The organism is Niallia endozanthoxylica (assembly GCF_008710145.1).
Taxonomy (GTDB): domain Bacteria; phylum Bacillota; class Bacilli; order Bacillales; family Cytobacillaceae; genus Bacillus_BD; species Bacillus_BD endozanthoxylica.
In genome coordinates, this window is record NZ_VYKL01000025.1 from 1 (window position 1) to 115343 (window position 115343).

At 39.0% G+C, this 115343-nt stretch carries 95 protein-coding genes, 2 pseudogenes and 1 riboswitch; of the genes and pseudogenes, 20 read left to right on the top strand and 77 right to left on the bottom strand.

Going from position 1 to position 115343, the window contains the following annotated elements:
- Positions 1 to 296: 296 nt before the first annotated feature.
- Positions 297 to 1418: a M20 metallopeptidase family protein gene (locus F4V44_RS15795; protein ID WP_150440987.1), complete on the bottom strand. Its 1122-nt coding sequence runs from the start codon at positions 1416 to 1418 to the stop codon at positions 297 to 299.
- Positions 1419 to 1644: 226 nt separating this feature from the next.
- A complete protein-coding gene (locus tag F4V44_RS15800; protein WP_150440988.1) occupies positions 1645 to 2820 on the bottom strand; it encodes an S-layer homology domain-containing protein in 1176 nt (391 codons plus the stop codon).
- 311 nt (positions 2821 to 3131) lie between these two features.
- On the opposite strand from F4V44_RS15800, the gene F4V44_RS15805 reads away from it, so the two are divergent.
- Positions 3132 to 3674 carry a DUF7010 family protein gene (locus tag F4V44_RS15805; protein ID WP_150440989.1) on the top strand — a complete coding sequence of 181 codons (543 nt, stop codon included), beginning with the start codon at positions 3132 to 3134 and terminating at the stop codon, positions 3672 to 3674.
- Positions 3675 to 3744: 70 nt separating this feature from the next.
- On the opposite strand, the gene F4V44_RS15810 is transcribed toward F4V44_RS15805, so the two are convergent.
- Both F4V44_RS15810 and F4V44_RS15815 read right to left on the bottom strand, forming a co-directional pair.
- Positions 3745 to 3990, bottom strand: a complete 246-nt coding sequence (locus F4V44_RS15810) for a YkuS family protein (RefSeq protein WP_150440990.1) — start codon at positions 3988 to 3990, stop codon at positions 3745 to 3747.
- A gap of 107 nt (positions 3991 to 4097) precedes the next feature.
- The gene (locus F4V44_RS15815) at positions 4098 to 4946 is read right to left on the bottom strand and encodes a pyridoxamine kinase (RefSeq protein WP_150441077.1); all 849 of its coding nucleotides are present in this window, start codon (positions 4944 to 4946) and stop codon (positions 4098 to 4100) included.
- Between the two features lie 575 nt (positions 4947 to 5521).
- Between F4V44_RS15815 and F4V44_RS15820 the strand changes: the two genes are divergently transcribed.
- Positions 5522 to 6064 carry an ECF transporter S component gene (locus F4V44_RS15820; RefSeq protein ID WP_150440991.1) on the top strand — a complete coding sequence of 181 codons (543 nt, stop codon included), beginning with the start codon at positions 5522 to 5524 and terminating at the stop codon, positions 6062 to 6064.
- Positions 6065 to 6149: 85 nt separating this feature from the next.
- Here F4V44_RS15820 and F4V44_RS28290 read toward each other — a convergent pair whose 3' ends face one another.
- The 12 genes from F4V44_RS28290 to F4V44_RS15880 all read right to left on the bottom strand — a co-directional run bounded on the left by F4V44_RS28290 (position 6150) and on the right by F4V44_RS15880 (position 18847).
- A complete protein-coding gene (locus tag F4V44_RS28290) occupies positions 6150 to 7454 on the bottom strand; it encodes a protoglobin domain-containing protein (protein WP_191090713.1) in 1305 nt (434 codons plus the stop codon).
- 679 nt (positions 7455 to 8133) lie between these two features.
- Positions 8134 to 8388: a YciI family protein gene (locus tag F4V44_RS15830; protein ID WP_150440993.1), complete on the bottom strand. Its 255-nt coding sequence runs from the start codon at positions 8386 to 8388 to the stop codon at positions 8134 to 8136.
- Positions 8389 to 8401: 13 nt separating this feature from the next.
- Positions 8402 to 9844 carry an aldehyde dehydrogenase family protein gene (locus tag F4V44_RS15835; RefSeq protein ID WP_223881917.1) on the bottom strand — a complete coding sequence of 481 codons (1443 nt, stop codon included), beginning with the start codon at positions 9842 to 9844 and terminating at the stop codon, positions 8402 to 8404.
- 21 nt (positions 9845 to 9865) lie between these two features.
- Positions 9866 to 10159, bottom strand: a complete 294-nt coding sequence (locus F4V44_RS15840; RefSeq protein WP_223881918.1) for a hypothetical protein — start codon at positions 10157 to 10159, stop codon at positions 9866 to 9868.
- Between the two features lie 48 nt (positions 10160 to 10207).
- Positions 10208 to 10771, bottom strand: coding sequence for an NADPH-dependent FMN reductase (locus F4V44_RS15845; RefSeq protein ID WP_150440996.1), 564 nt, complete (start codon positions 10769 to 10771; stop codon positions 10208 to 10210).
- Positions 10772 to 10805: 34 nt separating this feature from the next.
- Positions 10806 to 12290: an aldehyde dehydrogenase gene (locus tag F4V44_RS15850; protein WP_150440997.1), complete on the bottom strand. Its 1485-nt coding sequence runs from the start codon at positions 12288 to 12290 to the stop codon at positions 10806 to 10808.
- 14 nt (positions 12291 to 12304) lie between these two features.
- Positions 12305 to 13111 carry an alpha/beta fold hydrolase gene (locus F4V44_RS15855; RefSeq protein WP_150440998.1) on the bottom strand — a complete coding sequence of 269 codons (807 nt, stop codon included), beginning with the start codon at positions 13109 to 13111 and terminating at the stop codon, positions 12305 to 12307.
- Entirely contained in the window at positions 13111 to 13689 is a 579-nt protein-coding gene (locus tag F4V44_RS15860) for an amino acid synthesis family protein (RefSeq protein ID WP_223881919.1), read from the bottom strand. The genes F4V44_RS15855 and F4V44_RS15860 overlap by 1 nt, the downstream gene beginning before the upstream one ends.
- Complete coding sequence (locus tag F4V44_RS15865) at positions 13689 to 14837, bottom strand: LLM class flavin-dependent oxidoreductase (protein ID WP_150441000.1); 1149 nt, start codon at positions 14835 to 14837, stop codon at positions 13689 to 13691. The genes F4V44_RS15860 and F4V44_RS15865 overlap by 1 nt, the downstream gene beginning before the upstream one ends.
- A 14-nt stretch (positions 14838 to 14851) precedes the next feature.
- Positions 14852 to 15529 carry a GntR family transcriptional regulator gene (locus F4V44_RS15870; RefSeq protein ID WP_150441001.1) on the bottom strand — a complete coding sequence of 226 codons (678 nt, stop codon included), beginning with the start codon at positions 15527 to 15529 and terminating at the stop codon, positions 14852 to 14854.
- Positions 15530 to 15754: 225 nt separating this feature from the next.
- Positions 15755 to 17353 (bottom strand): BCCT family transporter, encoded by a 1599-nt coding sequence (locus tag F4V44_RS15875; protein WP_150441002.1) that lies wholly within the window; start codon positions 17351 to 17353, stop codon positions 15755 to 15757.
- Between the two features lie 435 nt (positions 17354 to 17788).
- On the bottom strand, positions 17789 to 18847 hold the full coding sequence (locus tag F4V44_RS15880) for an NAD(P)/FAD-dependent oxidoreductase (protein WP_150441003.1): 1059 nt from the start codon (positions 18845 to 18847) through the stop codon (positions 17789 to 17791).
- A 310-nt stretch (positions 18848 to 19157) separates the two neighbouring features.
- Here F4V44_RS15880 and F4V44_RS15885 point away from each other — a divergent pair, with 310 nt between their 5' ends.
- The 4 genes from F4V44_RS15885 (at position 19158) to F4V44_RS15900 (ending at position 23046) form a co-directional block, all read left to right on the top strand.
- Positions 19158 to 20003: an ABC transporter ATP-binding protein gene (locus F4V44_RS15885; RefSeq protein ID WP_150441078.1), complete on the top strand. Its 846-nt coding sequence runs from the start codon at positions 19158 to 19160 to the stop codon at positions 20001 to 20003.
- A complete protein-coding gene (locus F4V44_RS15890; protein WP_150441004.1) occupies positions 19954 to 20883 on the top strand; it encodes an iron-hydroxamate ABC transporter substrate-binding protein in 930 nt (309 codons plus the stop codon). Before F4V44_RS15885 ends, F4V44_RS15890 begins: the two co-directional genes overlap by 50 nt.
- 151 nt (positions 20884 to 21034) lie before the next feature.
- Positions 21035 to 22042, top strand: a complete 1008-nt coding sequence (locus F4V44_RS15895; RefSeq protein ID WP_150441005.1) for a FecCD family ABC transporter permease — start codon at positions 21035 to 21037, stop codon at positions 22040 to 22042.
- Positions 22039 to 23046, top strand: a complete 1008-nt coding sequence (locus tag F4V44_RS15900; protein WP_150441006.1) for a FecCD family ABC transporter permease — start codon at positions 22039 to 22041, stop codon at positions 23044 to 23046. The genes F4V44_RS15895 and F4V44_RS15900 overlap by 4 nt, the downstream gene beginning before the upstream one ends.
- A gap of 90 nt (positions 23047 to 23136) precedes the next feature.
- Here the strand turns inward: F4V44_RS15900 and F4V44_RS15905 are convergent, their stop codons facing one another.
- The 5 genes from F4V44_RS15905 to F4V44_RS15925 all read right to left on the bottom strand — a co-directional run bounded on the left by F4V44_RS15905 (position 23137) and on the right by F4V44_RS15925 (position 30647).
- Positions 23137 to 23829: a GGDEF domain-containing protein gene (locus F4V44_RS15905; protein ID WP_150441007.1), complete on the bottom strand. Its 693-nt coding sequence runs from the start codon at positions 23827 to 23829 to the stop codon at positions 23137 to 23139.
- 2 nt (positions 23830 to 23831) lie between these two features.
- The gene (locus F4V44_RS15910; protein WP_150441008.1) at positions 23832 to 25925 is read right to left on the bottom strand and encodes a bifunctional diguanylate cyclase/phosphodiesterase; all 2094 of its coding nucleotides are present in this window, start codon (positions 25923 to 25925) and stop codon (positions 23832 to 23834) included.
- Between the two features lie 203 nt (positions 25926 to 26128).
- On the bottom strand, positions 26129 to 27811 hold the full coding sequence (locus F4V44_RS15915) for a methyl-accepting chemotaxis protein (protein WP_223881929.1): 1683 nt from the start codon (positions 27809 to 27811) through the stop codon (positions 26129 to 26131).
- Positions 27812 to 28122: 311 nt separating this feature from the next.
- Positions 28123 to 29391, bottom strand: a complete 1269-nt coding sequence (locus F4V44_RS15920; protein ID WP_150441010.1) for an OFA family MFS transporter — start codon at positions 29389 to 29391, stop codon at positions 28123 to 28125.
- A gap of 407 nt (positions 29392 to 29798) precedes the next feature.
- Positions 29799 to 30647 carry an MBL fold metallo-hydrolase gene (locus F4V44_RS15925; protein ID WP_150441011.1) on the bottom strand — a complete coding sequence of 283 codons (849 nt, stop codon included), beginning with the start codon at positions 30645 to 30647 and terminating at the stop codon, positions 29799 to 29801.
- A 233-nt stretch (positions 30648 to 30880) separates the two neighbouring features.
- Here F4V44_RS15925 and F4V44_RS15930 point away from each other — a divergent pair, with 233 nt between their 5' ends.
- Both F4V44_RS15930 and F4V44_RS15935 read left to right on the top strand, forming a co-directional pair.
- Positions 30881 to 31888, top strand: coding sequence for a DUF3231 family protein (locus F4V44_RS15930; RefSeq protein WP_223881920.1), 1008 nt, complete (start codon positions 30881 to 30883; stop codon positions 31886 to 31888).
- Between the two features lie 300 nt (positions 31889 to 32188).
- Positions 32189 to 32443, top strand: a complete 255-nt coding sequence (locus F4V44_RS15935) for a DUF2642 domain-containing protein (RefSeq protein ID WP_223881921.1) — start codon at positions 32189 to 32191, stop codon at positions 32441 to 32443.
- Between the two features lie 234 nt (positions 32444 to 32677).
- Here F4V44_RS15935 and F4V44_RS15940 read toward each other — a convergent pair whose 3' ends face one another.
- From F4V44_RS15940 to katA, 9 genes are all read right to left on the bottom strand, one after another.
- Positions 32678 to 33316: a hypothetical protein gene (locus F4V44_RS15940; protein WP_150441012.1), complete on the bottom strand. Its 639-nt coding sequence runs from the start codon at positions 33314 to 33316 to the stop codon at positions 32678 to 32680.
- Between the two features lie 427 nt (positions 33317 to 33743).
- Positions 33744 to 34988, bottom strand: coding sequence for a dihydrolipoamide acetyltransferase family protein (locus F4V44_RS15945; RefSeq protein WP_150441013.1), 1245 nt, complete (start codon positions 34986 to 34988; stop codon positions 33744 to 33746).
- 13 nt (positions 34989 to 35001) lie between these two features.
- Positions 35002 to 36060: an alpha-ketoacid dehydrogenase subunit beta gene (locus F4V44_RS15950; RefSeq protein WP_150441014.1), complete on the bottom strand. Its 1059-nt coding sequence runs from the start codon at positions 36058 to 36060 to the stop codon at positions 35002 to 35004.
- Between the two features lie 18 nt (positions 36061 to 36078).
- Positions 36079 to 37026, bottom strand: coding sequence for a thiamine pyrophosphate-dependent dehydrogenase E1 component subunit alpha (locus F4V44_RS27415; RefSeq protein WP_191090714.1), 948 nt, complete (start codon positions 37024 to 37026; stop codon positions 36079 to 36081).
- A 24-nt stretch (positions 37027 to 37050) separates the two neighbouring features.
- A complete protein-coding gene (gene lpdA / locus F4V44_RS27420; protein WP_191090715.1) occupies positions 37051 to 38403 on the bottom strand; it encodes a dihydrolipoyl dehydrogenase in 1353 nt (450 codons plus the stop codon).
- A 271-nt stretch (positions 38404 to 38674) separates the two neighbouring features.
- Positions 38675 to 40654 (bottom strand): sigma-54-dependent Fis family transcriptional regulator, encoded by a 1980-nt coding sequence (locus F4V44_RS15960; RefSeq protein WP_150441015.1) that lies wholly within the window; start codon positions 40652 to 40654, stop codon positions 38675 to 38677.
- A gap of 682 nt (positions 40655 to 41336) precedes the next feature.
- On the bottom strand, positions 41337 to 42284 hold the full coding sequence (gene hemH, locus F4V44_RS15965; RefSeq protein WP_150441016.1) for a ferrochelatase: 948 nt from the start codon (positions 42282 to 42284) through the stop codon (positions 41337 to 41339).
- A gap of 7 nt (positions 42285 to 42291) precedes the next feature.
- A complete protein-coding gene (locus tag F4V44_RS15970) occupies positions 42292 to 42717 on the bottom strand; it encodes a Fur family transcriptional regulator (RefSeq protein ID WP_191090716.1) in 426 nt (141 codons plus the stop codon).
- 126 nt (positions 42718 to 42843) lie between these two features.
- Positions 42844 to 44298: a catalase KatA gene (gene katA, locus F4V44_RS15975; protein ID WP_150441017.1), complete on the bottom strand. Its 1455-nt coding sequence runs from the start codon at positions 44296 to 44298 to the stop codon at positions 42844 to 42846.
- A gap of 389 nt (positions 44299 to 44687) precedes the next feature.
- On the opposite strand from katA, the gene F4V44_RS15980 reads away from it, so the two are divergent.
- The 5 genes from F4V44_RS15980 to F4V44_RS16000 all read left to right on the top strand — a co-directional run bounded on the left by F4V44_RS15980 (position 44688) and on the right by F4V44_RS16000 (position 49165).
- Entirely contained in the window at positions 44688 to 45614 is a 927-nt protein-coding gene (locus F4V44_RS15980) for a DnaD domain-containing protein (protein ID WP_191090717.1), read from the top strand.
- A complete protein-coding gene (locus F4V44_RS15985) occupies positions 45614 to 46867 on the top strand; it encodes a replicative DNA helicase (RefSeq protein WP_150441019.1) in 1254 nt (417 codons plus the stop codon). The genes F4V44_RS15980 and F4V44_RS15985 overlap by 1 nt, the downstream gene beginning before the upstream one ends.
- On the top strand, positions 46842 to 47267 hold the full coding sequence (locus tag F4V44_RS15990) for a hypothetical protein (protein WP_150441020.1): 426 nt from the start codon (positions 46842 to 46844) through the stop codon (positions 47265 to 47267). The genes F4V44_RS15985 and F4V44_RS15990 overlap by 26 nt, the downstream gene beginning before the upstream one ends.
- Before the next feature lie 158 nt (positions 47268 to 47425).
- The gene (locus tag F4V44_RS15995) at positions 47426 to 47848 is read left to right on the top strand and encodes a GNAT family N-acetyltransferase (RefSeq protein ID WP_223881922.1); all 423 of its coding nucleotides are present in this window, start codon (positions 47426 to 47428) and stop codon (positions 47846 to 47848) included.
- Positions 47849 to 47980: 132 nt separating this feature from the next.
- Entirely contained in the window at positions 47981 to 49165 is a 1185-nt protein-coding gene (locus F4V44_RS16000; RefSeq protein ID WP_150441021.1) for a M20 metallopeptidase family protein, read from the top strand.
- A gap of 136 nt (positions 49166 to 49301) precedes the next feature.
- Here F4V44_RS16000 and F4V44_RS16005 read toward each other — a convergent pair whose 3' ends face one another.
- From F4V44_RS16005 to F4V44_RS16030, 6 genes are all read right to left on the bottom strand, one after another.
- The gene (locus F4V44_RS16005; protein WP_150441022.1) at positions 49302 to 51128 is read right to left on the bottom strand and encodes an APC family permease; all 1827 of its coding nucleotides are present in this window, start codon (positions 51126 to 51128) and stop codon (positions 49302 to 49304) included.
- Positions 51129 to 51347: 219 nt separating this feature from the next.
- A riboswitch (cyclic di-AMP (ydaO/yuaA leader) is annotated at positions 51348 to 51494 on the bottom strand.
- 227 nt (positions 51495 to 51721) lie between these two features.
- Complete coding sequence (locus F4V44_RS16010; RefSeq protein ID WP_191090718.1) at positions 51722 to 52585, bottom strand: glycerophosphodiester phosphodiesterase; 864 nt, start codon at positions 52583 to 52585, stop codon at positions 51722 to 51724.
- A gap of 332 nt (positions 52586 to 52917) precedes the next feature.
- Positions 52918 to 53754, bottom strand: coding sequence for a DMT family transporter (locus F4V44_RS16015; protein WP_150441023.1), 837 nt, complete (start codon positions 53752 to 53754; stop codon positions 52918 to 52920).
- A 116-nt stretch (positions 53755 to 53870) separates the two neighbouring features.
- Positions 53871 to 56435 (bottom strand): YfhO family protein, encoded by a 2565-nt coding sequence (locus tag F4V44_RS16020; RefSeq protein ID WP_150441024.1) that lies wholly within the window; start codon positions 56433 to 56435, stop codon positions 53871 to 53873.
- A gap of 111 nt (positions 56436 to 56546) precedes the next feature.
- On the bottom strand, positions 56547 to 56945 hold the full coding sequence (locus F4V44_RS16025) for a GtrA family protein (protein ID WP_150441025.1): 399 nt from the start codon (positions 56943 to 56945) through the stop codon (positions 56547 to 56549).
- A gap of 14 nt (positions 56946 to 56959) precedes the next feature.
- Complete coding sequence (locus tag F4V44_RS16030; protein ID WP_150441084.1) at positions 56960 to 57943, bottom strand: glycosyltransferase family 2 protein; 984 nt, start codon at positions 57941 to 57943, stop codon at positions 56960 to 56962.
- Between the two features lie 280 nt (positions 57944 to 58223).
- Here F4V44_RS16030 and F4V44_RS16035 point away from each other — a divergent pair, with 280 nt between their 5' ends.
- On the top strand, positions 58224 to 59159 hold the full coding sequence (locus F4V44_RS16035; RefSeq protein WP_150441026.1) for an SDR family NAD(P)-dependent oxidoreductase: 936 nt from the start codon (positions 58224 to 58226) through the stop codon (positions 59157 to 59159).
- A gap of 277 nt (positions 59160 to 59436) precedes the next feature.
- Here the strand turns inward: F4V44_RS16035 and F4V44_RS16040 are convergent, their stop codons facing one another.
- From F4V44_RS16040 to yppF, 4 genes are all read right to left on the bottom strand, one after another.
- Entirely contained in the window at positions 59437 to 61632 is a 2196-nt protein-coding gene (locus tag F4V44_RS16040; protein ID WP_191090719.1) for a sensor domain-containing protein, read from the bottom strand.
- A 502-nt stretch (positions 61633 to 62134) separates the two neighbouring features.
- Entirely contained in the window at positions 62135 to 63436 is a 1302-nt protein-coding gene (gene nagZ, locus F4V44_RS16045) for a beta-N-acetylhexosaminidase (RefSeq protein ID WP_150441028.1), read from the bottom strand.
- 89 nt (positions 63437 to 63525) lie between these two features.
- A complete protein-coding gene (locus F4V44_RS28170; protein ID WP_263406666.1) occupies positions 63526 to 63651 on the bottom strand; it encodes a hypothetical protein in 126 nt (41 codons plus the stop codon).
- Between the two features lie 291 nt (positions 63652 to 63942).
- Positions 63943 to 64161 carry a YppF family protein gene (yppF, locus tag F4V44_RS16050; RefSeq protein WP_150441029.1) on the bottom strand — a complete coding sequence of 73 codons (219 nt, stop codon included), beginning with the start codon at positions 64159 to 64161 and terminating at the stop codon, positions 63943 to 63945.
- An 801-nt stretch (positions 64162 to 64962) separates the two neighbouring features.
- Here yppF and F4V44_RS16055 point away from each other — a divergent pair.
- The gene (locus F4V44_RS16055; RefSeq protein WP_150441030.1) at positions 64963 to 66573 is read left to right on the top strand and encodes an alkaline phosphatase D family protein; all 1611 of its coding nucleotides are present in this window, start codon (positions 64963 to 64965) and stop codon (positions 66571 to 66573) included.
- Positions 66574 to 66780: 207 nt separating this feature from the next.
- Here the strand turns inward: F4V44_RS16055 and F4V44_RS16060 are convergent, their stop codons facing one another.
- The 3 genes from F4V44_RS16060 to F4V44_RS16070 form a co-directional block, all read right to left on the bottom strand.
- Entirely contained in the window at positions 66781 to 67410 is a 630-nt protein-coding gene (locus F4V44_RS16060; protein ID WP_150441031.1) for an EcsC family protein, read from the bottom strand.
- A 234-nt stretch (positions 67411 to 67644) separates the two neighbouring features.
- A complete protein-coding gene (locus tag F4V44_RS16065; protein ID WP_150441032.1) occupies positions 67645 to 68808 on the bottom strand; it encodes an FAD-dependent monooxygenase in 1164 nt (387 codons plus the stop codon).
- Positions 68805 to 69389 (bottom strand): NAD(P)H-dependent oxidoreductase, encoded by a 585-nt coding sequence (locus F4V44_RS16070; protein WP_150441033.1) that lies wholly within the window; start codon positions 69387 to 69389, stop codon positions 68805 to 68807. Before F4V44_RS16070 ends, F4V44_RS16065 begins: the two co-directional genes overlap by 4 nt.
- A 212-nt stretch (positions 69390 to 69601) precedes the next feature.
- Between F4V44_RS16070 and F4V44_RS16075 the strand changes: the two genes are divergently transcribed.
- Positions 69602 to 70213 (top strand): hypothetical protein, encoded by a 612-nt coding sequence (locus F4V44_RS16075; protein ID WP_150441034.1) that lies wholly within the window; start codon positions 69602 to 69604, stop codon positions 70211 to 70213.
- 184 nt (positions 70214 to 70397) lie between these two features.
- On the opposite strand, the gene F4V44_RS16080 is transcribed toward F4V44_RS16075, so the two are convergent.
- Positions 70398 to 71297 carry an Rpn family recombination-promoting nuclease/putative transposase gene (locus F4V44_RS16080; protein WP_150441035.1) on the bottom strand — a complete coding sequence of 300 codons (900 nt, stop codon included), beginning with the start codon at positions 71295 to 71297 and terminating at the stop codon, positions 70398 to 70400.
- A 358-nt stretch (positions 71298 to 71655) separates the two neighbouring features.
- Between F4V44_RS16080 and F4V44_RS16085 the strand changes: the two genes are divergently transcribed.
- Entirely contained in the window at positions 71656 to 73560 is a 1905-nt protein-coding gene (locus F4V44_RS16085; RefSeq protein ID WP_150441036.1) for an alpha/beta fold hydrolase, read from the top strand.
- Between the two features lie 161 nt (positions 73561 to 73721).
- Here the strand turns inward: F4V44_RS16085 and F4V44_RS16090 are convergent, their stop codons facing one another.
- Positions 73722 to 74444, bottom strand: a complete 723-nt coding sequence (locus F4V44_RS16090; protein WP_150441037.1) for an ion transporter — start codon at positions 74442 to 74444, stop codon at positions 73722 to 73724.
- Positions 74445 to 74719: 275 nt separating this feature from the next.
- On the opposite strand from F4V44_RS16090, the gene F4V44_RS16095 reads away from it, so the two are divergent.
- Positions 74720 to 75265 carry a sigma-70 family RNA polymerase sigma factor gene (locus tag F4V44_RS16095; RefSeq protein ID WP_150441085.1) on the top strand — a complete coding sequence of 182 codons (546 nt, stop codon included), beginning with the start codon at positions 74720 to 74722 and terminating at the stop codon, positions 75263 to 75265.
- Positions 75255 to 76331 (top strand): DUF4030 domain-containing protein, encoded by a 1077-nt coding sequence (locus F4V44_RS16100; protein WP_150441038.1) that lies wholly within the window; start codon positions 75255 to 75257, stop codon positions 76329 to 76331. The genes F4V44_RS16095 and F4V44_RS16100 overlap by 11 nt, the downstream gene beginning before the upstream one ends.
- A 103-nt stretch (positions 76332 to 76434) precedes the next feature.
- On the opposite strand, the gene F4V44_RS16105 is transcribed toward F4V44_RS16100, so the two are convergent.
- On the bottom strand, positions 76435 to 76635 hold the full coding sequence (locus F4V44_RS16105; protein ID WP_150441039.1) for a YjfB family protein: 201 nt from the start codon (positions 76633 to 76635) through the stop codon (positions 76435 to 76437).
- A gap of 96 nt (positions 76636 to 76731) precedes the next feature.
- Positions 76732 to 76896: a hypothetical protein gene (locus F4V44_RS27425; protein ID WP_191090720.1), complete on the bottom strand. Its 165-nt coding sequence runs from the start codon at positions 76894 to 76896 to the stop codon at positions 76732 to 76734.
- Positions 76897 to 77097: 201 nt separating this feature from the next.
- Here F4V44_RS27425 and F4V44_RS16110 point away from each other — a divergent pair, with 201 nt between their 5' ends.
- On the top strand, positions 77098 to 77739 hold the full coding sequence (locus F4V44_RS16110) for a hypothetical protein (RefSeq protein WP_150441040.1): 642 nt from the start codon (positions 77098 to 77100) through the stop codon (positions 77737 to 77739).
- Positions 77740 to 78577: 838 nt separating this feature from the next.
- Here F4V44_RS16110 and F4V44_RS16115 read toward each other — a convergent pair.
- The 30 genes and pseudogenes from F4V44_RS16115 to F4V44_RS16270 all read right to left on the bottom strand — a co-directional run bounded on the left by F4V44_RS16115 (position 78578) and on the right by F4V44_RS16270 (position 114933).
- The gene (locus tag F4V44_RS16115) at positions 78578 to 78778 is read right to left on the bottom strand and encodes a YjfB family protein (RefSeq protein WP_150441041.1); all 201 of its coding nucleotides are present in this window, start codon (positions 78776 to 78778) and stop codon (positions 78578 to 78580) included.
- Between the two features lie 21 nt (positions 78779 to 78799).
- Positions 78800 to 79042 carry a hypothetical protein gene (locus F4V44_RS16120; RefSeq protein ID WP_150441042.1) on the bottom strand — a complete coding sequence of 81 codons (243 nt, stop codon included), beginning with the start codon at positions 79040 to 79042 and terminating at the stop codon, positions 78800 to 78802.
- 68 nt (positions 79043 to 79110) lie between these two features.
- Positions 79111 to 79377 (bottom strand): annotated as a pseudogene (locus tag F4V44_RS28400) (flagellin); the annotation flags it as partial.
- A 1512-nt stretch (positions 79378 to 80889) separates the two neighbouring features.
- A pseudogene (locus tag F4V44_RS28405) lies at positions 80890 to 81297 on the bottom strand (flagellin); the annotation flags it as partial.
- 607 nt (positions 81298 to 81904) lie between these two features.
- Entirely contained in the window at positions 81905 to 83530 is a 1626-nt protein-coding gene (locus F4V44_RS16135; RefSeq protein WP_150441043.1) for a VWA domain-containing protein, read from the bottom strand.
- A 633-nt stretch (positions 83531 to 84163) separates the two neighbouring features.
- Positions 84164 to 84334, bottom strand: a complete 171-nt coding sequence (locus tag F4V44_RS16140; RefSeq protein ID WP_223881924.1) for a putative motility protein — start codon at positions 84332 to 84334, stop codon at positions 84164 to 84166.
- A gap of 36 nt (positions 84335 to 84370) precedes the next feature.
- Entirely contained in the window at positions 84371 to 84610 is a 240-nt protein-coding gene (locus F4V44_RS16145) for a hypothetical protein (RefSeq protein WP_150441045.1), read from the bottom strand.
- A gap of 456 nt (positions 84611 to 85066) precedes the next feature.
- The gene (locus tag F4V44_RS16150; RefSeq protein WP_317978336.1) at positions 85067 to 85180 is read right to left on the bottom strand and encodes a flagellin; all 114 of its coding nucleotides are present in this window, start codon (positions 85178 to 85180) and stop codon (positions 85067 to 85069) included.
- A gap of 349 nt (positions 85181 to 85529) precedes the next feature.
- Entirely contained in the window at positions 85530 to 87278 is a 1749-nt protein-coding gene (locus F4V44_RS16155; RefSeq protein WP_150441046.1) for a flagellinolysin, read from the bottom strand.
- A 464-nt stretch (positions 87279 to 87742) separates the two neighbouring features.
- Entirely contained in the window at positions 87743 to 87982 is a 240-nt protein-coding gene (locus tag F4V44_RS28410) for a flagellin (RefSeq protein ID WP_396897502.1), read from the bottom strand.
- 221 nt (positions 87983 to 88203) lie between these two features.
- A complete protein-coding gene (locus tag F4V44_RS28295; protein ID WP_449866991.1) occupies positions 88204 to 90057 on the bottom strand; it encodes a flagellin N-terminal helical domain-containing protein in 1854 nt (617 codons plus the stop codon).
- Between the two features lie 137 nt (positions 90058 to 90194).
- Positions 90195 to 90428: a carbon storage regulator CsrA gene (gene csrA, locus F4V44_RS16175; protein WP_150441047.1), complete on the bottom strand. Its 234-nt coding sequence runs from the start codon at positions 90426 to 90428 to the stop codon at positions 90195 to 90197.
- Between the two features lie 3 nt (positions 90429 to 90431).
- A complete protein-coding gene (gene fliW / locus F4V44_RS16180) occupies positions 90432 to 90881 on the bottom strand; it encodes a flagellar assembly protein FliW (RefSeq protein ID WP_150441048.1) in 450 nt (149 codons plus the stop codon).
- A gap of 88 nt (positions 90882 to 90969) precedes the next feature.
- Entirely contained in the window at positions 90970 to 92109 is a 1140-nt protein-coding gene (flgL, locus tag F4V44_RS16185) for a flagellar hook-associated protein FlgL (protein WP_150441049.1), read from the bottom strand.
- A 15-nt stretch (positions 92110 to 92124) separates the two neighbouring features.
- On the bottom strand, positions 92125 to 93762 hold the full coding sequence (gene flgK / locus F4V44_RS16190; RefSeq protein WP_150441050.1) for a flagellar hook-associated protein FlgK: 1638 nt from the start codon (positions 93760 to 93762) through the stop codon (positions 92125 to 92127).
- A gap of 15 nt (positions 93763 to 93777) precedes the next feature.
- A complete protein-coding gene (gene flgN / locus F4V44_RS16195) occupies positions 93778 to 94278 on the bottom strand; it encodes a flagellar export chaperone FlgN (protein ID WP_150441051.1) in 501 nt (166 codons plus the stop codon).
- Positions 94279 to 94299: 21 nt separating this feature from the next.
- Positions 94300 to 94566 carry a flagellar biosynthesis anti-sigma factor FlgM gene (flgM, locus tag F4V44_RS16200; protein ID WP_150441052.1) on the bottom strand — a complete coding sequence of 89 codons (267 nt, stop codon included), beginning with the start codon at positions 94564 to 94566 and terminating at the stop codon, positions 94300 to 94302.
- Between the two features lie 143 nt (positions 94567 to 94709).
- A complete protein-coding gene (locus F4V44_RS16205) occupies positions 94710 to 95147 on the bottom strand; it encodes a YaaR family protein (protein WP_150441053.1) in 438 nt (145 codons plus the stop codon).
- A gap of 99 nt (positions 95148 to 95246) precedes the next feature.
- A complete protein-coding gene (locus tag F4V44_RS27910; RefSeq protein WP_223881925.1) occupies positions 95247 to 97280 on the bottom strand; it encodes a flagellin N-terminal helical domain-containing protein in 2034 nt (677 codons plus the stop codon).
- Between the two features lie 19 nt (positions 97281 to 97299).
- Positions 97300 to 97722: a flagellar export chaperone FliS gene (fliS, locus tag F4V44_RS16220; protein WP_223881926.1), complete on the bottom strand. Its 423-nt coding sequence runs from the start codon at positions 97720 to 97722 to the stop codon at positions 97300 to 97302.
- 66 nt (positions 97723 to 97788) lie between these two features.
- Positions 97789 to 98091: an EscU/YscU/HrcU family type III secretion system export apparatus switch protein gene (locus F4V44_RS16225; RefSeq protein WP_150441090.1), complete on the bottom strand. Its 303-nt coding sequence runs from the start codon at positions 98089 to 98091 to the stop codon at positions 97789 to 97791.
- A complete protein-coding gene (locus F4V44_RS16230; RefSeq protein ID WP_150441054.1) occupies positions 98091 to 104309 on the bottom strand; it encodes a hypothetical protein in 6219 nt (2072 codons plus the stop codon). The genes F4V44_RS16225 and F4V44_RS16230 overlap by 1 nt, the downstream gene beginning before the upstream one ends.
- Positions 104310 to 104730: 421 nt before the next feature.
- Entirely contained in the window at positions 104731 to 107643 is a 2913-nt protein-coding gene (locus F4V44_RS16235; RefSeq protein WP_150441055.1) for an EAL domain-containing protein, read from the bottom strand.
- A 317-nt stretch (positions 107644 to 107960) separates the two neighbouring features.
- Entirely contained in the window at positions 107961 to 108386 is a 426-nt protein-coding gene (locus F4V44_RS16240; protein WP_150441056.1) for a TIGR03826 family flagellar region protein, read from the bottom strand.
- A gap of 135 nt (positions 108387 to 108521) precedes the next feature.
- Positions 108522 to 109394 carry a ComF family protein gene (locus F4V44_RS16245; RefSeq protein ID WP_223881927.1) on the bottom strand — a complete coding sequence of 291 codons (873 nt, stop codon included), beginning with the start codon at positions 109392 to 109394 and terminating at the stop codon, positions 108522 to 108524.
- Complete coding sequence (locus F4V44_RS16250) at positions 109391 to 110899, bottom strand: DEAD/DEAH box helicase (protein ID WP_150441057.1); 1509 nt, start codon at positions 110897 to 110899, stop codon at positions 109391 to 109393. The genes F4V44_RS16245 and F4V44_RS16250 overlap by 4 nt, the downstream gene beginning before the upstream one ends.
- Before the next feature lie 164 nt (positions 110900 to 111063).
- Positions 111064 to 111903 carry a DegV family protein gene (locus F4V44_RS16255; RefSeq protein WP_150441058.1) on the bottom strand — a complete coding sequence of 280 codons (840 nt, stop codon included), beginning with the start codon at positions 111901 to 111903 and terminating at the stop codon, positions 111064 to 111066.
- 385 nt (positions 111904 to 112288) lie between these two features.
- On the bottom strand, positions 112289 to 112462 hold the full coding sequence (sda, locus tag F4V44_RS16260) for a sporulation histidine kinase inhibitor Sda (RefSeq protein ID WP_150441059.1): 174 nt from the start codon (positions 112460 to 112462) through the stop codon (positions 112289 to 112291).
- 495 nt (positions 112463 to 112957) lie between these two features.
- The gene (locus tag F4V44_RS16265) at positions 112958 to 113641 is read right to left on the bottom strand and encodes a response regulator (protein ID WP_150441060.1); all 684 of its coding nucleotides are present in this window, start codon (positions 113639 to 113641) and stop codon (positions 112958 to 112960) included.
- 122 nt (positions 113642 to 113763) lie between these two features.
- The gene (locus tag F4V44_RS16270; RefSeq protein ID WP_150441061.1) at positions 113764 to 114933 is read right to left on the bottom strand and encodes a sensor histidine kinase; all 1170 of its coding nucleotides are present in this window, start codon (positions 114931 to 114933) and stop codon (positions 113764 to 113766) included.
- Between the last annotated feature and the right edge of the window lie 410 nt (positions 114934 to 115343).

The following is a 115343-nucleotide window of genomic DNA, read 5'->3' on the forward strand; positions in this document are numbered from 1 at the left end:
CCTGTCAAAATAAGAGCCGCTTTCTGACAACGTGAAGCTTTTTTCGGACAGTCCTGTCAGAATGAGAGCCCCTTTCTGACAGAGTTAAGTTATTTACGTTCATTACTGTCAAAATAAGAGCCAGTGGTCTGCGACAATACCCTTCCTTCAACTGATTAAATTTGGACTGTTATTATCACAAGTAAACTCAAGGACATATACTCCTTCAATAAAAAATTCCCCAAACAGATTCTGATATCTGTTTGGGGAATTTTATTAAAAATGGCTTCTGCATGAATGGAAGAGAATCTTAGCTCCTATTTTACCGCTGCTAATCCTTTAAATAGTTCAACAGCTGTTTCTATGATTTCGTCATTAAAATCATATTCATACGTATGAATCGGCGGGTATTCTTCTCCGTTTCCGATGTAGACCATAGCGCCTTTTGCTGCTTTTGTGTAATGACCGAAGTCTTCGGACGCCCTCCATGCTGCCGGCATTTCCACCACTTCCATTCCCTTTTCTTTTCCAACTTGACGAACTTTCTCAATGCTTTCCTTGTGATTTCTTGTTTCTGGAAACTCATCGTTGTAGGTAAAAGTTACTTCTTGCATGCCGTACTTTTCCGCCTGAGCTTTAGCTAATTCCTCCAGATTCTTTTGAAGCTTATCCAATTCCTCTTCATATTGGGTACGAATCGTCAAAAGAAGGTCCCCCTTACTTGCCGACATACCGAAGGCCCTTTCACCGACCGCAACCTGTACCACCGTACATAGAACTAACCCTTTATTGTTCTCCGACGCAGTGAACTCAGGAATAGCACTGATTATATTGGCCATTGCGAAAGCCGGATTAATTCCGTCTTCCGGCTGGCTGGCATGGGCAGGCGCACCTTCCATGTGAATCGTCATGCCTTTTGAAGCAAATTGAGCCGTTCCCTCAATCACATTGACCGTTCTAAACGCCATCCCGCTCATATTATGATAGGCAAATATTTCATCAATATGATGTTCCTTAATAAAACCGACACACTGAATGGCACCATCACCGGTTTCCTCTGCAGGCTGAAAAAGGAAAAAGATATTGTTATCAGCACCCTTCTGATCCACTTCCAACGCAAACCCGGCAAGCGATGCAGAGTGACCGTCATGTCCGCATTTATGGGCCTTCCCCGGAAACTTCGAAGCATGCGGAAGATCGATTACTTCATCCATTGGCAGAGCATCAAAATCTGCACGAAAAGCAAGATTCCTTTTCCCCTCCCCTGCATGGTAAATAGCATAGAACCAATTTCCCTTATCAACGATTTCAAGCTTTGTATGTTCTTTTATAAAATCCATCAAACGCTGCTTCGTCCATACCTCTTCATTTGAAAGCTCTGGATGCATATGCAGTTCATGACGCAGCTTTGTTACTAGTTCGAGATTATTCCTTTCCATCTGATTGATCCCCTTTTTGTAAAATTCATCTGTGTTAAATGATCTACGTTCATTTTACAGAATGAAATCTAGTATAAGGAAGGATTTTTTTCTAGAAACGAAAAATGCAGGTTCATGGGCAGAGAAAAGATCAGCTAAATTGAAATGGTCCTTTAGAACCAATCTAAAGGACCATTTCAATGCTTATTTCTATAAATATTCCTCTATTTTTTCACAAACCAAAGCCTTATCTAATCATCGAATATGGCATACTAAACTCTCGAATACCGGCGGCATACGGCGCATATTCGTATGGATTTAAAAACATCACAAATGAAGAGGGTGTCAAATAAAATTGACCTGCGAGCTCATCGAGGTTTTCCGGACCGCCAAAGTAAGGATAGAATTCCGCATTCATTTCGTTAATTCTATTCACTACGCTCTGTTCCCAGTTAGGCTTCGTTGCCAAGTCTGCCAGTGAAATGAGCGATGCATTTTTTACATCATAATTATACGAGAAAAGTTGCTGATACCCATGGGCCCCTCCTGTGTAACTGTAGCTGGAGAATAACACACTGATATAATCAAGGTCCGCCCGCGGTACACTGTAGGTCGCATCAAATGCATAATAGTCTCCCATCAAGTCATCTTCTAAGGCCATGTTCATAATTTCCTGCCTTGTCTCCACAAGATTCTGGCCCTCTTCCTGCAGCCTTCCGTTTAAATAGGACACATCATAGTTGCCGGTATTATCCTTAAATTGCGGGTAAAAGATGCCTTCCGCTGCTTTTTGCGGATATTGAATGACCTTCAAACGAAACTCTGGATTCATGGCCCGTGCTGTAAATACAGCCATCTGTGCACGGGTGACAAACTCTGACGGCTTGAACTGCGTTGCTGTGTATCCTGATGTGATACCGCTAGCGAGCATTGGCGTTACATATGTGTTTCCAGGATATCCCGGACCCATGTCCTCCCACTGAACGGGAACGGAACCAGTGATTCCAAAGGCCAATCCTGTAATTTTTGCCATATCTACTCGCTTCAGCTGGTTATTCGGGTGGAAGGATGCTGCTTTCGAGAACCATCCGGCATTCACAGCTGCTGCTATTTCTTTGTAAAACGTATGAGTCGTTGGAACATCGTTAAAGCCCGGATTTGGCACATTTACTAGCGGCAGCTTTTTCGCGCGAACCAGGATGGCCGCTGCTTCCGCTCTTGTGACAGATGCATCTTTGTTGAAATAACCATTCGTTCCGCCTTTCAGTACTCCAAGTTCAGTCAAGTAGTAGATTTCTTTCGCTGCCCAATGCGATGAAGGTACATCTGGAAAAACCGTCGCTGCGTCTGTCTTTGGAGAAAACCCTGCAAAGCATATTGCCAATAAAAATACGATAACGATCCACTTTTTCAACTGCTTCATCTTCTATCCCCTTTTTGACAAACTTTAGTCTACTTCATTTTAATGCCTCCTATTTAAATGATGAATAGGATAAAGGCACCTTAAGTAACCTTTTCATTGTATTTAAATAGTAAGAGATTTATGATTTTGAAGCCTAAAAAAGCTGTCTCTGTCGAAAGTTCTTTCATTCCTATGTCCCTATTGCTCCTGATAACTTGTTCTAAAATACTCATCAATAAATATCTATTACTATAGAATTCAAGAAATATGGATTTTTTCATAACCATACTGACCACAATGCGTTGAAGGATTTCTGAAGGAGTGGTAGAAAAATGACGTTAGAAGAATGGCGATACGATTGTGCAGTTAAACAGAAAAAAGGACTACATTTTATTATTGCGTCTGTGATTATTTGGACGGCGGTCTTGATTGTTCATTTGACCTCATTGCCAATTTTGACTAAGAATCTGTTAACCTTTTGCTTTACTGCTCCGCTTATGCCTATAGCCTATTTCATTTCAAGAATGATTAATGTGGATTTCACAAACAAAGGGAATCCATTGACAAATTTAGGGGTATTGTTTTCATTAAACCAACTGCTGTATTTGCTGATAGCCATGTGGGTTTATCCAACCGTTCCGGAAAGCATGGTGATGGTTTTAGCCATGATATTTGGTGCACATTTACTGCCATTCGGCTGGCTGTATCAATCAAGAAATTATATCGTATTATCAGTTGTCATTCCGATTGTTTCGCTATATATTGGGGTCAACTTCCCTCCATATATGGTTGCAGGCGCCATGATTATGTTTGAAGTTCTTTTTAGTTTGTTATTAAGTCTGGAAGTGAAGAGATTATCCTCAGTCAACGATTAAGAGAATTCCCAAGTGATTCAGAACACACAAAAAGAAGCAGAAAATCCCTGCTTCTTTTTGTGTTCTCAAATTATTGCATTCTTGATTCAACCTGCTGACAAACTTCATCCGCAGATAAGCCGTTTGCTTCAATTACCGGTGCTTTTGTTGAAGTATCCGCCATTCCCATGACGTTTGAATCCACACCAGTAATGACACAGCATTCGCAATTCTCTGCATCTGCAGCTGATTTTAAATCAACCACATCATAACCTTTTTGACGAAGAGCCTCAGATACATTCGTAAGTGACCCTTCAACAGCGACTTTCTTTGCCATTATGTATACACCTCCTCACCATATATAGATTGGCTAGAGGGAGGTGTCTTTATTCTGTATATCTTTAAAAAATTTGGGACGCGATACCTGTCCTTGAGTTCCACTTTTTATAATAACATTCTTAAATATTTTTCAAAGTTAACTCCTTCTACTGCTGGAATATGCTCTAATGAAGAATCAAAAATGGATTCTGAAAGGAATGCCACTGCAAGCTGTACAGCTTTTTCCAGGTCCTCTCCGCGCATCATGCTTCCCATAATTACGGATGAGAATAAATCACCTGTACCGGAATAACTTTCCCCATTATAAGGCACAGCTTGATAAAAGGTTTTGCTCCCGTCCAAATACATATTTCCGATAACCTGCTTATCTGGGTGGGCTGACGGCGGATTTACTCCAGTGATAATCACTTGTGCACCCGTTTCTTGCTGCAGCATGCTTCCAGCCTCTTCCACTGCCTTTATATAATCCTTTTCATATGAATAGCTATGCAGCTTTTCATATGACAGCCCGGTTAATAAACAGCATTCCGTCACATTTGGTGTAATCACATCTGCACGCTTGACAAGTTCTTTCATTCGTACCAGCAATTCATCTGTAAAAAGTTTATAGACTTCACCTATGTCCCCCATTACCGGATCAACAAGTAATAGAGTCTCTTTTGTTTGAAAGGTATCTAAAAACTGAAAGATATTTTGAATTTGCTCTTCACCCGTCACAAAGCCGGTATAGATTCCATCAAAGGCAGCATTCAGCTTACTCCATTCCTCTATAAAATAGGTCATCTTAGACGTAAAATCCTCATAAAAGAAACTTGGATAACCCGTTTGTGCAGAGAGTACAGCCGTTGGTAAAGGACATGCCTGTACACCCATCACCGAAAGAACGGGAATCGCAGCTGTCAATGAACATTTTCCAAAAGATGACAAATCCTGTATTACAGCAACTTTTTTCATCATAACCTCCAAAGGCCTAACCAATATAAACTTCATTTATAGTAACACAATTAGGAGATGGAGAAAATCCAAAAGAATCCTATCAAACACTTGCAGCCTATACAGGGTGGACAGATATACCTTTCCTTCAAGAAGAAAACTAATAACCAGATGTTTTTCGGAACAGCAGGCTAATTTCAACAAAAAGAAAGCATAGAACTAAAAAGCTGTCACAATCAGGGCTTCTTTCTGACAACAAACAGGTTCCTAATCAAAAAACTGTCACAATCAGGGCTTCTTTCTGACAAGAAATAAAATCCTAATCAAAAAGCTGTCACAATCAAGGCTTCTTTCTGACAAGAAACAGATTCCTAATCAAAAAGCTGTCACAATCAAGGCTTCTTTCTGACAAGAAATAAAATCCTAATTAAAAAGCTGTCAGAATCCAAACTTTTTTCAATCCGCCAACTATCCAAAGTGATTATGGAGGTTATCACAAAAATATGGACTGAATTTTTATAAAAAAATGGCTCTTTTATATATTCCAGTCTTTTGTTAAAGTCATAAATAAATTCATCGGAGGAAGGTTTAGAGATATGGAAAAAACACAAACGTATGTAAAGCCAGGCCAAAAAACGTTAGATTTAATTTTAACATCTATGTTAGTTGCACTTGTTTTCGTTTCTACGGTCTTTTTGAATATTAAGCTGCCTATTACAGCAAACGGAGGTTTAGTCCATTTAGGAACAGCCATGCTTTTTATTGCCTCTATTTTATTTGGTCCTAAAAAAGGAGCACTTGCCGGCGCCATTGGGATGGGATTGTTTGATATGGTCGGAGGCTGGTTAGTGTGGGCACCAATCACCATTGTGGCGCGCGGCTTGCAAGGATATCTTGTTGGAAAAATTGCTTGGTCAAAAGGCCGCAATGGTAACAGCATTGGCATGAATATTACAGCAGCGATCGTTTCCATGCCATTTATGATTGCTGTTTATTATATTGGGGAAGGAATTCTTTACGGCAACTGGGTTGCCCCATTAGCTTCAATACCTGGAGACATCGTTCAAAATGTATTAGGTCTTCTCATTGCGATTCCCGTTTGTGCTGCTTTGAAAAAAGTTCCTTATTTTAATAAATAACCGCTAAATCAAAAAAGGGTGTCCCGTACAACCGTTCATATAACGGCTTTGGGAACACCCTTTTATATTTTTCAAAAACAGTATTTTAATCCAGTGTAGCCGCTTCATTCAATTCTTTAGCTGCAGAGGTTACTTTTGATGTAATCTGCTCTAAACTAGCTACGACTTTCATTAATTCCTCTATTTGCTCCTGCACACTTAACACAATGCTGCCGCTTTGTTCAGTGGATTGTACGATATGTTGGAACGAGTTATTCGTGTGTTTAGAGGCTTCAGTTCCTAAATGCACCGCATTCTCTACCTGTTTCAAAGACTCTAACACATGCTCCTTATAATCATCCGTTGTAGAAATCAATTCGTGTATCTCAGTTAAAGAATTTTGCGTTTGTTCAGCAAGCTTACGAACCTCTTGTGATACAACTGCAAATCCTCTTCCGTGCTCTCCTGCTCTTGCGGCTTCTATCGCTGAATTCAAAGCGAGCAAATTGGTTTGTTCCGCAATGGACTGAACAATATATATCACACTTGAAATTTTCTCCGTAGACTCTCCCAATTGATGAATACTCTTGATCATATTACCCGTATATTCTTCAATTAACTGCATTTTATCCAGCAGTTCGTTTAGCTGACTTTGCCCTTCATTCGCAAAATTCTTAGCTAATCCGGCTTGTTCTTTACTTTCCAACGTCGTCTGATTGACATCTTTCATATTGGAACTAAGTGTTTCAACCGAATCCTCAGTTCCTTTTGCAAGCTCCAGCAGCCCCTTGCTTACATTTGACATTGTATTTTTCAAATCGGCTTTGCCATTCTGAAACTGGATATTCAGCTTTTCCATATTTTCATGTTCATAGGCCTCAAGCACAATTTGTTGTTCAAGACTGATGATTTTCGTGAGGGCAAGTAAAATGGGCTGCAGCACTTCTAGGTTATTAAGCTCCTTAAACACGATGGATCGTAAGACGTTTTGTAAATTTTGAAACGCACCCATATACCAAGCAGGTTCCAGGCCAATTCGATAATGAGCTTTAGCTACCAAATATCGTTTATCTAAATAACCTTGGTCAATCCTGCCATTAAACATCTCAATGATATGGATTCTTAACGTCTTTTTAAGTTTATCTACTGTACTATGACTTTCAATAATCTCTTTTAAATGATTAACTTTTAAAATAGAAGAATAAAAAGCTTCTGCGAATTGATCAATATTTTCTTCTACTAAGGGCTGTAATACCTTTATAAGTCTCAAATCATCTTCTGTAAAGTCAATCATTTTCATTTGTTTTATCACTAATGGATCTTGGATATTAATGATGACATCCATGTCCTTTGCTAACTCGAGCCAATTTTTCTCTACCTTGTTTGATTTAAGCAAATCAAATAACCCCACTTGGCACCTCCTGAAGGAATAACTTCTTGTTTCCATCTTTGGAAAAAGCCTTTTATCCCATACTACTATTATAGAATAGTTTAGGGCTTAATGACTATTAGTTTCTGTGAAATAATTCTCAGTGTAAAATGTTCTGTAACATAATATACTGAGTATTCACTTGACTTCTCCCCAAAATCCTATCTAAAGGTCTAGCTATTACCAATATTTTCACAGAGACCTGCCTATATGCCTTCCTAAAAAAACCGCCTCTATTTAAGAGGCGGTTCAGTTTTATATTTTTCATAATAACTCTCTCAGAGGAATTCTTCGCACAAAAATCCAAAGGACTTAATCTTTTATGAAACATTTGTATTTCCCAGATGTAAAGAAATTCTATTTAGGATCATCGGATGTTTCTAGAAAAATAATCATAAATAATTCAAATAAGGAAGCCACTGCCACTACCACCTCAGTTTTGTTTTTAAGCTACCAATTATCTGCCGTCCACTTGCAAGACTTCTATTTCATCAAATTGGACCCGACGAATTTGCACCCAGACATTCTCGAGCCCGCTCAATAAATTTCCTTTAAAAAAATCCACCATGAAATCATATACTTGAACACCAAGTATCATCATTTCATGGTGGAGCCATGTGTATTTAGATTCTATTGGTTTATAAGGGGCAGAATATAAACCTTAGATAATCCACTCTTTTAATTCAAGACGTCTTGATTGTTCCACAACATGCGGGTCATTTTCAGCCATTTGGCGAGCTTCCTCGTAGCTATCTGCTTGATAAATGACTAAACCGCCTGAACCATCACTAAAGGGTCCTCTGGCAAAAATCTTCCCTTTTTGATCCAGTTCATCTAAATATTCAATATGACGCGGTCGAACCTCAAGATTTTTGTCGGCATCTAACATATGAAGAATCGCTGCGTAATAGGCCAAAGTATCCCTCTCCTTAATTCCGATTCCATACAACTAATTTCATTTCTGTCATTTCTTCTACTGCATATTTCAGTCCTTCGCGGCCGGTGCCGCTTTCCTTCACACCGCCGTAAGGCATATTATCAACACGGAAGGTTGGAATATCATTAATTAAAACTCCTCCAACATGAAGTTCTTCCGCTGCATTCAATGCTGTATGAACATCATTGGTATAGATACCTGCCTGCAGGCCATAGTTTGAATCATTGACGAAGACAATAGCCTCATCAACGGATTGTACTTTATTTATCAATACAATCGGGGCAAATACTTCTTGGCAGGACACTTTTAACTGAGGGTCTGCTTGTAAAATAACTGTTGGATGGACAATGTTGCCTTCCCTGACACCGCCTGTTGCTATAGCAGCACCGGACTGTTTTGCTTCCTGAATCCAAGAAAGTGTTCGTTCTACATCACTAGGTGAAATTAATGCAGACACATCTGTTTCAGGTTTCATCGGGTCCCCTAATGTTAATTGCTTAGTTGCTTCTACAAATTTTTCAACAAATGCATCATAAACATCTTCGTGTGCATAAATTCTTTGCAGGGAAATACATACTTGTCCTTGATTAGAAAACGCCCCAGTCACACAGCGGGAAATAATCTTATCAATATTTACATTTTTATCAATAATGACGGCAGCATTTGATCCAAGTTCTAATGTGACACGTTTTAATCCGGCCTTATTTCGAATACCAATTCCAACACTAGGGCTGCCTGTAAACGTAATCATACTTACTCTAGGATCTGTCACTAATTTATCACCGACCACTCTGCCGGCACCCGTTACCACATTCAAAGCACCCTTAGGCAAACCCGCTTCTTCTAATAATTCTGCAATAAAGAAGGCAGAAAGCGGTGTTTGAGTTGCAGGCTTTAATACAATCGTATTTCCAGCCGCAATTGCAGGACCCACTTTATGTGCAACCAAATTCATCGGGAAATTAAATGGAGTAATAGCGCCGATAACCCCGATTGGTTCACGAACGGTATAGCCAATTCGGTTCACACCGCCCTGGGCAGCATCTAGAGAAATCGTTTCTCCATGGATCCGCTTTGCTTCCTCTGCAGCAAATTTATAGGTTTCAATGGTACGAACCACTTCCCCCTTTGCTGTTGTAATAGGCTTTGCCGCTTCTAGTGCAATGATAGTTGCCGCCTCATCCAAGCGTTCTTCCAGCTTCCGTGCTAATGTTTCCAATATATTGGCACGCTCGAATGCCGGCATTTTTGCCATAACCTTTTTGGCCTTTTCAGCGGCAGCAATCGCCTGCTCCACATCTTCTGCAGTGGCCATCGGAATCTCGGCAATCACTTCTTCGTTATAAGGAGAGCGTAATTCACTGTATTCTTTCCCTTCAATCCATTCCCCGTGAATAAAAAGCTTTTTCTTTGTATGATTACTTGTTACATTCATTGTTTCTGCCATCCTTCCCAATTAACAAACTAGAGACTCTTTGGATACTCGTTCTTCTACACAAGAAAAATAGAATTCTTCTAATTTAACTGTTAAGCCCCCATGGCCAAATTTACAGCGGCGATTATCCGTAAGACAGTTTTCTTTAATATATTCAAGAAATGACAAGATGGTATGGCGTCTTTCAGTAATTTGATGAATTCCTTGATTATAAAACCAAGCATCAATTGTATTGTATACGCCTCTATTAATTCCATATCTTTCATTACAAATGTTTATAAAGAGAAGATCGGGTATATTTACGGTCTCTTCCATTGATATCCCCCTTTTCCCTGAGCTTATTTAAGTCTGTTGCAGTACGGCTTATTTATTTACGGCATACCCTGCTTTATCCGGATGTAATCCCTTTTGCATGGAAACGACTTCCTCACTAAGTGAAGCAATACGGCCTAGTACATCCTCATCAATGATTTCGTTCGTTGCACTAAAATGGTCATTATGTGCATACACATATCCCGGTGCCACATAGGCACGGAAGTAACCAGCAATTGGTTTCAGTTGATTTTCAATGACCAAATAGTGCTGGTACGTTCCTCCAGTAGCCGCAAATCCCATCACTTTATGACGGAAATCCTGCGGAGGGACTAAATCAAACAAATTTTTCAGTGCACCTGTAATCGACCCTTGGAAAATCGGTGTTCCAATTACGTAGAAATCAGCTTCTTTCACTCTATCAATAACCTTTTTCGTATCACCTGTATAGGTAGATGGGTCGCGTCCGTCACAGAATTGAACATCATATTCCTTTAAATCAAGCAGTTCTACCTCAATCTCAGGATGATTCTTCTGAACTTCCTCCAATACCTTTTGCACGACCACTTTTGTTTTTGAACCAGTAATAGTTCCTGAAATTCCCAATAGTTTCATATTTTAATCCCTCCAAAGAGATTATTTCTATTTTTTATCTCATAATAAACGGATCTGGAATTGGTTCAGTAGATGTATTCACCCAAACCGTCTTTTCCTGCAGATATTCTTGAATCGACTCGAAACCGCCTTCTCTGCCGTAACCGCTCAACCCTGAGCCGCCAATTGCAGCCATTGGTGAAATACTGCGATAGGTGTTCACCCACACGATGCCTGCTCGTATAGCCTTAGCCAATCGATGAGCTCTTGCGACATCTTTTACCCAGATACCGGCGGCAAGTCCATAATCTGTGCTATTAGCAAGTTCGATTATTTCCGCTTCATCCTTAAACTTCATCACACTTAAGACAGGTCCGAAAATTTCTTCCTTTGTGATTCGATCCTTGTTATCCTGATGTTCAAATATGGTCGGTTCGAAATACCAGCCCTTTTCTAAATGCTGCGGCCGTTTTCCTCCGTAAACCAGTCTAGCTCCTTCTTCTAACCCAATCGCTACATAGTTTTCTACTCGTTCTAACTGCGCTTTGGTTGCTAATGGTCCCATTTCCGTTTCATCTTGAAACGGATCGCCGATTTTGATTTTGGACACACGGTCCACAAGTCTCTCCATCACTTGATCATAGATGTCCTCATGTAAGAAGGCTCTTGAACCAGCGACACAGCTTTGTCCGGAAGCTCCAAAGATTCCTGCAATAATACCCATTGCTGCATTATCTGGATCGGCATCTTCAAATACAATATTTGGAGACTTGCCTCCAAGTTCTAACGATAAGCGAGCAAAGTTTTTCGCTGAATTCCGTACAATATGACGAGCCGATTCTGATCCACCTGTAAAAGCAATCCGTCTCACTAATGGATGTGATGTTAGAGAATCACCGACAGGATTTCCGAACCCTGTTACCACATTGACGACACCCGGAGGAAATCCAGCTTTTTCTACTAGTTTCACTAATTCCAAGAGAGAGGCAGAAGTCATTTCAGAGGGTTTAATAACAATTGTATTTCCTGCTACAAGAGCAGGTGCCAGCTTCAAGGTTGTTAAATAAAGAGGGGAGTTCCATGGTGTAATCGCAGCCACGACTCCAAGCGGTTCCTTTGAAGTAAAGGCAAACATATCCTTCTTATCAATCGGCAATGTCTGACCGTGTATCTTATCAGCAAGTCCTGCATAATAATAGAAGAATTCAGGTATATAGTTCACTTGACCGCGCATCTCACGGATTAATTTTCCGTTGTCAAGCGTCTCTACCATCGCAAGCTGCTCAGCATTTTCTGCAATCAAATCGCCAAGCTTTCGAACTAATTTTCCTCGTTCTGTGAACGTCATTGATGTCCATTCTGAATGTAAAAAAGCTTTGTGAGCAGCTTGAACAGCCCGCTCAACATCCTCTTCATTCCCTTTTGCCACAAGGCACCACGCCTCTTCTGTTGCAGGGTTAAAGCTTTCGAAGTATTCTCCGCTTGCTGACTCTGTCCATTCCCCGTTAATGTACATTTGATATTTCTTTAATTGTGTCATGCCCCAATCCTCCTTTATCCCACCTGTGATGCCTGTTTACCAATAAAGCGGCGAAGCTCGTTGTTGACGATTTCGGCGCCTTCGACTGGCAGCATATGTTTCATACCAGGAACAATCCTAATATCAGATCCTTTAATTCTCTCATGCATTTGTCTCCCCATCTGCGGATTCGATCCTAAATCATGCTCAGCCGTAATGATGAATGCTGGTGTTTCTATATTTTTCAGCTTTGGCCATAACTCAGCATCTGCCGTCGCAAACAAAGTGTAGGCAGCTAAATAGGAAGCCGGATTATTGGTCTGAAGTCTGTGTCGTACTTGGTTGACGACTTCTGACTCTGATTCTATAAATTCTGGATTAAACCAACGTTGAATGGCTGGCTCAATCGTTCCCAACGGGCCATTTTCGCGGACTTCCTCTACCCTTGCCAAAATTCCTTTTCGCTGCTCATCTGTTCGATTGGCGACAGCGTTCATTATCGTAAGTGTTTTTAATTTGTTTTTGTATGTAAGTGCAAAAGCTTGTGCGACCATGCCTCCCATGGAAAAGCCAACAAGATGGGTTTTTTCAATTTGTAGATACTCCATCAATCCGGAAAGCTGCTCCACATAATGAGTCAGGGAGTAAGGACCAGGGGGATGTTCTGATCCCCCATGACCTAGCATGTCGTATACAATCACTCGGAAAGAGTCTGATAAGCTATCCTTCTGCTGTTTCCACATGGTGTGGTCTAAGCCCACACCATGAATGAAAATCAACGGTTCACCAGATCCTTTTTCTTCGTAAAAAATCGTTCCTTGCTTGTATACGGCAGTTGGCATTAGACAAGCCCCATTTCAATCATATCTTGGTGGCGATTTCCTGTTCTTGGGTGTGGACGTCCAGCTGTGGATACGCCGATGGCTACAACAATTTCATCCGCTCTTGGCGCGTCCGGAATCGTTGTTTCAAAGGTAATAAAGTGGGAACGCTGTGAATCATCATTTTTATGAACCATTGGAATGATTACGGCTGTTCCTGCTCCTCCTCGCTTATTGGTAAAAGGTAAAATACTTTTCGCTTCTACTGCATTTCTAAACTTGTTGCCGAATTTTAATGTATGAATATATGCAGATGCATGCTCAATCTCACCGTCAACCCCAACAACAGCTGCTTTTCCGAATGCTTCTACATCATCAGCAGTATTGATATGCTTAAACAGCTCACTTACTAACAGCTCTCCAATTTGCGGTGCGTATTCGTCAATCTCAGGTTTTAGATTTTCAACAAAACCTCTGCCTGCCCATGGATTTTTAATAACAGCTGCTGTGATAATCATTTTGATTGGTTCTTCTACTTTCTTTCCGCCTTCGATACGTGTTTCCTCAATAGCCGTGTAAACTTTACGAATTTCTACCATTATGCAAGTACCCCCGTATTTTTATTTGTAAATTTTGGCATTACTTCTTCAGTGAATAATTTTAAACTCTTCATCATTTTGTCATGTGGTAAATGACTGTGATTGACCCACAGCAATAATTCTTGCAAGTTAAGTTCTTCTTTTAACTCTTGGATTTTTTCAGCTACATATTCTGGTGTACCGAATAATAGATTTCTAGGATGTAAGAAATCATAATTTAACTCTTGACCTTCTTTTACTAGTTCACCTGGATCCATTAGGTTTCCAAGACCTCTCCAATGGCAAATCCAACGATACGTATTTAATACGGCTTCTGCTGCATCTTGACGAGCTTGTTCCATTGTTTCGGCTACATACACATCACGTACAAGGGCAATTCCTTCACCAAGAGCAACTTCACGACCTTGTGCTGCAGATGCATGTTCGCGGTATAATTCAAATCGACCTTTTAATTCTTTTACCGTTGGCATCCAGAACATCCCTTTAATATTGTTTTGGGCTGCCGCAATGATGGAAGTCGGCGAATCAATGACCTGCCAGATTGGAAGTTCCTTTTGATATGGTCTTGGCATTAATGCAATCTTATTAATTTCTCCCTTTTCCATATCCATGAATTCCTCTGTCGCCGGGCTCATTGGATGTTTCCACTTTAATCCTTGTGGCGGGAATTGATAGATATCTCCTTGGTGGGAGAAGAATGGATTAGACCAAGCTTTTCTTAAAATCTCTAATGTTTCATTAAAAAGAGCACGGTTTTGTTCTTGATTCTTCGGATCAGCTAATGCATTTAAGTTGGCTGCTTCTCTTCCATACAATCCACGTGCTAATCCAACTTCTACCCGTCCCTTACTCAATTGATCCAACATCGCAACATCCTCTGCCAAACGAAGCGGATGCCAGAAAGTAGCAACGTTCGCTGCTTGTCCAATTCGAATGTTCTTTGTACGTGCTGCAATATCTGCTCCCATAAGAATCGGATTGGCAATCAATTCATTTCCTTCATGACCAAAATGATGCTCCGTGTACCAAATGGAATCATAGCCATTTTCATCACAATAAACCGCTTGTTCTCTTGCCTCATCAAGTACTTGATAATATTCCTCTGTTCTTCCAGGGCCAGCTAAGTTTGCGAAAATTCCGAATTTCATACGTATCATCCTTCCTATTTTTGGTTATTATAAAGTTTTTTTGCTATTTCTTTTTTGACTTCCATTCCACTTGCTCTAACATGGGCACGCATAGCCTTTTCAGCTTCTTCACGGTTACCTTCTAATAACGCCTTCAAAATAGCCTGATGCTCCTGAAGTGATTTTTCAATTCGGTGCGGCGCCTCGATGGTTAAATATACATACCTGCTGTAACCAATTTGATTAAGTAATAAGTTAAGTGTAAAACTTAGCTTGGAGTTATCTGCCCCTTCTAAAATGACCTTATGAAAGGTGTCGTTTGCCTCAACATAAAGGTTGTGATCAGAGATTTGAACGGCCTTTTCCATTAAAGCAACTGATTTTTGAACCTCTTCAATTGCCTTGGTATTGCCCTGTTCAACCAAAAGTCCTGCTGCAAGTCCCTCCAGAACTTCTTTCATAGTAAATAGTTCGGATAACTCTTTTTCTGTTGGTTTCGTCACACATGACCCAACTCTAGGGATAATCTCAACTAATCCTTCTCTTTCTAGTTGTTTTAATGCTTCTCTAATCGGCGTTCTGCTGATTTTGTAGTACTCGGATAAAGAGATTTCGGATAGCTTTTCTCCCGGCTCATACTCGCCTTTAATAATAGCCTCTCTAATTGCATTCGTTGCCTGTGCTGTAATGCTTGTTGTAGTTAACGTAACCATGATGTTTATCTTCCCCTTTCTAATAAAAACCTAACATGATACAAAGATGTAGAGTTTGAGATACATAGAAGACGTGTGTTTATACATTTAGGGGTGCAGATTGCTAAAATATGAAGTATTCTTTGATGTGGATTTTTACATGTACCATGTACCATACAAGATTTTATAATTGAATTTTAATAGGTATTTTTTAAAAAGTCAATAGATTTATAATTTTCTAATAAATTAATCTACTTTAGATGCTACTAAATTTTTAACAGGATTCCGCTGTGCTTCTTCTATACTATTTTCCTTCTCAATTCCTTGCTCAATCGCCATCTTTTTAGCATATCGAGGGGCATGCCATATCATCGGTAGCATGAGAATGGAAACAGGAACAGCAGCGATGACCACAAAGGACTGTAAGGCATTTACTCCACCTTCTCCAATATTAATCAAGATAATCGCAATAACCGCCATAACAACAGCCCAGAATACACGAACTGACTTTGGAGGATCTCCTTCTCCTGTTACACTCATAGCAACGGAATAGGCCATTGAATCAACCGTTGTGACAACGAAAAGAATCGTTAGGACTAGAAAAACTATCGGCATAATGAATCCTAGCGGCATTTGATGAGCAATTGCAATAATAGCTGCTGGTAATCCACCTTCTAGCAATGGCTCACTTACAGAACCAGATGTGCTTAATTCATAAAAAATTCCTGAACCACCTAAAATGGTGAACCAAAAATTCGTTGTAATGGAGGCAATAACTGAAACCATTAAGAATATTTCCCTAATTTTACGTCCTCTAGAAATCCTTGCTACAAGCAGGGCAACTAACGGACCAAAGCCGATAAACCAGCCAAAGAAGAACAGCATCCAATAACCAAGCCATTCCTGATCGCCACGGTACGTACTGACTGGAATAAATTCACTAATATAGGTTCCAAAGGATGACACAAAAGAATTAATGATAAATTCACCCGGACCAAAAATTAATAGAAAGATGCCAATAAGGACGGCTAGATTTACATTCAATTTACTTAACCACTGAATTCCTTTGTCTATGCCTGTAATGGTTGAAACTAACACGACGGCTGTAAGTCCTACAATGATTAGTACTTGCGTCATAAAGGTATCCGGAAGCCCAAATAATGCATTTACGCCGTAACTTACTTGCAAACCAAGAAATCCAATTGGACCAATGGTTCCTGCTACAGCACCAATAATACAAACCACATCCGCAAAGGTTCCCCATGCACTATGGACGATTTTTTCACCAAAAATCGGATATAGTAGAGTTCTTGGCTTCAACGGCATGCCTTTTTGATAATGGGCATACATGATGACAACGGTACTGATGGCTCCATATACCGCCCAAGCAGTAAATCCCCATGACATGAAACTTTGAGCTAGTGCAGGTCCAATGGCTTGTTCTGTTCCCGCCTTTATTCCTTCATACATAGGAGGAACGTCAATAAAATAATACATCGGTTCAGCAGCTGCCCAGAAAACGCCCCCAGCCCCTAATCCAGCTGTAACAATGATAGCAGCCCATTTAAAAAAGCTCATCTGAGGTTTATCAAGATTTCCTAAGCGCACCTTTCCATATTTCGAAAATGATAGAACTAACCCCACAGCAAAGGTAGCTAGAAGCAACAGCTGCCAGTAGGCTCCGAAATATTTAATAGATAGGTTAAAACCTGAGTTTACAAATTTAGTAACCCCATCTACATTAAAGAGGGACATAAGAACGAAGATAACAAGGATGCCTCCACTTATACTAAAAACAGGCCAGTCTACTTTCCTCTTAATTGATTTCCAATATTCACTTTTCATTCTATCCCTCCACTAATTAGTTCCATTTCCTAAATAAACTTTAGCTAAAAAAGTTCATCCATAGGAAACGCTTACAGATAATCAGTCAGTGATACCGTTATTTCTAGGTTATTCCCCCCCCTCTCAATCTCATCTTGCATGTACCATGCAATAAAGATAAAATAAATATTCTAGATTGTCAATAAATTATCTGAAAATTTTTAATTTAAGAAAATAGCTAAAAAAACCGCCTCTATTTTACGAGACGGTTTTACATTATATATCTAATAGATTTTAACAAAAAACCTCTCTTAAGCGACACTTATATTCATAGGAAACACCAGGATGGATGTCATGTTTTTCAACACCCACTCCCATTCTTCTATCACCTTAAAATGCGGAGACTCAATGCTTATACGGCTTAAAGTAAAACGCCAGAACCATATCGGCGTTTTACTATGATAAGGTGACCATCATTTCTTTCACCAATTCTCTATTGCGTTTTTTAAAGACTTCGTTATGTGAGGAGACCATCGCTGCTTTGTTCGCATCTGGTTGAATAAATTGCTTGGCTTTATTCACCGCATTTGCTGCATCATGAAAGGCACCAGCAATCAAATTTAATTTCCCATCATAACGTAAAATATCTCCAGCCGCATAAAGTCCCTCAACAGAGGATTCACTAGTCGAATCTCCGGCAATAAAAAAGTTATCACTCATCTCGATTTCCAGTTCACTCTTTTTTAATAAACTCGCATCTTGTTCATAGCCATGATTAATAATAACCTCATCAATGTCTAAGGTTTGAGCCTCTCCGGTTACTTGATGGGTCAGCTCCACCCGCTCGATGGTTTCATGATTCTCACTTGCTATTAGCTTTGATATCGTTGTTTGGGGTAAGCATACGACTGAACTGTTTATCAGCTGTGTCACTTGTGCCTCATGCCCTGATAGTGATTCTTTCCGATAAGTGATATACACTTTTTTCGCAATTGACTCTAATTCATTAGCCCAGTCTATCGCTGTGTTGCCTCCACCCGAAATGATCACCGTTTTATCTTTGAAACTCTTTAAAGATTGCACCGTGTAGTGAATATTAGAGACTTCGAACCGTTCTGCTCCTTCAATTTCTAGCTTTTTAGGATGTAAAATTCCGCTCCCCACCGCAACAATCACCGTTCTTGAGTAATGAATTTGACCAGAGGCTGCTTGCAGCACGAAAATCCCCTCTTGATTTCGCGAGATGGATTCTATTTTTTCATTCAACACCACTTCAGGTTGAAAGGTTAATCCTTGCTCTACCAATTGCTCAATTAGTTTGGCTCCAGGAATGGGGGTTAACCCGCCAACATCCCAAATCATTTTTTCCGGGTAGACATGAATTTTCCCGCCTAACTTTGGCTGATATTCGATGAGCTTTGTTTTCAGCTCTCGCAGCCCGCTGTAAAAAGTTGAATAAAGACCGGCTGGTCCACCGCCAATCACTGTTACATCAAATAACTCCTGCTCGTTCATCCCCGCTCACTCCCAAATACTTAACTGTAATTGATTTTCATTATCAATAAGAATAGTTTATTTTGCTCTTTTTTACAATAAAATATTTTTCTACTTTTCTCATAACTTCTTTTTTAAAATGACCATGTCCAAATATATCAGTATGCTCTGTATCCTTTTGGAAAGTATTCTAGTAAAATAATAGCCTACTTTTAACTATTATTTTGAAAATTCAGTTGACATTACGAAAAAAAGTAATTATATTCAAAGATATAAACAATAATGATAATCATTATCACTAATCTGTTTTTCATAAAGGAGGCAAAACATGGTGGTTCGCCTGCATACAAATGACTTAAGCATTGGATATGGTGAACGGTTAATTGTAAAAAATCTCAGTGTCAATATTCCAGATAAAAAAATTACCACAATTATTGGATCAAACGGCTGCGGGAAATCAACCTTACTAAAAGCGATTACTCGTATCATTTCCCATCAATCAGGAGCCGTTCTTTTAGACGGAAAAAATATTTCAAAGGAAAATACAAAAACGTTAGCGAAGAAAATGGCTATCCTCCCTCAAACGCCTGAAGGTGCAAGCGGTCTCACAGTGGGAGAATTAGTATCCTACGGCCGCTTTCCCTATCAAACTGGTTTTGGAAGATTATCAAAAAGAGATTATGAAGTAATCGATTGGGCACTTGAGGTGACAGGAACGATAGACTTTAAGTTTCGTCCGGTTGATGCCCTCTCAGGCGGGCAGCGGCAGCGCGTTTGGATTGCCATGGCACTTGCCCAAGAAACAGAGATCATTTTCCTTGATGAACCCACCACCTACTTAGATATGGCGCACCAGCTTGAGGTATTAGAGCTTTTACAGAAACTCAATCAAGAACAAGAGCGCACCATTATTATGGTACTGCATGATTTAAACCAAGCGGCGCGTTTTGCGGACTATATTGTTGCTCTAAAGAACGGCGAAATTGTCAAGGCAGGGGCCTGTGAAGAGGTGATGGTTCCAGAGGTGCTCAAAGAAGTCTTTCAAATTGATGCAGTAATCGGCAAGGACCCAAGAACAAATAAACCTATGTGCATCACGTATAATCTACTAAAAGGAGAAAATCACAATGAAAAAGTTAATCATCCCGTTTATGCTCATGCTAGTTCTCATTATTAGTGCCTGCGGCAAAGAATCTGCAACACAAAAGGAAAACAACTCCGATGCTTCAAAAGAAGAAAAATCGGAATTCATTACATACCAATCGGAAACAGGTCCAGTTGAAGTACCTGCAGACCCGCAAAGAGTCATCTTACTATCAGGCTTTACTGGTAATGTGTTGCAGCTTGGGGTAAATGTTGTTGGTGTAGATGTATGGTCAAAGAATAACCCAACGTTTGAAAAAGAATTAAAAGACGTTGAAGAAGTTTCAGATGAAAATTTAGAAAAAATCATTGAATTAGAACCAGATTTAATCATCGGCTTATCCAATGTTAAAAACCTTGATAAATTAAAAGAAATTGCTCCAACTGTCACCTATACATGGGGTAAGGTTGATTACTTAACCCAGCACGTAGAAATTGGAAAACTATTAAACAAGGAAAAAGAAGCTCAAGCTTGGGTCGATGATTTCAAAAAACGTGCAGAAACTGCCGGAGAAGAAATTAGAGCAAAAATTGGCGAGGATACAACCGTAACAGTTATTGAAAGCTATGATAAGGACCTTTATGTGTTCGGAGATAATTGGGCACGCGGAACGGAAATTCTATACCAAGCGATGAAGCTGAAAATGCCTGAAAAAGTACAGAAAATGGCTTTAGAATCAGGATACTACGCGCTATCAGCAGAGGTACTTCCAGAGTATGCCGGCGATTATATCATCTTAAGTAAGTACGCTGATGCGGATTCTTCCTTCCAAGAAACCGAAACCTATAAGAATATTCCTGCTGTTAAAAATGGACAGGTATTTGAAATGACAGGAAATGGCGCTTCTTTCAGTGATCCGGTCACACTAGAAAAACAGCTTGCATTTTTTGAAGAATCATTTTTAGGTAACTAATCTAAAAGGAGGCTGACCCGATTCAAGGGCTCAGGCACCGCAAGATTCAATCTAGTATCACGTAAAACCGTACTAGATCGAATCCTTACGGGAGCCTGACACTTATGGGAAAGCCTCTTCCCCTATATTTTAAAAGAAAAGATGATGACTGATGACAAAACACACACCACATACTCTTTTATTCCCATTTAAATTACTAGCAGGATTCCTTGTATTATTATTTATGTTCTTTGCCGCTATGGTTTTTGGCGCTGCAGATATCACGATCAAGGATGTCTGGCTGGCCCTTACATCGAGTGCTGTAAATAGTCAAATTTCCATCATACGTGAAATTCGCTTGCCGCGTGAAGTGGCAGCCATTTTTGTAGGAGCAGCTCTTGCCGTTTCGGGTGCCATTATGCAAGGCATGACCAGAAACCCCCTTGCAGATCCTGGTTTGCTGGGACTATCCGCTGGTGCGAATGCCGCACTTGCTATAACGATTGCCTTGATCCCTCATACCAATTATTTCGGTATGATGGTCGCTTGTTTTATTGGAGCGGCTGTCGGAGCGGCTCTCGTATTTGGAATCAGCGCCATGAAAAAGGGTGGATTCTCCCCTTTCCGCATTGTCTTAGCCGGCGCAGCCATCTCTGCCTTCTTATACGCAATTGCCGAATGGGTAGGGATTTATTTTAAAATTTCAAAGAATGTCTCCATGTGGACTTCAGGAGGAATGGTTGGCACGACATGGGGTCAGCTTCAAATTATTGTGCCTTTTATTGTGCTCGGTCTATTAGTTTCCTTTTTCCTATCCAAGCAGTTGACTATTCTTAGTTTGAATGAGGAGGTCGCAGTCGGCCTGGGGCAAAAAATCGCAACAATAAAGTCGATTCTTTTTATCGTTATCATCATTCTAGCCGGTGCCTCTGTGGCGCTTGTTGGGAAAATGGCATTCGTCGGTCTATTAATCCCGCATATCGTTCGTGCGTTCGTTGGGACGGATTACCGTTATATCCTGCCTATGTCCGCCATTCTTGGTGCGGCTTTCATGTTACTTGCCGACACACTGGGCCGTACAATTAATGCGCCTTATGAAACACCTATCGTGGCCATTGTTGCCTTTGTTGGCTTGCCCTTCTTTCTTATCATCGTGAAAAAAGGAGGAGTATTTTCATGATACACCCTTCCTTAATCAAGAAACAGCGAATCATTCTAGTCATATCCCTGCTGCTCATACTGATGACAACCGTTATCGGATTGGGAATGGGGTATTCTTCTGTATCGTATGATCGAATCTTGCCTGTTCTGTTTGGCGAGGGTACCTTTAAAGAAGAATTTGTCTTGTTTTCTATCAGATTGCCGCGAATCATTATTACTCTTTTAGCAGGTATGGCTCTCGCTTTATCTGGTGCCATTTTACAGGGAATTACCCGAAATGATTTAGCCGACCCTGGAATTATCGGAATTAACTCTGGAGCAGGTGTGGGAATTACTATTTTCTTCTTGTTCTTCCCAATTGAGGCTGATGCATTCTCTTATATGATTCCTGTCATCGGATTTATCGGGGCTATCCTAACAGCGGTCATCATCTATTTGTTTTCCTACCAAAAGAATCAAGGATTTCAACCTGTCAAATTAGTCCTTATCGGGGTTGGATTCGCTACAGCCCTTTCCGGACTGATGATTGTCCTTATCTCATCTGCTGACCGTACAAAAGTCGATTTCATTGCCAAATGGTTAGCCGGAAATATTTGGGGCAGTGACTGGCCTTTTATTTGGGCCCTCCTTCCTTGGCTGGTGATACTCATTCCTTTCACATTATATAAAGCCAATCGATTGAATCTCTTAGGCTTAAGCGAGCCCGTTGCCATTGGTGTGGGCGTGTCCATTGAAAAAGAACGGATTACCTTGCTGTTAACAGCCGTTGCCCTAGCCGCTTCCGCCGTTTCGGTCACAGGAGGCATTTCCTTTATTGGACTCATGGCCCCGCACCTAGCAAAAGCTTTAGTCGGACATAGAAATCAACTATTTATCCCTGTTGCCATCCTGATTGGCGGCTGGCTGCTGCTCTTTGCAGACACCATCGGCCGCAATATTTTAGAACCCGATGGAATTCCAGCAGGCATCATGGCCGCACTAATCGGCGCTCCATACTTTGTGTATTTATTAATGAAAAAATAAGGAGACACGGGGGCATAGCTCTCGTAAAACGTGGGGCCGGTTCGCGTTTCATCTATAATCTGGTAATACAAAAAGAGACAATCCAAAAAGTCATATGTTCGACTTTTGGATGCCTCTTTTCTTTTTAAAATGAACTTTTTCCTCATACATATTATTATCAGCTAAATCTAATAACTTCTGTAAATTCGCAGCATCTACAGGATAGACCGCTTGACCTATCGAAATCGATACATTCCCTTTATACTCCCAATCTTCCGCGTCCAACCTGCTTTTAAAATCATTTATTTTATTACTCAATACATTTACATCAGAAAAGACGGAAAGAATAATGAATTCATCTCCGCCCCATCTGGCTAGTATATCTTTCGGCCCAAAAGAATGACGCAAAAGTGTAGAAAGGGTACCTAGCACAGAGTCTCCTTCTTGGTGGCCATACTGATCATTAATTTCTTTAAAATCATTTACGTCCAACAACAAAATGGAGATATTTACATTTTTTCTATCCGCATATTTGGCCAGACTCCGGAACTTATCATGTACATAACGTCTGTTATACAAGCCGGTTAGAGGATCTCTAGTTGATAAATAGACATATTTATCATACTGTTTTCCAAGCAGCCACGCTAATATTAATACAATTATTGCCGGTATTGGATAAGGGTGGGGCGGATGTCCAAAGTGAATGCTAACCATTTCCCTAATGAACAAAAGCAAAATAGCAACAAATAGCGCACTAATCACTCTGCCTCTATATCCCATTTGTTGCTTCACTCTACGCTTCACCTTTATTCTCCTATTGCTTGCTGTTTGATTAATAGGTTAACTATTTCATTGCTAGGTACTGGACGGCTAAAGAAGTACCCCTGTCCCTCAGCACAATTAAGATTAGAAAGAAAATCTAATTGCTCCTCTGTTTCAATGCCTTCTGCAATCACACTCACATCTAAATGAGTGGCCATATTAATGATTGTTTTCACAATAACAGCACTTTCATTTTTTAGGTCTTCAATGAAAGAACGATCAATTTTTAGGCTATCAATTGGAAAATGTACTAAATAGGCTAGTGAAGAATAACCCGTTCCGAAATCATCTATAGATAATCGTACACCAAGAGACTTTAATTCCTTTAGAATCGGTATGGTATATTCAGGGTCTTGCATTAAGCTTTCGGTAATTTCCAATTCTAAATAGTCTGGTTGTAATTTTGTCTCATGTAAAACCCTTTTCACCATTCCAATCAAATCTTCTCGAAACAAGTAAGGCGATATATTCACACCTATTCTTACTGGAGAGACTCCACTTTCCTGCCATGTCTTATTTTGCCTGCACGCGGTTTCAAGAACCCATTCAGTCATTGGAGTAATTAAGCCATTGTCCTCTGCCAACGGGATAAATTCAGAAGGTGGAATGTTCCCCAAAGTTGGATGCTCCCAACGAATTAAAGCCTCCACTCCAATAATCTTATCAGAATGGATATCTACCTGCGGCTGATAATGAAGCGTGAAAGCTTTTTCTTCTACAGCTTGACGTAAGGTTCTTTCTAATTTCATTGTTCTTGTTATATTTTCAAACATTTTAGATGAATAAAACTGAACCGCATTGATCCCTTTATTTTTCGCTAAATACATAGCACTATCTGCCTTTTTGACAAGAGATTCTAAGTCTTCCCCGTCTTTTGGAAAGGTACTGATTCCAATACTTGCGCTAAGATAAAACCGTTCATTATTTATCTGGAATGGATCTGAAAACAAGAAATTAATTTCCTTTGTGAATTCCTTTACTTCTTCGATTGAACAATTCTTTAATACGATAATAAATTCATCCCCGCCAAATCTATACAAGTCCGCTTTATCTTGTAAGTGAGTAAATAATCTGTTTGAAACAGCCGATAGAACTTGATCTCCCATACTGTGACCTAACGTATCGTTTATATATTTAAAACGGTTTAGATCCAAAAATAGAAGTGCCAATTGACCATTTTTCTTATTTTCGTTTAACCACTGACTTAACTCACTATGGAAGTAGCGTCGATTACGGAGACCTGTTACTTCATCATGATTAGCGTAATGGCGAATCTGCTCTTCTACCTTTATTTGTTCTGTAATATCCTGCCGTATGGAAATATATTGATAAGGGATCCCCTTTTTATCCTTAAATGGAATAATGGTTGTCTTTACCCAATAAAAAGAGCCATCCTTCGCTTTATTTTTTATATTCCCCTTCCAAATTTCCCCTTTACGAATGGTTTTCCACATTTCTTTGAAAAACTCTTTCGTATGGTATCCAGAGTTGACAATCCGATGCGTCTTTCCGATTAACTCACTCTGACTATACTTTGACATAGCACAAAAGGTATTATTTACATAGGTAATGATTCCCCTGTAATCGGTAATGGCTACAATGGACGATTCATCTAACGCAAACTTAAAATCTTCCAATTCCTTTATTTTTCTTGCTAAATCTATTTCATTCTTCTTTTCATTTGTAATATCTTTTCCAAAGACCAATAATTCATTTCGGCTGCCATCATCATGAAAAAAGGGAACTTTAATCACATCAAAGATTCTCAATTCACCCTTATAATCATAAACCTGCTCCTCGCACTTCGTCACCTCAGCATTTAACCATGCCTGTTCATCGGATTTCCTGCAAATGTCAAAAAAGCATTGAAAATCATGATACCGTTTTTCCAGTTCAGGATCTTTTTTCCCTGAAAGATGCATTTCATTTAACTGCTGGAGATCTTTATTATTCGTAAATGTATTAATTCGAACCCAATTACCTTCTCCGTCTTTCATGCAGATAAAATCGATTAAATGCTCCATTATTTCCATTAGCAAAAATTTTCCAACATTTATTTCGGTATTAAAGTCTATCATTTTCCATTATTTCCCTTCTAACAAGAAGATTTCAATCTATGAGGTAGTTTTTGGGGATAGATTATATAGGTTTATTATACTAATAAATGATATGGACATCTATAAAAACAATCATTTCACCGTACAATTTGACCTAGTATTTTACTAGTATACCGAAAAAGAAACTGTTGCAATAGACAACAGTCTCTTTTCTGTTGTTTTTTCTATATCTTGAACTTCCCAATGAGCATCTGCAAATCTACCGCCATAGTGGATAGGGCATTTGCTGAAGAAGAGATTTCTTCCATTGCTGCCAATTGTTCCTCTGTAGCCGCCGATACACCTTGTGTACCTGAAGAAGTAGACTCAGAGACTTCAGTAATGAATTGCATCGATTGAACAATTTGCTCAGATCCTGCAGCCATTTCCTGAACAGCAGAGGAAATCTCTTGAATTTGTATAGTTACTTCATTGATAGAACCTTCGATTTGTCTGAAGGATTGTCCAGCTGTATTGACTATCCCAATCCCTAAAAATACCTCTTTTGCCGCTACATCCATAGACTCTACGGCTTTATTGGTTTCTCCTTGGATAGCAGATATTAGTTGGGAGATTTTCTGAGCTGAACCTGCGGACTGCTCTGCTAACTTACGCACCTCGTCAGCTACCACTGCGAAACCTCTTCCATGCTCTCCTGCTCTTGCCGCTTCAATCGCGGCATTTAATGCAAGGAGATTGGTTTGTGCAGCAATATCGGTAATCGCTCCGATAATTTGGCCAATTTCTTTTGAGCGCTCTCCTAGTCCCCCGATCACTTCAGATAATCCATTTACTGTTTGATTAATGGAGTTCATCTGCTCGACGGCAGATTTGATGGCCTGTCCACCTTCTAATGCTTTCTCAGAAGCATCGATAGCAGAAGAGGATACACTGTGAGCATGATTCGCCACTTGTTGTATACCAATAGACATTTCGCTGATTGTTTGAGAAGTTTCTTCCACACTTTGTACTTGGTTATCGACACCAACAGCTACTTCCTGCATGGCTGATGCAATATGTTCTGTAGCCTGACTGGTTTGCTCTGCACTTGCTGTCAATTGTTGCGCTGAAGCGGCTACCTGTTCAGCATTAGAACCCACTTGACGAATCATTTCACGAAGACTGATTGTCATTTGATTAAAAGAATGTGCTAAATCACCAATTTCATCTTTATTTCTTACCTTAATTTCCTCTGTAGTCAAATCTCCAGATGCCATTTTTTCTACTGCTTCGGCTATAGCCACGACTGGTTTTGAAATCATACGACCAATATAAACAGCAATCATTACACCGACTGCCATAGCAATAATTCCTAGAACTAACACGATATTCATACTTGATTGGACTGCTGCTGTTGTTTCTTTATTTCCATTATCTAATAAACGTTGTTGATATTCTGTGAATTCTTGTATCTTTTGATCAAACCGTTTGACAATTTCTCGGCCTTGCGTAGATATTAGATTGGCATATTCACCTGTCTCATCCTCCTTAAGTTGAAAGACTACTTCAGAAAATTGATAATACTCCTGTTGAATTTGATTTAATTCCTGCAGCATTCCCTTTGCTGTCGGATGCGTAATAATACTGTCCAATATTTTACTTGTTTCTTGATATTGTTCATATGCTTCATTAAAGCTATTGAGTGCGGTATCATCCCCTAAAATCATAAACCCGCGAAGTCCGACTTGTTCTTTTTTTATAGCTAAATCTAACTCCTTAATCAAAATAAGCTTAGTTGCTTTATCATCAATTAACTCACTATAATTATTGTCGACCGATTTAAGCTCAATATAGCTGATGACTACTGTAGCTGCCAAAATGATCAATACACCAAAAAAACCCGCAAAAAGCTTTTTACCTACTGTCATCTTCACAAATATGATCCCCTTTCTGTCTCTATATGGAAATATCCTATGTACGTGTTCTATTCTTTCTACACTAAAACGAGCTCACTAGATTAATAATCAGGAGATTTAAATTTTTACATATATAAAGATTATAAATTACTAGTTCATTTGTCGCGGTGATAATTATCACGGAAGTAGGGGTTGAAGTACGCTTAAAATCATCGCACTTTTCCGTGACTCACGACAAATAGCCGTACATCATGATTTATCTATCAGATGTACGGCTATTTTATTTCCTCATGCAGCGTGAATCCTTTTTTACTAAAATATACTTATCCTGCGGCTATTTGTTCTTTCTTATTTGATTCTTCATTTCCCAAGGACACTTTATCAGGTTTAACAACGAATATACTAATGAAAGTCGCAATCGTGAAGAGAGCCATAATGACATATAACACCATTGTATAGGATTGTGTCTTTTCTAGAATAAAGGCACTTAGCTGGTTGCCTGTCAGCCCCGCCCATGCCCAAGCAGACAAGGCCAATCCGTGTATAGTAGAAACATGATCTAAACCAAAGCGGTCAGATAATAGCGGTGGCAGTGATGAAAACCCTCCGCCGTAACCTGCATTGACGATACAAAGCAAGGCGATAATAAGGATCGCGATAGATTGATTAATCCCATCAAACACAACGGTTAATAATAGGGCTGCAATAGATAAAAGGAAAATAATTTTATAGATGGAGTTACGATCTTTGAATCGGTCAGCCCATGAAGAGAAAGCAATCCGTCCGCCTGCATTAAAAATAGCGGTTAACGAACTAACTAAACCAATCGCCCCAAATCCAATGAATGCTAAAATGCCTTTTTCCTGTGAAATTAAAGCTAACCCGCATGTAATATTAATATAGAACATCAACCAAATACCGATAAATGTTTTATTGGTTAACACCTTTCGATAGCTAAAGCTCCTGCTTTGTACACTTTCTTCTCTATATCCGGCTGGTTTCTTTAGAAGCAAGTGTCCAATAACCATCATCACTAAATAAATCCCTGCTAAAATATAAAACATGGTATAGACATTGGCAGGATTTACTAAAACTCCGTCATTGTTCCTTTCTCCAAGCAGTTCTTCCATTAAAGGACTTGCAATAACCTTCGCTAGGCCAAAACCTGCAACAGCAAGGCCTGTTGCTAACCCTTTTTGCTTCGCAAACCAAAGCATTAATGTTTTGACCGGTGTTAAATAACCGATACCAAGTCCAATCCCCATTACAATTCCATAAGAAACATAAATACCTATCAATGATTTTTGATAAATAAAGAAGCCTGTTCCTGCCATCCCAACAACAAAAAATATGGCCGCAAGCAGTGACGACTTATGAATGTCTTTTTCAACCAATTTCCCACCAAAAGCGGCAGACATACCGAGAACAAAAATAGCTAAACTAAAGGCCCATTCCACTTCACTAACAGGTCTCCCAATGTAAGTGGCAATATCGCCCTTGAACAAGGACCAACAGTACACTGTACCAATGCTGCAGTGAATGAGTAATGCTGGAAGTACAGCACGAATCCACTTGTTATCAAAATTCTTCATTTCATAACCCCTCATTTCCATTCAACCCAAAATTATAACTACGAATATTATCTTTTTATTGAAACAATACATTCGTTTATATAATACACAACAACAAAATTACAGTTAAAATTTAGGTTAAATTTAGTTTATATACGAACATTAACAAAATCATTATATATTATCTTCGTATATAAAAAAATGATAATTTTTAACATATAGGTAGTTATAATAAGGAAAACTACTAAAAAAACATGGCAACGATGTTAAAATATTGGACGTATCATACTTCCCAACTTACAATCCGCAAATAAAAAACAGCCTAATCATAATAATTAGACTGATTCCAAGTAAAAAATGAACAAACGGTTTCTAATCATAAAAAAACAAATCCCACAAAAAAATTCCCCTTGTTAAACAGGGGAAATTTAATAACCATTTACAAAGTTAACAATGGTTTCTTTTTCGTCTTCTGTCAGTTCCCTTTTTACATACTTTTCGTATTCCTTCATGATTTTCTCTTTATCTCCATTGCAACTCTCTGTATATTTCGCAATACTTCTAAGCTTGACGGCTTCCTGATTAAATTCTTCTTTTGAAATTGGCTTTTGATGCGATGGGATATATGTATCTGCCTCAAACGATTCTAATTCATCTAATAGCCGCAGTGTTTCCTTGATTGTATAGTTGTCTTTTTCGGAAAAAATATCTGGGTAAATGCAATCACCAAGAAAGAGAATCTTTTCTTCTTTGATATATATGACTGCTGAATCTGCAGCGTGATCTCCTCCAACATGTTGAACGATACAGGTGACCCCGCCAAGATCAATTTCTACTCTTTTTTCAAAAGTTACATCTGGCAGAACAATCGTGATGTCTCGATGATCCTTGTATTCTTCCTTAATGGCCTTTGCACAAAATTCAATTTCTGACCCTTCTCTCACTCGTGCGTCTAATGCCTCATCAGACCATGAAAGCGGGAGTAGCTTCTCTATTTCTTTTTTTGTTTCTTTCGAAGCAATGGAAACCGTATGAGATAATCCTGAAAGACCAAAGATATGATCCCAATGCCAATGAGTGAGAACAACTATGTCAGGATTGGGAACCTCCCTTTTTAAAAGTTCTTCTAGAAAATAATTTGCATGGTCTTCCGAGTTGCCTGCATCAATCATTAATGTCTTGTTCTTGCCTGCCACCATCCCTAAAATGGGCCGGTCGGTCACTGATACGGGCGTGCTATACCAAAAAGTTTTACCTATTTTATTTATTGAGTGCATAAAGAGCTGCCACCTTTCTTTTATTATTCTGAGCCGAATGGCGGCTGTTTACTCACAAGGGGATTTCAAAAAAACGCATTTATATATGATGGGGTTCTATATAACTAAATGAGTTTTTTTCTATTAAGAGGGAGTCCGACAATGACTATGGCCTGCTTCTATTACCGTTTTCATTAACTAACTTATATTAGGTTGAGGGTTTGGAAAGTCTATTTTAGAAAGGAGTGGATAAAATGAGTAATACAAGTAAGCATATGCCTTTTCTAGATTTAACTGCAACCGAAGTATCTAACCTTTGGTCTTCCTTTTTAATGAACAGTATGCAACAAAGACTTCTTGAATATTTTTTTGCCAGTACAGAAGATAGCACAATAAAACTAGTAATAGAAAAGATGCTAGATCAATCTAGAAGGAATATCATTGAGCTCAAGGAGATATTTGACCAAGAGAAACTTAATGCTCCTCTTGGTTTTACCAATGAAGACGTGAGAATTGATGCAACCAAAGTATTTTCTGATACATTTATCGTACATTTTTGTTTTGATCTAACACACCTCTCTTTGAGTACCTATCCTATTGCATTAGCAGACTGCACCAGAAACGATATTCGAGATCACTTTCAGAAAAACATTGCATTTACAGTAAAAATTCAAAATGAAATTGTAGACATCATGTTATCCAAAGGAATATATTTGAGACCTCCACAAGTAGCGATAGATAGTGAGGTGGAATATGCTGAGAACTTCATGTATCTTAATGGTTTTTTTGGAGGTTCAAGACCTTTAAATGTTGCTGAAATCGCAAATTTATCAAGGATTATACATAGGGCACAGTTTTCAAAAATGGTCTTTGTTACCTTTAGTAAATTAGCCCAAACAAAAGATTTAAAGAAACATTTTGGTAAAGGTAGAGATGGGATTGAAAAAGTATTAGATTCACTTCAAGAAGTTCTTGATAACGAAAATATTCCGATTTCAGCCTCAGGGGACTATCAAATTTCCAATACAGAGATACCTCCTTTTTCCGATAAGTTAATGTTGTTTTTTGTAAATACTTGTTTGGGCATATTCTGTTTTGCTATGGTCAGTCAGGCTATGACTTCTAGTTTAAGAACAGATATAGTTTCTAAATTAAGTAAAATATCGGATGATATGAAGAAGTTTTATGGAATGGGTTTACTTTTAGCAATAAAAGAAAACTGGTTTGAACAACTTCCCCAAGCTGTTGATAGAAAAGTTTAGTTAGATATTTAATTATTTGTTCATAATAAATACCTTATAAGAAAGTCTTAACTAAAAAATATTTTTCACATAATAAAGCTTATGCTGATCAATAGGGTTGCTGAGGCAACCTTTTTTTATTTGACTAACATGTGCAATGTTGAAAAGGACAACAGAAAATCCGTACAATCGTTGAAAACATAAATTTAAATAATTCCTTTTCCATTCTGAACAAACCATAAAAATAACGCCTCTCGGAACGTGTCAAGTTATACTGTCATAAATTGATTAGGTAAAGCAACATACTTTGGAGGAAAGAGAATGAACCCTATGTATGCCTATCGAGTAAATCCGCAAATAACACAAAATGGGCCCATGCAAGTTATTGTCATAGAACCTTTTGTATATGAAGCGCTACGCAGTCTAATAGGAAAAAGAGCCGTCCTTGATACCACACGTGGTTCCGTTAGCGGAATGGTTGTTGATGCAAAGCTTGATCATGTTGTCATAAAAGAGCATGATTCTACATTCTTTGTTCGCCTACGTGAAATCGTTTGGATAATGCCTGAATCTTAGACCTACCCATGATTTCATTAGCTACCGCCCAAATCCAAAGATAAAGTAAGTCTTCTAAACAGCATCAATCACACGAGCCTTTCTTAATAGATAGCCCCCAATAGATGGCAGTAAATTTTATGCAAACCATAGAAAATATAGGATATGGTTCGCCATATCACAGTCACAGCCAACCACCACTAAATATTTGTTAGTGGTGGTTCGGCAAGTTTAAAAATATGAAATGAAAGAAATTTATTCCGGTATGATGATTTCCATCTTCCCTTCCAGACAAGCTATCTCTATCACCTGATCAACAAACAAATAGGGTGTATCAAATCGATCCTGTTTTTTCATAGCCAGATAATGATTATTAGCAGTAAGGACAGGGAATACCGCATTCGTCTTCTTAAACATATTTTGCTGAACCTCTATTTCAGCCATCAAAATGATTTGTTTTTGAGAGATAGCAAAAAAGAGCTTCCCAATTTCTCTATCATTGTCCACAATGGAAATCTGTTGGAGGATGGAAATAAGGCAAGTGACAAAATCATTCATCTGCTCGTTTGTTAAACCATCCAACTGCCCTTCCTCTAAAGCTTTGTTCACTCCATTTTTCATTTCCTTGAAGGAAAATACATCTTCAATTCTAAGAGCCTGTTTCGTTTTTCCAAGGCTTTCAAACTTTTTTCTCACTTCAAATAAATAGTCCTTAATAAAACCTGCATACTGTTCCCGCAGCACAACCAAATCTGTAAGTTCATTCATGCTGCGAATCTCTTTGCATCGATGGCGGATTAATTGTAAAAAGGCATAAACATCCTTCTCATCAAATGTATGATTCACTAATTTACGATAATAATATTCTAATAATGATTGTTCTTTCTTATCCATCTGTCTCTCCTAGTAGTTATATTCATATCTTTCTTATTGTACAACTTATAAGTTACAGAGAATATTACTATTATGTATCCAACTTATTAAATCGACATAGGAATTCTTTTTCTATCATGTACGGGTAGTAAACATGGTTCTTCCGCTAGATAGTTGACTCATCCGTGTGAAAAGTCCTTTTCACACGGATGAGTCAACTATCTATTAGTATATGTCGAAATATTAAAAAGGACATATATATGTTAAAAAGGTCTATACTTGAGATTAGTAACATAACAATAAAATTTGATTGAAACACCGGGAAGGTTCTCGTACTTCACTCTCTATTTCAATGGAAATAAACACTCATCAGCATTTCATACAAAGCAAAAAGAGACTAACAATAGACGGCTAAGCCTCTCTACTGTTCATCTCTTTTTCTTGTTTATTAAAGAACTAATAAATAAGGATTTTCAATATAGTTAACTAAGGTACTTAAAAATTCAGCCGCCAATGCACCGTCTGCTATTTGGTGGTCGAAGGTGAGGCTTAATGGAATTTTCTTAACGGATTTAACCTTGCCTTCTTCATCAAGGATTAATTCATCCTGGAAAGCCCCTACTCCTAAGATACCTGTTTCTGGTGTGTTCAGAATAGGTGTAAAGTATTCAATTCCACTGGCTCCAAGGTTTGTAATGGTGAAGGTTGAGCCAGTTAGTAGATCTCCGCTTGCCTGACCGTTTCTTGCTTTCGTCGAGATTTCTTTTATTTCTTTTGCCAGAGCACCGATTGTTTTTTGGTGTGCATCCTTAACGACAGGGACTAATAAGCCATCATCCAAAGAAGTTGCAATCCCTAAATGAACCTCGTCAAATTCTGTCAGCTGACCATCCTGATAGTGAGAGTTCATTTTCTTCAAATCTTGTAAAGCTAAAACCGTTGCTCGAGCAATTAATACCGTCAATGTAAGCTTGACATCTAAATCAGCTGTCTCAATTTTGTTTCGAAGCACCTTTTGGAAATCTATTAGGCTATCAGCATTTGCCTTTCGATGTAAAGTCAATTGAGCAGTTTGTCCCAAGCTTCTACGCATATTGCGAGCAATGGCTTTTCGCATTGGATTCAGGCCTTCACCAATAGATTCATAATTGGCAGCAGGCGCAGGTACAGCCAGGGCCGCTGCAACTTGTGACTCTGCTTGATAATCATATCCACTCGCTAAAACACGTTGAATATCCCGTTTGGTAATTCTACCATTTCCGCCGGTTCCCTTTATTAAATCCTTATCCAGATTATTTTCTTTTACCATTTTTCTTGCTAATGGAGTAATAAAAATCCGGCTGCCTTTGACTTTGTTTTGTTCTGTTTTAACCAAATTAGCACTAGGATTAGCCGCTTCTTCACGGCTAGCTGAAGGCTGATCGGCCTTTGCTTCATTCGTTACAGGCACTTCGCCCTCTTCTCCAATTATAGCAATAGTCGCACCTACTTCTAATTGATCATCTACATTCGCATTTTTCGCTAGTAAAATACCTGTAATGGGAGCTTCAACGTCTTGGTTTAATTTTTCAGAACTGATCATTAAAACAGATTCGCCCTCATTAACGGGTTCTCCCACTTCTTTATACCATTCCACAATCGTACCTTCTGTCATTGTCATTCCTAATTTAGGCATTACAATTGTTTCACTCATTCTTATTCACCTCCTAGTTCCTTACTTGTTGTTTTTTCAAATCAGCGATTAATTCTTCCGCAACAGTCAGCACTTTATTTGCATCTGGAATATAGGCTTGTTCCAAATTAAATGCAAATGGTACTGGTGTATTTGGCGCACATACTGTTTTAATCGGGCCATCTAAATAATCAAACGCTTTATCCGCCACGACGGATGCAATATCCGTTGCTGTGTTATTATGTGGATTCGATTCATCCATGACAATCAAGCGGCCTGTTTTCTTCACAGAGTTCAGAACAGTTTCTTCATCCCATGGTGCTACTGTTCTTAAGTCAATAACTTCCACTGAAATTCCATCCTTATCCAATGTTTCTGCTACCGTATGGGCTACGTGCACCATTTTACCGATTGCCACAATGGTAAGGTCTGTTCCTTCTCTCGTTATATTGGCTTTTCCGATTTCAATCGTATAATATTCTTCAGGTACCTCCCCTTTCATGCCATAAAGGGTCTTGTCTTCTGAAAAAACAACTGTGTTATCTTCTTCAATCGCCGCTAGCATCAATCCTTTTGCATCATATGGATTGGAAGGAACAACCACTTTAACACCTGGAATCGCACCAAACATTCCATACAAGGTTTGGGAGTGCTGCGCAGCCGCTCCTACACCTGCCCCATGGACGGTCCGAACAGTTAGAGGGATTTTTGCCTTTCCGCCGAACATATAGCGCATTTTGGCTGCTTGATTTAAGATTGGGTCCAAAGCGAATCCAACGAAATCATTAAACATTAATTCTGCAATCGGACGTAAACCTGTAGCGGCAGCACCTACTGCAGCACCAAAATATGCATGCTCTGCGATTGGTGTATCAATGACACGTCCGCGGCCGAACTCTGTTACCATCCCCTTGGATAATCCGAAAACACCGCCAAATGCATCATCATAACGGCCATCGTCTTTCACTAAATGATCAACTTCAGCGCCTCCCGCTACATCCGTACCAATTAAAATAACGGTTTCATCTTTTCTCATTGCCTGTGACATCGCCTCAGTAATAGCAGTCATAAAAGTTACTTCTCTTTTTGTCATTTTTCATTCCTCCTATTCTTATGCAAAGATATCCGTATATAAAGTTTCTAAATCTGGCAGTGGACTTGCTTCTGCAAACTCAACAGCTTTTTTGATGGTTTCCTTCGCTTCGGCTTCAATACGATCGGCTTCTTCTGCTGTCATCCAGCCATTTTGAAGGGCTTTTTCTCTTAATTCGATAATTGGATCACGGTCTTTATTTGGATCGTTATCCGTTTTGTATTTTTGTTCGTCCCCTTCAAAGTGACCGAATTTTCGGTACGTATCACATTCAATCAGGGTAGGACCATTCCCTGACTTCGCTCTTTCAATCGCTTCTTTTGTCGCATTATATACAGCCTCAACATCCATGCCATCCACACGTACGCCTGGCATATTATAAGCGGATGCTCTTTCCGCAACCGTTTCAGAAGCACTTGCATATCTAAACGGTGTCCCTTCACCAAATTGATTATTTTCACAAACGAAAATAACCGGCAGGTCTAAAATGGAAGCTAGGTTTAGGCCTTCATGGAATAATCCTTCGTTGGATGCTCCATCACCAAAGAAGCAAACAGCCACATTGTCACGGCCTAATGTCTTAATGCTAAGTGCCGCACCAGCCGCTAAGCCGAATCCGCCGCCAACAATCCCATTGGCACCTAACATACCTTTACCAACGTCAGCAACGTGCATGGATCCGCCTTTACCTCCGCCTAGGCCATCCTTTTTTCCCATAATTTCTGCCATCATGCCATTGATATCGCAGCCTTTTGCAATCGCATGTCCATGTCCACGGTGAGTACTTGTAATATAATCCTCTTCATCTAGTAGAGCCATGACTCCTGTTGCAACAGCCTCTTCCCCAGCATACAAATGAACAAAGCCTGGAATTAACCCTTTCCCGAAAGTACGGTGTACATCTTCTTCAAAAAATCTGATTTCATTCATCTTTTGATATATCCAAAGTACCGTTTCCTTTTCCATTTATAATTCCTCCTTATAGGTTGTTTACATATGAATGGCTTGTTTGAATAAAGCGTTTGCATTTTCTCCAATCGCTTCAGAAATGGCCGGATGGGCATGAACCATGCTTGCTAGCTCATTCATCGTTCCTTCTGAATGCTTCATGGATAAAATTTCCCCTATGAGCTCGGTTGCATTGGCACCGACAATGACAGCGCCTAGTATTTCATCATATCGATGGTCGGAGATTATTTTGATAAAGCCTTCTGTTTCACCCATTGCAATGGCTTTCGCATTTCCTGCTAATGATGATGTGCTGATTTTCACATCATAACCGGCATTTATCGCTTGTTCTTCATTTAGACCAAATGAAGCGATTTCCGGATGTGTATAAACGCATCTAGGAATTTCTGTTTGATCTAAAGACTGAGGCTTCTCCCCATTCATGGCTTGAACCGCAATCAGACCTTCTGCACTTGCTGCATGTGCCAATTGATAGCCTCCGATCAAATCTCCTACGGCATAAACATGTTTTTTACTCGTTTCATAAAAGTCATTGACAGCCACAAATTTATTCGAGGCATCCATTTTTAGGTTTAAATCTTTTGCCACTTCGATATTTGGTGTCCTGCCCGTTGCGACTAAAAGAGTGTCATATGGAATTTCTTGATCCGCTAAAATGATTTTTCCTTGTTTCACTTCCCGGATTTCAGCTTTTATAATGGTTTGTACTTTTTTCCTTTGTAAATGCTTTTTAATGATTTTACGTGCGTCAAGGTCTTCGGTTAAAAGAATATCAGGAGCTACTTCAATAATGGTCACCTTTGTCCCAAGTGGTGCCATGGCAAAAGCCAACTCTACAGATATCACCCCGCCGCCGATGATGACCATCGATTTCGGACATTCTTTCAAGTCAAAAAATGAATCGGTAGTTAAGTAGTTTACTCTATCCAATCCCTTTATTGGCGGAATAAAAGGTTTACTTCCTGTTGCTAATAAAATATCCCTGCCCTTTATTTTGTCGTTACCGACGGAAACCACTCGGTCTTCCGTTACAGTGGCATCTCCTTGGAAAAAAGTAATCTTGTTTTTCTTTAAAAGATGGTCCACTCCACTAGTCAATGTCTGTACGACTTGATCTTTACGCTTCATTAATTTTGGAAAATCAATGGATAATTCACCTGTTTTAATGCCCCAGCTATTTGCCTTTTGAATCTCTTCAACCATTTCACTATGTTTTAATAGTGCTTTTGAAGGTATGCAGCCGACATTTAGACAGGTTCCACCTAATTTCTTTCTTTCGACGATCGCTACCTTTTTGCCTAATTGAGCTGCCCGGATGGCGGAAACATATCCCCCAGGTCCTGCCCCAATGACAACTAGATCAAATTCTTTCATTTCTGTTCATCACCTTGCTTTCGTCTTGAAGTGAAAATTTTCTTTACACTTTTATATAATGCAAGTATCGTGCCAACCTTTTTAAAAAAGTGAAAACGCTGTCACAATAAGGCTGATCCTCTTTCATTGTCTAATCATTCATGTATCAGTTTTGTCTCAATGAGACAGATTGTGTCTCACTTGTCTCATGTGTCTCACTGTCTCGAGACAAAAAAACCTCCATTTTATCCTTCTCAACTGAGAGTAGGTATAAAATGGAGGTTTTATATGATTACATTTTTCCTTTCCAATCTTCAGCAGTCAGCTGAAACTGTTTGATTTTTCGATACATGGTCGCGCGAGAAATATCAAGGATTTTTGCAGCGTTTGTGACATTTCCATCCTCCTGAATCATCGCTTCAATGAGTCTATCCTTTTCGTCTTCTTCTACCGGGCAGTCAAGCAATTCTGGTGGAAGATCGAATGGAGAAAGACTATTTCCTTCCATATTAAACAATGATTGTTGAATAACATTTTTTAATTCCCGAATATTCCCTGGCCAATGATATTGTGTCAGGTACTGCATCGTATCTGGTTGTACGACAATATCTCGTTTGCCAAATTCTCCGCCCATTATGTTTATGAAGTGATAGATCAATGCAGGGATATCGCTGCTTCTTTCACGTAAAGCAGGGATTCGCAGCTGGATCACATTAAGTCGATACAAGAGATCTTCACGAAATTCACCTTTTTGTACAGCTTCCTTTAAATTTTTATGAGTAGCCGCAATGACACGTACATCAAGCGGAATTGGTTTCCCCCCGCCGAGTCTGGTGACCACCCTTTCTTCCAATAACCGAAGCAGGTGGACCTGCAAATCTAACGGCATATCTCCAATCTCATCAAGGAAAATCGTACCTCCCTGAGCTAACTCAAACTTTCCAGGACTTCCTTTCGATTTCGCTCCCGTAAATGCACCTGATTCGTAACCAAATAGTTCACTTTCTAACAAACTATGTGGAACAGCTCCACAGTTAATGGCTACAAAGGGTTTATCACTCCGGTTACTTCCCTGATGGATTGATTGGGCAAAAAGCTCTTTTCCTGTCCCTGTCTCACCTGATAGAAAAACAGTGGTATCGATCATCGTCGCTTTCTGAGCTTTTTTTACGATATCTGTAAACGCCTTTGAAGAACCAATCATATCATCAAAACTATATCGTGTGGATTGAGAATCTCTAGATTGGATTCTGTTTGGTTTTTGTGGTTTTGCGATAGAAAGCTCTGTATTTTTTCTAAAAAAGATAACAGCTCCTAAAATCTCATCCTGGAAAGTGACAGGATAAATAGAGCAGATAAATTTTTGCTTATTTTTATGATGAAGACATACCTCTTCTCTTAGAACCTGTTGCCCATTATGTAAAACAAACTCTACGAAGCGATTTAACTTTGGTATGCTATTTAACGTTTGAACATCACTTAGAAGGGAATGTGATTTAGCGGCAGCATTTTTTTCGATAATACTTTTTCCACCATCCACGATAAATACAGCATCTTCCACACCTTCTAGTGCCGTATTTAAAAATAAATGATTACGTAAAGCATATTTAAAAAAATATTGATTGATAGATTTGGAGATTTGATTCGCTTCAGAAAAGATTAACTTAATATGTTGCTGATTCAACTGATTATTACATCCTGCAATATTAATCACACCTAACAGCTCGTTTGTAAACGGATACAAAACTGGGAAAGCAGCACAAAACCATTCATGATTTTTTTCACAATAATGTTCGGAAAACAAAACTTGCGAGTACTGTTTGGTTTTCAGCGCAAGCCCTACTGCGTTTGTTCCCGCTGATTTCTCACTCCACGTTCCCCCAGTGAGAATATTGATTTTCTCCGCTTTCTTCAAGATTTTCTTTTCACCTTCAGAATACAGGACTGTGCCGTAATTATCTGCAATGGAAAACATCGTTTTAGATTCATTTAATAGGTCGGATAAATTTTTTATTTGCGGGGTAGCAACCGTCAGTAATTCTTTATTTTTCTCAAGACGGTCATCTAAATCGGTTTGGGTAATAATTTCATTAATTTTCTTTTGAAAAGGACTGATGCCTAGCTTTTTCGAATCTTCCCATGAATTGAAAATGTCCATACGGATCTCTCCACCCATATATTGTCCCATTTCTTGATATTGCTTCCAAATTTTATTAATAGAAAGGTTATATTCCATGGATCCAACTTCATCATTTGTAAGTGTCGGTTTCATCAAATGCCCTCCAAAATATATGAAAGATTAAGAATATTATATCACAATCTAGTACTAATCAGGATGCGTTATTTAGTTTACGAGTTTTGAAACAAGTTTTTTTGAGGAGTACACTGGTATAACAATTCCCAGCTTCCCTTCCAGACAAATGATCTCAATCACCTGATCAGCAAACAAATAGGGTGTATCAAATCGATCCTGTTTTTTCATATCCTGATAATGATTGTTCTTTCTTATCCTCACTATTGTACAACGTATAAGTAATGAGAACATCCCCCGTTTGGAATCAGACGATTACCCCATTTCAGAAGGAGGATTATTCTCACGAAACGGAAAAGAAAGAAGATTTTCCGGAAAAAGTTTTACTAAAAGGTCCTGGAAATAATATAACAGCGGCACGCTCGTCAGAATCACATTCAAATGCTTCATACCTATATGAACGTATCACAAATATCCAAATCTCTTATTTTAGAAGCCGCTCGGGGAATGCCTAGCACAAACAAAAATATTCAATACAAAAAATAACGCCTTGCTTTTACATTGCAGGGCGTTTAAGATATTTCGATTTAGTGGGCTTTATTTTTATTCCACACTCACATATAAGGCTGTGCTTAAGTGTCTTTATAGTCGTTTTACAAGTAGGACATATGTTTTTTTGGAGAGCCATTCTCTCTTCCTCCTTTTAAATTAATACAGGTAGATTGCTTGTGTATTTTTCTAAGACCACATGTGCTAGCGTTTCAATAAAGAGTGAGTCGGTATTCGGCATGGGCGGTCTGTGATAGTTTGCGTTTAATTCATCAGTAATTACTTTACACTCATAATCATTATCATACAGGACTTCTAGATGATCTGCTACAAAGCCTACTGGTGCATAGATAAAGGATCGGTAGCCTTGATCATATAATTTTCGTGTTAAATCTTGAACATCTGGTCCAAGCCATGGTTCACCCGTTTTGCCTTCACTTTGCCAGCCAACAACTACATTAGAAAAGTTTAGTTCCTTTGCAATCAGAGCAGCAGTGGCTTGAAGCTGTTCAGGGTAGGGGTCATGAAACGTTACTATCTTTTCTGGTAAACTATGTGCGGAGCAAATAACAACCGTTTTTTCAAGTTCTTTGTCCGGGATTCCCCTGAGGATTTGTTCAATACTTTTAGACCAATATCGAATAAATCCTTCTTCCTGATACCACTCGTTAACGGTGAAAATTTTGGGGCCGCCGATTTCGTTTGATATTTTTTCTGCTCGACGGTTATAGACCTCGGTACTAAAGGTAGAATAGTGTGGTGCAAGGACAATGGAAACGGCCTCCTCTATTTGGTCATTTTTCATTGCCATGACAGCCTCTTCAATAAAAGGAGAAATGTGTTTTAAACCAAGATACATGATAAATTCTACTTCATTTTGAATAGAATTTAATCTGTCTTCCAGCATTTTTGCTTGATTAAGGGTAATTTCTGCAAGCGGGGAAATACCGCCAATTGCCTGATAGCGATAACTTAAATCCGTAATCATTTCTTCTGTTGGAACTTTACCATGCCGAATATGTGTGTAATAGGGTACTAGATCTTCTTCTCGATTAGGTGTTCCGTAGGCCATAACGAGTAATCCAACCTTTTTCCTTGTCATCTTTCTTTCACCTCGTAGCTGTATGTTGGCAATCTGTACAAACTCCATAAATTCCCATAATATGTCGATGAACTTTATATTTGGTTAGCCTTGATGCCATATCTTCAACCTCTATTAAGGTTGGAAAAGTAAAATCGACAATCAAACCGCAAGATTGGCAAATGACATGGTAGTTATTTATTTTAGATAATTCATATCTACTCATGCCGTTCTCATAGGGTAATTCTTTCACGATATTCATACTTACAAATTGCTTCACATTATTGTAGATTGTGGTAAGACTCATGTTTGGTACACGTTTTGCTATCTCTTCAACGGTAGGATGACCCTCAGCGATAATCATTTCTAAAATTTGAATTCTATGAGGGGTTATTCGTAAACCGTGTTCTTTTAAAAGGAGGATTAGTTCCTCTGAACCCAAATTCCCATTCATGTGAAAGCCTCTTTTACTTTTTTAATGATAGGTATCCGTTTTGAACAGATACCTCTCATTTGAAAAAAATTTTGAAAATAATAGTGAATAAGAATAGTAGATTTGAAAATGATAAATCTATGAAATTTAGCGTACTTCTTGTGGTACGGATAATCCAAGACCTTCAGCAACACGTGTGCCGTATTCTGGATCTGCTTTATAGAAATGTTGAATTTGGCGAAGCTTGATTTCTTCTTTTTCAACAGGCTTCATTGCACCAACGATGGTTTCAACTAAACGAGTGCGTTCTTCAGCGGACATTAAACGATAAAGATCACCCGCTTGTGTATAGTGATCATTTGAATCGCAGGCAACTTGTTCAGCCAATCCTGTCACTTGAAATGGAGTTTGTTTGTGTTCCGGTACTTCAGTCGGACCGCCAAAGCTGTTAGGTTCATAGTACACAGAACCGCCCCCGTTACCGTCGAAACGCATTTGTCCATCACGTTGATAGTTGTGAACAGGAGTGAGCGGACGGTTAATTGGCAAGTGGTTATGATTGATACCTACACGGTAACGGTGTGCATCAGCATAAGCAAATAGACGACCTTGAAGCATTTTGTCTGGAGATGCTTCAATCCCTGGTACGAATGATCCTGGTGAGAAGGTTGCTTGTTCTACTTCAGCAAAATAGTTTTCAGGATTGCGATCTAATACCATACGACCCACTTCAATTAATGGATAATCTTTGTGAGACCAAACTTTTGTTACATCGAATGGATCGAATCGATACGTGTTAGCCTCTTCAAATGGCATGATTTGAACATGTAATGTCCACGAAGGGAAATCCCTATTCTCAATAGCATTAAATAAGTCTTCTGTATGATAATCAGGATTTTCACCTGCAATTTTAGTTGCTACTTCCGCAGTCATGTTCTTCACGCCTTGATCTGCGATAAAATGATATTTCACCCAAACGGCTTCACCTTCCGCATTCACCCATTTGAATGTATGGCTGCCATAACCATTCATGTGACGTAATGTAGCAGGAAGTCCACGATCCCCCATCAAATAGGTAACTTGATGTAGAGATTCAGGTGATAAAGACCAGAAATCCCAAACCGCAGTAGGATTCTTTAAATGTGTTTTCGGATCTCTTTTTTGTGTATGAATAAAGTCAGGGAACTTGATGGCATCACGAATAAAGAAAATTGGTGTATTGTTACCAACTAGATCATAGTTTCCTTCCTCAGTGTAAAACTTAACAGCAAATCCACGAGGATCACGTACCGTGTCAGCTGAACCTAGTTCACCAGCAACGGTTGAGAAACGAATAAACATCGGTGTACGTGTACCAACTCCGTTAAATAATTTTGCCTTTGTATATTTTGACATATCATTTGTTACTTCAAAGTAACCATGTGCGCCAGCACCTTTTGCATGAACGACACGCTCAGGAACACGTTCACGGTTGAAATGAGCAAGTTTTTCTAATAAGTAAGTATCTTGAATTAATGATGGGCCGCGAGAACCAGCTGTCATTGAATTTTGGTTATCACCAACTGGTGCACCCCAGCTAGTAGTTAAGTTATTTTTAGTCATATGTTTTTTCACCTCATATTGGGTTTTTGCTTACAAGTAAATGATAACATTTCTCAATAAAAAATCAATACTTATTTATAATTATTTTAATTAAATAACTAATATTATAATCAAAAATCAACTAGTTCCCTTGTGAATACTGAATTTCCCATTATAAAATCTCGCAAAAAGGTAATTTTATTTTCATTCATTTGTAAGAAATTGATTATAACTGAGAAAATTTACATAAAAAGAAGCAGACTCCCCTGCTTCTTTTTGAACTTTCTATGACATGGTTAATAGGATTCTGCTAGTTTCTCTACATTCATAGGACATTTTCTCCCCTCTCATCTATATAACAACAATGGAGGCAGTCCAAAACAAATATGACCTATAGTGAGGGAAACAGCATGAATTATGTACAAGAAATGTCTTGTTTTTATAGTTGGATTGAATGGAATCCACTTACACCTTCGTCGATTAATTTATGGCATGCGTTAATGCATATGCATCATAAGGCGGGAGAGATAGAAATCTTTTCCGTAGCCGAGTCGGTGCTGTGTATCAAAACGAATTTAACAAGCCGTACATTGCGCAAAGCCAGGAAAGAGCTCAAAGAAAAAGGACGAATCGATTATCTTTCCAAGCAAGGAAAAGCACCCGTTTACCGGATCATTCCATTTCAGAACAAGGATGATTCTCGCGAAAAGAATAAGAACGGAGACTTTCCGGGAATTTTTTTACCAAAAAGCCCCGGAAATGATATAACGCTGGCACAAACATCAGAATCCTATTCCGAAGTCCATACCCAGCCTTCTTCTCTTTCGGTACAAACATCGGAAAGGAATGCTGAAGATGATTCCAACCATCACTCCAGTTCGGAAACAAATGCTGAAGTTCATGCCGAACCTCTTTCTCGTTCGGAAAATCTTTCCGCTGTTTGTTCCGCATTATTTAAACAACAACCGACAGACAAACAACTACCTGAAAGTTGGAATGATGTAATCGAAACCTGGACATCTGTTTTTGGATTCGCACTCAAACCGAATCACATGCAAATGCTTTCTACCTATATGAACGTATCACAAATGTCCAAACCTCTTATTTTAGAGGCGATTGAAAGAGTCAAGCAGGCCGCTAAGCCGGCACTGAATTATTTATGGACCATTCTCTCCAACTGGTCGCATCTAGGACTCCAAACCATTCAAGATTTGGTGAACCATGAAAAAAGACGGATGAAAAATAAACAGCCTGCCCGTCAAAGCCAGCTCTACCATACAGGCAGGGATATTTCCCGCAGCTTTCAACTAGATCTGACAGAAGGAGAGGATTGGTAATGCTTGCAGAAAAAGCATTGTTGGGAACTTTTTTAAAAGAAAATCATCTGCTTCATGACACCATCATTCGTCCTGAACATTTTGCAGAAGGACGGCATAGGCTGTTAATGCAGCTAATGAAGAACATACATAGCAAATCTAGAGCGGTTGATTCTATTACACTTGCCCTCGAAGGTGATCCTGAGCGTTACGGCGGACTTTCTTACATCCAGGGACTGCTATCCTACGCCAATCCAGTCAAATTTGAAGGCTATGAGGATATTTTGTTGGAGAAATGGAAAGAACGGGAGAAGCGTAATATTTTAACTCTTGCCGCACAAGAGGATTGGGAAATCGATCGAGTGGTCTCGTCTTTACAGGCTATGAACCAGGCAAGGGTCGATGACTACCATTCCATTAGCGATGAAATAATGAATGTTTTTGATGATCCTTGGCGCGAATCGAAGAAACAATCTGGCTCTCTAACGGGAATCAAACAATTTGATGCCTTAACAAATGGATTTCAAAACGGGGATCTTACCATCATTGCCGCACGGCCCAGTATGGGGAAAACAGATGTCATGCTTCATCTGGCAAAACAGGCCGGCTGGCAGCACTATCTTCCGGTTATCTTTTCGTTAGAAATGCCGTCTAGAACCATTACGATGCGATTGATTGCCAGTACAGGAGGCTTCAATCGGGGAAAAATGCGCGATCCCTATCAACTGTTATCTGAACCACAAAAAGAGCGTTGGTCCGCGACATTAGGCAAGCTGAATGAAACCTGCATCCAGCAATTCGATGGGTCCAGCCAAACCGTTCCCATCATGCGGGCCAAGCTGCGTAAAGTGATCCATGAATATCCTGAAAGAAAGCCGATTGTATTTATCGATTATTTAGGGCTTATCACTCCGAATGATACTTACGGCGGCAATGCCAATCAGCAGGTATCTGAAATCTCGAAAAACTTGAAGGCGATGGCAAAGGATTTCAATTGCCCGGTTGTCTGCCTTGCCCAGTTGAATCGTTCGGTCGAACAACGGCAAAATAAGCGGCCGAACATGAGTGATATTCGAGACTCCGGCAGTGTCGAGCAGGATGCCGATGTGATTCTTCTCCTTTACCGCGAGAAATACTATGACCACTCGCTAAAGGACCCGGCATTAGAGCTAATTATAACGAAAAATCGAAACGGGCCGGTCGGTACAGCCTATGCCCTATACAACGAGAATACGGGAGAGATGAAAGATGTCGACAATCAGAGAATTATTTGAAGAAGCTGTTCAGAATGACTATTCCTATACCGCCCATTCCCTTTATTACCTTCTAAGGGAAGGACTCGTTTCACCAAATGATTCCCAGACAATTCTTAACCATGTACAAGTGGACACCCATTTGGTCGGAGAATGGACACAGCAAAATTATCTCTGTATCTCGGTTGAAAAAGTCTACGCTCTCAAACTCACTGACGATGAATTTGTATTCGTCTTTGCCAAGAACCCAAAGCAGGCCGTTGATTTTATCCAGAAAAGTTGGAAAGTCAGCCCGCGAAATTGCTGCGAATATTCGCTTGATTTTTCAATTATGAGAGGAATTGAATTTGTCAGCTTTCGAGAAATAAAAAAAGATTACTTGACGTTTCCCGCAGTGATTGGGGTTTATAAAAGAGAATGAAACACGGGACGGTTCTCATGTTTCATTCTCTTTTGCAAGAAAAAGTCCCCTGCTCAACGAACATTCATAGAACCAAGCCCTTATGGTTGGAAAGATTGTTTGAAATAGACTAAATTAGAAAAGGAACTATTTCGAATATACTGAAAGGAATTTTATACATGATAGTTATTGAAAAATTAAAGGCAGAGGATATTCCAAGTTTATTAGAGCTTTACAAAAGCTTGATTCCATTTGAAATGTCTTTGGAAAAATCACTTGAAATGTATCAAGACATATCAACGAATGAAAATTATTTTTTAGCGGTTGCTAAAGAGGATGGTGAACTTCTTGGTTCTGCACTTGGTATATGTTGCAAGTGTTTGGCTGTATCTTTTTTAGTGATTGAAGATGTGATTGTTAAAGAAGGTACAAGAGGAAAAGGAATCGGTAGAAAGTTAATGGAATCTCTTGATGAATTTGCTTTGAAAAATAACTGTGCCTATGCCATTCTTGTATCATCCGGCCATCTAAAAGAAGCACATAAATTTTATCAAAATGTCGGTTTTATAGAACATGTAGAAGGTTTTAGAAAAGTATATTAACTAATTAGTTTTGATCGTAAAGTGCCTATGTGAAACAAGATTTTTCAAGCCGTCACAGCAAGCATCATCTAATTTTCTTACATACCTTCGAAAATCAGTCTTTTACTTTTACAAGAAAAAGGAGCGGGATGGATGACAGCCAATTTTTTGCAACAAATTAACGAAAAGTTAGACAAGTATTATCAAGACGTCGTCAGTTGGCGAAGATATATGCACCAACATCCAGAATTATCGTTTAAAGAAACGAAAACGGCTCAATATATCCGCGAGAAATTACTTAGTTTTGGCTTGGAGGTAAAAACCAATATTGGCGGGAACGGTTTAATTGGGATTTTAAAAGGAGCTCATCCTGGAAAGACGATCGCGTTACGGGCAGACTTTGATGCCTTGCCGATTCAGGATGAAAAAGAGGTTCCCTATCAATCCCAGGTACCGGGAGTCATGCATGCCTGTGGTCATGATGGCCATACGGCTGCATTGTTAGGGTCGGCGCAGGTCTTAAGCCAGTTTCAACAGCAATTGAAGGGAAATGTGATTTTTATTTTTCAGCCGGCAGAAGAAACACCGCCAGGCGGAGCGAAGTTTATGGTAGAGGAAGGCGTATTAGAAGGGGTTGACTATGTATTTGGCGCCCATTTGGACTCTCAAACACCGCTTGGAAAAATAACAGTCGGCGAAGGCTATCAGATGGCTGCGGTCGATAAATTTGCCATACATATTCAAGGAAAAGGGGGCCATGGAGCCAGGCCGCATGATTCGATTGATTCCATCGTTATTGGCAGCGAAATCGTCAGCTCCCTGCAAAAGGTTGTCAGCCGTGGCGTGAATCCATTGAAATCAGCTGTAGTAACGATTGGTGTTTTTCAGTCGGGCAGCGCTTTTAACGTGATTGCCGATAAAGCGCTCTTAGAAGGAACCGTTCGAACCTTTGATGATGATACGCGAAAAAGAGTAGAAAACCAAATTCGCAGCATCGTAGCTGGGATTACAGGGGCATACGGGGCTACTTACACGATGGATTATTTAAATGGATATCCGGCATTGTATAATCATCCGCAAGAAACACAAATCGTCAAATCATTACTTGCCGAAGCATTTTCTGAAGAGAATATCGCAGAAATGGTGCCATCAATGGGGGCAGAAGATTTTTCCTATTTTTTACTCGAAAGGCCAGGCACCTATTTCCGTGTCGGTTCACAAAATGCTAACCCAGAAACAGCCTATCCACACCACCACCCCAAATTCGATATTGACGAAAAAGCTCTATTACATCTTGAAAAAGCATTTGTCAAAATTGTGGCACATTACTTGTTTTAGAAACACTAGGATGGTTCGCCTTTCATGTAGAACATAAACTAACCTTTTATTCAATAAGAAAAAGGCATCACCTTTGAAAGGGATGCCTTTTTCTTATTGAATAAACACTATAACCATACAGTAAGAAAATTATCTTTTATTTTTTTAAATGATAAGGTACGGTTGTGATGACCACGTTTCGCCTAAACAACAATAGAGTGCGGATCATGGTACCTGATTGATTATGCAAAATATTGTGCCAGCCTTTCTTTGGTATAAATTGCGGAATGACCACTGTGACTTGGTAATGGGATTCACTCGCTTTATGTTCAATTGTATCGATAAATTTAGTAAGAGGATTAATAATACTCCTATACTGAGAGTGCAGCGTAACCAATCTGATATCAGGCTGCCACTTTTTCCACTTTTCTTCAAATCTTTTTTCATCCTCTCGATCAAAAGAAACGTAAACCGCTATGATTTGGTCTGGAGCAAGACCTTTTGCATATTTTAAAGAATTCTCCACTACAGTTGTTATACCAGCAACCGGAACAATCACCACATTTCCCTTTACAGACCATGTGGACTCTTTTGCCATCACCCTCAGCTGGTCACCTACATCTTCATAGTGCTTTCTAATTCGATGAAAAACAAAAACGATGATTGGGACAAAAACGAAAATCGGCCAAACCTGCGGAAACTTGGTTATAAAGAACATCATCGCTACGACCAAACTGATGAAGGCCCCAATCGTATTAATAATAAATTTGAGAATCCAGCCTTCAGGTTTTTCGCGAAACCATTTGACCATCATTCCTGATTGTGACAAGGTAAACGGAACAAATACCCCCACTGCATACAATGGAATAAGATGCTCTGTTTCTGCCTGAAATACAAGGATTAGCAGAATGGACGCCATTCCAAGTATGATAATGCCATTTGAGTAGCCTAAACGATCCCCTCTGCTAAGAAAGATCCTTGGAATAAATTTATCTTTTGCCAGATTGACCGCAAGCAACGGAAATGCAGAATATCCAGTGTTTGCAGCAAGTATTAAGATCAGTGCTGTTGTTCCTTGAATAAAGAAATACATGAAATTTCGTCCAAACACGGACTCTGCTATTTGTGAAACAACCGTTACTTCGGCACTTGGTGCAATCCCATAAAAGTAAGCTAACGTGACAATGCCTGAAAAAAGGATTGCCAGCAAAACCCCCATCATCACTAATGTTTTCGCTGCATTTTTAGGTGCTGGATCCTTAAAGTTTGGAATGGCATTTGAAATCGCTTCGACTCCTGTTAAAGCGGAACTTCCTGAAGCAAATGCCCGTAACAAAATAAATAAAGTGATTCCCTGAACAGGTGTACCCATTGAGCTGTGTAACTGAGGAGGAACACTGCCTGTCAAAATGTGATAGATTCCTGCCCCAATTAAAATAAACAAAGCAAAAACAAACAGGTACACAGGATACGCTAAGACGGAAGCAGATTCTGTTACCCCTCTTAAATTTAAAATCGTAATAAAAATCACAAATATAATCGAGATTCCCACATTATGTCCATGTAAGGCAGGAAAAGCAGATGTGATCGCATCTGTGCCAGCAGATACACTAACAGCAACGGTAAGAATATAATCAACTAACAAGGAGCCACCGGCAATTAAGCCCGCATTCACCCCTAAATTACTCTTCGAAACAACATAAGCTCCCCCTCCATGCGGATAAGCATAGATGATTTGTCTATAGGACAGGATGAGAGCTGTTAAAAGAATTAATACCCCTATGGCAATGGGAATCGAATACCAAAAGGCTACAGTCCCAAGTGTAAATAAGACAATCAAAATTTGTTCTGGACCGTATGCCACGGATGATAACGCATCAGATGAAAGAATCGCTAATCCTTTTGCTTTCGTTAATTTCTGTTCTCCAGCTTCAGTCGATTTTAAAGGACGGCCAATTAAAATCCTTTTTACTGCTGCAATCATCTTTTGTTCACCTTCTAAATAGATTAATAGGTTTATAGGTTCCTCATTCACATGTACTTTTTAAAAGATTGATTTAAATCATCGCTTTGTTTAGTAACATAGTTGACTTTTGACTCATCCACAGGATTCGTTAACACAGTCAAATAATTAAAAAAGTGCCTACAAGTCATAGCAAATAGACCTGTAGGCACCCTATTTTTTGAGCGTCACAAGTTCCACCTTCCTTCTCATATAACGCTTACGAGGTTAGCTGTCGGATTCGGGCCATTGAGTAGCCCTACCTAAAAAAGGATTCACCCCAAGGATTCTTATTCATCCAATCCAAAATGGTTCCCCCGTACCTAATGGTTTCAGCGATTTAGAAATTTGAAACTGTGATTATATTACTCCCGAGTACTGAAAAAGTAAATAATTATTTTGTTACAAATTTTAAACGCCGGAACCGTTCTCTCGTTTCATTCCCCAAATCATTCTTGTGTTACAGGATGATTCGAGGAATGCCTAACACTGAACACCAGGAGAAGCTGTTTGAACAAAAAAACAGTTGATCGATTGCCTAAAAGCAAACATCAACTGTTTTTTTTAAAATCCACTTATTTCCCTTTCTTCACCTCATGAAGCAGGTCTGGGAAGTTGGTAAACATCCCTGTCACTCCCCAGTCAATCAATTGTTTCATTCTTTCTTTCTCATTCACTGTGTATGGATGGATTTCCAGACCGTTACCTACAACCTTTTGGATATATTCTTCATTTAAATACGTATGGTTTGGCCCAATTCCCATGGCATACTCTTTTACTTCAGCAATTTGTTCATCCGTAATGGTCGCATAAGAACGATAGGATAGTAATTGGACCAGTTTAATAGAAGGGTCCAGTTCATGCATGATTGTTAAACTTTCAGGACTGAAAGATTGGACAAGAAGCTTGTCTTTATTAATCTTGTACTTGTTCACCAAACGCAATAATTCTTTTTCCATTCCTGGATAAATGGCAGGAGATTTCGTTTCGATATAATAGCTATTATTTTTGCCAAACTTTTGGAACACCTCTTCTAACGTTGGTACCTGTAAACCGGCATACTTTTCATTAGCATACTCGGGATAGGTTTCATTAAACCAGCTCCCTGCGTCTAATTCTTTGACTTCAGCCAGCTCCATGTCTTTGACATCCCCAGTTCCGTCCGTTGTCCGGTCCACTTTCTCATCATGCATCGCGATTAAATGACCATCTTTCGTCATTTGTAAATCCACTTCAATATAATCCCCGTGCATTTTTTCGCCCATATCATACGACACTAACGTATGTTCCGGAGCATGTCCTGATGCACCGCGATGCGAAACATTTAAGATATCCTTATGCTTTTCCTTTTCCTTTGCCATTGCCGCACCCCCGCCTGTCGTAATCCCAGCTGCTATAACAAGTGCACCAAGTGCTGGCAACCATTTTTTCCCGATCATTTCTCCATCTCCCTACTTTGTTTAATAGACTCTTCTTAAAATATCAAAGGAATATGAAGTAGTTTTTATAAGAAGGGTAAAAGAAAGTAAAGATTTGATGACAAATGTAAAAAAGCGTTAGTTTTTACCTAGTATTTCCGAATGATAGAGAAAATACAAGGTTATTGTTGGAATGTAATGATTTGAGGGATACATACGGAAAAAAAGCCCTGTAGATCATATTTTTTCTCCACAGGGCCTTTCGTTTATTAAATTGAGTTACTTTAAATTTCCTTATTAAAGAGATTATTGAAACAAGAGGATCCTTCCCCTTATTGTATGATCATCCTTTGTTAAATTTTTGTCAGCACAATTCCCACTAGTGCAGAAATCACCCCAATAACTTGATAGCTTTTTAGTCTTTCTTTATAGAGCCAACAGCTGCTGAGAACGACCACTAAACAGCTTAAACTCACGATTGGGAAGACAATACTTGCCACTCCTGTTTCCAGTGCAAAAAAATAGCTGCTATATCCGACCACACTAAAACATCCAATAATGGTCCCAAATTTCAGCTCTGTCTGCTGCCATTTTTCCTTCATCATCAAGCTATTTATCATTAAATAAGCCGCACCGCCGCCATACATACAAAAGAGCGTATTGATGGAATCAATATGTAAATGGGAAGACGTCTTCATAAGTACACCGAGTACGCCAAACGATCCAATCGATAATAACACACGATACATCCACGGCTTATAATCCATTTTAACCCCACTGCCTGGTACATATTGAATAACCGCTGCAGAAGCAAGCATAATCATAATGCCCACCCACTGAATGAGTGTAATGTGCTCGTGGAAAATAAGTGCCGCACTTAGAATGGGAATCACGGTATTGGTGCTAATCAGCGGCGAAGTTAAACTCGCAGGTCCCTTTTCAAACGCCTTTGACATTTGAATATTACCGTTCGCATTTAATATCCCGATGATGGCACCTAGTACGATTGTTAATCCATTAAATGAGGCAAAACCTGCAACAATCCCATAGCCAAGCATTAATATAAACGCGACAAGGTAAAAGAAAAACTGCATATGCACCTTTGAAAGTCCTTTTCCCGAAGTGACCTTGAAAATCATATTATTAATTCCAAAACAAAGCATCGTTAACACTGCCGCTATAATCCACATTAAAAGTCCTTCTCTCTTGTTGATAGAATTATTTTAATATAGATTTTTAGCATTGCAAGTAGTTTTTATAATAAAAAAGAACAAGGAGTGCTTGCACCAGGCACTCCTGCTATCTTCTATTCACGAACGGTCGGTACATGAGATTTCCGCGCGAACAAAATCCTGCGGCCTAAAAATACAAGATATAGCAGCAAGGATAGGCCGGAAATCGCCATGGTCATGTAAAGAATCTTTGGTACGTATTCTAAGTGAACGGTGTGCGTACCTTCACTGAGCGGAACGCCAATAAAGCTGCCGACTTTTTCATATTCAGCATTCTCTCCGTCTACCGTAACCTTCCAATTCTCATCATAAGGAATACTTAAAAAGAGTGTCCCTTTATCTTGGACAATGATTTCACCTGTTACCTGGGTGTCTGAATATTCCTTGATTTCAAGTGCCTTATTTTGTAAGCCGTTGATTGCCTTTTCTAGCTCCGAATAATTCAACGTATAAAAGGAAGGGATTTGCATCGTTTGGGTGTCCTTTTCTAATTGAACCCTAATGTTCAGACTCTCATCTTCATAAGTCCCTAGGCTAATAAACCCTCCCAGCCCCATGTTTTGCGGGCGGACTTCTGCCCCATTGATCAAAATGTTAATCTTCTCTTCAAAGTTCTGAATCGTCTCAGCATCTAAATTCATATACAATTCTCTTGTATCAGATATCGTCATATTCGTTTCTATTGAAGGAGTTCCATTCCCTGACTCCCTTTGTACCACTTTCTTCCCTGCTTCATTCACGACTTCTTCCAGCGAATGCAGGATAGCTTCGGGGTTCTGCTTCTCATAGTAAGAGGCCTCTTCTCCATCCATCAAATGATTTTGAATGTTGAACATCCCCTTTTCCCCGCCCTTATTCATAAACCCTTGATCCACCATATAGCCCAGTGGCAGATTCATATGGATACGATAGACCATGATATTTCCTTCCTGGAACATCTTCGTATAGATTCTTTCGTCTAGTTCGCTCGTTGTGACAACATATTTAAACCCGAAAAGGGCATCGCTTAAAAAGATTCCATTCCCCATGTTCGCTGCCCTTGAGTTAGCAGCATAACCCAATTCTCTCAAAAATAGATTATGCTCTCCATTTCCAGTAGACGTATAGATGCCCATTCCTTTGTACTTATATCTCAGCGATTCATTTAATGTAGTAACCAAGGATGGATCCACTTTTGTCCGGTAAAAGGAGTCATCCATCTCTTGCAGACGATTGAACGCTTTTTCATATGAAGGATTATGTACGTCATACCAATTAACAGGGTGGGATGGACTGATATAGTTTCTAAGAATCGTCTGGCTGTTCATTCCCAAATCAACCAGAATCAAAAGGCACAAACCCATTTTTGCAAAAGTATGTAAGAGAATGGAACCTTTTTTATTCATTAGAACCACAATCAGGATTGTGAGAGCAACAAGAATAAATAGATTCTTATTGATTAACCATAGCGTATAAATATTTCCGTCTAACAATTTATTAGCCAAACTCAGAAACACTAGATTCACTCCGGCAACACCAATTATCTGTCTCATCGTTATCCATTCCAGCTCTCCTGCAGCTTTGACAGACAAAATGATCATGAGAAAGGAGACAATAAACGCATAGCGGTAATGGGCGCCGTTCGGCAATTCAAACACATGCCAAGCCATATTAAGGAAAGTGAATGTCATACTATACAACAGAAAGCCCAATAAGAAGCCGTATACCACTCTTTCTTTTACCGGAAAAGTCTTGTTTAAAAAATATAACGGAACCAGCAGGATGACTCCCACTCCTGCATAAATACTTAAATTTTGGATGATCGTCGTTCCATTAAAAAAGGACCCATACAAATCCAATGGATTCAGCAAGTAAGAAAGTTCATTCACATCCGCCGCCGTGTACTTATTTTTCCGCAACTCTAAAAAAGTGGGAATCGTAATGAAACACGTAAATAAAAAAGCGAGGATGACACTTTTGAAAAAAAGAAAAAACCTCTTCAACCTCTCCTTTTTCCCTAGAGAGTGGAGATAAAGTTCCCCGACAAAATAAAGAAAGACAAACAAACCAACCATATAAGAGATATAGAAGTTGGCAAAAAACATGAGAGTCAGGCCGATTAAAAAGATATGAGAGCGTTCCGATTTAAGAATCTCGTGAACACCGGCAATGATGATTGGCAATAAATAAACAGCATCAATCCACATCGGTAAGAAATAATACGTGATGGAATAGGACATCAGTGCATAGCTGATGGAAAAAATAAAGATTATCCACCGTTGGGGTGTAAAATGCTTTCTTAATAAATAAGCCATCGTTACGGAACTGAGACCGATTTTGATTAACCAAATAACTAGAATGGAAAAGGGGATAAAGGATCTCGGAAACAAAAGAATGAGTATGGATAATGGGGACGATAAATAATAGGCAATGGTTGCCCAAAAAGAAGTTCCCATTCCATAATTCCACGTATAAATCGGACTAGCATTTCCTTTCAACACATCATATAGATGGTTATAAAACATCGTCATTTGCTGCGGCAAATCGATATACCAAATGGAATTTCCCCCAAACGGAGTAATGTCTAATCTGAGAAAAACAGCAATGATGATAAGAATGGGGATAGTGAATAAACCTAAAGAATCTAACAATTTTTTCATAAAACTTAACTCCCTTGAATACTTAAAATGCCAAGATTGGCATTTTATTTCGGTAAAATCACTTTCGCCGGATGATAAATAGTCCTCCCTATTTAAAAAGGGGGCAACCTATTAGCCTCGAGAGGTTTTAAAAATCACATATTTACTCGCAAAATAATTAAAGACCACAACCAACACATTGGCTGCTATTTTCGCAAGGATACTATCCACGTTTAATAGCTCAATTAGAACAATCATTGTTCCAATATCCAATAGATAGGATAGCCCGCGGAAAAATAAAAACGAAGTAAATTCCCGTAATAGTGATAAAGCGTCCGTATGTTTACTATGAAAGACATATAATTTGTTCGTGATAAAAGCAAAAAGAACAGACAACACCCATGCAATAGTTGTGGCTACTTTGTAATCCATTCCCATCCATTTGTCAAACACAGCAAAGCTGACAAGATTCACAAGTGTCGTTAACACACCGAACAATAGATAACTGAACATTTCCTTCTTATTTTTCATAGAGATAGCCCGCCTTACTGATGAACACATGTTCGTTTTTCAACTTTATGATTCTCCTGATTCAACGCTCTCTCATTATTATATTCGTCAACAAAATAGAGCGGACGATTTTTCGTTTCATTGAAGATTCTTCCTAAGTATTCCCCAATAATACCAAGGGAAATAAGCTGAATTCCACCCAAAAATAAAATAATCGTCATGAGTGAAGGATATCCTGCCACCGGATCACCAATTAAAAGCGTTTTGACAATAATCCAGATCATAAACATAAAAGCAAAAAAAGAAATGACGCAACCAAACAGAGCAGACAACCGTAAAGGTGTGGTCGTAAAGGATGTAATTCCTTCAATGGCAAGGTCCATTAATTTTCCATAATTCCACTTCGTTTCTCCCGCTGCTCGAGGGTCACGGTCAAATAAGATTTCCTTTTTATTGTAACCAATCCAGCTGAACATGCCCTTTGTGTAACGCTGAGCTTCCCTCAGTTGTTTAAGAGCTTCTACACACCTTCTGTCAAGGAGGCGGAAATCTCCTGTATTTTCTTGAATCGGGATTCTGGTCATTTTTTGCAGAACTTTATAGTATGCAGAAGATGTCCATTTTTTCAGCCATGTCTCGCCTGTTCGGGATTTTCTTTTCGCATATACATCATCATATCCCTGCTCCCAATAGTAAATCATCTCCGGAATTAATTCCGGCGGGTCCTGCAAATCAGCATCGATGATAATGACGGCATCCCCCGCTGCATGGTCCAAACCGGCAATCATGGCGATTTCTTTACCGAAATTACGTGATAAGTCAACATAGGAAACTCTTTCATCCCGCATCCTCATGCTTTTAATAATGGATAATGTATTATCCTGGCTGCCGTCATTCACAAATAATAGTTCAAAATTGTAGGATGGAATCCCGTTCATGACTATTTTTAACCGATCATATAATTGACCCAAAACAGCTTCCTCATTATATGCTGGCACCAAGATTGTTACAGTTTTCATTTCTACTTTAACTCCTTTTTTAAAACCGTTTTTACTCATTTCTAAAATTTCCAACAACATCCATTAGTTTACACCTTTTTTCTTCCTATTAAAATAGGACTCTTGTGACAATTACATTTCAATCGTTTAATATTTGAAATTTACAAACATGGAGACGGTCCAGTTTCCATTTCTCTCTTAAAACGTGGGGGCGGTTCTAATGTTTCATCAACATCATACTTTAATTAACAAACGAAACGAGAGAACAGCCCCTACGTTTCATCAAAAACAGGAGGTCGTTATGAAAGAAAAAATTGTTATTATTACAGGAGCAAATTCCGGAATTGGTAAAGCAGCAGCCCTAAAGTTTGCAGAAGGCTTTCGTGTGATCATGGCTTGCCGCAATATGGAGATTAGTCCAGCCGTACAAAGAGACATTATTGAAACCACAAGAAATACCCATGTAGATTTGATGGAGCTTGATGTTTCTTCTTTTGATTCTATTCGTACATTTTGTACAGCTTTTAAATCCAAATACCCGCGGTTGGACATCCTGATACATAACGCTGCCTATTTAAATCACGGTGTAAAAGAATATAAACTTAGTACTGATCATATTGAATTGTCCTTTGCCACTAATACATTCGGTCCTTTTTTGATGACTCGTTTATTGCTTGATCATCTTAAAAAATCCCCAGACCCAAGAATCCTCCATGCTTGTACGACAAACATCAAAAGTTTCTTTGACCCGAAAAGGAAGATAGAGTTCGACAATTTGCGTGGAGAACTGAGGGGCAGTCGGCCTTATAGCACTTATAAAATGTATGGAGATTCAAAAATGGCGTTATTGATGCTGACCTTCAAAATGGCAGAAGAATTTAAAAGCATGGGGATCCTTGTCAATGCGCTTCAAATTAATCGTGTAAAACTATCAAAAGAGACGATTAATAAAATGCATTCCTTTTGGAAAGTATTTGCATGGGTACAAAATCTCACGAATCCCTTACCGTTGGACATGGCCGATAACTATTATCACATTTGTACTTCAGATGAATTTAAAAGTGTTACCGGCCAACTTATCAATCATAAGAGAGAGATTGTTAAACCTTCAATAACCGAAAAAGGATTTACACAATTAAAGAACATATTCGGTTCAAGCAGCTATCCCAGCTACGCAACAAACGCTCAAAATGTTGAACAAATATGGAGGCTGAGCACCACCCTCACAGAAGACTAAGTTTCAATTTTTATTGCCTATTATCCACCTGCGTTTGATTTTATAAACTCAATCAGATTTAATCTTTCATTCTTATTTCATCTTTTCAAACAAGTCTTATTAATAAACATGAGCAGAAGCCCTATCCACTTAGATGCGGAATAAGGCTTCTGCTCAATCTAATATATTCAACGTATTCCCGACAGAAGTCTCCCATCAGTTAATAGACAAAAAATAACCAATCTGTGAAACTTTTTGTGAAACAAGATTTTCACAACATCACAGCGAACAAAGGTTATTACAATGTATTTTTCAGTAGCCTCAATTCTTCCTGACGTTTCATTAATTTCATCATCGTTTCGAAGTCAGGGCTGCTTAAGGGACGGCTTATATAATAGCCTTGAATCTCGTCACAATCCAAATCCTTTAAGCATTCGAGGATGTCACTGTCTTCTACTCCCTCTGCAATTACCTTTAGATTGAGATCTTTCGCTAACGTAATAATGGCTTTCACAATGGCCATATCTTCTTTTCTATTAAACATTTCTCTTACATATGATTGGTCAATCTTTAAATAATCAAAGGGAAATCTTTTTAAATAATTTAACGAAGAGTATCCTGTTCCGAAATCATCAATCGATACCCCCACCCCAAGTTCTCTTAACGTCTCCACATTCTTTATGCATTCTTCTGTATTATCTATCACAGTCGTTTCAGTAATTTCCAGTTCTAATAATCCTGGTTCCAGCCCTGTTTCCTCTAACACGTGTTTAACCATCTCCGTAAAATCAGGGTGGCTGAATTGGATCGGTGAGATATTTACACTTACTCGTAACTGCTGGGCCATTTTCGATTCAGCCCACTTTTTATTTTGGATACAAGCATTTTTCAATACCCACTTGTCTATTTTCCAAATAACACCTGTTTCTTCTGCTATTGGAATAAACTTATTTGGAGGAACATTCCCTAAAATGGGGTGATGCCAGCGCAGCAAGGCTTCCATACCACTTATCTTATTTGTCTTGAGATCTAATTTCGGCTGAAAGTATAGTTCAAATTCATCATTTTCAATCGCTGTTTGCAAATAGGCTTCAATTTGCAGATAGTCTTGTTTCGCCTCCATCATGTCTTGATCAAATATTTTATAAGCGTTTCGCCTTTGTTTCTTTGCTGCATACATGGCGAAATCGGCATTTTTCATCAACTGGTCAATATCCAATCCATGATCTGGAAACAAGCTAATTCCGATACTTCCTGTTATAAAAAGTCCTACCGTCGAACTAAACTGAACCTTTTCATGAAATACAGATAAGAGCTTTTCAGCAGCTTTTATAAGTACCCCCTCATCCAGCCTTTCTGGAAAAAGAACAATAAATTCATCACCTGCAAATCTGTAGATATAATCATTTGGGCCGATTACCTGCTGCAGTCTCGTAGCGATGGTCTTTAATAATTGGTCACCAAAGGTATGACCAAATGAATCATTAATATTTTTAAACTGATCCAGATCTAATAGTAAGAAAGCGAATTTTTGCTTTTTTTCTATTAACTGATTGATGTCTTCTATTAATTTTCTTCGATTAGGTAAATTAGTTAATGTATCATGATAAGCTAAAAATTCTACTTCTTCTTTTGCACGATGCAATTCTGAAATATCATTGCTGCAACCGATGATATTAGTAATTTTCCCATTTTCATAAACAGGAGATAACGTGGTTAATATGTGATGATTACGATAGGAATAAGTATAGGTCACAGTCTGGCCCGTATAGGCCTTCTCATAATTTTCTTCTAATAAGCTCGCAATACGATTGGAAAATAACTCTTTTGGGGTCTTTTGATAAACAAGATGCGTTTCCAAACCAAGTTGTTGAGCTAGTTTTCCTTCACCAAATTGATAAACAAAATGTCCAGCATGATTTTTTGTCACTTTAAATACAAAATTATGCATCGAACTGACAACTAAATTGAAATCATTTTTGAGAGCATTAACTAGCTTTTCTTCATTTTCTTTTCCTGCAGTAATATCCGTCCTTAATGCAATATACATATAGGGTTTATTATCATCATCGCAAAATGGAACAATGGTCGTTTTTACCCAATAATACATGCCGTCTTTTGCCTTATTCTTGATATTTCCCTCCCAAATCTCACCACGTTTAATCGTATCCCACATCTGTTTAATAAACGATTGATCATGATATCCGGAATTGATAATCTTATGCGTCTTTCCAATTAATTCCTTACGGTTATACTTAGAAATCTCGCAGAATTTATCATTCACATATAAGATTTGGCCGCTTGCATTTGTCACAGCCACAATAATGGATTGATCAATGGCGTATTTTAGTGTTGAAAATTGATTGAGAACCCGTTTAATTTCATCTATTATTTCAGTTGAATTTTCTTCCAAACCTCCACTTATCTTTAGTGAGGCGTGCCTTAGTGATTGGATTAACTCCTTATAGTCCTGATCTTCAAAAAAGTTTAACATGCGCATAATCTCCGTGTATACATAGGTTTATTCATATAGTAATACCATTGCATTTTTGATTAAGGAATTCTCTTTATATATGTGAGTTTTCTTTCTTCAATGTTGAGACCTTTGCATAATCGTCCTTAATTTTTACTGTTTTCAGTTCATTTATTATCATAGTTCAATCATACTATAGCTAATATTATAGTACTACATCAAAAATAAAAAAATTCTTGAGCGATGGCTTTAGAAACGTGGGGACGGTTCCCCTGACGCTTCATAGAAGTCCTTTATAGATTCCTCTCCATATCGCTTTTCCTTTCAATGCAACGTGAGAACCGTCCTGCTTTTTCACCCAAAAAAGGCGCCATGAACAGTGTGGTTTACAAACCGCTCATTGCGCCCTTTTTCATGTACTAATCCGATTGTCCTTTTACCACAATCAAACAATTAATAATTAATATAAAAAACAAAATAAATTAGTTTTTGTGTAAAGAAAACTTAAGCTTTAACAAATCTTCTATTGCCCTACCTCTTTTTCTGCCTGAGCGGGATCAACATAAGTATTTTTTATAGAGGAAAGCTTATACATAAGGATTCGCTTTACCGCTTCATCAATTCTCTCTTCCTTCAATTTCTTTGTCTCTACCGCTTCTAGAATTCCGTTAAATACCTTTTGCTGATTTTCTAATGTATGACAGACGAGTAATAAATCGGCTCCTGATTCAACCGCTTTATAGCCTAAGTCCTCATAAGTAAAGTATTTATTCACGGCCCCCATTTCTAAATCATCTGTTACGACAATTCCCTTATAGCCGAGCTTTTTCCTCAGTAACTCTTCAATGATGACTGGCGATATACTAGCCGGATTCTCTTGATCATAGGCTGGATATTTAATATGTGTCACCATCACAAAAAAGTTCTGATGATCCATTTCATCGATTGCCTTTTTAAATGGGAAAATATCATTATTTTCTAGGTCGAGCTGATTGGCTTGAACAGAAGACGTTTCCACATGCGGATCCACATTACTCCGTCCATGTCCTGGAAAATGTTTTAAGGTAGCAACCATTCCAGAATCCACTAGACCTTTTATGACTTGTTGCCCATAGATGCTCACTTTATTTGGGTCTGTGCCAAATGACCGGCTATCATTCTCCGACAAATCTAATACAGGGGCAAAGTTCACATGAATCCCCATCGCAGACAATTCTTGTCCCGTACGATAGGCTGTATCATAAACAACCTTCTCATCATCCTGTAAACCTAGAGCTTGCTGAGACGGAATAGGCGTCACATGCTGCTTCATTCGTACAATACTTCCTCCCTCTTGGTCAATGCTAAACAGTAGGGGAAGTTTGTGCTTCGTTTGTAACGCCATCTCCTGCAATTCATTGGTCAGCTGTGCTACCTGTCTTGGCGATTCCATATTGCGATCATATAAAATCACACCACCTACGTGATAATCGTTAATCATTTTAGTCATATGTTCATCCACTTGTTTACTAGGAAAACCTACGACAATCAATTGACCGATTTTTTCACTTAGGCTCATCTCTTCTATGATGTCTTCAACCTTTTGCTCTAGATTCTTTTCTGTCTGGGTCATGTCTTCTTGATTCTGTCCTGAATTTCTAGTTCCTTCATTTATAACATCTTGTTCATTTTCCGCCTCCATTTTCTCGGTTCCCTTTTTCTCTTGAGTACTTTGATGTTCAGTATCTTGATTTAAAAAAAGTATTAGTATCAATGAGAGGATAACCACCAGCAGAAATACAACAACATATAAAGTAAAGCTTCTTTTTTTAGTCAGTTTCATCATTATTATCTAGCTCCTGTTTTTTAGAAATCAGCCTCATTAAGCGTCCAACGCCAACCCACTTTTACTAAATATCAATATCCTTTCCAGTCTTATACTAATATCGTTCCATCCTGATTATCATCGTATGAAGTCATGTTCAAATAAGCAGTTGCTTGATTCCTATTTACCTGCTTTCCATTTTCAATAATCAGTTCTTCACCTTTTGTTTCAAACAAAAATTCAAACGCCTGATTCTTTCGCCTTTACTCCATTGGCTTTATATTACCAATTCCAATTCCATCTGCCAAACTATGTAATCGCGGTCCAAAGTGCTCCAAGAACCGTACTAATTAGGTCTGTCCTCTATTTTAACTATGCTTTGTAATAAAGTTTGATTAAATGAATACTACAAACTTTATTACAAGAACAAATAAAAAGAGCGTGTTTTGAAAAGAATCGTTTGTTCAAAACATGCTCTTATTTAATATAATGAACTTTTCATGAAAAAATCAAGATAGTTGTTAAACTTAACTTACATCTATAATTAATTCCCTATTATTAAAAATAAAAGACTTTGGCTTTTCTGCACCAAGTTTGTTCAATTCAAAATAAAGCTTTTTGTATTCAGCAATACTTATTTCTCCATTAATATAACATTTCTGAGTGAAATCCAGTAGTTCGTTAAGATTTAATGCGTTTCGTTCCTTTACTATCACAAATCCATACATTAAGTCTTTTAATAACATTATAATTCACCCATTTCTTTTGTGATTTAAGGTTTTGTAATCGCTTTCACTAAAGATAACATAAATCACTGATATATTATATAGTCCACTTTTTGGAAATTAATAAATAATCTATGTTGGTTAGATACTAATCCAACTACGGAACTTTACGAATATCCATATCACTCAAAACAATAAACGTGAAACAAAATTATTCAGAGCGTTCCTGTCACAAAGTAAATATAATTTGTTGAAATTGGGTATCAACTATTAAGCATATACATGAAGGGTTGTAGGATCTTGAGTTTCTTAAAGAGAATTAGAGTCTTACTTAGTTTATTAATTGTTGTACTATTGGCTTTTATATTCTTCAGATGGGAAATTGATCCTGAACAAAACAATAATGGACTAAAGATTATACATAAACGAGATTGACGGAAACGGTGGACGGTTCTGATGTTTCATAGAATTTATATATGTATTCCTCTCTATATAGCCTTTCCTTTCAATGAAACGTGAGAATGAACCGTCCCGCTGTTTCACAAGGATTCCCTTTTATATTACAAGACCATTGTTTCATGTTATTTCTATTTTAAAAAAGGAATAGCACGATAGCCACTCCTCATTGGGTAGTTCCTGTTACTTTTCCCTTATTTTCCTTCCATCTATCATTATTATTTGTTACTTTTATACTTAACTTCAGTCTCAATCCCCCCTCTAAATCTATCATTTTTCCTCGATTTACTAATCCTTTACGTTATAAATAAATTTTCTAAATAATTGAAACCTAGACTAGTTGTGTACGACAAAGGAGGATGAAAAATGAGAGAATTTGACAACAATCGGAGAAATTTCTTAAAAAGCACTGGAAAAGGTGTAGGAATTGCCCTTGGTGCTACTATTGCTAGTTCACTCCCTTTTAACTATGCTTCTGCAGAAGAAGCCAATCAATCTAGTAAGTCAAACAAACTTCAATATCCATTTACTTTAGGGGTTGCTTCAGGAGACCCTCTGCCAGATGGAGTTGTCTTATGGACAAGACTTGCCCCAGATCCATTAAATGGAGGCGGCATGGACAACCATCCAGTTCCGGTACAATGGGAGGTTGCTCTTGATGCCACTTTTCATAATGTCGTAACAAGAGGAAATGAGCTTTCCAAACCACAACTAGGTCACTCTGTACATATAGAAGTTGAGGGGTTAGAACCTTCTACTTGGTATTATTACCGTTTTAAGGCACACGATCACATCAGCCCAACAGGTAAAACGAAAACTGCCCCTGCCTATAACAGTACGGTGGATCATCTAAACTTTGCCTTTGTTTCCTGTCAAAACTGGCCTGTAGGTTTTTACACTGCATATCAGCACTTAGCCAAGGATAATCTTGATTTAGTTGTTCATCTTGGTGACTATATTTATGAGGGAAGTCACAGTTCAAAGGTTCGACCAACCGATTATTCTGCTCCAGAAATCTATACAATTGATGACTATCGTAACCGATATGCTCTTTATAAATTAGATAGTGACCTGCAGGCAGCACATGCTAATTTCCCTTGGATTGTTACATTTGATGACCATGAAGTAGATAACAACTACGCAGGTGATATTCCTCAAGATCCGCCAAAGCAATCGAAAAAGGATTTCTTAGCAAGAAGATCTGTTGCTTACCAAGCCTACTATGAACATATGCCGATTCGCCGTACTTCTTTACCAAATGGAAGCGATATGCAATTGTATCGCCGTTTATCTTTTGGTAACTTAGTAGAGTTTCATGTACTGGATACACGCCAGTACAGAGATGATCAGGCAAATGGCGACGGCTGGAAAGTGCCGACTCCTGAATCAGAGGATCCAAACCGCACCCTTCTAGGTGAGCAACAAGAGCGCTGGTTGCTAGATGGATTGGCTGCGTCACAAACGAAATGGAAAGTACTGGCGCAACAAGTATTTTTCGCTCACCGTGATGGTGATTTTGATCCTGGAGAAGAATATGTAAGTATGGATGCTTGGGATGGATATCCAGCTGCTCGTCAACGAATTGTAGACTTTTTAGCAGAAAAGGATATTAAGAACACCGTAGTCATTACCGGGGATGTTCATACTAGCTGGGCAAATGAAATCAAAGTAGACTTCCATGATTCTAATTCAGAAACGGTAGCAGTAGAGTTTGTTGGGACTTCGATTACTTCTAATGGTGACGGATCAGATGTAAATAACAATACCGCACAATATTTAAAAGAAAACCCACATATTAAATTTTTCAATAACTATCGTGGCTATGTACGTTGTAAACTGACTCAAAATACATGGCAAACAGACTACCAAGTCATTCCATATGTGACAAGACCAGGAGCCCCAATTAGCACACGTGCTTCATTTGTTGTTGAAGACGGGAAACCAGTATTGAAACAATTAACCGCTACACCCCTATAAAACTATAAATCTAGTAAAATTTAATAAACTAAAAGATAAGCCCGTATTCAAACAACGCATATTAACTCGAAGCACCTCCTGGTACTATACAAGTATCCATTTAAGGGGGTGCTTTTTGATGCCGCAAGAAAAGTTAACGACTGTGCCTTTTTTCACGCAAAACTTCCGATTGTCTTCTAAAAGAACCTTAGTGTTTCAATACAGTAATTAGCCTTCAATAAATATTTTCTTTGCTGCCTTTCCGACAGCTGTAGTAGAAGCTAAATCGACTGTTCCACCCACGATGCCGCCTAGAACAGGTACAACCTTAACTAAATTGACAACGCCTTTTTCTCCAAATTTAGTTAGCAGTCTAAAGCCAACTTTTTGATTGATTTTTGTAATAACAGCACCTGGAATTTTTTTAATGGCAGAAATGGCCGCTTTCTGACCAAAATGGATACCTGTTTGTTTTAATATATCTGCCGCCCCATTGCCAGCGAGCGCCACAAAAACTAGCGTTTTCACCTGATCATCCTTTAAATCATAGCCACCCATAACGGCAATCGCTGCTACCATTCTCATTTGTACATAAATGACTGAAGCCACATTAGCAGGAATAGCCACGGGTAAAGTGATAATTCCCCCTAGTCCGGTCAAAAAACCAGAAGTCGCTGCTTTTGTATTTTGCATTCTTATAAGTGCATCTACACTCTTCTCCACACTAGAATGCTTTCTTAAATAACTATTCGCTAATTCAAATGCATCCGGTGTACCCGGCAGACCATTTAGCGCTTTTTCATATGACCAATCAAGTAATTGCATCATTTTCCCTTGTGTCAGTTCAGTTTGTGCCATACGATTGTAAAGCCTCCTATTACTAATCAATCAATCTAAATTAATTCAAGACTATTAGAATCCTTAACAAACTAATGCTACCATAAAATTAGGTCTATTTTACCTGTAAATTAATGTTTTTTTGTGAAACATGGGTGAAGAGAAACGCGGGGATGGTTCTAAGGTTTCATAGAAGTCCTGTATAGATGTATATATAGCCTTTCCTTTCAATAAAACGAGAGCCATCCCACTGTTTCACAACAATCCCTCCAATCTCACTTCATACAAATCGTTCAATGGCTTCTCGAGGAGCTTGACCGGAATAAGCGGGAACAGTGCGTCACGAAGTGCGACGGAGACATGCTTATCTAGCTGCGCCACCCTGCCAATTCGGTTAGACATTCTAGTGATTTTTTTGGTTCGGGCAATTCGTTCGAATTCATACCTTTTCAAAGCCTCTGTCATGACTCGATTCCGCTTCAAGTGACCTGCCAGGATTACTGCGTCTTCAATGGACTGTCCGGCCCCTTGTCCCATATTGGGCGTCATGGCATGGGCCGCATCACCGAGCAAAACAATACGTCCGAATACAAAACGGCGGATTGACGGTAAATAATAAATATCATGGTGAAGTAACTGATGATCAGAGGTTTGTGCCAGTATTTGAGGAATTGGCTTATGGTAATCTTCAAATCTCTTGATTAAATCCTCTGTCGTATAAGCTCTTAACCGGGAATCTTGGACTTTGGCATTCACGCAGGCGAACCAATAAACCCTGTTATTCGTTAACGGAACCAATCCGAAGCGACCATTACGCCCCCATGTTTCGATAAAGACTTGCGGATTATAATGAGGAAAGTCATGTTCAGCCTGCACAACGGCCCTCCAACAGGTGTATCCCGCATATCTTGGTTTTGCGTTCGGTATCAGAGCTTCCCGAATACTAGAATGAACACCGTCCGCACCAATCAGTAAATCGGCTTCCTCCATTGAACCATCTTCAAACCACACCTTCACTCCAGAGTCATTCTGTTCAAAACGCCTGAACGTCTTTCCTGTATGGACCATTTCCTCTGAGCCTAAAGCGCTCATGAGCAACTCCAACAGCTTCCCCCGTTCAATCGTCACATTATCGGGTCCATACTTACGGCTGGTCGCTGCTGTTCCCGTACGCTGCAGGATTTTCCCTTCAGGCGTAAGGATGCGAAGCTCATCCAGCACTTTTCCTGACTGAAGGACTTGTTCGCCTGCATCCAACTGCTGCAATGCTCGGACAGCGTTCGCCCCGATTCCGAGCCCGGCACCCGCGAAACGTACCTCCTGCTTTCTTTCAAACACCTTCACATCCATCCCGATCTTGCGCAGAGCAATAGCTGTGCTCAAGCCGCCGATGCCAGCGCCAATTATGATTGCTTTCATCGTAAATTCACCGCTTTCCTATACATTTGATCCAGCCATTGTATCCGCTCATCCAGCGAGGTGTGCTTCATTCGCGGCAAATAGAAACGCCTGACCTTTCGAAATCCGCAGTACCAAAAGATAGGATATTTTATGGACAGCCACCCTGGGTCAAGCCAGGCTACGAATTTCAGTGCATCCAATGTATAAATACACCAGACCGTTTTTCCACGAAACAAACCATTAGGCAGCACACTCTGCGCCGATTTCCCCCTAAAAGAATAAGCGAATCCCGAAACAAACGTCTTTTCAATAAAACCGCGCATCATAGCAGGCATGCTGTGCCACCAAACTGGATAAACAAAAATCAGATGGTCCGCAGCAGCAATCCTATTCCGATAACGCTCGGTATAAGGATCCTGCAGCAAATCACGCCGACGCCTAGAGGTGTTTACAACCAAAACCGGATCAAACTCCTCTTTATAAAAATCAATGGTTTGCACTTCATGCTCCCCCAGTATCAGCCCTGCCTGAAGTCGTTCCATAACAGCATGGGTAAAGCTTTCCTCGTTGGGATGGGCATATATAAGCAGCACCTTCATCTAGATTACCACCTTATAAATATGTAAAAAAATAGGAATCAAGAACGAAAACGTCCATACTCCTTCTCTAACAACCTACTTTCCAAATCCTTTTTTAAAGCTAAGTAGGGTCATAATGTGTGTAGGAATTTCATTCTAAATAGAAAATGTATTCATAGACTAAATTTGTAGTTTTCAACTTTTATTTAAACCGTTGACTGGAGGGATCCTTTTTGCAAAAAATAATATTAGGATGGCTTTGTGTAATCAGTGGTCTCTTATGGGGTGTGAAGCCAATCTATGATGTCTTATTTAATGGAAGAAGGGTGAATCAGGGATATACCCCATCAGGTCCCACGGACTATATTTTCTTTCTCTTCCCCCTTCTTTGCATAGGCGGATTAGTGGTCATCTACTCTCTCTATAAAAGGGAAGTTAGGAATTCCGTCGTTATCCTAAGTGCAGCAGTCATCTTAAGTGCATTATTCCACTTTTTCGAAATATACTTTTATGGCTTCAATCTGCCATTTGGGTTCATCTTTTTATTTACAGGTACAATCTGTATGATGATTGGCTCCATTTATCTGTTCCGGCAGCTAAGAACAATCATCCTGACAGCAAATGTTTTATCCTGGACAGCTATCGCTCTGTTCTTAGATAACCTTCTATTAATTGTTTTGACCTTTCTTACAGAAGCTTTACCTGAAAAAATAACGAACCCCATCCTAGCCATCTTAATGGTTTCCATTGGATTTATATGGGCAATGTTTGGTTTGGCTGTACTAAAATTAAGGGAAACACGAGAACCGTCCGAGACTGATGAAAAAGTGTTGAAAAATGTATGAATGGCGGCTTTTTTACAATATACAGTAAATAAAGGAATCTAGTTATCTACATAGGGTAAATAATTAGATTCCTTTTCTTTTTATTTGAACTTTTTCAGCCAGTCCGAACCGTCCCGCTGTTTCCAGCACTTTAATCTACGACTGACAGCATCATCAGCCATAGCCGCTTAGCAGATGGTGTTACTCAATTAATCGATTCCTTTAATTTCTCCACCTCATCAACCGAAAGCCTTGCACATTCCGCCACCAACTCAACCGACATTCCCTTTCTCAGCATTTCAACGGCAACTTCTTTTTTTCCTTCTTCTCTCCCCAGCCTGCGTTCACCTCGAATGTTCGACAGCTGATCGCGCAAAAACTTCAGCCTAGCCTCGTACAACACTTTGTTTTCCTTATTGGCACTTAAATTCTCCCATTCAATCAGAGCCTCACGAATTTCCTGTTCATTCATCGCCCATTCCTCCAGTTCGTGAAAAAGATTTTCATCAATTGTTTTCTTTTCATAATCAGAAGCGGTCAACATCATCAACCACGGCAGTTCCATAGGCGGATTTGCTCTTATGTCTCTTTGGTATTTTTTCCATTTTACCATGAATTTTGATAAATCAATGGAATGAAATTCAAGATGGGAGCTCCAAATAAAGTGCTCTGTATCTTCTCTTAAGTGGAATATATTATGGAAGCTTTCTGTTTCACGAGGAAAAAGTGGATAATTTAAGATGCTAATCATAATGGTCGGGGTTAACTTTCGATAATCTTCACCAGAAGCAAGCGACGAGGAGAACAATTTGGACCAATAATAAAGGACCCGCTCCGGCATATCGTACTGGTTGACCAACTGAATTTCAACATTAATCCTTTCACCGCTAGAAGTTGAAACCAGAACATCAAGCCTGCTCGTTTTTCCATCCTGTTCTTCCTTCACCAACTCCGTGTTTTCATATTGCACATCCATGATGCGATCGGGTCCTGTTCGATGTAATACATCATTTAAAAAGGCAATCGTAATAGACTTGCGACTCGGGTGTCCGAAAAATTGTTTGAACATAAAATCCATTTTCAAATCGAGGTATTCTTTTGTCATGAGGATATTCCTTTCGGAGGGTTTTGGGAGATTGTAGTTGTTTCATATTTATTAAAGCTTATTTATTGAATTCTATCAATTGACTAATTAGTGAATTCTATTCTAGTGCTTGTGAGATTTATCAAATTAATCTCCAGACTTAAGGTGAACCCTGAAACCCTCCGAGACTGATGAAAAAGTGCCTATTTTATAAAATGAAAGTAAATTTATTCCAAGAGTTCATTATTACAAGAAGCCTATATTCTGCATTTCCTCGTTTCCCGCCCAAATGCCCATTCCCCTCTCTAGTAAAAAATAGGCAGGAATAATCATGAGAGAATCGAATATTAACTATGAGCTCATGTAAGGGGGAATTTATGTGAAAAAATACACAGTGATTGGAAAGTGGCTTTTAGCCGGTTCGCTTGGAATCGCAGCGGTTGGCGTTGGGGGAATCCTTCCAGCTCCAGCTGTCTATGCGGAACAATCTATGAAACAAGCAGACTATGAAAAAGCAGCAAAGGAATTTATTTCCTTGGCAGAAAAACAAGACTGGGAAACACTCTATCCACTATTAAGCGGAAACCTTCAAAAGTATTTAACAAAAGAACAGTTACCACAGTTTTGGACAGGCTTTACCTCACCATACGGAAAAATCAATACCGTTTCACTGCAAGAGAATCAACATAATGGCTTACATCAGAAGGTAAAACTGCTTATAACAGCCGAGAATGGACCATTTGCATTCGTTCTGAACTATGATAAGAATGGAAAAGTAGATGATTTTCACATAGAAAATGCGAATAATCCAAGTCAAATCATCAATCCACCTTATAACCATCCTGAGAATTACATAGAAAAACAAATCACGATTGGTGAAGAACCTTTCACATTGCCAGGTGTATTAACGCTCCCTAAAGGAAACGGACCATTTCCAGTTGTTGTCCTTGTACATGGTTCCGGGCCGAACGATATGGACGAAACTTTTTATGGATTTAAGCCATTTAGAGATCTAGCTGTCGGACTGGCTAACCACGGAATTGCTGTTCTCCGTTATGATAAAAGAACCAATACACACGCCATTAAAGCAAGCGGTGATTCTAAGTTTACCATCATGGAGGAAACTGTTCTTGATGCCAATCTGGCTACAAAAGCATTAGCATCGATTCCAAAAGTGGATGATAAAAACATCTTCGTCTTAGGTCATAGTCAAGGAGGATATGCATTACCGCTCATATTGGAAAATGACAAAAACAACTCTATAAAAGGAGCCATTGGTGTGGCCGGCCCAACTGGAAAGTTCCATGATCTTTTACTTTGGCAAATGGAGCAAGGACTTCTTCGGGCGGAAAAAATGAATGCACCAAAGGAACAAATTGATGCCGCAAAAGCCCAGCTGGAATGGCTAAAAACACAGATTGCTTTTCTTGAGAATCCTCAATATTCACGAGACAACCTGCCGCCTGAATTCCAATTAAGCCCTCCTTACTGGTGGTTTGATTTAAATGAATACGACCCAGCAGAGTTGATAAAAGAGCAGGATGTACCATTATTATTTTTACAGGGCGGAAAGGATATTCAAGTTCCAGCTGATTATTTGGATTCCTGGAAATCTGCTTTGGAAGGCCGGAAGAATGTCCAATATCAATTGTATCCTGATATGATGCACTTCCTTGTCAATTTTAAAGGGGAGCCAAATGGAATCACAGAATACATGACACCAGGAAACGTACCTGAAGATTTTATTGGCGATATTGCCGAATGGGTAAAAACAGGCAGCATCAAAGAAAAACCTTCTGTTGATTTAACGATGTATAAAGATTATCAACCAGGTTTATTTTGGTCCGATGCATTCGCTTGGGCGATTACTGAAGGCATCATCAAGGGATATGAAGCGGAAAAAGTACTGAAACCTTATCAACCTATGACAGAAAGTGAATATTTAAGAGTCTTTTTACGAAGTAAATTGGGATCAGACTTGAAGGATGAATCATTAGCAAACATCTATGCCGTTGCTAAATCGTACGGTCTTCCTGTGACAGGAAAAGGAAATGCGGCCATAACAAGAGGGGAAGCCGCCGTTCTACTTGTCAGCAGTTTTACACAAAAAACGGTAAGCGAGGAAGAAGCCGTTCAATGGCTATATGACCAAAACCTTGTAGAGGGTTATCTTGATTCAAACGGAAAAGCTCTGAAAACCTATGCCTCCTTTAAGCCAAATGAACCAATGAAAAGATCACATGTTGTTACCATGCTTTATCGGATTCATCATGCGGATAAATAATCCACGATGAAACGTGGAGACGGTTCTAATGTTTCATAGAAGTTATGTATAGAGTTCTCTCTATCCAATCTTTCCTTTCTAATGAAATGCGAGAATACCGTCCCACTGTTACTCTATAGACCAGGTGAAACGCCAGATTCGGCCTAGTGTTTCACCTCTTTTTATTCTGCTTCTTTCTTAAGCCCATCCCTCATTTTTTTCAGTTTTTCAATCATAAAGTTATAATCAATTTCATCGAGATTAGGATAAGCGTCAATCTTTTGTTTCATTTCTTTTAGTTCCGGAGGCAGTCCGTCATCTTTATTGCTTGTGAAAATGGAGGCAACGGTTCCCGTGATTAAACCAATAATCCCGATACCTGTCAGCATTAAAACACTTGCTATGATTCTTCCTACAGTGGTTTCCGGATAGAGGTCCCCGTACCCAACGGTTGTCATCGTCACGATGGCCCACCAAAGTGCATCGCCATATGAATCAAAACTCGGCTCAATCGCTGTCATTGGCAAAGCAATAAGGAAAAGCAGGGTTATTACGGATACAACAAGGGAATCAATTTTATATTTTTTTAAAATCTGATCAAAGAAAGCAATCCGCCTATTTACAATCATCAACAGACGAAGAATTCTAAAAATCCGCACAAACCGCGCTGTACGCAGCAATTGATCGAGTGGAAGAATCGCAATTAAGTCTAAAGGATGATTTCTAAAGAACTTCCATTTATTTTCGCTTTTTATAAACCGGATAACATAATCCACGAAAAAAACCCCCCAAATAAACCAGTCCAAAATCACCCCTTCCTTCGAAGGTAAATCCAGAACTAGGGAAAGAATCACTAAAACAGCTAAGCCTATTTCATAGATGATTCCAAAAGACCATTTTTTCATTGAATCAAATCCCCACTCGTCAATTATTTGCCTACCGTTCTACGAAAATAAAATATACTTTCATTTCTCTTTTATTTTTTCTATTTTACCATGAATGGCGAGAGGATAATGGAGTGAAATTCAAGGTGCAGTCTCTACTAATATGCTCCATATCCCCACTTAAGCAAAAATATAATTATAATAGACCTACACTTTCCTTTTTTTCGGGAACCGATATCGGGATGACTCCGTCTAAGAAATGGAAAGCGATGGGGGGCATAGAAATTTTGAACGAAATGAATCTACACTCCTCACCAAATCAGCTAACAAAAGAAGAACAGCTCCAACTATTAATGGAAGAATACGGCGATATGGTGATGAGATTGGCTTACACGTACGTGAAACAAAAAGAACTAGCTGAAGATATTTCACAGGAGGTATTTATCAGCTGTTATAAAAACCTAGAAACCTTTGAAAACCGAGCCACCTACAAAACGTGGCTCTACCGAATAACGGTGAACAAGTGCAAGGATTATTTTCGAAGCTGGTCCTTTCGAAACATTCAATATCAGAACTTAATCCGCTCCGTTTTTAACAGCAAAGAAAAATCGGTAGAATCCAATATTGTTGAAAAAGAAAATCAAGAAAGAATCTTTGAAACCGTTTTGTCACTTCCTATCAAGTTTAGAGAAGTAATCATTCTTCATTACTATGAAGATTTATCCATCAATGAAATGTCCGAGCTGTTAGGGGTTAACTCCAATACAGTAAAAACAAGGCTGCATCGAGCTAGAAAGCTATTGGGAAGTAATTTGAAGGAGTGGCAAATGTATGAGGAATAAATGGAAGTATCCTAGTCATCATTCAGAATTAAACCAACTTCGTTTTAAAGAAAAACAAATGGATTATGTATTAAACACGGTACAAGCTGATCCCTGCCCTGATATGACTAATCCTAAAAAGAAAATCATTTTTAAAAGATTGAGTTATTTAACAACAGCAGCTGCTGCCCTATTTATGCTAATCATTGGTTCTACTCATTTTTCACTGGACATGGCCAAGGCTGCAGCGAAAATTCCTTATTTTAGCTTATTTATCAAGCAGGAGGAGTATAAATATGCTCTTTATGATAGCATTCAAAATGTCATCAATGAGCATCAATATCAAGTGGTTGATCTAGATGTTTCTATACCGAAAAAGAAAATCACGGTTTCACTGCTTGGGTCCAAAGCGGAAGTGAAAACCATCAAAGCTGATGTGATCGCTAATATCAACGAGGAGTTAGTATCTCAAGATTTTGGCAAATACAAGATTCTTGTCAAAAAAGGAGAAAGACCAGATCCCGGACCAGAACTCACACAAGAGGAAGAAAAATATATCACAGACAGCGTAGAGCTTGAGAAAAAGATATTACATTTACTTGCTCAACATAACTACACACCGGCCTTTCCAATTGAAGCTCGCATCAACAGCATGGAAAACTTCATCTATATTGCCTTGCCAAATACGGAAAGCAAACAAAGAGTCACTGAATTAAAAGAGCTGCTCAACACGGTTACGAAAGATTATGGAGAATTTAGAATGAGAATTACCAGTATCGACATGAAAGCACGGGAACAAGAACTGCGATGGGGAAACAACATCATCGGCATTCTTGCACAGGGACTCATGTCAAACAAATCCTTTCAAGTTACCGGTTTTTCATACTCATTCCACCCCTACCCGTTACAAATAAAAGTGAAGACTTCCGTTCAATCAACAGACCCAAAAGCCAAAGAGCTTGCGGAAGAAATGATTAATGAAATGAAAGTGTTCATTCAAACCCATGAATTAACAAAAGACGTAAGGAATGACGAGTACAAGGTGATCATTTATGGGAAGGATAAAGAAATAATATTGGAAGAATAGAAACGCGGGAACCTCCCGCTGTTTCCAAAAAAACGGCACTCCAATTGTTATGTGTGTCTAACAATTGGAGTGCCGTTCATCCTGTCTACCCCTAATATTCTCTTCACACTTTCAAATCAAAATTCCCGCCTAAATGCGGCTGTGCAGCATGCTGAATAGCAGCTACGTCATTGGTACTGATCAACTTCTGAATCGCTTCACCTTGCTGCTCGGCATTCCCCATTGCCATATCCATAACCGACATCGAAGCCTGTTGCATAACTTGTCCATGACTTAGCGCCATTGACATTAATGCGATATTCATGAAATTACCACCTTTCTTTTACTAATGGACAACAGTGTGTAACTGCCTCTCTAATAAATATACTTCACTTATCAATTCTTTCAAGCGATTATTCAGCTAGTCTAGTTCTATTGCGGTTAGTTTATTATCAAGAGTGTATTGAGCTATTTTTTTCATTTCATGTAGCTTCACTTCTATCTCTTCTAGAATACAATCTCGTTTTTTACACCACTGGAGCTGTTGTTCAAGAAACTGCTTGTGTTCCTGCTCTTCTTTGTTCATTCGTTCCTCCAGTAAACCTAGGTTTTTACTGCCATTATGAAATAAAATTCTAGCAAATTTAAAGTCATTGAACATTATATGTAATAGGATTTTTCATGATTTATACCAAAATCCTGCTATATACTCTTATATATTCCTTCCTACAATAGATCGTATGTTCTATAATAGAACTGAGGAATCTTTTATAAGGAAGTGTTAATAATGGAAAGTTCGGCTAAAAAAAATGCATTTCTGTCATATATCTGTGGCAAATTGTTAGGGGATGGTTGTATCACACTGCAACCAGGAAGAAAGCCGAGATTTCAATTTAATCATACTGCAAGCGATTTTGAATGGTGTAACTATTGTTATGAGAAACTTCGACCATTTTTACCACTTAACCCTCCTTCATATTCAAAGATTAAAGATTCTAGAACATTGAAAGGTTACACTGAGAGATATATAGTTCAATCAAAAACTTCTGAACTTATTACATATTTAGAGTCTATTTGGTATTTTTCTCGAAAAAAAGTAATCCCTTTTGACTTTTTGGAAAAGTATTTAGATGAAAAAGCATTAGCATGGTGGTACTTGGATGACGGACACTTAAAGAAAAACAACGATGTTGTAAAGAAAATAATTCTCTCCACAGATAGTTTTACCCAAAATGAAAATCTGCAATTAATTAAACTTCTAGAGAAAAAATTCTCATTAAATTTTTCATTAGACGGACAAAATCGTTTAATACTCTATGATCAATTACAAATCGTTTATTTTTGCCGATTAGTACATCCTTATCTACATCCATCCATGGATAGAAAAATAATGAAAACAGAACTATTTATCAAACAATACTTTCCCTAAGAGAACTACTATCTATTTGCCTGGAGATATTAAACTAAACAAACCAACATCTGAAATAAATAACCAATTACAGCTTTTAACAAACCTTCATGAAATTGTTTATAACCGTGAAAATTACCTTTATCATTATAAAACAACCTTCTCACTAGTTAGAAATCATCTTAATACAAAACAATATCAGGTTGTTATTGAATCAAGGTATTGGAGTATAATTAATGATATAAAGAAAATAACCGGGTTGAATAACAGTCAAGTTGTTACACTTTGTTTTTATTTTGATAACTAATGTCGTTTGTCACCCATTAAAAGATTCCTTTTCTAGTAATACAATTCTACTAAAAAACACCACCGGTATCATATTGGGCTACTTCTAATATGATATTGATGAGACAGGAGCCCCTAAACAAAGACCTCAACTGAATCTGAGGTCTTTAAATCGGTTAGTATTCAATACTTACTACTGTCTAGATTATTTTCCTTCCGTACTTTACATAAATATAGGCATTGACTGTCGCTCTAAGTGCTGCTTCCATTAGACCGATTGATGTCAAAGTAATTTTTGATATATAAATGATTAGTTTTATATATTTTGGCACCCCTTATGTGGAACATTATGTGAAACAAGATTTTTCGGGGTGTCACAGCGAACATAAACTAAACTAATTTTACTATAAAACTAGGTCTATTTTACCTGTCAATTAATGTTTTTTTGTTACTTTAGTATTTTATAGTGGATTAGTTGAAAGCAGCAGGACTATCGGGGAGCATTCCTTCTACCATCTCTTTTCAATCCACCAAAAAAGACCAACCTTCCATCTAGGCTGCTCCTACATCCCCATCATACTTTCAAATCAAAATTTCCGCCTAAATGCGGCTGAGCAGCATGCTGAATAGCAGCTGCGTCATTTGTACTGATTAACTTCTGAATGGCTTCGCCTTGCTGTTGTGCATTCCCCATTGCCATATCCATAACTGACATTGAAGCCTGTTGCATAACTTGCCCGTGACTTAGCGCCATGGACATTAATGCGATATTCATGAAAACACCACCTTTTTAATGTTAATGAACAACAGTGTGTAATTGCTTTTCTAAAACACGAACTTCACTTTTTAATTCATTTAATTGATCATTCAACTGTTCAATTTCTATCGCAGTAAGTTCGTGATTAACAACGTATTGGGCTATCTTTTTCATTTCATAAAGTTTTATTTCTATCCCTTCTAAAATGAGGTCTTGGTTTTTACACCATTTTAGCTGGTGGTCAAGAAACTGTTTGTATTCTTGTTGCTCTTTTCTGTTCATTGGACCCTCCTATAAAACTTTCTTATATAAAAAGAATCCCTAGTAAACCAGAGCCATTATTACTAAAACTAACGGAGAAGTTGTAAGACTCCCTGTGGTATTTGATTCGATTGAGCTAGCATGGCTTGTGATGCTTGTGTAAGTATAGAATTCTTTGTTTGAGCCATAATTTCTCTAGCCATGTCCAAATCACGGATACGGGATTCTGCTGCCGTTAGGTTCTCTGAGTAAGTACTTAAGTTATTTATCGTATATTCCAAACGATTTTGAATTACGCCAATGGTTGAACGCTCTGAACTGATCATTTCAATGGCTTTGTCTATTTTACTCAAAGCGCCTTTTCTGTTAGGAGCATCTATGACAGAAAGGCTATCAACTCCTATGGCAGTTGTTTCCGTATTCATGAAATGTAAAGAAATACTATTTCCGCTATTTGCACCGATTTGAAACTGTACTTGATTTGGTTCAGTTAAAACCGCATCCTTCCCTTTCTCGGATGAAAAAAAGAGTGATGTAAAAGCATTCCCTGAAAACTGGCTGATTTTATGATTTTCTCCAGCTGTATGATGTCTAAATACGAGCCGATTGTCAGAATAAGATGCTGAAACCCCTGCATTTTTTTCTGTTAATCGATGGTTAATCTCATCTATAAGTTCCTCTGACGTATAAGTGCCTTCACTCAATTGTATTGTTTTATGAACATCATCAACAAGAAAACTTAAGCTATCATTCATTCCCTCTTCTATCATTAATCCATTGGATAAATCTCTATTTCCTGTCACCTTAAATGATTGTTCAATTACTCCCTCTTGACCATCCATATGTAAAAATAGATCAGTAAAAGCAGTGCCTGAAAACTGAATGGCATTTACATTCCCTGTTTCAGCAGATGTTCTATCAATCTTCAGAACTTTAATGTCAGAACCCTCAACAGCTAATCTATCATCGGAATATCCCTGGTGAATGGATGCCGACAGCTTGACATTTTGTTCCGTAAAATGGGAATTAAGTTCATTAATTAGCTGTTGTGAAGTATACGTACCTGAATCCAACTTAAATGAATAATCATGACCATCCAAGGTAAGCTCCAAAATATCATTTTGATTCTCAATAATGGATAAGCCGTTACTTAAATCTTTGTTACCAAATAACCAATCATCCCCCCACTTGTAGGTAAAGATAAAGGAGGCAGCATTTCCACTAACCCGCATAATCCCAGCCTCATTATTTTCTAACATATTGATTCCGAGGGTTCCACCGGATATATAGTAGTTATGAAATTGAACATCCAGCCCACTCTCATTGAAGCGAGCATTTAGTTCATTCTCAAATTGTTCACCATTCAAATAAGTTCCAGGTGTAAGAGTAATCTCATAGTCTTCTTCATTCAGCGTGATTATAAGAGAATCATTCACTCCCTCGATAATGGTCCCATATTGTGGATCCGCAAAAGAGAGGTTACTTTTACTAGTGACTGATTTCGTTATTGCTCCGGCAAAGGATTGCCCCTCTTCAAACGTTAAAAATAATGATTCTACCAATTTTCCGGAAAGTTGAATGTCATCGTCGATACCATGGAGTAGAGACAATTGATTATTTTGGTAGGTAGCAGATACATTGACATTCTCCTTAATGAATTGAGTATTTAATTGGTTGATAAACTCATCCGCATGATATTGACCTGCTTCTAATCGAATAGTATAAGAAATATCATCAATAATAAGGTTTAATGTATCATTTACTCCTTGTACAATGGTCATTCCCTCCGAAAGATCAACATTTCCAGAGATTTGTGCAGGAATGGCTTCCGTCAGTACAGAAATTTCTCCATTATAGCTGCCATCGATTAAATATTTATTATTAAAATGCGTATTTCGAGCAATATCATTAATTGTATTTTTTAATTCGTCCATTTCCTTTTGAAGGTGCAATCGGTCCAATCTTGTTAACGAATCATTTTCTGATTGTATAACCAATTCCCTCATTCTTTGTAATGGAGGATTCAGAATTTGTGACAATGCCCCTTCGGCCGTTTGAAGAAGCGATATGCCGTCCTGTATATTTTTTTGCGCTTGATTGAGACCTCTAATTTGGGCCCGCATTTTTTCAGAAATGGCTAACCCTGCGGAATCATCACTAGCTCGGTTAATCCTCATCCCTGATGATAATTTTTGGAGAATGGCTTCTGATTTATGAGTCTGTTTCTTTATTTGATTAAAATTTTTTAAAGCCGTTATATTATGATTTATGATCATCAAAACACCTATCAATCTTTATTCTTACTGTTTATATCGGATAATTTGTGGGATTTTGAAGAGGTAAAGCTCTAATTAATGGAGAATTGATCTTTGAAAGTGAAGTAAAACAGGTGTGTAACCTGGGAGAATCTCGTATTTAAATCTCTATTTAAAAGAAAATAGGAATCAACCCTATACTAATAAAGAAATAGCTAAATAAATAGAATTAAAAAGGCAAGCAGTGACCATGCAATGAATTGCAGATAATTTACAAAGAAGTTATTGACCCGTAACTAATAAATCATGGGATATTTATTAAGCTTAATTCAAACCCTGCCATTTCAGAAAGACTTTTGACATATATAAATTAATTTAATGAATTTTGGCAACCCTTATGTGGAACATTTTATGAAACAATATTTTTCGGGGCGTCACAGCGAATACTCCTTAAAAAGATTCCTTTTCTGGTAGTTTCATGCTACTAAAAGGGAAGAAACCCCAAAAATAAAATGAATTTGAAGCACAAAACATCCAAAATAATTAAAAAAATCAGCAAGTACATCCATAGTACCTGCTGATTTTTTGCTTCTATATAATAATCTTGAAACGCGATGCTTGTCTCATTTTATCTTGTTGCTTTTACGGTGCTTTGGATTGTTTTCCCACCATATTCAAGGTATATATAGCTTGATCCTAACGCAACAGCCTCTAATTCTCCATTTGTGACCTTTATCCGGTCTGAACGACTGCTGCTCACAGTTACATCTGTTACTGGTACATCTGTTACACTTCCATCTGACCATTTAGCCTTTAAACCACTAATCGTATACGTATCACCTATTGTTAAAGACGATGGAAGAGCTGAATCCAAATAAAAATTCGTTAATGTTTTTCCTGTTGTTACTTTTACACTACTACGAATTGTCTTTCCCTTGTATTCAAGAGTGATAGAGGTCAAGCCTGATGCAACCGCTTCTAGTTCTCCATTTTTAACCTGTACTCTGTCTGGGCGACTACTGCTCACTGTCACATCCGTTACGGGTACATCTATTACACTTCCATCTGACCATTTGGCTTTCAAACCACTAATTGTATACACATCTCCCAGTACCAATGTTGACGGAAGAGTTGAATCTAAATAAAAATCGGTTAGAGTTGGTGCTCGTTTAATTGTTACTACAATTCGAAGTTTTTTATTTCCATACTCAAATTCTACATAACTGGAACCAGAAGCCAGAGCTGTCATTTGACCATCGTCCGATATCACAATCCGATCTTCCCGACTGCTCTTATAGTTGATTTCATCCGGTGAAATGGTTTTAACACTTCCATCCGACCATTCACCTTTTAATTGAAGTTGGAATACTTCTCCGGCCATAACATTTTCAGGAAATGGATCTACAAAGAGACGGTCTAATGTCGGTGCTGGTTTAACGGTTACAGTCGTTCGAAGAGTTTGACCTTGGTAGGTAAAATCTATATAACTCGAACCGCGAGCCAGAGCTGTCATTTGACCAGTGTTAGATATAACAGCTATATCTTCTCGACTGCTCTTATACTGAACCTCATTTGGTGGGATCGCCTGAATACTTCCATCCGACCATTCACCCTTTACATGAACTTGTATACTTTGACCAACATAAAAGTTTTCAGGAAATGGATCTACCAAGATACGGCTTAATTCTACAGGAGGTTCATCCATATCTTTTACATCTTGGCCAAGTCCTTCTTCTATTGCTCTTTCATCCTCTGGAGACAAATCAATTCCCCATATGTCGATTTCTAATCCCTCAATAGCATCTCTTGCTTCCGGATAACTTCCACCGCAAGTATCCATTCCATCTGTATAAGCGATAAGCTTTCCTTTATCTCCCAATCCATTTTGATGAAGATAATTTGCTCCAAAAGCGATTGAACCTGCTAAAGGAGTCAATCCTGACGGTTGAATTTGTCTAAGTGGCTGGATTAAAGCGTCAATATCAGTAGTTAATTCATGTAATACCCGAATATCACCGCAGTCATAAAAGACCATAAGACCTGCCTCAACGTTCAGTCCTTTTATACCGTTTAAAAAATTCTCTGCTGAGCTTTTAGCTCTCTCCATTCGGTCATTGCCATCCATACTTCCTGAAGCATCTATGACGATCATATAAGAAGTATCTAAACTAGATTCAGCTTGAGCTTGAACACTACCGAACAGAGGAACAAAAACAAGAAATAAAGATAAAAATAGATTAATAAATTTCCTCATTTTCCCACTCCCCTTGCGATCTTCTCTTTTTCTAGTGTATTTCTAAATAAAATAATAGAAACTAAACTTTAATGATATTTTTCAAACAATCCCTCCTTATTTCGTTGAAGAAGGCGAGCCTCTACAAAGATCGTTAGATTGAGCAGATTATCCCCTTTGTGCCGATAGTTAGAAGCATATAAAACTTGATAAATCTCCTACCACTTATGATAGCTTGTACATTTGAATTCACCATATGTTCTACTCTTCTAACCTTTTTTCAACAATTAAACTATATAGGAATATTGTACCATTCAAATCAGTACCTTTCTATGAAAAAAGTAATTTAACTTGTATCTAACATGATTTGTGTGAAGTAGTGACGAGTAAATATTATCTTCAAGATAATGAATAAATTAAATTGGGAGAAAAACAGCGATATTAATCCTAAAGTTAATATCGCTGTTTTTCATCTATTCCAATAACCGTTCCCTAAAAATGGCAAGTATATATAAGTCCAAATTATTTTTTCAACATATCATTTAGTTTCCTAAATAGAATTTATCGCTTGATATCCCTTACTCTAAAACATCTTGTAAAAGTTTTGACAGCTATTGCAACTGTTAAATTTATAAGTAGGATTTATATATTACCTTATACTTTTATATCAACGTTACCTCTAAGATGAGGTTGTGCTGCATGTTGCAGAGCTTGGATGTCTGAAACTCCCGTCATTTTGTTAATAAAATAAGTATTGCCTTCTACCTGATCCCTTGCTTTTTTCATCACAGACATTGAAGCTGCTACTGAACCTGCCATTGACATTAATGCGATATCCACAAAAACACCATAGTTCTCTTTCTAATGAACAACAGAATGTAACTGCTTCTCAAAAAAATGAACTTCACTTTCCAATTCCTTTAATTGACCATTCAACTGATCGAGTTCTAGCGAAGTAAGTTCATGATCGAGAGCGTATTGGGCTATTTTTTTCATCTCATGAAGCTTCATTTCTATTTCTTCTAAAATACGGTCTTGCTCTTTACACCACTCGAGCTGTTGTTCAAGAAACTGCTTATGTTCCTGCTCATCTTTATTCATTCGTTCCTCCTATTCAACAGCCTTAAACTGTTTGATATGAAAAGAGACCCTAGTAAAACTAGAGCCTCTTTCATACCCAAAATTAACGAAGAAGTTGTAAAACTCCTTGTGGTTGTTGGTTGGCTTGCTTTGCCACTGTGTCTTTCGAAATCACAGAATAGACTATATCTTCATCCATGGTTTTCATGGAGCTGGGCACTTCGAACAGCATTTGCTGTCCTACGAGATTCATAGTCATAGCCTTCGCCTTAGACCGTACTTCTCTAGTCGTTGAACCTTCTCCAGAGTTTCCTCACAGGAGCTTGGCTGCTGATTATCCATTGTTATATCTCCAACATTTTCAAACCTTCACGCTTACCGTTTCCAGTTACGTTGTGGTTGATGAAGCTTTAGGAAGTTCCAGCAATTCACCCAGTCATACTTTTATCCGTTACCAGATAAAACGCCCTTCAATCATTACTTCAAGAGTTGTAATACTCCTTGAGATAGTTGATTCGATTGAGCCAACATTGCTTGTGCTGCTTGAGAAAGAATAGAATTCTTTGTTTGAGTCATCATTTCTTTCGCCATCGTGCAAACATTTGCTTTCACAAATGACTAGACTATATCTTCACCTTCTAGCAATCTAGTAAGGGTCGGGCACTTCGGATTCACAATGTTGATGAAGACATTGTTTCACCTACGGATTTCATCATCATGAGCTTAGCTTTTAGATGGTCTATCCTAGTCGTTGGACCTTCTCCATCCTTTCGGAACAGGAGCTTGGCTGCTGATTGCCCATATCTTTTCTTTTTTCAGTACCTTCACGCTTGTCGTTTCCAACTACGTTGTGGTAAGAAAAGCTCTAAGGATTTTCCAGCAATTCACCCGATGATAATCACTAGCCGTTACCAGCTAGGACGACTGTGCTTGTCACTGCCTAAGCAGCTAAAGCATAATCCACGTCACGGATACGAGATTCCGCAGCAGTTAGGTTTTCAGAAGATGTTCCTAAATTGTTGATTGTGTGTTCTAATCGGTTTTGATAAGCACCCAATTCCGAACGGAAGGAAGAAACCTTCTTGATAGCATTATCGTATACTTCGATAGCGGCTGTTGCCTTTTCGTGAGTACTTACATCCAGTGCATATTCTACAATATCACTGTTTGTACCGTTTGTGACACCCATTGAAGAATCTGATGGATCAATGGCAGTATAGTAAGCTTTTGTTGTACCGTTCTCAGCCGTTACTTCTTCTCCTGCGCCACCACTAATATTAAGAGCATCTGCTCGCATATCTTTTAGGTTAATGGTAAAGCCCTGTCCTGCATTAGCGCCAACTTGTAGCAAGATTGATGAGGAAACACTGCTCGCATCAGGAAGTGTTGCATTAAAGCTTTTAGATACTTGCCCTGCAGTAACACCTGTTGTATTGTCAAAGACGTTCTCAGCTGTATGAGCTGAGCCACCGTAGTCTGAACCTCCAACCCCACCTGTGTCAGCTTCAGGCCCATTTGTAAAATGGATAAAATCTGCAACAGCTGTTGAATCTAAGGCTGAGAAACTTGAAACAAAATCAGAGAACAATCCACCTGTAGTATTAGCAATTGCAGTTTTAAGCGCATCACTTCCTGAATTTGCACCTACTAAACTTTTGATTTCAGTCATTAAGTCTTTAATATTTGTACTTGGATCATTGGCAGTTATTTGATTATCTAAATACTTCATAATCATATATCCCGCTGCATAATCTTTGCTATCACCGTTCCATTCAGAACCATTTAGTAGTGCTGTTGCCCGAGTTACCATATCATCCACTTTTGCAGAATCCAAACCACCAGAGCCATCAGAGATATAATATTCTAAACGTTCATCTCCACCATGAATAAACTCAGCTGATCCTTCTTTGAACCAACTTGCCATGTCAATTGTATCTTCTACACCAAACTCTGAGTTCATAACAGCATGAACCATTTCGTGTGCTAAGACACGATCACTATAATTTGCTCCACCTGTTCCGTTATCTCCACTATCACCTGAGCTTGGAGTAAAATCACTCACATCAATTGTCAACGTTTGAGCTGTTGTTCCTGTCGAACCAGTTACATAGGCAGCTGTTCCGCCTGGTGCATCTGTCTTTAAAATAATCTCGAGATTTTCCCCATTACCCTTTAATCCATATTCTGCAATGATTCTATCTTCCGCTTGAGTTAACCATCCCTTGTTTTTAATACCATCTAATATGTTATTTACCGTAGTGGTATCTCCAACACCAGCATTTAATAATCTCTTTGTATTAAACTCAGTCGTATTTCCAATTCTATTAACCTCTGAAGTTAATTGATTGATTTCCTTTTGAATTTCTTTACGGTCAGTATCAGTATTTGTATCGTTTGCTGCTTGTGTAGCTAGTTCACGCATACGTTGAAGTATTTCATGTGTTTCGTTTAAAGCTCCCTCCGCCGTTTGTAGGAGCGATATCCCGTCTTGCGAATTGCGTTGCGCTTGTTCTAATCCTCGGATCTGACCACGCATTTTTGCAGAAATTGCTAGACCTGCAGCATCATCCCCAGCTTTATTGATACGAAGACCAGAGGATAATTTCTCCATTGAATTGGATTGAGCACTATTAGCAATACTTAATTGTCGATATGTGTTTAATGCTGCAATATTATGATTAATTCTCATAGCCCTACCTCATCTCCCAAACCATTCTTAGATATCAAAAAGGAGTACGAGGAAAATATCCCCAGTACCCCCTCTTGAAATACTCCAATAATTAACGAAGAAGTTGTAGAACTCCTTGTGGTTGTTGATTCGCTTGCTTTGCGACTGTGTCTTTCGAAATCACAGAATAGACTATATCTTCATCCATGTTTTCATGGAGCTGGGCACTTCGAACAGACTAGCTGCCCTACGAGATTCATAATCATAGCTTTTGCCTTAGACCGTGTTCTCTAGTCGTTGAACCTTCTCCACTCTTTCGAGACAGGAGCTTGGCTGCTGATTATCCATTGTTTCATCTTCATCATTTTCAAACCTTCACACTTACCGTTTCCAATTACGTTGTGGTTGATGAAGCTTTAGGAAGTTCCAGCAATTCACCCAGTTATCCTCTAGCTCGTTACCAAGCTAGACGCCCTTCTTATCATTTATCTCAAGAGTTGTAACACTCCTTGAGGCGTTTGATTCGATTGAGCTAACATTGCTTGTGCTGCTTGTCCAAGAATGGAATTCTTTGTTTGTTCCATCATTTGTTTCGCCATCGTGCGAACATTTGCTTTCACAAATGACCAGACTATATCTTCACCTTCTAGCAATCTAGTAAGGGTCGGGCACTTCGGATTCACAATGCTGATGGACATTGTTTCACCTACGGATTTCATCATCATGAGCTTAGCTTTTAGATGGTCTATCCTAGTCGTTGAACCTTCTCCAAAGTTTCCTCACAGGAGCTTGGCTGCTGATTGCCCAATCTTTTCTTTTTTTCAAACCATCACGCCTGCCGTTTCCAACTACGTTGTGGTAAGAAAAGCTCTAAGGGGTTTCCAGCAATTCACCCGATAATAATCTCTAGCCGTTACCAGCTAGGACGACTGTGCTTGTCACTACACTAAGCAGCTAAAGCATAATCTACGTCACGGATACGAGATTCCGCAGCAGTTAAGTTTTCAGAAGATGTTCCTAAGTTGTTAATTGTGTGGTCTAAACGGTTTTGGTATGCACCTAATTTAGAACGTTCTGCAGAAACTGATTCAATTGCATCATTGATAACATCAATCGCTGCACTAGCTTTATCATGAGAAGAAACATCTAATGCCTTAAATGTACCAGTATTATTAGTTCCATCTGTTACATCTGTAGCAGTTGTATAAGATGCTGTTTTTCCAGATTTAGATTGTACTGTTGTACCATCTTCACTAGCAACTTTTAATGCATCAGATGACGCACGCATGTCACGAACCTCAATTGTCATGCTTTGTCCAGCATTTGCACCAATTTGGAAGCTAGCAGAAAAACCGTTCCCTTCTCCTGTAGTTGTTGATACTTGAGGAGCAGTTGCTGATTCCTGACCAGCTTGTTGAGTTAATTCAATTGTAGACCCCGAACCAGCGGCAGAATAATCTGCACTAAGTGTTGTATTTGATGCAATCGCTGCCCTAAAATTAGCCGCTGTGTCATCTGCATTTACACCGATTAATACACTAGTACCTGCTGCAATTCCAGCATCGGCTACATCATCTGTGAATGTAATTTCCTGACCATCGATAGTAATACTATTTCCAGCTTCTTGTTGAGCAAGGTCAAATGAGTAAACACCTGCGGTACCACCAGCTGCTGACAATGAAGCTGCACTAACATCACCTGTACCGTTAGCATCTTGCGATAATGTTACTGTTGCACCTGAACCACTTGCAGTTAATCCAGAGAAAGACATAGCTCTAATAGCTGCAGCTTGGTCATCTGCTGTATCTGTTGCTAAGATACCAAATGCATCCCCAGAACCTGAATTTGCTGCGTCAAGTGCTGCTTGGTCAGCATATACAGTAATAGTTTCTCCACCTACATCAATTGTTTCACCTGCTCCTAATGCAGTAGTAATATCAAAGCTAGTTGTTCCTTGGGTACCTGCACTTGCAGCATCACCATTTGCTGTTGCTCCAGTTGTTCCTGTCGTTGCAGTTCCAGCTGTCCCAGAGAAAGTAAAAGCTCCAGAACCTGGATTTGTTCCAGATACTGATGGTGTTAAAGTTGCAATGTCAGTTGTAGAAGAACCAGCTATATCTAAAGTAATAGTGATTGTTTTATTATCATGGTCTACGGCAATTCCTTCTGTAGTGTCATCAGCTACAGTTAACGTGTATCCATCATATTGACTACCATATTCATCAGCAGTAATGGTTAAGCCATCTACTGTTAAAGTGGAGTAAACATCAGAACCACCAGCTGCAACACCAAGTGTATTAGAAACACTACCAATAGCTCCAACTGCCGCACCAGCAGCCCCAGCGGTAGTCGTTGTTACACTAACCGCAGAAGTTTTTTCAACTCCACCATTTAATAACTTCTGAGTATTAAATTCAGTAGTATTACCAATTCGGTTAATTTCAGATGTTAATTGGTTGATTTCTTTTTGAATTTCTCCACGGTCTGTATCTGTGTTTGTATCGTTCGCTGCTTGTGTAGCTAGCTCTCGCATACGTTGAAGGATGTCAGTAGTTTCACTTAAAGCTCCTTCAGCAGTTTGAATCATGGAATTCGCATCCTGGGCGTTGGCAGAAGCTTGGTCTAAACCACGTACTTGAGCTCTCATTTTTTCAGAGATTGCTAGACCTGCTGCATCATCCTTCGCACCATTAATACGAAGACCAGAAGATAATTTCTCCATTGAAGCTTGTTGTGCGTTGTTTGCATTACCCAACTGACGATACGTGTTCAACGCCGCAATATTATGATTAATTCTCATTTCATTTTCCTCCTTGAATGTCAGGCTCACTTCCCTGTGAACCACTCAAATTTCAGAAGGAATAAAGTCGGCCGCCTTTATTCCCCCTTACATTTTTATTATCGGAGGATGATAGGAACTGTTTAGCGTTTTAGAAATTATTTTTTCAAATTCGATAGATTTTTTAGGTTACTTAATAGATTATTTACAGAAGCTGTTGCGGCTTTGTTTTCAGCTTGGATTTCTTCAAATAACTCCTGGCGTAAAATCTCCACATTCTTCGGTGCTTGAATGCCTATTTTCACTTGATCATTTGCTGTAGCTACAATGGTAATTTCAATATCATCGCCAACTCGGATCGTTTGGCCCTTTTTTCGTGACAGTACTAGCATGGATCATCGCCCCTTTGCAGTGACTGGTTCCTCTGCAAAGAGAGGATGTTTCGTTAAATAGTTTGTGTTGTTTAAAATAATTTGTCTGGCTTTATTGTTTGTTGTGTTAATAACTATAGGTGCTTGCAAATTTGCTGTTGATTGATTAAAAGGTTCCTTTGGTGTGATAATAACGAAGACTTTGACATCCTTTTCCTGTTCAATTCCAAGACTTTCAACAATGGCATCATCAACTACAAAATCATAGTCCTTCTTGTAAAAGAACGGGTCTGTTGTGATAAATGCAATCTCCTCATTAACAGTGGATTGCAGCACTTGAAAAAGTCCGTCATCTGTCAGAGGAATAAGCACAAATCTCGTTTCATTTGGAAATCCTGGAATTCCTTTTTCAAAACGCAAGATCTCTTCCTCGTTAATGTTCATTTCTCCATGATATTTTGTTCTAATCTTCATCTCATCATGTCCTTCTATTATGATTTTTATAGTATTCTCGATTTATCCTAAAAAAATCCCTATAGAGCACTCTCCATAGGGATTCAATTCATCTTAAATAGTCCATTAATGTTGGTTGGATTAGCTTAGCACCGACTGCTAATGATGCTTGATGTAAGCTTTGGGCAATCGTTAAGTCAATATAGACTTTTTCGAGGTCAATGTCTTCGTTTTCTGACAATGTTTTTTTGGAGATGAGTTCCTGCTCCATAAGACGGTTTTGGACCAATTCGGCCCGGTTCGTTCTGGCTCCTAGTTCTGATCTAGTTGAAACGATGTTATTAATCATTCTATCAATATATTCAAGTGATTGATTGACATCTGAACCACTTGAGCTAGGATCTATCAGCATTTTCTTTATCGACTCTATGCCGCTGAACAGGTCCACTGAGAACGCATCCTGTGGGCGGATGTTAATGGCCATTTTGACGCCCTTCATGATTTCGATTTCCACATCTCCATTATTTGTTGAAGCGGCATTTACATGGGAAATAATGACTTCATGATCTAATAATTTTTTCTCGACATTCCCTAATTCACCATCACGGTATTCAAGTTCTTCTTGATATTGATAGGTGATTTCGCTTGTGGCTGGATCGACAATCATCTTTTCACCAGTGGATGAAACAAATGTATTACCGGATGCATCAGATGGGTCATGCTTAAATGTTTGACCTTTATAACTGACTACATATCCCGTTTTATCATCCTGGGATAGAAATTTACCGTAATCCACACTGATTTGATTGAGATTGATTGGTTTTTTATTTGTATCCGTTCCGCTGAAAATATACGTATCTCCTACCTTTGTTTCGGCAAGTGTAGCTAGATGCTCCTGGAGGCTAGTGATTTCGTCAGCAATATTCTTTCTTGCTCCCGCATCATAGCTGTCATTTGATGCCTGTACGGTCAACTCACGGACCCGCTGCAGAACCTGGGTTGCTTCATTAAGAGAAGAGTCCGCATTCTCAAGCCAGTTGAAACCTTCATTTAAGTTGCGTTTAAACTGTTCCACTTCAACTACCTGACTGCGGTAGTGCATCCCATTCATGGCAACCACTGGGTCATCTGACGGCTTTGTAATTTTCTTTCCAGACATCATTTGATCATTCAACGTTGTCAATCTATTATAATTTTGACTTAAATATTTAATATTATTATTGATAAGCATCCCTTGTGTGACACGCACGCTTAATCACCTACCTTATCTTCCTCCAACACCCATACCATTGATAATCTTATCAAGCATCTCATCAATTAATGTAATGTTGCGGGCAGCCGCGTTGTACGCATGCTGGAATTTAATCATATCGGTCATTTCTTCATCCAATGATACGGAACTCGTTGACATTCGCTGCTGATTAAGTGAATCCTTCAGTACTCCCGCTACCTCAGACATGCGATTTGCCTGTGAGGCATTATCACCTAATGTCCCAATCATTCCCTGATAAAAGGTTTGAAGATTTGTCTGGTTACCGCCATAATTCAGCACGGCATCCTTTACATCCGCCAGTGCAAGCGCATTGGTGCCATTTCCGATATAGGCTACCTCATCAACCGTCTTTTGCGCTGCAGCAATATAGTCGACATCTTCTAGAATCTTATCTGCTACTTTAATATTAGCAGCTGCTCCTTTTACCCCTTCTGGTAAAGTGAAAAAATTCTGCTGGGTATCTGTTTCTGTACGGATTTCAATTGGACTCCATCCAGATTGATGCACCTTGTTAAACTCTGTCACAAAGGTATAGGCCATCGTATCTAAATCTGAGAGCATTCTATTGAATAAGCCTTCCACCTTACCTTCGCTCGTTTTATAGCCGTAGCCTTCCATATAGCCTCGCAGCTTTCCATTTGTATTGAACTTCGTTACATCTGTTAGTTGATAGACCGCTGCATTGCTTTCGTCAGCTTGCGCCTCCGTTAGTCCTTTAAAACCCGCTTCGGCATCCAGTTCAAAAAACTTAATGCTTGTCACAGGGCTGCCTAATTCCAGCCGGTTTTCATATTGAATATGAAAACCAATGGCTTTATTAGTCTCTGAATCTATTAACTTAATTGGCTTACTATTCTCATCTAGCAAAATATCTCCTTGAGGAGAAGCTAAATAGATATTCACAAGGCCTTCTGCATTTGGTGAAGTATGGCCGCTGCTGGATTTTGACTCCACTTTAATGTTTACCATTGTTGATAATTCATCAAGGAGCCGATCGCGTTCATCATATAAATCATTTGGCAGCAGTCCATGAGGCTCTACATCACTAATTTGCTTATTGAGCATGTTAATTTGCCGGAGAACGGAATTAACATTATGTTCACTGTCTTTTATTTCATTTCGAAAGTTCTTTTGAACAGCCTGAAGGGAGCTTGATAAATAATTAAATGTATCAGCCAAGGCGATTCCGCGCTGTCTTACTACCCGTCTTGCCCCATTATTTTGCGGCTGGGAAGCTAAGTCCTGCAAAGAATTCCAAAATTGATCAATGGAACTCGCAAGCCCTGTTTGGGATGGCTCGTTCATAATCGATTCCATTTGCGACAGCTGTTCTGCTCTAGATTCCCAGTATCCTAGCTTACTAGTCTCATTACGAAGCTGCATATCCGTAAAAGAATCTCTTATTCTCTGAACATCGCCAACTTTGACACCTGACCCTATTTGGCCAGGTATCTGCGGGCGATTCAAACTTGCTGCTGGATAGGGCTCTGTTGTTTGTAAGTTAACCCTTTGTCTTGTATAGCCTGGTGTATTGGCATTTGCAATATTATGGCCGGTTGTAAGTAAAGCAGCCTGCTGAGTGGTCATTGCCCTTCTTGCCGTTTCTAAACCGTGGAACGTCGAACGCATCGTTCATTACCTCCGTTATGCATTTGAATCAAAAAGAGAGCGGCCAAACTGTTCATAGGATTGCTGACGATTAGGCCGCTCATAATTATAAGAATCTGTATCAGGATCAGGTGTTAACAAATCTAATGACATGTTCACAAATGCCAGTGACTGCTGTAGCAGCTGTTGATTTAAGTCGTTTTGCCTCTTAATGAGATTGACCTGATATACTAATTTTGCCTGAAGTGCTGCTGCAAACTCTTTTTCTTGCTCACTCATATAGGTTAGACAATCCCTCAAGCTTGGACCTTCCTTCGATATGGAAAAGGATTTTAGAAAAGAATCGGTATGATGCATTAATTCTTTCTGTATGTCATTAATGGTTCTAGCCCATTTCCGTTCATCGTTTGTCATCGATCTTAGTGCATCTACTTTTCCGGATTTGATTACATCCGTCTTGAGCTTTGACTTTTCATAAAGATCTTCGTGCATCGACAGCAGCTGCTCTAACGCCATGATGATGTTTTTAGCTGACAAGATGTTCACCAACCTGTGTTATTATTTCAAATCATCCCAGTATGAGTACATTTTTTTGGCTAGTTCCTGTGGATTGACTTTATATTCACCGGACTCAATTTTGTTTTTTAATTCATCGACCCTTTGCTGTCTTTCCGCTTCGTATTGGTTGGTTATCTGCATTTCTAATGCTTCTTTTGATATTTCAATTTTATCCTTTTGATTGACTGATTGTGCTTGGAGTTTTCCTATCTTATCAAGCTTGTTATAAGGATTCATGTTCACCGGTCTGAAATTATTGATTTTCACAAGATTCACCTCTCTTTATTCATTCCCCATTATTTGCTTACTATATAAGTTAGATTTAGCATTCTTGTTATTAATATCGGCTATCTGTAAAAGTTTTTTAGAAATAAGAGAAAAAAAGTACTACTGAACTAGACTGTAGTACTTTAGGTATAAATATTGATAAGCATCCCTTTAATTTCCCCGACTTTTTGCAGGATATCTAGACTTGAACGTTCTTTATCAAGGACTGTGTTGGTTAAGTCAATCAGCTTGCTGTCGATTTCTTTGACGATTTTATAGATTTTTGTACGGCCTCGGCGGTTAAAGCCCCGCTGCTCCTCAAGCTGAAGTCCGTTTTGCACCGCTTCATCCAAAAATTCCTTAACTAATTTTTTATATTTACGCAGATGATCGACTGTCCGCTTATCAGCTAGAACCTTCCCTTGGTCTTCAATTTCTGCTACGAGTTTCGTTAGTTTTTCATAAACGACATTTGTCCGGCCTTTGGCCATGACTTCTTGAAAGGAGATGCTTTCAGTGGGTATGTCTTGCTTGCTTTTAATCCGTTCAAGACCCACTTTCCCGACTTTCTGAACATCCATGTTCTTCCCGCCTTTTCGTTTCGTTATAATCTGATGTTATATTAACATATTTTCAAAAGAAAAGAGAGGAGCTCTGTGGCCCTCTCCCTTCTGTATAAATTAACGTTGTAATAATTGCAGAATACCTTGTGGCAGTTGGTTTGCTTGTGAAAGCATCGCTTGAGCAGACTGGTTCAGAATATTATTCTTAGTGAACTCAGTCATTTCAAGAGCCATATCACTGTCACGAATACGTGATTCAGCAGATGTTAAGTTTTCACTTGTTGTCTGCAGGTTGTTGATCGTATGTTCAAGACGGTTTTGTGTTGCACCTAATTTTGAACGTGTTGCTGAGATTTGAGTAATGGCCTGGTCGATACGGAAAATCGCATCATTAGCACCTTCCTGACTCATTACATTGATGCCATCAATTCCCAATTTAACAGTACTTAGCTCAGGAACATCAATGAATACAGATTGGTCCTTGTTTGCACCAATTTGGAAGCTTAACGCTTTGTTTGTTAAATCAAATTGTGATGCACCTTTACGAGCATTTGCACCAAACGTTAATTCAAGACCTCCGTGCTGGATTTTTCCATTAACGGTTGTAATTTCTTTTTCGAAAGTAATTGGTGTAGGTTCACCTTTTTGAATACCATTTTCATCTGTATCTACCTTTGAAACTGAAATCATTAACTTGTTTTCAATTTGAACTTTAGCTGTACCTGCTTGTGTAATCAAACGAGTATCAATATTAACTAGCTTTCCACTATCATCACCAATTGCTTCGATAGCTCCATTTTCACCAATTTCTGCAGCTTTTTGTCCAATGGAAAATCCATTTGGATCAAAAACTTCAATGGTAGCACTTTTGTTTCCTGCAGTATTTACTTGGTAGTCAGAAACAACAATTGTGTATTCACCAAGACCAAGGTCGCTTGTTAAATCAAACTTGCTTGCACCAACTTTAGTATTTGCAGCTAAATCAAATGTAAAACCACCATGAGTTGCTTGTCCTTTTTCATTCATATCTGCAAAATTCAATCCAGCAACTACAGCTCCAATCGTACCATCTGATTCTAGCTTTTCGATTTTCAGACTAACGTCGGATGACATTGTAATTTTATCAGTTCCGTTCGAATTAATTGAATTAGCAGCAAGTTTTACGATTCTATCTCCGGTTCCTACAGTAATTTCGCTTGTTACATTTTGTTGTGATACTTTCCCTACTAGTATACCTGTAGAGTCTTTAATTTCTATATCGGCTTTATTTGTAACGCTATCGAAGTTACTAACTGTTAGAGTATAATCACCTAGTGGCAAGTTATTATTTGCTGAAGTACCAAAAGTTAAACTACCATCAGCAATACCAGTGTTGCTAGATAATGCTATACTGTCCATAGGCACTATATCCTCTATTGTAACAACATAGCTTCCCATATTTTGGGATAAATCCTCATCTAAATCGTTAGCTGCAGGATTTGTCAGCTGAGGTGGATTTAATAGATTGGTATTTCCTTTTTGGTTACTATGGAACTTTCCTCCCAAGTGAATGTCAATAACTGAAGCATCACTTACACCAGCTCCTGGTTGGTTTAATTTATAGGTAAGTACTGGATTATTTTCTATCCCCACTTCATAACGACCTGTTTTAAGTGAAGCATCAATTACTCTAGGAACTTGAATAATATTTGTTTTTTCCATTTCACCTACAATGTACTGTGTATCAGCTGCACTTGAACCATCCAATAATTTTCGTGTATTGAATTCTGTTTTTGATGAAATGCTGTCAATTTCAAGCTTTAATTGATCTACTTCCAATTGGATTGCTTGACGGTCAGATGTAGTGTTCGTATCATTCGAAGCCTGAACAGCTAGTTCGCGCATACGCTGCAGCATAGAGTGAACTTCTGTCATCGCTCCTTCTGCTGTCTGCATGAGTGATATTCCATCAAGCGAATTGCGCTCTGCTTGCTTAAGTCCTGAAATTTGAGAACGCATTTTTTCAGAGATGGCAAGACCTGCTGCATCATCTGCAGCACGGTTGATACGAAGACCTGATGATAACTTTTCTAAGTTTTTAGATGTGTTCATTTGGTTTTGATATAGATTACGATATGCATTTAACGCTTGAATATTATGGTTGATTTTCATAGTAAGTATCTCCCTATTATTAATTTTCTACTAAAACGTTCTTTTCGTAAGCCATGGCTCTCATTCTGCTTGGATTCATCGGTTTTGCCGGCTTCTTTAAGGCTTGGTTCCATGCTTGTGCAATGTCTTCAAGAATCTTGATGACTTCTTTGATGATGGCTGGGTCTTTTTTTAGATTGGCTTCAATCAGCTTTGCAGCCATGTAGTTGTACATCATATCCAACTGATCTGCGATGATGCCGGCTTCGTAGTTTAGCCCGACACCTAGACGCTCTAGAATGTCATTGGCCTTTTGTATTTTTTGGTTTGCTATAACGTAGTCTTTGCTGTTTATATTTTCAATTGCTTCTTCTAAACTCATTAAGCAAGTTTCATATAATAATGAAGTGAGTTCTTGTGGTGATTTTTGATAAATCATTTCTTTTGTTAAGTAGTCGGACACAGAATGTGCACCTCCAAAGTGATTCTATTTTATTTATCGGCAGTTCTAAAATAGTGTTTACATTTTTTATGAATAATTTTTTTCCATTTCTTCGATGAGGAGAAGAATCTCTGCCATAACCGAATAAAGCTGAGGGGGAATGTTCTCCCCCAAATCCATGTCCAATAGGTTGGCAACAAGCGAAGAGTCTTCCTGCATATGAATATTATTTTTCTGAGCTAACTCGATAATTTGCTGCGCTACTTGGCCTTTTCCTGATGCCACAACAACGGGTGCTTTTCCATTTTCTTCGTCATATCTAATCACAGCTGCCTGTGGACCGTTCATATCTTTGCGTTTCTTTTGATTATAATAAGTAGCCACTCTCATCATATTGTGAAGTTCAGTCCCTTCTCATTGAAGTTTTGCCTTGTTGCTTTTACTTGTACCATTTCGCTTCCTAATTCTTTATGAGAAGTGGTTTGTTTTGTAACAGGATTCATTCTTGTAAAAGCAATACTAGAGACGTTATAGCCGACTTCTTGAAGCTTTTGTTTGGTCAGCTCGGCAATCGGTTCCATTTTTTCTTTAAAACCAGGCATATCGTTTTTGACCGTAATCGATAAATTTTTATCGGTTGAATTTAAGAGGATGCCAACATCCCCAAGTTTCTTTGTTTCTAATAGAAAATAAAGATTGCAGTTTTCCCATTCCACCTGCTCGCCTTCGTTTTTCGAATTAATGAAGACTTGTAGATTCTCAGGGTTCCCACCTAACATAAGCGGCAGATTGAAAAACATACTTTGCAGGGTCCCATTGCCATCTGATTTACTTAACAACTGCTGGCCGGTGAGATTGGTTAAAGCCTGTTCCGCTTGCTGGGCAATTTTCGGATTATTCTCCTGCCCTTCCCCTTGAGCTAGCTTCATTAATACTTCCTTTAAATTCTGATGCTGCTGTTGTTGTTCAGACCCTGGCTGGTCGCTTCGTTGGAAAACAAGTGAGTTTGCGACATCACTTTCATGATTTAAGCCTAATGAGCGAACCATATCGTACATCTGACGTGCGGACCCCTCATGATTCTGGTTTGCATTGTAGGTTGATTCACTAAATTTTGATAACAGCTGCTGGGAAGGTGTACGAGTTTCCATTCCAAGAACTTCTTTATCAACAAAGTGAACGACTTTTTGCTCGGATGGTTTATAAATAATTTTATCTATTAACGTCTTCACGTCATGGACGATTTTTCCTGCTTGAGCGTGATCTCCTTTTGATAGCAACTTTTTGGCTTCAGCTAGCTGGCTGCTTGCCTGCAATAGCTGCTTTTCTGTTCTCATATCAGTAAACAGCATCATATCACTTTTTAAAATCGCATTATCTAGCTTGCTGATGGTTGCTTCGAGCATTTGTTTAGCCTGCGGATAAGCATTTTTCTTAAAGGTATTGATAACACGTTCAACATTGTCTAGATTTCTTGAGATTTCCCGCTTTAGTTCACGGAAGTCATGTGTAGCCTGGGCCAGCTTTTGTGTTACCTTTGTGATTAAAATATCTTTTCCTTGTACATTTAAGGCTTGTAATTGTTCATTTAGATCATATGGCAGCGTTTCTTGCGGTTTAGCTTCTTGAACTGCTTTTGGCTCTGTTTCGACTAATTCTTTTTCGACTGCTGAGAGCTCTTTTGTCATATGCTGTCTTGCTGCAATTTCACGGCCTTTATCATTGAGCTGTTCCGTATGATTAAGCGCATTTTCGATTTTCTCAATTGTTTTCAAATCAATCGAAGGATTACTTGATATTGCTTTTCTTACCTGCTCAAGTCCCAATTCCAAATTTGGTTCTTTTTGCAGTTGGGTTAAGGCTTGTCTAATTGATTGAGAAGGCAAGGTTTGAGTTTCTGTTTTTGCTGCTGTTTTCATTTCTGTTACTTGAGTATTTGTTTCGGTTGCTTTTTGCGTAGTATTTACGTCAGGCTGTTCCATATGGGCTGCGTTGGAACGAGCTGGCGGTCCCTTTGCTTCAACGCTTTGTTGTAGTTCTGCTTCTGCCTGCTGCAACGTTTTAACAAGTCTGTCTCTGCCTGCTTGATTTAATTGATTCGCTTGACCGGCAAAACGCTCAAGGTTTTGTTTTATTTCTGGGTTGATATTTTTATTATTTGATACTAGTTCCTGTACCTTCTGAACGGCCTTTCTTGTATCAGGTTCTGCTTGAATTTGTTCTCTGACGTTTTTCACTGCTTCTCGTATTTGTGAAGCTTCATTTGTTTGATCCTGTTCAGATGATGGCGCTATGTTTTGAGCTGGACGTGAATCTTGAGCTGTTTGGACAGGTTTACTTGTTTCTAATTGTTGCAATTCGTTCTCGGCCTGGGTTAAAGCCGTTTGCAGATGTCCTCTGCCGATTGCTTCACGACCCATTCGGGCTAATTGTAAGGTTACTTTGATTGCCTGCTCTAGTTTTTGTGCTACTTCACGGTCTACTTTTGGATTGGCGATGACCTGTTCTTGGACTTTTTCAACCGCTCTCTGCAGGTTCCGTTCTTTTTGGATTTCTACTTTGACCTCTTTTACATTTTCACTTGGACGAGTTTCCCTGCTTACGTCTGTTTGAGCTAGTTGTTTCGGCTGACTAGCTTCGATTTCCTGTAGCTCGACTTCTGCTTTCGCTAATGCCTGTTGCAGTCTCTCACGGCCGGTTGACTCTCGGCCAATTTGTTGTAGCTGTACCGCTTCTTTGACCGCCTGCTCTACTTTTTGCGCTACTTCTCGGTTTACTTTTGGATTAGTGATTACTTGTTCTCGAACCTTTTCTACAGCTCTCTGTAAATTCGGTTCATTTTGTACTTCTGTTTTAACTTGTTTTACGGTCTCACTTGAATTTGTTTCAGTTTTTTGAGCTGGTTGTTTCGGTTGGCTAACTTCGATTTCTTGCAACTCGACTTCTGCTTTCGCCAATGCCTGTTGCAGTCGTTCACGGCCGATTGACTCTCGGCCAATCTGTTGTAGCTGCACCGCTTCCTTGACTGCCTGCTCTACCTTTTGTGCTACTTCTCGGTCAACTTTTGGATTAGTGATTACTTGTTCTCGAACCTTTTCTACCGCTCTTTGTAGATTCGATTCATTTTGTACCTCGGTTTTAACCTGTTTTACAGTCTCGCTTGGACTCGGTTCGGTTTTAAGTGCTGATTGCTTCGGCTGACTAGCTTCGATTTCTTGCAACTCAACTTCTGCCTTCGCTAATGCTTGTTGCAGTCTCTCTCGGCCCGTTGACTCTCGACCAATCTGTTGAAGTTGCACCGCTTCTTTGACTGACTGCTCTACTTTTTTTGCGATTTCTCGATTTACTTTCGGATTAGTGATTACTTGTTCGCGGACTTTTTCTACCGCTTTCTGTAGATTCGGTTCATTTTGCACTTCTGTTTTAACCTGTTTGACAGTCTCACTTGGACTTGGTTCGGTTTTATGAGCTGGTTGCTTTGGTTGGCTCGCTTCAATTTGTTGTAAATCTACCTCTGCTTTCGCCAATGCCTGTTGTAGTCGCTCACGACCGGTTGATTCTCGACCAATCTGTTGAAGCTGCACCGCTTCTTTTACTGCCTGTTCTACTTTTTGTGCGACTTCTCGATCTATTTTTGGATTAGCTATAATTTGTTCTCGAACCTTTTCTACCACTCTCTGTAAATTCGGTTCATTTTGCACTCCATTTTCAACCTGTTTTACAGTCTCGCTTGGACTTGATTCAGGTTTAAGAACGGATTGCTTTGGCTGACTAGCTTCAATTTCTTGTAGCTCTACTTCCGCTTTCGCCAATGCCTGTTGCAATCGTTCACGGCCGGTCGACTCACGACCGATTTGTTGAAGCTGTACCGCTTCCTTGACTGCCTGCTCTATCTTTTGCGCTACTTCCCTATCCACTTTTGGATTAGCTATAATTTGTTCTCGAACCTTTTCAACTGCTCTCTGTAAATTAGATTCATTTTGTACTTCTGTTTTAACCTGTTTTACAGTCTCACTTGGATTTGTTTCAGCTTTAAGAGCTGGTTGCTTCGGCTGACTAGCTTCGATTTCTTGTAGCTCGACTTCTGCTTTGGCTAATGCCTGTTGCAGTCTCTCGCGACCAGTTGATTCTCGGCCAATTTGTTGTAACTGGACTGCTCCTTTGACTGCCTGCTCTACTTTTTGTACAACTTCTCTATCTACTTTCGGATTAGCGATTATTTGTTCTCGAACCTTTTCTACCGCGCTCTGAAGATTCGGTTCATTTTGGACTTCTGTTTTGACCTGTTTTACGGTCTCACTTGGACTTGGTTCAGCTTTAAGAGCTGGTTGTTTTGGCTGGTTGGCTTCGATTTGCTGCAACTCTACTTCTGCTTTTGCCAATGCTTGTTGCAATCGCTCACGGCCTGTTGTTTCTCGACCTAATTGCTGTAACTGCACTGCTTCTTTTACTGCCTGCTCCACTTTTTGTACAACTTCTCTATCTACTTTTGGATTAGCGATAATTTGTTCTCGAACTTTTTCTACTGCTTTCTGTAGATTCGGTTCACTTTGGACTTCTGTTTTAACCTGTTTTACAGTCTCACTTGGACTTGTTTCGATTTTAGAAACGGATTGCTTAGTTTGGCTAGCTTCGATTTGTTGGAGTTCTACCTCTGCTTTCGCCAATGCTTGTTGTAGTCGTTCACGACCTGTCGACTCACGACCAATCTGTTGCAGCTGAACGGCTTCTTTTACTGCCTGTTCTACTTTTTGTGCGACTTCTCGATTTATTTTTGGATTAGCGATAATTTGTTCTCGAACCTTTTCTACCGCTCGCTGTAAATTCGGTTCACTTTGGACTTCTGTTTTAACCTGTTTGACCGTCTCACTTGGACTTGGTTCTGATTTAAGTACTGGTTGCTTTGGTTGGCTGACTTCAATTTCTTGCAGTTCTACTTCTGCTTTTGCCAATGCCTGTTGTAGTCTCTCACGACTAGTTGATTCTCGCCCAATTTGTTGCAACTGCACTGCTTCCTTGACTGCCTGTTCTACTTTTTGCGCGACTTCTCTATCTACTTTCGGATTAGAGATAATCTGGTCTCGAACCTTTTCAACTGCTCTCTGCAGATTATATTCTTTCTGAACTTCAGCTTTTACCTCTCTAACCATTTCACTCGGGCTCGAATTAGCCATTCTTCCCTCTTGTTGAGGTCGAGATGCTACAGCTGCCTGCTCTAAAACTTTTCTTTCCGTCTGAATAACGGAAGCTTCTACCTCCGTTAGCACGCTACTCAACAGTTCTTTTCCTGTTGTTATTCGGCCTTGTTTCTCTAGTGATGCCGCCTCGTTCACAGCGCGGTTTACTTTATCCTTCAACACATCAGGAAAACGTACATTATTTACGATTGTTTCCTGAACGTTCTCAATGGATCCTTTAAGATTAGGACTCTTTGAAACTTCTTGATTGATATTTTTTACTAGATCAGATAGTTTTCCATCTTGACTAGTTAGATTAGTAGGCTCTTGTACTGGTACATTCCTTTGAGATGTTGCTTGCTGAATCTTTGTCAACTGGGCTTCGGCCGTTTTCAAGGCTTCCACAAGACGTTCTTTTCCAATCGACTGCAGCTTGACTGCTTCCTGGGCCGCCTTGTCTATTTTTTGTGCCAATCCTCGGTCTAACTTCGGATGATTGACAATTTCTTTTTTCACTATAGCAACTGCTTTTTGTAAATCTGGCTCGTTCTGAACGTGCTCAAGATTTTTTCGAATGGTCTGACTTAGTTCAGCTACTTGTTTAGCTGCTGTTCTTTGCTTGTCACTAGCAGGGTTTATTGCTTGCGTATTGGTATCTGCACTTTTCGTTACATTCTCTTTTACTGCTGTACCGTTTTGAGAAGTTGGTGCAGGATTGTTTTCTTTTTGAATAGATTGTGGAGCATGTGAGATTTCTTGTTTAGTCGCAGCTGGTATGGTTGCTTTCTGTGTTGCAGCATTTTCATTTTGGACTCTCGTATTTGGAGTAGGCTGTCTTGCATCCTTTTTCTCCAATTTAAACTCTGGATCAATTTCCTTTGCTATATCTGTTAGTACTTCGTTCAGCGGTTTTCCGTGCAGTGCTTCATGAACGGCACGAAGCTGTGTACCGGTTGCGTCTAATCGTTTATTCGCCAACGCTCGGACGGAATCTATTTTTTCCTCAAGCGTGCCCTGGGCTTTTGCGATAAAGCTGTCTAACTCTTGGATCGTTTCTTTGGATAAGGACAGACCTTTGTCCAATAGGATTCTTACTGCTTGCTTCACACCAGCAGTTTCTTTTCCCGTTAAACCAGCGCTGGCAAAGATTTTTTCTTCAACTGATGGAGTTCTCGTATTTTCTGTGGCAATGGTTTTGGCCTGGAGCATGCCATCAGCCTCGCCGTTCACTTGAATCGTCACAGCTTTGCCGGACAGGGGTACTCCTTCATTAAACCTTGCGCGGACTTCTTTTCCTCTTATTTGTAAAATAACATCGGTATCTGACAGCATTTCTTTAATAGACGCTCTGACCACTTCCCCTTTTTTCAATTCTAAAGGGGCATCTGATATGGCTGCATGTTGGCGAATCGATTGATGGTTAACCCGCATAATGTTCCACTCCCGTACAAATCACTTTCTCTATATGTTATATCGGTAAAAGGACGACAAAATTAAATAGGGCTATGTGACCAAATAATGGTTCTGATTGTGATAGTTACAAGGTTAGATACCTTAGGGTAAAGAGTGTACATATGGGAAGCTATTAGAGGGAGTGGGGATGTAATGGGCCTGATATTTTCTTTTAGTAGATTATCTGAATTTATAGGCTACCTAAGTTTGCTTGTAGTTGCTTTTTCGGTAGACTATAACCATTTTATTCCTCCCTAACCCTCCCTCGCCGAAACCGAACTCTTCTACTCCATAAAAAATAGGACACCAATAACTGATGTCCTTACATTGATATCCAACTTCCCTGTCCCAACAAATCTGTAGTCAGACAGATGACTTATTCCTTACACATACCTATCGATCATGATATGCTCTCAAAGAAGCTCTCTTTACTATCAGTAATAAAACTAGAATTCGGCAAAACGTCCTTTGCCTGCAGTTGTATTTGAAACTGATTGAGGAGTGCAGTTAAATGTCCTCTTGCTTCTTCTTTAATAATAAAGCTGACTCCATAGGAATGATAGTGGTCGTCCATTTCTTTTCTCCAGACAATCTTTCCGAACAATTCTACATTGGCGCCCAATATTTTTGTAGAAAACTTTAATACCATATCAGATCCAACAGGGAGTTTAACCGTCGTTTCAACTTTCAGTCCGCCTGGACCTATGTCTAAAATCAGTATTTTCGTCGAGCCTACATTTACCTTTTTCCCATTAAATACGGTAATCGTCATTTCTCCGCTTAACGGATGTTTCATCTTGATTCTGAAATATTCTCTTCGATTCGCTAGATTGTATGGACTTACCGTATTTTCGTTGTTTGGCTGACAAGTTTCCTGCTCTAGCAGCCTTTCAAAATCTTTGGCTTCCAGTGGCTTGCTGTATAAATAACCTTGTACTTCTTCACATTGTACACCTTTTAGGAATTCTAATTGCTCCTGGGTTTCAACACCTTCAGCTACGATTCTAATTTTTAGTTTTTTCGCCAACTGGACGACGGCTGACACAATATCCTTGCTGTCAGAGTCATCAGGAATTCCTTTAATGAAAGAACGGTCAATTTTGAGAATATCTGCTTTTATTTTTTTCAAATAGCCAAGTGATGAGTAACCTGTCCCGAAATCATCAATGGCAATTCCGATTCCCATTGCTTTTAACTTGGCAATTTTGTCCGGTAAAAGTGATTCATTTTCCATGAGGACAGATTCTGTCATTTCAATTTCCAGCCATTTTGCCTCTAATTGTGTCCGCTCCAACACCTTCTCGACCATTTGAACAACATCCGTTTGTAAAAATTGGAGAACAGATAAATTGACGGAAACTTTGACAGGAGGAAGTTCCTTCTCTTGCCATTCCTTCCTTTGCTGACAGGCATTTTCTAATACCCATTCTCCCAACTTGCCAATGATCCCACTTTCTTCAGCAATGGATATAAACTCCGCCGGCGAGACAATTCCCCATTTTGGGTGATTCCATCTGATTAACGCTTCTGCGGCAATAATCTGGTTACTCTCGACATCAATCCTTGGTTGAAAATCAAGATAAAATTCATTATTTTTGATGGCTTTACGTAAATCATTCATAAGGTTAAACTTTTTAAATGATTTAATATCCATATTTTGCGAATATACTTGGTAAACGTTCGTCCCTCTTTCATTCGCCTGGTGCACTGCAGTATATGCATTTTTCAGTAAACTTTGTGCGGATTGTCCGGTATAAGGAAAAATACTAATGCCAATATTGATGATTAGAAATAATTCATAATCATTAATGAAAAATGGCTGCTCAAACAATCGAATCAAATCTTTGGCTATTTTCTTTGTCACATGATTGGCTATGTTTGGGAGGAGGATCGTGAACTCGACCCCTTCATAGTGTGAGACAATCCCCATCTCTCCAATATATTCATTTAATCGTTTGGCCGCTTCTAGCAGCAGATGCTCTCCCATATTAGCATCCAGTGTATCATTGACAAATTTAAGTCCATGAATATCAAGGACCATTAGGGTAAACTTACGATCGAGTTGTTTCGAATGTTCTAATTCTTGTCTCAGTAGTGATCGAAAGAGATTTTTGTTTGGAAGCTTCGTACGGAAATCATAATTAGACATTTCATAGATTTTCTTCTCTGCCTGTATTTTTTCCGTTATATCCCTCACATTCACCTTAATCGCTTTAACAGCCGGGTCATGAAGCAGATTAATAAAGATCACTTCACAAATATGAACTTCTCCGTTTTCATCCATTACACGCGTTTCTAGTGTATGACTCTTCTGTGCATATTTGATAACATCGGCAAAATAATTCTTGACCCCAGTTTGATCTTCATCATGAATAAAATCAATGAAACTCTGGCCAATATATTCATTTATTTGAGTGCTCGTGATCATATTCATGTTTGGACTAATATATTCGATGATTCCCTTTTCATCTACTAGAACGATTAGGTCATGAGAATGCTCAACCAATGATCGAAAACGATTTTCACTCAGCATAATCAGCTCATTGCTCTTTTGCACTTTCTCTTCCATTCGTTTTTTATCTGTTATATCTGAACGAATACCGATAAATTGATAAGGTCTCCCGGTTTCATCCAAAAAAGGCACGATTGTCGCATCTCCCCACCAATACGCCCCGCCCTTTGTCTTATTGCAAATTTCGCCTTTCCATACCTTTCCGTCCTTAATTGTGGACCACATCTCCTCATATACCTCTTTTGGATGATGGCCAGACTTTATGATTCGATGATTATTTCCTATCAACTCATGACGAGTATATTGAGAGATTTCACAAAATTTGTCATTTACATAAAGAATCTTTCCATCTACGTCCGTTATAGAAACCGTCGCCGCCTGATCTAACGCATGCTTTAAATCTTCCAGCTCTTTATTCGTTTTGGATAATTGATAATCACATTGCTTTTGAACGGTGATATCCACTACTTTAACGATGGTTCCTAATCCATCGCGCTGCTGACAGGAAAGAACTTTTAAGTAAATGAAATGCTGTGAGTTTCTTTTTCCTCTAATTTGAAAATTGTCCTGTTTTAGACCTTTTTGAAGCAAACGGGCATCCTGTGTAGGAAATAAATCATATAAGGTTTTATCGTTTAGTTCATCCATTGAATAGCCAAACATCGATTGAAAATAGATATTTGCCCATAAAGAATGGCCGGATGAATCAAATAGGTAGATGCCAATTTTCAATTCATCAATTAGACTATATAGTTCACTTTCTTGAATCAGATTCTTAATAGTAAGGGATTCACTTGCCATAGAGATGCCCCTCCTCTGTGTAGGTCTATTAATCTTGAAGTAAATATATCCTGAATCCCCATGGAAACCATTATAAATACTAATGCCTGCTATACATTTCAATTAATCTATTACCTATAAAAAGGCAGTATCATGATGTTTTATTAGATTAAGAATAATATATACACTCTAGAAGGACATATGAAATTTATCACATTTTACTATGAATATTTCATCAATACCGAAGAGAGATAAAATTTCCAAATGTAGAACATTAAGGGAAACACCCGAATGCTTCCTATTCTGTTGGAGGGTGTTTTTGAGTGCTGTCAACTATCCTAATCCTCTTTGTTTTTACCGCTTAAATACGTCCTATTCCTTTCCCGCTCCATTATTTCCTGTTTGCGGATCTCCTCTTTTTCGTGAAGCTCCAGCTCTGTTCTAAGCTCTTTCGCACAGTTTCCACAGAGCTTCCCACTATGAATGATTCCTCCGCATTTATCACAAGGATAACCAAGATTAGGAAATTGAGCTTGCTTTAACCGGCCATTTTTAATAAATTTTAACAGCAGTTCTTCCTCCACGCCTGTTGCTTCAATAATTTGCGGAATGGTTGCTGCTCTATTTTCACGCTTGCGCATATATCGATAAACCTTATCAAATATCTTTTCTTCTGCTTTATAACATTCCTCACATACATCGCGAAATTTATTTTTGACCGTTAGTTTTTCGCAGCTTGGGCAGTTAATTACATCAGGCACCATACGACAAATCTCCTTTATAAGAACATTTTACTGTGAATATTTACTTATTTACTTTTTATTATAAAGGAAATTCGAGTTTTATGCGGCTTTTTTCATACGAATGTCTAGTGATATTTGGCATATTCATTTATACTTCTAGCCTCTTGCAATAGTAATAGCAGTAACGGATGCAGCACCAAAGCTGGTTAATACCTTTGCTGCGTGTCTGAGGGTAGAACCGGTTGTGTAGACATCGTCAATCAGGATAATCCTTTGTCCCTTTATACTTGGCGGCTGTAAGGAATGGGAGGTTTGCTTTGCCGTTTGCTCTGGAAGGATTGGCTGCTCTGCTAGTTGAAACACCTGATTTGCGTGAATCCGTTCGTTCCGTGATTTCTTTGATTGTTTTTCCCCATGGATACGAGTTAAGATATTTGCCGGGTTCAGGGAAGCTTCCCTAATGATCGCCTCTGCTTGATTAAAGCCCCGCTCCTGCAGCCGCTCCGGACTTAGCGGAATCGGGACAAGGCTATCATACGTTTCACCAGTCAGCTTCTGAAGCAGCCTTTCTGTAAAAAGGTTCGCCAAAATATAATCACCGCGGAACTTATAACGGGAAATCACTTCTTGTAAAAACTCATTATAAAGATAGAGCGAGTGGTTCTTCGTCAGACATCCCTGCCAAAGCGAATCCTCCTCCCACCGGACACAGTCGTAGCAGCGGTCTCCCTGGATAAAGCGGGCATCGAGCTGTTCAAGCGGCCGATCACATATCGAACAGGTCTCGCCCTTTATTTCTTCTAGTTTTGCTTTGCATGCTGGGCAAATGGTTTGTTTCTTCACCACAGCAATTAAATCATTCCATCCCATTTGAGGGATGATTTCAGTAAAACAGATAAGACAGTAGTCTCGCATAGGGGTCAGTCCTTTTTTAGTGGGATGTGGGAATAGTCGAATGGATAAATCAGATAGATGAACACCGCAAAATACACTCCATACAATATAAATTCGAGATAAAACAAAGCTCAATCATCAATCAATCCCCTTCCCCTCGCTTCCTTGTTCATCGAGAGGATTTGTCTGCGGGCTTTGACCATGCTGTCTGTTTTTCCATAATGAAAAAAAGTAATATCTCCACTTGGAAAGTCAGAGCTTCGTCCGACACGTCCGGCAATTTGGACAAGAGCGCTTTCGGTGAAAATACGGTCTTCAGCGCCAATAACGGCTACATCGAGCTTAGGAAAGGTGACCCCTCGCTCTAAGATGGTTGTCGTTAATAGAATAGGAATCTCTTTGTTGCGCATGGCCTGGACTTTTTCTTTGCGCTTAGGGTCCTCAGCGTGTACCGTTTCTATTTTCGGGTGGATTGTTTTTAGCAGAGGAAGAACTTTTTCCATTAATTCGATACGGGGGAAAAAGAGAAGTGCTTGTTGATTGTCATGAATCCGTTCCGTAATCCACTTATGAACATTTGCCGGGAGCTTTCCTTTATTCAATGGTTTCTGCCAGTTCCCGCACCAGACAAATCGCGGTACCGGCAGAGAATAGCGATGAAATCGCGCCGGAATGGTGACATAGCTTCTTTTCCCCTTCTTGCACTCCTTTCGCCATTTTTCATCGGGAGTGGCCGTCAAATAGATCATAGAAGAAACCCTTTTGCGGGCTTGTTCTACACAATATTGCAGGGCTTCTTCCACGGAGTAAGGAAAGGCGTCGACCTCGTCTAATATGACAACATCAAACGCATGGTAAAAACGAAGAAGCTGGTGGGTCGTGGCAATCGTTAGCGGAGCATACAAATGGCGGTCCTCACTGCCGCCGTACAAAGTGGCAACAGCAATGTCCGGAAATACTTTTTTCAAGCGCGGAGAGAGTTCAAGAACAACATCCGTTCTCGGTGTTGCGAGGCAAACCCGCTTTCCTTCCAACAGCGCTGTGTTTATTCCATTGAACAGCACCTCCGTTTTCCCTGCACCGCATACCGCCCAAACGAGGAGGGATTTTGTATTTTGTACGGCTTCCACCACCGCTTTTGATGCAAGGCCTTGGCCAGTTGATAGGGTTCCAGTCCAGTGCAGTGGTGGTTCATTGCATTCAATAGGGATATCTGGCCCCCTCCAGCTAATGAGCGGACTGCAGGTGCTTGTTCGCCCCATCATGATGCATTTTCGGCAATACACACAATTCTCCCCGCATCTTGCACAGGGAAAGGCGGCAAATAAATGCTTCTGCTGGTTGCCGCACCGAACGCAGGTATATTTATTTTTTTCAATCATGATGCTTTTTCGGTAGCTAAGATAACCGTTTTCGTAGTGGGATTGGATGTCTTGTAAGGAAAAGGGAATGTCATCAAGGAGAAGCTGTTTTCCAGAAAGCAGTTGCTGCAGGTCTTTATTGTAGGAATAATGAAGGTTCATCGGCGGTGCTTGCGGCAGGGTTTCTATCTTTGAAATCGGGAGTGAGTCAGAGGAATGTTCTTGAGATGGAGACAGTTGATCAGGAATGAGAATTCCGTTTTTACAGGAGAATTTCATCGTTTCACCTCTTTATTCTGTTGATAATGCAGTCATTGGTTGTGCAGTTTTCTGAATGAGTATTTTTTCCAGATAGAAAGTATTTACTGGGATGATGGGGATTTCTTCAGAGAGCAGGCTGAATCTTTAGTCCACGCCACTCCAAAGCGGAATGGCGTAATCTTTTACTTTTTCACCCAGCCAAGGCCTAAGGATCCTTCACCAAGGTGAGTTCCGATAACAGCCCCAAAATAGCTGAGCCTGAATTCAACATTTGGAAACAGTTCCTCGAGTTCAGCTTTCCAGTTAGCGGCTTCCTCTTCACAGTTGCCATGGATGACCACCGCTTGATAGGCTGCACCATCACTGACAGCTTCCTTCAACAGCTCAACTATTCGTTTGATTGCTTTTTTTCGGGTACGGATTTTTTCAAAGGGGACAATTACTTTATTTTCAAAATGAAGCAGCGGCTTAACCTGAAGTAATCCGCCAATCAAGGCTTGAGCACTTGAAAGCCGGCCGCCGCGTTGTAAATGGGCCAGGTCATCTACCATAAAATACGCGCCCATCGTTTTCTTCATTTCATCTAAACGAGTCATAATGGTTTGGGGATCTTGGCCTTGTGCAGCCATTTTTGCCGCTTCAATCGCAAAGAAGCCTTGTGGCATGCAGGCAATTTCTGAATCAAAGGAATACACTTCGATGCCTTCGACCATTTCTCCTGCCGTAATTGAGCCCTGGTATGTACCGCTGATACCGCTTGAAAGATGGATGCTGATCACCGCATCATACTCTTTGGAAAGGGACTCGAATAGCTCGACAAATTTTCCAATGGCCGGCATGGAGGTCTTCGGAAGCTCGCGGCGCTTCACTTCTTCGTAAAACTGTTCCGCACTTAGTTCTAGTTCCTCCTCATAGGATTCATCCCCAAAGATGATATTTAATGGGATGATGTGTATGTTTAATTCCTCGACCAAGTCTTTCGGAAGATAGGCCGTACTATCTGATACAATAGCTGTTCTCATAAAAGGGATACCTTCCTTGATAATATAATTTCAATTAGTATGTAGAGGCGGGGTATTTGACTGATTGGTTATTTCCTATTGGTGCAGACATACCTATTCAAGTCTTATCAATCAAATTCATCCCATCGAATTTGCGCCCGGATTTTTATCGAGCTCGCTCGATAAACTACCTCTAAAAAAATCGCAAGGCTCGCCGGAGGCTTAACTTCATTCAGCAGAAGTTAAATATATATTCTGCAATGACTTGAGACCCCTTTAACCTTTACTATTTGTCTAAATTTCATTTTATATGAAAACAGTTTAAATTGCATTATATAAAGCCGAATGGGGATTCATGTTTCAGGAGAGTTACTTTGAAGATTTTTATAAAGATTGTCAACTGTTGTTAACCCGTCAGATGTGAATGGTTATCATCCTGCGGAGTTTGTAAATTCTTCAACACTCTATCGTCTAATTCGTTTCGCAGCATATCTATGAACTCGTCATCTAACTTCTTATCTAATGCCAGGAAATAAGTTGTTAACAGCTCTTCATTCGTCAGTATGTCTAGTACATTCATCCTTATCACCTCGTTAGATGCTCTACATTAGATTTACCCATTCACGTTCCTTTTGTAAAGAAATCTCGGAATGATTCACTAGATGTTCGGAATTATGATCATTAGAGTAAGAAAAATCTGGTCAAGAGGCTTATTTTATGCATAAAGAGAAGGTCTAAATCTGCTGTAAAAGTAGATATACTATGATCATTTAAACCAAAACTTTCACATCTCCATACAGTTTCCTACAGTGATATCCACTGTTATTAACACTTTATCCACAAAACGCACCTGATTATCCACATTTTTGTATAATTGGATGAACTGAATCTCATTAGTAAAATCAATGCATAGCTCCTATTATTAACCAATTATCCACAATTTCAAAAACATATCCACAATGCATATGGAAACTAAGCTGCTTGAGTATAAAAAAATCAACAAACTTAGACTGGCTGATTTTAATTCTACATAAAAAAACGTACCCTCATAGAGAGTACGTTCTGTATGTTCTTATTATCTGACTTCCACCCAGCCTTTTTTAATGGCTTCAACGACTGCTTGTGTACGGTCGTTTACATTCATCTTTTGCAGGATATTACTTACGTGGTTCTTAACTGTTTTTTCACTTATATATAAAGCATCGCCGATACCGCGGTTGCTTTTTCCATCTGCTAATAGCTGAAGAACTTCACATTCACGGCGCGTTAATAGATGAAGCGGTCTGCGTACTTCCATTTGCAGTACGTAATTATTTCCGCCTTCCTCTTCTGCCGCTAAGCGTCTAAATTCATTTACTAGATTATGAGTAACCTTCGGATGCAAATACGATCCTCCCGCGGCTACTACTTTTACTGCTTCGATTAGGGCATCCGCGTCCATTTCCTTTAATAAATATCCGCACGCACCTGTTTTTAACGCGTGTGTGACATAGTTCTCATCATCATGAATAGAAAGTATGATAACCTTAGAATCAGGGTACTTTTCTACCAGCTGACGAGTGGCATCAATTCCGTTTGTCTCCGGCATATTGATATCCATCAGCACAACATCCGGGTGATGCTCTTCCACTAGCTTTAGAGCTTCACAGCCGTCATTGCCTTCTGCTACAACCTGAAATGTTTTTTCAAATTCCAGGATTCTTTTTACACCTTCTCTAAATAACTGATGATCATCAATAATCACTATTTTGGTTGTCACAATACTCCGCCTCCCTAAAACATTGCCATTCTATTTCTACTATAACTTTATATAATTTATCTATTGCCAGTTTGTCAGGCAAATTCCATCTATTATTCTCTTTTTATACTATTTATATTGTTTTATATTGTATATTCCTTTACTGCGCTTTCCGCTGTAATCGGGACGTGGATGATAACCATCGTTCCTTGACCTGACTTTGTATCAAGCGAAAGCTCTCCTTCTAGCAGTTCAACTCTTTCTTTCATACCTATTAATCCAAAGGAGCTTGGCTTTTGCTGGTTTATATCAAAGCCTTTTCCGTTATCTCGAACAATAACATTCAAATGATCCCGTTGGTACTCCAGTTTAACAGTCACTTCACTGGCCTCAGCATGTTTCATGGCGTTTTGAACAGATTCCTGTATTAACCGGAAGAGTGCCACTTCATACTTGGCCGGCAATCTTCTTGCCTCTCCCATACAAATAAAACGAATGTGCGCAGAATTGAAATATTCTTCAATGGTTTGTAAGTATTTTTTCAAGGTTGGTACTAAACCTAAGTCATCAAGTGCCATCGGGCGCAGGTCATAAATGATATGACGCACCTCATATAGAGCATCGCGAACCATCTTCTTCAGGTTCCTAACCTCAGAAATAGCCTCTTCCACGCCTCGTTCCCGGTATATTTTTTCAATTAAATCTGAACGCATCATGACATTCGCCATCATTTGTGCAGGCCCATCATGAATTTCCCTTGATAATCGTTTGCGCTCTTCTTCCTGCGCTTCGATAATTTTCAAGCCAAAATCCTGCTTTTGCTTGGCAGTCTCTAACACTTCACCAATCTGTTTCAAATCACTTGATAAATAGTTCATGACCACAGATATTTGTGATACAAGGTGATCTGCCCGCTGAATGGTTTCAGACAAACCAACTAATCTGCGTTCAAGGTCATCACGACGTGCCCGCAGCTGCTTTTCCATCTGCCTGTTCATCGTAAGGTCTGTTTGAATCCGATGAGCCTTTTCGTATACCTCCCGGACCTCTGTCTCACTATAAAGGTTGAAATGCTTGCTGACCTCTGACAACCGCTTCCTCGCTAGTCTTGCCATTGCGTCAAGCTTGTCGCCCTCTTCAATTGTGCTGCGAACGGCTATTTTAATTTCACGCAGTTCTTCTGACAGCGACTGGTAATCATCCTGGCATCTTTGTCCAATCTCAAAGATTTCCATCTTACTGTTCCCGACAGTTTCCACCATTTTCCCCAATATCTGGTCAAGTGCTTTTGTATCAAAGTTTTTTATGTTCATTGTATTCCCCCAGAGGACACTAGAACTTTTCATACATGTTACTTGTTTACCATCAAAGGTATACATCAGGATAATCGTTCTTTATAAAGTACTTTCAAAGGTTTTTATAATGATTGCCCTAACATGCATGCTATATATCCTATTTTACACCATATTTCAATTGTTCGTTATAAAATACTGATAATATTTTTAAAATTTTTTTGAGTATTTCATAATGACATTAGTCCTCATTGATTATAACTATTATACCATGCAAATAAGTCACACATGTTAAAGTTTGTTTACAAACATTTTGTAAATTGATGTTAATAACGATGTCGATTTATAATAGAGACAGTCAAAAAGCCCTTTAACATTATATTTTTACGGCAAAAGCAAGACTTTAGTGTTAGTAAACCTTCTGTAATAAT

Bases quoted from the DNA above. Each gene is read 5' to 3' on its own strand.
- F4V44_RS28295 (WP_449866991.1), bottom strand. From the start codon at position 90,057: ATGAGAATTAATCATAATATTGCGGCGTTGAACACGTATCGTCAGTTG.
- F4V44_RS16000 (WP_150441021.1), top strand. From the start codon at position 47,981: ATGACAGCCAATTTTTTGCAACAAATTAACGAAAAGTTAGACAAGTAT.
- F4V44_RS16040 (WP_191090719.1), bottom strand. From the start codon at position 61,632: ATGTTAAACTTTTTTGAAGATCAGGACTATAAGGAGTTAATCCAATCA.
- F4V44_RS16225 (WP_150441090.1), bottom strand. From the start codon at position 98,091: ATGAGAGTGGCTACTTATTATAATCAAAAGAAACGCAAAGATATGAAC.
- F4V44_RS16095 (WP_150441085.1), top strand. From the start codon at position 74,720: ATGAATCTACACTCCTCACCAAATCAGCTAACAAAAGAAGAACAGCTC.
- yppF (WP_150441029.1), bottom strand. From the start codon at position 64,161: ATGTTATTAAAAGACTTAATGTATGGATTTGTGATAGTAAAGGAACGA.
- F4V44_RS15860 (WP_223881919.1), bottom strand. From the start codon at position 13,689: ATGGTAGAAATTCGTAAAGTTTACACGGCTATTGAGGAAACACGTATC.
- F4V44_RS15970 (WP_191090716.1), bottom strand. From the start codon at position 42,717: ATGAATGGGAATTTGGGTTCAGAGGAACTAATCCTCCTTTTAAAAGAA.
- F4V44_RS15910 (WP_150441008.1), bottom strand. From the start codon at position 25,925: ATGATAGACTTTAATACCGAAATAAATGTTGGAAAATTTTTGCTAATG.
- F4V44_RS15810 (WP_150440990.1), bottom strand. From the start codon at position 3,990: ATGGCAAAGAAAGTCGCTGTTGAAGGGTCACTTACGAATGTATCTGAG.
- F4V44_RS15995 (WP_223881922.1), top strand. From the start codon at position 47,426: ATGATAGTTATTGAAAAATTAAAGGCAGAGGATATTCCAAGTTTATTA.
- F4V44_RS16025 (WP_150441025.1), bottom strand. From the start codon at position 56,945: ATGAAAAATAAGAAGGAAATGTTCAGTTATCTATTGTTCGGTGTGTTA.
- F4V44_RS16070 (WP_150441033.1), bottom strand. From the start codon at position 69,389: ATGAAGGTGCTGCTTATATATGCCCATCCCAACGAGGAAAGCTTTACC.
- F4V44_RS15920 (WP_150441010.1), bottom strand. From the start codon at position 29,391: ATGAAGAATTTTGATAACAAGTGGATTCGTGCTGTACTTCCAGCATTA.
- F4V44_RS15960 (WP_150441015.1), bottom strand. From the start codon at position 40,654: ATGAAACCGACACTTACAAATGATGAAGTTGGATCCATGGAATATAAC.
- F4V44_RS15805 (WP_150440989.1), top strand. From the start codon at position 3,132: ATGACGTTAGAAGAATGGCGATACGATTGTGCAGTTAAACAGAAAAAA.
- F4V44_RS16055 (WP_150441030.1), top strand. From the start codon at position 64,963: ATGAGAGAATTTGACAACAATCGGAGAAATTTCTTAAAAAGCACTGGA.
- fliW (WP_150441048.1), bottom strand. From the start codon at position 90,881: ATGAAGATTAGAACAAAATATCATGGAGAAATGAACATTAACGAGGAA.
- F4V44_RS16020 (WP_150441024.1), bottom strand. From the start codon at position 56,435: ATGAAAAAATTGTTAGATTCTTTAGGTTTATTCACTATCCCCATTCTT.
- flgK (WP_150441050.1), bottom strand. From the start codon at position 93,762: ATGCGTTCGACGTTCCACGGTTTAGAAACGGCAAGAAGGGCAATGACC.
- F4V44_RS15935 (WP_223881921.1), top strand. From the start codon at position 32,189: ATGAACCCTATGTATGCCTATCGAGTAAATCCGCAAATAACACAAAAT.
- F4V44_RS15880 (WP_150441003.1), bottom strand. From the start codon at position 18,847: ATGAACGAGCAGGAGTTATTTGATGTAACAGTGATTGGCGGTGGACCA.
- F4V44_RS15815 (WP_150441077.1), bottom strand. From the start codon at position 4,946: ATGAAAAAAGTTGCTGTAATACAGGATTTGTCATCTTTTGGAAAATGT.
- F4V44_RS16060 (WP_150441031.1), bottom strand. From the start codon at position 67,410: ATGGCACAAACTGAACTGACACAAGGGAAAATGATGCAATTACTTGAT.
- F4V44_RS16110 (WP_150441040.1), top strand. From the start codon at position 77,098: ATGGAAAGTTCGGCTAAAAAAAATGCATTTCTGTCATATATCTGTGGC.
- F4V44_RS16250 (WP_150441057.1), bottom strand. From the start codon at position 110,899: ATGAAATTCTCCTGTAAAAACGGAATTCTCATTCCTGATCAACTGTCT.
- F4V44_RS16235 (WP_150441055.1), bottom strand. From the start codon at position 107,643: ATGGCAAGTGAATCCCTTACTATTAAGAATCTGATTCAAGAAAGTGAA.
- F4V44_RS15895 (WP_150441005.1), top strand. From the start codon at position 21,035: ATGACAAAACACACACCACATACTCTTTTATTCCCATTTAAATTACTA.
- F4V44_RS15945 (WP_150441013.1), bottom strand. From the start codon at position 34,988: ATGAGTGAAACAATTGTAATGCCTAAATTAGGAATGACAATGACAGAA.
- F4V44_RS27415 (WP_191090714.1), bottom strand. From the start codon at position 37,026: ATGGAAAAGGAAACGGTACTTTGGATATATCAAAAGATGAATGAAATC.
- F4V44_RS16010 (WP_191090718.1), bottom strand. From the start codon at position 52,585: ATGATCGGGAAAAAATGGTTGCCAGCACTTGGTGCACTTGTTATAGCA.
- katA (WP_150441017.1), bottom strand. From the start codon at position 44,298: ATGACTAAAAATAACTTAACTACTAGCTGGGGTGCACCAGTTGGTGAT.
- F4V44_RS15915 (WP_223881929.1), bottom strand. From the start codon at position 27,811: ATGACAGTAGGTAAAAAGCTTTTTGCGGGTTTTTTTGGTGTATTGATC.
- hemH (WP_150441016.1), bottom strand. From the start codon at position 42,284: ATGACAAGGAAAAAGGTTGGATTACTCGTTATGGCCTACGGAACACCT.
- F4V44_RS15900 (WP_150441006.1), top strand. From the start codon at position 22,039: ATGATACACCCTTCCTTAATCAAGAAACAGCGAATCATTCTAGTCATA.
- F4V44_RS16140 (WP_223881924.1), bottom strand. From the start codon at position 84,334: ATGTCAATGGCAGGTTCAGTAGCAGCTTCAATGTCTGTGATGAAAAAA.
- nagZ (WP_150441028.1), bottom strand. From the start codon at position 63,436: ATGATGAAACTGACTAAAAAAAGAAGCTTTACTTTATATGTTGTTGTA.
- csrA (WP_150441047.1), bottom strand. From the start codon at position 90,428: ATGCTAGTACTGTCACGAAAAAAGGGCCAAACGATCCGAGTTGGCGAT.
- sda (WP_150441059.1), bottom strand. From the start codon at position 112,462: ATGAATGTACTAGACATACTGACGAATGAAGAGCTGTTAACAACTTAT.
- F4V44_RS15930 (WP_223881920.1), top strand. From the start codon at position 30,881: ATGAGTAATACAAGTAAGCATATGCCTTTTCTAGATTTAACTGCAACC.
- F4V44_RS16150 (WP_317978336.1), bottom strand. From the start codon at position 85,180: ATGGCGAAAGAAATGATGACTCAAACAAAGAATTCTATTCTTTCTCAA.
- F4V44_RS15990 (WP_150441020.1), top strand. From the start codon at position 46,842: ATGTCGACAATCAGAGAATTATTTGAAGAAGCTGTTCAGAATGACTAT.
- F4V44_RS15845 (WP_150440996.1), bottom strand. From the start codon at position 10,771: ATGAAACTATTGGGAATTTCAGGAACTATTACTGGTTCAAAAACAAAA.
- F4V44_RS16035 (WP_150441026.1), top strand. From the start codon at position 58,224: ATGAAAGAAAAAATTGTTATTATTACAGGAGCAAATTCCGGAATTGGT.
- F4V44_RS16005 (WP_150441022.1), bottom strand. From the start codon at position 51,128: ATGATTGCAGCAGTAAAAAGGATTTTAATTGGCCGTCCTTTAAAATCG.
- F4V44_RS16230 (WP_150441054.1), bottom strand. From the start codon at position 104,309: ATGCGGGTTAACCATCAATCGATTCGCCAACATGCAGCCATATCAGAT.
- lpdA (WP_191090715.1), bottom strand. From the start codon at position 38,403: ATGAAAGAATTTGATCTAGTTGTCATTGGGGCAGGACCTGGGGGATAT.
- F4V44_RS27910 (WP_223881925.1), bottom strand. From the start codon at position 97,280: ATGAAAATCAACCATAATATTCAAGCGTTAAATGCATATCGTAATCTA.
- F4V44_RS15870 (WP_150441001.1), bottom strand. From the start codon at position 15,529: ATGGTTACGTTAACTACAACAAGCATTACAGCACAGGCAACGAATGCA.
- F4V44_RS16015 (WP_150441023.1), bottom strand. From the start codon at position 53,754: ATGTGGATTATAGCGGCAGTGTTAACGATGCTTTGTTTTGGAATTAAT.
- F4V44_RS16205 (WP_150441053.1), bottom strand. From the start codon at position 95,147: ATGGATGTTCAGAAAGTCGGGAAAGTGGGTCTTGAACGGATTAAAAGC.
- F4V44_RS28410 (WP_396897502.1), bottom strand. From the start codon at position 87,982: ATGATGATGAAATCCGTAGGTGAAACAATGTCCATCAGCATTGTGAAT.
- F4V44_RS15850 (WP_150440997.1), bottom strand. From the start codon at position 12,290: ATGACACAATTAAAGAAATATCAAATGTACATTAACGGGGAATGGACA.
- F4V44_RS15875 (WP_150441002.1), bottom strand. From the start codon at position 17,353: ATGAAAAGTGAATATTGGAAATCAATTAAGAGGAAAGTAGACTGGCCT.
- F4V44_RS15800 (WP_150440988.1), bottom strand. From the start codon at position 2,820: ATGAAGCAGTTGAAAAAGTGGATCGTTATCGTATTTTTATTGGCAATA.
- F4V44_RS16135 (WP_150441043.1), bottom strand. From the start codon at position 83,530: ATGAGGAAATTTATTAATCTATTTTTATCTTTATTTCTTGTTTTTGTT.
- F4V44_RS15865 (WP_150441000.1), bottom strand. From the start codon at position 14,837: ATGAAATTCGGAATTTTCGCAAACTTAGCTGGCCCTGGAAGAACAGAG.
- F4V44_RS15980 (WP_191090717.1), top strand. From the start codon at position 44,688: ATGAATTATGTACAAGAAATGTCTTGTTTTTATAGTTGGATTGAATGG.
- F4V44_RS16030 (WP_150441084.1), bottom strand. From the start codon at position 57,943: ATGAAAACTGTAACAATCTTGGTGCCAGCATATAATGAGGAAGCTGTT.
- F4V44_RS16065 (WP_150441032.1), bottom strand. From the start codon at position 68,808: ATGAAAGCAATCATAATTGGCGCTGGCATCGGCGGCTTGAGCACAGCT.
- F4V44_RS15820 (WP_150440991.1), top strand. From the start codon at position 5,522: ATGGAAAAAACACAAACGTATGTAAAGCCAGGCCAAAAAACGTTAGAT.
- F4V44_RS16240 (WP_150441056.1), bottom strand. From the start codon at position 108,386: ATGGTGCCTGATGTAATTAACTGCCCAAGCTGCGAAAAACTAACGGTC.
- F4V44_RS16115 (WP_150441041.1), bottom strand. From the start codon at position 78,778: ATGAATATCGCATTAATGTCCATGGCGCTAAGTCACGGGCAAGTTATG.
- F4V44_RS15840 (WP_223881918.1), bottom strand. From the start codon at position 10,159: ATGGAAGAGACCGTAAATATACCCGATCTTCTCTTTATAAACATTTGT.
- F4V44_RS16090 (WP_150441037.1), bottom strand. From the start codon at position 74,444: ATGAAAAAATGGTCTTTTGGAATCATCTATGAAATAGGCTTAGCTGTT.
- F4V44_RS27425 (WP_191090720.1), bottom strand. From the start codon at position 76,896: ATGAACAAAGAAGAGCAGGAACACAAGCAGTTTCTTGAACAACAGCTC.
- F4V44_RS15855 (WP_150440998.1), bottom strand. From the start codon at position 13,111: ATGCCAACTGCCGTATACAAGCAAGGAACGATTTTTTACGAAGAAAAA.
- F4V44_RS16145 (WP_150441045.1), bottom strand. From the start codon at position 84,610: ATGAATAAAGATGAGCAGGAACATAAGCAGTTTCTTGAACAACAGCTC.
- F4V44_RS16255 (WP_150441058.1), bottom strand. From the start codon at position 111,903: ATGAGAACAGCTATTGTATCAGATAGTACGGCCTATCTTCCGAAAGAC.
- F4V44_RS16100 (WP_150441038.1), top strand. From the start codon at position 75,255: ATGAGGAATAAATGGAAGTATCCTAGTCATCATTCAGAATTAAACCAA.
- F4V44_RS15940 (WP_150441012.1), bottom strand. From the start codon at position 33,316: ATGGATAAGAAAGAACAATCATTATTAGAATATTATTATCGTAAATTA.
- F4V44_RS16080 (WP_150441035.1), bottom strand. From the start codon at position 71,297: ATGACAAAAGAATACCTCGATTTGAAAATGGATTTTATGTTCAAACAA.
- F4V44_RS16120 (WP_150441042.1), bottom strand. From the start codon at position 79,042: ATGAACAGAAAAGAGCAACAAGAATACAAACAGTTTCTTGACCACCAG.
- F4V44_RS16155 (WP_150441046.1), bottom strand. From the start codon at position 87,278: ATGAGAATTAATCATAATATTGCAGCATTAAACACATATCGACAATTA.
- F4V44_RS15950 (WP_150441014.1), bottom strand. From the start codon at position 36,060: ATGACAAAAAGAGAAGTAACTTTTATGACTGCTATTACTGAGGCGATG.
- F4V44_RS15795 (WP_150440987.1), bottom strand. From the start codon at position 1,418: ATGGAAAGGAATAATCTCGAACTAGTAACAAAGCTGCGTCATGAACTG.
- F4V44_RS15835 (WP_223881917.1), bottom strand. From the start codon at position 9,844: ATGAATGTAACAAGTAATCATACAAAGAAAAAGCTTTTTATTCACGGG.
- F4V44_RS15985 (WP_150441019.1), top strand. From the start codon at position 45,614: ATGCTTGCAGAAAAAGCATTGTTGGGAACTTTTTTAAAAGAAAATCAT.
- F4V44_RS15925 (WP_150441011.1), bottom strand. From the start codon at position 30,647: ATGCACTCAATAAATAAAATAGGTAAAACTTTTTGGTATAGCACGCCC.
- F4V44_RS15890 (WP_150441004.1), top strand. From the start codon at position 19,954: ATGAAAAAGTTAATCATCCCGTTTATGCTCATGCTAGTTCTCATTATT.
- F4V44_RS16105 (WP_150441039.1), bottom strand. From the start codon at position 76,635: ATGAATATCGCATTAATGTCAATGGCGCTAAGTCATGGACAAGTTATG.
- F4V44_RS16270 (WP_150441061.1), bottom strand. From the start codon at position 114,933: ATGAACATAAAAAACTTTGATACAAAAGCACTTGACCAGATATTGGGG.